The sequence below is a fragment of the Pseudarthrobacter cellobiosi genome, from assembly GCF_023913815.1.
GTDB lineage: Bacteria > Actinomycetota > Actinomycetes > Actinomycetales > Micrococcaceae > Arthrobacter > Arthrobacter cellobiosi.
Map to the genome: position 1 here is coordinate 1 of NZ_JAMXBK010000022.1, position 115,343 is coordinate 115,343.

General features: G+C 66.6%; 83 protein-coding genes, 1 tRNA gene and 1 pseudogene (1 of these 85 running past the window's edge). 33 read left to right on the forward strand and 52 right to left on the reverse strand.

Annotated elements, in window-relative coordinates; translation table 11 throughout:
- Positions 1-195: 195 nt before the first annotated feature.
- The 20 genes from NG701_RS07995 to NG701_RS08090 all read right to left on the reverse strand — a co-directional run bounded on the left by NG701_RS07995 (position 196) and on the right by NG701_RS08090 (position 31,779).
- Complete coding sequence (locus NG701_RS07995; protein ID WP_058929567.1) at positions 196-579, reverse strand: RidA family protein; 384 nt, start codon at positions 577-579, stop codon at positions 196-198.
- Positions 580-617: 38 nt separating this feature from the next.
- Entirely contained in the window at positions 618-1,130 is a 513-nt protein-coding gene (locus tag NG701_RS08000) for a GNAT family N-acetyltransferase (protein ID WP_252566170.1), read from the reverse strand.
- 26 nt (positions 1,131-1,156) lie between these two features.
- A complete protein-coding gene (locus NG701_RS08005) occupies positions 1,157-1,975 on the reverse strand; it encodes an inositol monophosphatase family protein (protein ID WP_252566172.1) in 819 nt (272 codons plus the stop codon).
- Entirely contained in the window at positions 1,972-4,302 is a 2,331-nt protein-coding gene (ligA, locus tag NG701_RS08010; protein ID WP_308292589.1) for an NAD-dependent DNA ligase LigA, read from the reverse strand. Before ligA ends, NG701_RS08005 begins: the two co-directional genes overlap by 4 nt.
- 446 nt (positions 4,303-4,748) lie before the next feature.
- Positions 4,749-5,315 (reverse strand): hypothetical protein, encoded by a 567-nt coding sequence (locus NG701_RS08015; protein ID WP_252566175.1) that lies wholly within the window; start codon positions 5,313-5,315, stop codon positions 4,749-4,751.
- Between the two features lie 122 nt (positions 5,316-5,437).
- Positions 5,438-9,883 (reverse strand): type VII secretion EssC family protein, encoded by a 4,446-nt coding sequence (locus tag NG701_RS08020; protein WP_252566178.1) that lies wholly within the window; start codon positions 9,881-9,883, stop codon positions 5,438-5,440.
- Positions 9,880-10,584 (reverse strand): hypothetical protein, encoded by a 705-nt coding sequence (locus NG701_RS08025; protein ID WP_104061062.1) that lies wholly within the window; start codon positions 10,582-10,584, stop codon positions 9,880-9,882. The genes NG701_RS08020 and NG701_RS08025 overlap by 4 nt, the downstream gene beginning before the upstream one ends.
- Before the next feature lie 61 nt (positions 10,585-10,645).
- On the reverse strand, positions 10,646-12,499 hold the full coding sequence (locus NG701_RS08030) for a serine/threonine-protein kinase (protein WP_252566181.1): 1,854 nt from the start codon (positions 12,497-12,499) through the stop codon (positions 10,646-10,648).
- Positions 12,496-14,226 carry an FHA domain-containing protein gene (locus NG701_RS08035; RefSeq protein ID WP_252566183.1) on the reverse strand — a complete coding sequence of 577 codons (1,731 nt, stop codon included), beginning with the start codon at positions 14,224-14,226 and terminating at the stop codon, positions 12,496-12,498. The genes NG701_RS08030 and NG701_RS08035 overlap by 4 nt, the downstream gene beginning before the upstream one ends.
- A gap of 1 nt (position 14,227) precedes the next feature.
- The gene (locus NG701_RS08040; protein WP_252566186.1) at positions 14,228-15,127 is read right to left on the reverse strand and encodes a PP2C family protein-serine/threonine phosphatase; all 900 of its coding nucleotides are present in this window, start codon (positions 15,125-15,127) and stop codon (positions 14,228-14,230) included.
- Positions 15,124-16,650, reverse strand: coding sequence for an RDD family protein (locus NG701_RS08045; protein ID WP_509908564.1), 1,527 nt, complete (start codon positions 16,648-16,650; stop codon positions 15,124-15,126). Before NG701_RS08045 ends, NG701_RS08040 begins: the two co-directional genes overlap by 4 nt.
- Entirely contained in the window at positions 16,647-19,253 is a 2,607-nt protein-coding gene (locus NG701_RS08050; protein ID WP_252566191.1) for a transglutaminase TgpA family protein, read from the reverse strand. The genes NG701_RS08045 and NG701_RS08050 overlap by 4 nt, the downstream gene beginning before the upstream one ends.
- Positions 19,250-20,581: a DUF58 domain-containing protein gene (locus NG701_RS08055; RefSeq protein ID WP_252566194.1), complete on the reverse strand. Its 1,332-nt coding sequence runs from the start codon at positions 20,579-20,581 to the stop codon at positions 19,250-19,252. The genes NG701_RS08050 and NG701_RS08055 overlap by 4 nt, the downstream gene beginning before the upstream one ends.
- A gap of 53 nt (positions 20,582-20,634) precedes the next feature.
- Entirely contained in the window at positions 20,635-21,606 is a 972-nt protein-coding gene (locus NG701_RS08060; RefSeq protein WP_252566197.1) for an AAA family ATPase, read from the reverse strand.
- 64 nt (positions 21,607-21,670) lie between these two features.
- Positions 21,671-27,796, reverse strand: coding sequence for an Ig-like domain-containing protein (locus NG701_RS08065; protein ID WP_252566199.1), 6,126 nt, complete (start codon positions 27,794-27,796; stop codon positions 21,671-21,673).
- An 87-nt stretch (positions 27,797-27,883) separates the two neighbouring features.
- A complete protein-coding gene (locus NG701_RS08070) occupies positions 27,884-28,189 on the reverse strand; it encodes a hypothetical protein (protein WP_252566202.1) in 306 nt (101 codons plus the stop codon).
- A 19-nt stretch (positions 28,190-28,208) separates the two neighbouring features.
- Positions 28,209-29,333: an adenylate/guanylate cyclase domain-containing protein gene (locus NG701_RS08075; protein WP_141139924.1), complete on the reverse strand. Its 1,125-nt coding sequence runs from the start codon at positions 29,331-29,333 to the stop codon at positions 28,209-28,211.
- A complete protein-coding gene (locus tag NG701_RS08080; protein ID WP_252566205.1) occupies positions 29,323-29,922 on the reverse strand; it encodes a PH domain-containing protein in 600 nt (199 codons plus the stop codon). The genes NG701_RS08075 and NG701_RS08080 overlap by 11 nt, the downstream gene beginning before the upstream one ends.
- On the reverse strand, positions 29,915-30,823 hold the full coding sequence (locus NG701_RS08085; protein WP_252566208.1) for a biotin--[acetyl-CoA-carboxylase] ligase: 909 nt from the start codon (positions 30,821-30,823) through the stop codon (positions 29,915-29,917). Before NG701_RS08085 ends, NG701_RS08080 begins: the two co-directional genes overlap by 8 nt.
- Positions 30,824-30,891: 68 nt before the next feature.
- On the reverse strand, positions 30,892-31,779 hold the full coding sequence (locus NG701_RS08090) for an SDR family oxidoreductase (RefSeq protein ID WP_252566210.1): 888 nt from the start codon (positions 31,777-31,779) through the stop codon (positions 30,892-30,894).
- A gap of 235 nt (positions 31,780-32,014) precedes the next feature.
- Between NG701_RS08090 and NG701_RS08095 the strand changes: the two genes are divergently transcribed.
- The 4 genes from NG701_RS08095 (at position 32,015) to NG701_RS08110 (ending at position 37,273) form a co-directional block, all read left to right on the forward strand.
- Positions 32,015-33,598, forward strand: a complete 1,584-nt coding sequence (locus NG701_RS08095; RefSeq protein WP_252566213.1) for an acyl-CoA carboxylase subunit beta — start codon at positions 32,015-32,017, stop codon at positions 33,596-33,598.
- Entirely contained in the window at positions 33,595-33,858 is a 264-nt protein-coding gene (locus tag NG701_RS08100) for an acyl-CoA carboxylase subunit epsilon (RefSeq protein WP_252566216.1), read from the forward strand. Before NG701_RS08095 ends, NG701_RS08100 begins: the two co-directional genes overlap by 4 nt.
- 9 nt (positions 33,859-33,867) lie before the next feature.
- Positions 33,868-35,553, forward strand: coding sequence for a DUF885 domain-containing protein (locus NG701_RS08105; protein WP_252566219.1), 1,686 nt, complete (start codon positions 33,868-33,870; stop codon positions 35,551-35,553).
- 256 nt (positions 35,554-35,809) lie between these two features.
- Positions 35,810-37,273, forward strand: coding sequence for a dicarboxylate/amino acid:cation symporter (locus NG701_RS08110; RefSeq protein WP_252566221.1), 1,464 nt, complete (start codon positions 35,810-35,812; stop codon positions 37,271-37,273).
- 95 nt (positions 37,274-37,368) lie between these two features.
- Here the strand turns inward: NG701_RS08110 and NG701_RS08115 are convergent, their stop codons facing one another.
- A complete protein-coding gene (locus NG701_RS08115; RefSeq protein ID WP_252566224.1) occupies positions 37,369-37,947 on the reverse strand; it encodes a hypothetical protein in 579 nt (192 codons plus the stop codon).
- 160 nt (positions 37,948-38,107) lie between these two features.
- Between NG701_RS08115 and NG701_RS08120 the strand changes: the two genes are divergently transcribed.
- The 6 genes from NG701_RS08120 (at position 38,108) to NG701_RS08145 (ending at position 45,252) form a co-directional block, all read left to right on the forward strand.
- Positions 38,108-38,797 carry a TetR/AcrR family transcriptional regulator gene (locus NG701_RS08120; RefSeq protein WP_252566226.1) on the forward strand — a complete coding sequence of 230 codons (690 nt, stop codon included), beginning with the start codon at positions 38,108-38,110 and terminating at the stop codon, positions 38,795-38,797.
- Position 38,798: 1 nt separating this feature from the next.
- Positions 38,799-41,324 carry an MMPL family transporter gene (locus tag NG701_RS08125; protein ID WP_252566229.1) on the forward strand — a complete coding sequence of 842 codons (2,526 nt, stop codon included), beginning with the start codon at positions 38,799-38,801 and terminating at the stop codon, positions 41,322-41,324.
- A gap of 9 nt (positions 41,325-41,333) precedes the next feature.
- Positions 41,334-42,020: a Maf family protein gene (locus NG701_RS08130; protein WP_252566232.1), complete on the forward strand. Its 687-nt coding sequence runs from the start codon at positions 41,334-41,336 to the stop codon at positions 42,018-42,020.
- A 129-nt stretch (positions 42,021-42,149) separates the two neighbouring features.
- Positions 42,150-43,964 (forward strand): acetyl/propionyl/methylcrotonyl-CoA carboxylase subunit alpha, encoded by a 1,815-nt coding sequence (locus NG701_RS08135; RefSeq protein ID WP_252566235.1) that lies wholly within the window; start codon positions 42,150-42,152, stop codon positions 43,962-43,964.
- A gap of 19 nt (positions 43,965-43,983) precedes the next feature.
- Positions 43,984-44,424 carry a YybH family protein gene (locus NG701_RS08140; RefSeq protein ID WP_252566237.1) on the forward strand — a complete coding sequence of 147 codons (441 nt, stop codon included), beginning with the start codon at positions 43,984-43,986 and terminating at the stop codon, positions 44,422-44,424.
- 96 nt (positions 44,425-44,520) lie between these two features.
- A complete protein-coding gene (locus NG701_RS08145) occupies positions 44,521-45,252 on the forward strand; it encodes a glutamine amidotransferase (protein WP_252566240.1) in 732 nt (243 codons plus the stop codon).
- 146 nt (positions 45,253-45,398) lie between these two features.
- Here the strand turns inward: NG701_RS08145 and NG701_RS08150 are convergent, their stop codons facing one another.
- Positions 45,399-46,811, reverse strand: coding sequence for an MFS transporter (locus NG701_RS08150; RefSeq protein WP_252566243.1), 1,413 nt, complete (start codon positions 46,809-46,811; stop codon positions 45,399-45,401).
- Between the two features lie 271 nt (positions 46,812-47,082).
- Here NG701_RS08150 and NG701_RS08155 point away from each other — a divergent pair, with 271 nt between their 5' ends.
- The 3 genes from NG701_RS08155 to NG701_RS08165 are packed head-to-tail and all read left to right on the forward strand — an operon-like array spanning position 47,083 to position 52,344.
- The gene (locus NG701_RS08155) at positions 47,083-48,555 is read left to right on the forward strand and encodes an MFS transporter (RefSeq protein ID WP_252566246.1); all 1,473 of its coding nucleotides are present in this window, start codon (positions 47,083-47,085) and stop codon (positions 48,553-48,555) included.
- Position 48,556: 1 nt separating this feature from the next.
- The gene (locus tag NG701_RS08160) at positions 48,557-50,785 is read left to right on the forward strand and encodes a molybdopterin oxidoreductase family protein (RefSeq protein WP_252566248.1); all 2,229 of its coding nucleotides are present in this window, start codon (positions 48,557-48,559) and stop codon (positions 50,783-50,785) included.
- Positions 50,782-52,344: an FAD-dependent oxidoreductase gene (locus NG701_RS08165; RefSeq protein WP_252566251.1), complete on the forward strand. Its 1,563-nt coding sequence runs from the start codon at positions 50,782-50,784 to the stop codon at positions 52,342-52,344. Before NG701_RS08160 ends, NG701_RS08165 begins: the two co-directional genes overlap by 4 nt.
- A 123-nt stretch (positions 52,345-52,467) precedes the next feature.
- Here the strand turns inward: NG701_RS08165 and NG701_RS08170 are convergent, their stop codons facing one another.
- The gene (locus NG701_RS08170) at positions 52,468-52,653 is read right to left on the reverse strand and encodes a PspC domain-containing protein (RefSeq protein ID WP_252566255.1); all 186 of its coding nucleotides are present in this window, start codon (positions 52,651-52,653) and stop codon (positions 52,468-52,470) included.
- Positions 52,654-52,730: 77 nt separating this feature from the next.
- Positions 52,731-54,146 (reverse strand): NAD(P)H-quinone dehydrogenase, encoded by a 1,416-nt coding sequence (locus NG701_RS08175; protein WP_252566258.1) that lies wholly within the window; start codon positions 54,144-54,146, stop codon positions 52,731-52,733.
- Between the two features lie 127 nt (positions 54,147-54,273).
- Here NG701_RS08175 and NG701_RS08180 point away from each other — a divergent pair, with 127 nt between their 5' ends.
- Positions 54,274-55,092 (forward strand): purine-nucleoside phosphorylase, encoded by an 819-nt coding sequence (locus tag NG701_RS08180; RefSeq protein ID WP_252566261.1) that lies wholly within the window; start codon positions 54,274-54,276, stop codon positions 55,090-55,092.
- A gap of 76 nt (positions 55,093-55,168) precedes the next feature.
- On the opposite strand, the gene NG701_RS08185 is transcribed toward NG701_RS08180, so the two are convergent.
- On the reverse strand, positions 55,169-55,654 hold the full coding sequence (locus NG701_RS08185) for an RrF2 family transcriptional regulator (protein WP_252566264.1): 486 nt from the start codon (positions 55,652-55,654) through the stop codon (positions 55,169-55,171).
- Between the two features lie 112 nt (positions 55,655-55,766).
- Here NG701_RS08185 and NG701_RS08190 point away from each other — a divergent pair, with 112 nt between their 5' ends.
- Positions 55,767-57,524, forward strand: coding sequence for a phospho-sugar mutase (locus NG701_RS08190; protein WP_252566267.1), 1,758 nt, complete (start codon positions 55,767-55,769; stop codon positions 57,522-57,524).
- Positions 57,525-57,635: 111 nt separating this feature from the next.
- Here the strand turns inward: NG701_RS08190 and nirD are convergent, their stop codons facing one another.
- Complete coding sequence (gene nirD, locus NG701_RS08195) at positions 57,636-57,998, reverse strand: nitrite reductase small subunit NirD (RefSeq protein ID WP_252566269.1); 363 nt, start codon at positions 57,996-57,998, stop codon at positions 57,636-57,638.
- Between the two features lie 265 nt (positions 57,999-58,263).
- On the opposite strand from nirD, the gene nirB reads away from it, so the two are divergent.
- The 6 genes from nirB (at position 58,264) to NG701_RS08225 (ending at position 65,373) form a co-directional block, all read left to right on the forward strand.
- Positions 58,264-60,909: a nitrite reductase large subunit NirB gene (gene nirB, locus NG701_RS08200; protein WP_252566272.1), complete on the forward strand. Its 2,646-nt coding sequence runs from the start codon at positions 58,264-58,266 to the stop codon at positions 60,907-60,909.
- A 2-nt stretch (positions 60,910-60,911) separates the two neighbouring features.
- Entirely contained in the window at positions 60,912-61,946 is a 1,035-nt protein-coding gene (cobA, locus tag NG701_RS08205) for a uroporphyrinogen-III C-methyltransferase (protein ID WP_252566275.1), read from the forward strand.
- Positions 61,947-61,960: 14 nt separating this feature from the next.
- Positions 61,961-63,115 carry a uroporphyrinogen-III synthase gene (locus tag NG701_RS08210; RefSeq protein WP_252566278.1) on the forward strand — a complete coding sequence of 385 codons (1,155 nt, stop codon included), beginning with the start codon at positions 61,961-61,963 and terminating at the stop codon, positions 63,113-63,115.
- A 206-nt stretch (positions 63,116-63,321) separates the two neighbouring features.
- Complete coding sequence (locus NG701_RS08215; protein ID WP_252566280.1) at positions 63,322-64,248, forward strand: FAD-dependent oxidoreductase; 927 nt, start codon at positions 63,322-63,324, stop codon at positions 64,246-64,248.
- Positions 64,249-64,349: 101 nt separating this feature from the next.
- Positions 64,350-65,075, forward strand: coding sequence for a deoxyribose-phosphate aldolase (gene deoC, locus NG701_RS08220; protein ID WP_252566283.1), 726 nt, complete (start codon positions 64,350-64,352; stop codon positions 65,073-65,075).
- A gap of 52 nt (positions 65,076-65,127) precedes the next feature.
- A complete protein-coding gene (locus NG701_RS08225) occupies positions 65,128-65,373 on the forward strand; it encodes a hypothetical protein (RefSeq protein ID WP_252566286.1) in 246 nt (81 codons plus the stop codon).
- Between the two features lie 113 nt (positions 65,374-65,486).
- On the opposite strand, the gene NG701_RS08230 is transcribed toward NG701_RS08225, so the two are convergent.
- The gene (locus NG701_RS08230; protein WP_252566289.1) at positions 65,487-66,308 is read right to left on the reverse strand and encodes a metal-dependent hydrolase; all 822 of its coding nucleotides are present in this window, start codon (positions 66,306-66,308) and stop codon (positions 65,487-65,489) included.
- A gap of 6 nt (positions 66,309-66,314) precedes the next feature.
- Positions 66,315-70,007, reverse strand: coding sequence for a transcription-repair coupling factor (gene mfd, locus NG701_RS08235; protein WP_252566292.1), 3,693 nt, complete (start codon positions 70,005-70,007; stop codon positions 66,315-66,317).
- A gap of 179 nt (positions 70,008-70,186) precedes the next feature.
- On the opposite strand from mfd, the gene NG701_RS08240 reads away from it, so the two are divergent.
- The 4 genes from NG701_RS08240 (at position 70,187) to nhaA (ending at position 73,897) form a co-directional block, all read left to right on the forward strand.
- Positions 70,187-71,740 (forward strand): SDR family oxidoreductase, encoded by a 1,554-nt coding sequence (locus NG701_RS08240; RefSeq protein WP_252566295.1) that lies wholly within the window; start codon positions 70,187-70,189, stop codon positions 71,738-71,740.
- A gap of 48 nt (positions 71,741-71,788) precedes the next feature.
- Complete coding sequence (locus NG701_RS08245) at positions 71,789-72,286, forward strand: DUF2505 domain-containing protein (RefSeq protein ID WP_056348089.1); 498 nt, start codon at positions 71,789-71,791, stop codon at positions 72,284-72,286.
- Between the two features lie 4 nt (positions 72,287-72,290).
- Entirely contained in the window at positions 72,291-72,512 is a 222-nt protein-coding gene (locus NG701_RS08250; RefSeq protein WP_252566298.1) for an SCO4848 family membrane protein, read from the forward strand.
- A gap of 71 nt (positions 72,513-72,583) precedes the next feature.
- A complete protein-coding gene (nhaA, locus tag NG701_RS08255; protein ID WP_252566301.1) occupies positions 72,584-73,897 on the forward strand; it encodes a Na+/H+ antiporter NhaA in 1,314 nt (437 codons plus the stop codon).
- A gap of 55 nt (positions 73,898-73,952) precedes the next feature.
- Here the strand turns inward: nhaA and sufU are convergent, their stop codons facing one another.
- The 9 genes from sufU to NG701_RS08300 all read right to left on the reverse strand — a co-directional run bounded on the left by sufU (position 73,953) and on the right by NG701_RS08300 (position 86,004).
- The gene (sufU, locus tag NG701_RS08260) at positions 73,953-74,402 is read right to left on the reverse strand and encodes a Fe-S cluster assembly sulfur transfer protein SufU (RefSeq protein ID WP_252566303.1); all 450 of its coding nucleotides are present in this window, start codon (positions 74,400-74,402) and stop codon (positions 73,953-73,955) included.
- Positions 74,403-74,426: 24 nt separating this feature from the next.
- On the reverse strand, positions 74,427-75,752 hold the full coding sequence (locus tag NG701_RS08265) for a SufS family cysteine desulfurase (RefSeq protein ID WP_252566306.1): 1,326 nt from the start codon (positions 75,750-75,752) through the stop codon (positions 74,427-74,429).
- A 501-nt stretch (positions 75,753-76,253) separates the two neighbouring features.
- Complete coding sequence (locus NG701_RS08270) at positions 76,254-78,974, reverse strand: helix-turn-helix transcriptional regulator (RefSeq protein WP_374208673.1); 2,721 nt, start codon at positions 78,972-78,974, stop codon at positions 76,254-76,256.
- Entirely contained in the window at positions 78,961-81,699 is a 2,739-nt protein-coding gene (locus NG701_RS08275; protein ID WP_252566309.1) for a LuxR family transcriptional regulator, read from the reverse strand. The genes NG701_RS08270 and NG701_RS08275 overlap by 14 nt, the downstream gene beginning before the upstream one ends.
- Before the next feature lie 112 nt (positions 81,700-81,811).
- Positions 81,812-82,408 (reverse strand): aminoacyl-tRNA hydrolase, encoded by a 597-nt coding sequence (gene pth, locus NG701_RS08280; protein WP_252566312.1) that lies wholly within the window; start codon positions 82,406-82,408, stop codon positions 81,812-81,814.
- A 79-nt stretch (positions 82,409-82,487) separates the two neighbouring features.
- A complete protein-coding gene (locus NG701_RS08285) occupies positions 82,488-83,078 on the reverse strand; it encodes a 50S ribosomal protein L25/general stress protein Ctc (protein ID WP_058929619.1) in 591 nt (196 codons plus the stop codon).
- 282 nt (positions 83,079-83,360) lie between these two features.
- Entirely contained in the window at positions 83,361-84,341 is a 981-nt protein-coding gene (locus tag NG701_RS08290) for a ribose-phosphate diphosphokinase (RefSeq protein ID WP_056348072.1), read from the reverse strand.
- Positions 84,341-85,822 (reverse strand): bifunctional UDP-N-acetylglucosamine diphosphorylase/glucosamine-1-phosphate N-acetyltransferase GlmU, encoded by a 1,482-nt coding sequence (gene glmU, locus NG701_RS08295; protein WP_252566315.1) that lies wholly within the window; start codon positions 85,820-85,822, stop codon positions 84,341-84,343. The genes NG701_RS08290 and glmU overlap by 1 nt, the downstream gene beginning before the upstream one ends.
- Positions 85,823-85,932: 110 nt before the next feature.
- A tRNA-Gln gene (locus tag NG701_RS08300) sits at positions 85,933-86,004 on the reverse strand.
- 148 nt (positions 86,005-86,152) lie between these two features.
- Between NG701_RS08300 and NG701_RS08305 the strand changes: the two genes are divergently transcribed.
- A complete protein-coding gene (locus NG701_RS08305; RefSeq protein ID WP_252566318.1) occupies positions 86,153-86,797 on the forward strand; it encodes a TetR/AcrR family transcriptional regulator in 645 nt (214 codons plus the stop codon).
- A 535-nt stretch (positions 86,798-87,332) separates the two neighbouring features.
- On the opposite strand, the gene NG701_RS08310 is transcribed toward NG701_RS08305, so the two are convergent.
- The 5 genes from NG701_RS08310 to NG701_RS08330 form a co-directional block, all read right to left on the reverse strand.
- Positions 87,333-89,159: an ABC-F family ATP-binding cassette domain-containing protein gene (locus NG701_RS08310; protein WP_252566320.1), complete on the reverse strand. Its 1,827-nt coding sequence runs from the start codon at positions 89,157-89,159 to the stop codon at positions 87,333-87,335.
- 39 nt (positions 89,160-89,198) lie between these two features.
- Positions 89,199-90,161, reverse strand: coding sequence for a 4-(cytidine 5'-diphospho)-2-C-methyl-D-erythritol kinase (locus NG701_RS08315; RefSeq protein ID WP_252566323.1), 963 nt, complete (start codon positions 90,159-90,161; stop codon positions 89,199-89,201).
- Entirely contained in the window at positions 90,158-91,030 is an 873-nt protein-coding gene (rsmA, locus tag NG701_RS08320) for a 16S rRNA (adenine(1518)-N(6)/adenine(1519)-N(6))-dimethyltransferase RsmA (RefSeq protein ID WP_252566326.1), read from the reverse strand. The genes NG701_RS08315 and rsmA overlap by 4 nt, the downstream gene beginning before the upstream one ends.
- Positions 91,031-91,214: 184 nt before the next feature.
- Positions 91,215-92,390 (reverse strand): resuscitation-promoting factor, encoded by a 1,176-nt coding sequence (locus NG701_RS08325; protein ID WP_252566329.1) that lies wholly within the window; start codon positions 92,388-92,390, stop codon positions 91,215-91,217.
- Between the two features lie 259 nt (positions 92,391-92,649).
- On the reverse strand, positions 92,650-93,552 hold the full coding sequence (locus NG701_RS08330) for a TatD family hydrolase (protein ID WP_252566331.1): 903 nt from the start codon (positions 93,550-93,552) through the stop codon (positions 92,650-92,652).
- A gap of 163 nt (positions 93,553-93,715) precedes the next feature.
- On the opposite strand from NG701_RS08330, the gene NG701_RS08335 reads away from it, so the two are divergent.
- Genes NG701_RS08335 through NG701_RS08345 form a run of 3 tightly spaced genes read left to right on the forward strand, consistent with a single transcriptional unit; the run spans position 93,716 to position 98,725 of the window.
- Complete coding sequence (locus NG701_RS08335) at positions 93,716-94,825, forward strand: AAA family ATPase (protein ID WP_252566334.1); 1,110 nt, start codon at positions 93,716-93,718, stop codon at positions 94,823-94,825.
- A gap of 13 nt (positions 94,826-94,838) precedes the next feature.
- On the forward strand, positions 94,839-96,242 hold the full coding sequence (locus NG701_RS08340) for a DUF58 domain-containing protein (protein ID WP_252566337.1): 1,404 nt from the start codon (positions 94,839-94,841) through the stop codon (positions 96,240-96,242).
- Positions 96,239-98,725, forward strand: coding sequence for a transglutaminase TgpA family protein (locus NG701_RS08345; RefSeq protein ID WP_252566339.1), 2,487 nt, complete (start codon positions 96,239-96,241; stop codon positions 98,723-98,725). Before NG701_RS08340 ends, NG701_RS08345 begins: the two co-directional genes overlap by 4 nt.
- 82 nt (positions 98,726-98,807) lie before the next feature.
- Here NG701_RS08345 and NG701_RS08350 read toward each other — a convergent pair whose 3' ends face one another.
- On the reverse strand, positions 98,808-100,307 hold the full coding sequence (locus NG701_RS08350) for an NAD-dependent succinate-semialdehyde dehydrogenase (RefSeq protein WP_252566342.1): 1,500 nt from the start codon (positions 100,305-100,307) through the stop codon (positions 98,808-98,810).
- A gap of 174 nt (positions 100,308-100,481) precedes the next feature.
- Entirely contained in the window at positions 100,482-101,441 is a 960-nt protein-coding gene (gene rsmI, locus NG701_RS08355) for a 16S rRNA (cytidine(1402)-2'-O)-methyltransferase (protein WP_374208667.1), read from the reverse strand.
- 46 nt (positions 101,442-101,487) lie between these two features.
- Between rsmI and NG701_RS08360 the strand changes: the two genes are divergently transcribed.
- Entirely contained in the window at positions 101,488-103,170 is a 1,683-nt protein-coding gene (locus NG701_RS08360) for a dolichyl-phosphate-mannose--protein mannosyltransferase (RefSeq protein WP_374208668.1), read from the forward strand.
- A 66-nt stretch (positions 103,171-103,236) separates the two neighbouring features.
- Positions 103,237-104,658, forward strand: a pseudogene (locus NG701_RS08365) (AMP-dependent synthetase/ligase); the annotation flags it as partial.
- A gap of 44 nt (positions 104,659-104,702) precedes the next feature.
- On the opposite strand, the gene NG701_RS08370 reads toward NG701_RS08365, so the two are convergent.
- A complete protein-coding gene (locus NG701_RS08370) occupies positions 104,703-105,797 on the reverse strand; it encodes a TIGR01906 family membrane protein (RefSeq protein WP_252566345.1) in 1,095 nt (364 codons plus the stop codon).
- 123 nt (positions 105,798-105,920) lie between these two features.
- Positions 105,921-106,913 carry a stage II sporulation protein M gene (locus NG701_RS08375; RefSeq protein ID WP_252566347.1) on the reverse strand — a complete coding sequence of 331 codons (993 nt, stop codon included), beginning with the start codon at positions 106,911-106,913 and terminating at the stop codon, positions 105,921-105,923.
- 68 nt (positions 106,914-106,981) lie between these two features.
- Between NG701_RS08375 and NG701_RS08380 the strand changes: the two genes are divergently transcribed.
- On the forward strand, positions 106,982-107,782 hold the full coding sequence (locus NG701_RS08380; RefSeq protein WP_252566350.1) for an RDD family protein: 801 nt from the start codon (positions 106,982-106,984) through the stop codon (positions 107,780-107,782).
- Between the two features lie 48 nt (positions 107,783-107,830).
- Here the strand turns inward: NG701_RS08380 and NG701_RS08385 are convergent, their stop codons facing one another.
- The 4 genes from NG701_RS08385 to NG701_RS08400 all read right to left on the reverse strand — a co-directional run bounded on the left by NG701_RS08385 (position 107,831) and on the right by NG701_RS08400 (position 111,428).
- Positions 107,831-109,069 (reverse strand): L,D-transpeptidase, encoded by a 1,239-nt coding sequence (locus NG701_RS08385; RefSeq protein WP_252566353.1) that lies wholly within the window; start codon positions 109,067-109,069, stop codon positions 107,831-107,833.
- Positions 109,070-109,132: 63 nt separating this feature from the next.
- A complete protein-coding gene (ahcY, locus tag NG701_RS08390) occupies positions 109,133-110,611 on the reverse strand; it encodes an adenosylhomocysteinase (RefSeq protein WP_252566356.1) in 1,479 nt (492 codons plus the stop codon).
- A gap of 94 nt (positions 110,612-110,705) precedes the next feature.
- Positions 110,706-110,960 (reverse strand): Trm112 family protein, encoded by a 255-nt coding sequence (locus tag NG701_RS08395; RefSeq protein ID WP_252566359.1) that lies wholly within the window; start codon positions 110,958-110,960, stop codon positions 110,706-110,708.
- Between the two features lie 78 nt (positions 110,961-111,038).
- Complete coding sequence (locus tag NG701_RS08400) at positions 111,039-111,428, reverse strand: DUF3499 domain-containing protein (RefSeq protein ID WP_058929636.1); 390 nt, start codon at positions 111,426-111,428, stop codon at positions 111,039-111,041.
- 121 nt (positions 111,429-111,549) lie between these two features.
- On the opposite strand from NG701_RS08400, the gene NG701_RS08405 reads away from it, so the two are divergent.
- Positions 111,550-112,065 (forward strand): metallopeptidase family protein, encoded by a 516-nt coding sequence (locus NG701_RS08405; RefSeq protein ID WP_252566362.1) that lies wholly within the window; start codon positions 111,550-111,552, stop codon positions 112,063-112,065.
- A gap of 19 nt (positions 112,066-112,084) precedes the next feature.
- On the opposite strand, the gene NG701_RS08410 is transcribed toward NG701_RS08405, so the two are convergent.
- Together NG701_RS08410 and NG701_RS08415 are read right to left on the reverse strand one after the other, a co-directional pair.
- Complete coding sequence (locus NG701_RS08410) at positions 112,085-113,677, reverse strand: DUF5719 family protein (protein WP_252566365.1); 1,593 nt, start codon at positions 113,675-113,677, stop codon at positions 112,085-112,087.
- Positions 113,670-115,343 carry the 3' portion of a glycosyltransferase family 2 protein gene (locus tag NG701_RS08415; RefSeq protein WP_252566367.1) on the reverse strand. Its footprint extends 1,659 nt past the window's final position, so 1,674 of the gene's 3,333 nt are visible here — the last part of the coding sequence; the start codon falls outside the window, past its right edge; it ends in the stop codon at positions 113,670-113,672. Before NG701_RS08415 ends, NG701_RS08410 begins: the two co-directional genes overlap by 8 nt.

Here is a 115,343-nt window from a genome sequence, read left to right on the forward strand (position 1 = left end):
GCCGGCCGGGGAAACCCCGCCGGCCGTTGGCTCCTGCCCAAAAACGATCCGCCACCATCTCGAAGGAAAACCCGTCCCAACGCTTGACAAAAAACATAGGGACACCCCCTTAAGCGCGAACTGGCAGAAAACACGCTCAAAGTCGCGATTTGAGGGTATTACCTGCCAGTTCCCGCGGGGGTGCGGGCGGATAGGCTAGCTGGCGCTCTTCTGGGCCACGAGCTCGATTTCGACGAGCATCTTCGGGTCAAGGAACGGCAGGACGTGCACAAGGGCAAGCGTGGGGCGGATCTCGCCGAAGACTTCGCCGTGGGCGCGGCCGGCCTCTTCCCATTTGCTGATGTCCGTCAGGTACAGCTTGGACTGGACCACGTCTTCGAAGCTGAAGCCGGCATCGGCCAGGACCACGCCGAGCTTCTGCAGGATGTACTGCGTCTGCGTGTAGAAGTCCTCGCCCACAATGCCGTCCTCGCCGCTGGCGGCCGTGGCGGAAATATAGAGCGTGTTGTCCACCTGGACGGCGCGGGAGTAGCCGAGGGTCTGCTCCCAGACGGAGCCGGTGCCGAATGTTTTGCGCATGGTGGGCCTTTCAGTGCCGAAAATGAGTCGGCACCACTTTAGGTTGACTGGACGTCAAGCCGGTAAACCAGCAGCTTTATGTCGGTGCCCGGAATCGGCCAGTCACGCTCGGGGACTCGTTTGAAGCCCGTCTTCCGGTAGAGGCCATGGGCGCTCTCCCAGGTCCCGCCGGTGGTGAGGGCCACGCCCGTGATCCCCTCCAGCGATTTCGCATGCTCAATGATGGCTTCCACCATGGCCTTGCCTGCGCCGCTGCGCTGCACCGCGGGATCCACCACAAGCATCCGGAACTCCAGCTCATCAGCGAGGGCGATGTCGGCGAACGGTTCACCTGCCAGTGCCAGCGTCACGGAACCCACCACCTGCCGGTCACGCTCGGCAACCCAGATCGTGGCCTTCGCGGCACGTGCGGCAACATCCTGGATCTGCTGCATATAGGGGTGGTCCGCGCCGTCGAAATACCCTGCTGCCAGGTACGAGTCCACGGTGATCCTGGCGATGGCCTGGAAGTCTGCCTCAACGGCCGGTCGGATGGTTATTTGCGATTGCACCTGACAATGCTAGTGGCGCAGCAGCGTCACAGCGGAAACTTGCCGGACAGCGCCAAGGTCCCGGCGCAGGTCCAGGCGGACAGCCTGTCCTCGTCGGCGGGTCCGCCGTCCAGCGGACTGGCCAGCCGGGGACGCCGGACCCAGCAACCGGCTTCCTCGGCAATCAGCGCACCGGCGGAGAAGTCATGTTCGTTGAGCCCGCGTTCGCCGTAGGCGTCGTGGGTCCCGTCAGCCACCATGCAGAGGTCCAGCGCCGCGGAGCCCAGCCGCCGGACGTCGGCGAATCCATCCATAAGACTGCCCAGCAGTGCAGCCTGCTCGGCGCGGATGGCGGGGTCGTAACTGAAGCCGGTGGCGAGGATCTGCCCGGCGCGGTCCGGCGCCGGACCCTGGAGCTGCGTCACCCGGCCGCCTTCTTCCAGCCACGCACCCTGGCCGCGGGCAGCGTAGTAGACACGGCCCAGCGCCGGGGCGTTGACGACGCCGGCCAGCCAGACGCCGTCGGAATCCGCCACTGCCACGGAGGTGGCGTAGTAGACGATGTTCCGGATGAAGTTGGTGGTACCGTCCAGCGGGTCGATGGACCAGCGGTAGCCGCTGGGGGCAGCGGGCCTCGTGGTGCCATGCTCCTCCCCCGTAATGGTGTCCTGTGGACGGGCAGCCGTGATGGCATCCCGAACGGCATTCTCCGCCGCGACATCAAAGGCCGTAACCCAGTCGCCGGCGTCGCCTTTGTTGCTGACGTCCAGCGTCTCGCCATTGCGGGAAGCCAGCACGGCGGCGCCGGCGGCGGCTGCTTGCCGGGCCACCGCAAGCAGTTCGGTGCTGAGGTCCGGATGGCTCATTCGGCTGCCTCTTCTGATTCTGTGGACGTCGGTATGGGCGTGGCTTCGGCAGCGGGGGCCGGGCCGTTCGCAAGGAGTTCCCGGAACCCGTCCTCGTCCAGGACGGGAATTACGAGCTGTTCGGCTTTGTCCAGTTTGGTGCCTGCGCTTTCGCCGGCGATGACGTAGCTGGTGTTTTTGGAGACGGAACCGGCAGCTTTGCCGCCCCTGATGAGGATGGCTTCCTTGGCCTCGTCCCGGCTGAAGTTCGGCAGGGAGCCGGTAACCACAATGGTCAACCCTTCCAGGGTCCGCGGCATGGAGTGGTCGCGCTCGTCCTCCATGCGGACCCCGGCCGCAGCCCAGCGGTCGATGATTTCCACGTGCCAGTCCTCGGCGAACCATTCCTTCAGCGCGGCCGCGATGGTGGGGCCGACACCATCCACATGGGCCAGGTCTTCCTCCGAGGCGTTCCGGATGCCGTCCATGGTGCCGAACGCGGCGGCCAGGGCCCGTGAGGCGCGGGGACCAACATGCCGGATGGACAGGGCAACGAGCACCCGCCACAGCGGCTGCGTCTTGGCTTTGGTCAGTTCGTCGAAGAGCTTGTTCGTGGTTGCCGTGGGCTTGGACGGTGTTTTGGCGGTGGCTCGAGACCAGAAGTACGGGACCAGGTCCCACGTACCCGTGCTCACGCCCTTGGTGCGCTTCTCGCGCCAGACCTTCACGTCTGCCAGTTTGTTCCGCAGCTCGTCCAGTCCGGAATCCGCAGCCAGTTCGAACAGTGCGGACTCACTGGTCAGGATACCGTCGCCGGCCGGTTCCACCCTTCCGCCGTTGGTGGCTGGATCCGCACCCGGTCCGGAGGTCAGCGCGATGGCTGCCTCCCAGCCCAGGGCCTCGATATCGAAGCCGCCGCGCCCGGCCAGGTGGAAGACGCGCTCCCGAAGCTGCGCCGGGCAGGAGCGGGCGTTGGGGCAGCGGATGTCCACGTCACCTTCCTTGGCCGGTGCCAGCGGTGTGCCGCAGGCAGGGCATTCGGTGGGCATCACGAAGTCCCGCACGGGTGGTTTCTGCTGGTCGCGCAGGGCGAGCACCGGCCCCACAATTTCCGGAATGACGTCCCCGGCCTTCCGCAGGACAACGATGTCGCCGACCTTCACACCCTTGGCCTTGACGACGTCCTGGTTGTGCAGCGTGGCCATCTCCACGGTGGACCCGGCCACCTTGACGGGCGTCATGATGCCGAACGGGGTGACGCGTCCGGTGCGTCCGACGTTGACTGCAATGTCCAGCAATTTGGTGTGGACTTCTTCCGGCGGGTATTTATAGGCCACGGCCCACCGCGGCACCCGGGTGGTGTAGCCCAAGGCACGCTGGGTGGCGAGATCGTCCACCTTGACCACAATGCCGTCGATTTCATGCATGAGGTTGTGCCGTTGTTCGCCATAGCGCTTGATGAAGGCAAGGATCTCCGGCAGGCCCCCGAGAACCTCGAAGTACGGGCTGACGGGAAGGCCCCATTGTTCCAGCACGCCGTAGGTCTGGGACTGGCTCAGGGTTTCCAGCCCTTCGCGCGCACCAATGCCATGGACATACATCCGCAACGGACGCTTGGCGGTTTCCGCCGGATCCTTTTGCCTGATCGAACCGGCGGCGGCATTCCTGGGGTTGGCCAGCGGCGCCTTGCCGGCTTCGATCAGTGCCTCATTGAATTCCGCAAAAGCCTTTGAAGGGATAAAGACCTCGCCCCGGATTTCCACCTCCGGGGGAAAGCCGGTGCCCGTCAGTTCCGTCGGGATTTCCTTGATCGTCAGGACGTTGTGGGTGATGTCTTCACCCGTGGTTCCGTCACCTCTGGTGGCCGCCCGGACCAGTTTCCCGTCGCGGTACAACAGGTTGACCGCGAGGCCGTCAATCTTCAGTTCCGTGAGCCACGCGAGCTGAGCCGTATCCCCCAGCTTGCTGACACCGGCCTCGGCTTTGGTGATCCAGGCCTCCAGCTCCTCCAAGGAAAAGACGTCCTCGAGGCTGTACATCCGCTGCAGATGTTCGACGGCGGCGAACGCTGCTGAGACTTCCCCGCCAACCTCCTGCGTGGGCGAATCATTGGCGACCAACTCCGGATGCAGGGCCTCGATCTCCTCCAGGCGCCGGAACAATTCGTCGAATTCGGTGTCGGAGACCAGGGGTTCGTCCTCCTGGTAATACGCAAACCGGTACTTCCTGACCAGGTCCGTCAGGTTCTCATATTCTTCGCGCACTGAACCGGCGGGGACGGCGTCCGGCTCGGTTAGTTCCTCAGTGCTGTTTGCTGTTTCCTCTGCGGGGACCGGTGCTGTGCTCACAGACCTATCTTGCCTTACCGCCCCGACATTGCGCCCAAACGCCTGCTGCGCCGCCGTGCCCCGCGGTTAAGTGCCGCGGGGCCCGGACACTGTGCTGTGTCCGGGCCCCGCGTTAAAGCTTCTGCGATTAGCGTGAAGCCTGGGTCCTGCTCGTTGGCGTTCTTGGTGGCCTTCTGGCCGGCATCCTTGAGCGCCTGGATGACCTGGTTCAGAGCTGCGGGGTGCGTGCCTGACCATTCGCCGCGGAAGTGAGTGGCGTCCGGGCCTTCCAAGCAACGCTGCCCATGGGCACGGAACGCCTCCATGTAGGTAGCAGTAACTGTCGTTATGAGCGCTCATAACGACAGTTACTGCTACCTAGTTGGGAAGGTCGGGGCTGAGGAAGGCGGGGCGGGTTGGGGAGCGAAACCTGGATCTCGACAAGCTCGATCACCGGATAACAAAGGTCAGTGTGAGGCGAGGCGGTTCCGGCTCCACCAGGCGAAGGCGAGGCCGGCGACTCCCACCAGCAGCACGCCCGCCATGATGGCCAGCAGGCCGGGGCCGCCGAAGAGCCCGGAGCCGTCGTTCCGGGAAACGGCGGCGGCCTGTGTGGGCTTGGCCGACTTGGTGACTGGCTTGTTCCAGTTCGATTCCGTGGACGGGGGTGCGGACGACGGTGGGCTGGGGATGGTGGTGCTGGGCGCGGCCGACGGCGATTCCTCACTCGGCGACGCGCTCGGTTCCGGGGCGAGGGTGGGAACCGTTACCGGTGCTGGCGCCACGGGCGGCGGCGCCGGGGGCTGGGTTGGGACGATTGGGGACGGGACTACCGGCGGCACTTCAGGTTTGCCCTTGCCCGGATCGTTAGGCTCGGTGCTGGCCGTTTCACAGTTCAGCAGGCACCACTGCGGCGTGGGTTCGCCGTCTTCGGCCTGCGCCGGGACCGCCGCCGAAAGGCCAACCAAGAGCGCCAGCACCGCAGCGGCCGCAGCAGCGGACACGTCGCGGAGCACGGATGAGGATCGGATCATGGTTACCTTTTCGACAGCGCGCGGCACCCCCTGCCGCAGCGAACAGTGTTTCCGGTAGTCTCCTACAACGCGGCACGGGCCCGCAAATCCAATGGATCTACGGGCCCGTGGGAAGCAACGGCTCAGCCCCTGTTTTCCGGCGGCAGCGCAATCTGCAGTTTCCGAGCCTTGCCGCGGCCCACGATGTAGCCGCGGCCCGGTATGAACTCCGGGCTGACCCGGCCCAGCGACGTGTTGAGCAGACTGTCCCCTTCGATGTCGCCCGGGTTGATGAGCAGGCCCCGGCGTCCGGATTTGAAGGGCTGGGACAGCGACCAGGCGGAGGACCAGGTTGATGTTTCCGATTCCCCGATGACCCACTGGTCGGCCTTGATGGACGCCGTCACGAGCTGCGATACGCCCGATTCCGCCACGGTATCCGTGAACTCGGTCAGGCCCTCGATGAAGATCGCCAGCTTCCCGGGGTTCCCGGAAGAGTGCTCCGTGAGGTCCTCGATGATCTCAGCCAGGTCATCGGCACCCACCACCGAACGGTTCCAGAGCGGCAGCGACGCCACCGCGGACCGGCGGGAGCCGATGTACACCAGCTCCGTGTCCGGGTTGGACCGGCGCAGCGCGTAGGCCATGGTCACCAGCGCCACCGTCCTGCCCGCCCCTGGCGGACCCGCCAGAAGCAGCGGTCCCTGGGCCATGATCCCGGCCGGCTGCAGGGTTTCGTCGTCGACGCCGATGACGGGAAGGTCCGGGCTGCCGGGAGGCAGCACGTCCAGATCCACCTGTTCGGGAAGCCGCTGGATTTTCGGTGCCGATTCCAGCCCCTGGCGCAACATCGCCTGGCTGAGCTTGTGGACTTCGCGGGCCTGCAGCGCCAGGTTCGAGTTGCCGCCCAGGACGGCGAGCTGGACCTCGTAGCCGCCCAGCATGCCGCGCCCCGGCGGTGAGGAACTGGTGAGGACGTCCTTCGCGACGTCCATGGACATGTAGTCGTCCTCGGACGTCAGCCGCAGCACCAGCCGGCGCTGGATGGAAGCCAGCAATGTCGCCGGTACGGCGTTGGGCCGGTCACCGGTGACCACGAGGTGGATCCCCAGGGGACGGCCGTCGGTGGCCAGCTGCAGGAAGATGTCCCAGAGTGCGGACAGGCGGCTGAATTCGTACGTTTCGCGGAACGCCGAAATGCCGTCCAGCAGCACGAAAATCCGCTTCTCGTCCGGGCGGTTGGCCAGGGTCCGGTATTCGACGATGGTGGAGGCCCTGACCTCGGCGAACCGGGCGGACCTTTCGTCGGCGATGTCCCGGAGCAGGCGGAGAAGCCGGCCGACGCGTTCCACGTCGTCACCGTTGATGATCTCGCCGACGTGCGGCAGCTCTTCGAGCATCTTCAGCCCGGAGGAACCGCAATCGATCCCGTAGATGTGCACGGGCCCGCCGCGGGGCGTGACGGCGGCGGCAATCGCAATGCCCCGCAGGGCGGCGGACTTTCCGGAGCCGCCTGTGCCGTAGATGGCCATGTTGCCGTCCTGGTCCGGCTCGTAGAACACCGTGGGCTGTTCCTGGCGGGCAGGATCATCCGCCACACCCAGCAGCAGCCGTTCGTCCGTCCGGGGGTTCGGGAGCTTGGAGAAGTCGTACGTCTTGGCCAGCTCGTCCAGCCACGGTTTGCGCGGCGGCCGGATGGCCAGCGATTCCGCGGCCCTGACGATGTTGGTGGTCATTCTGGCGATGTCATTGGGTCCGGCCGGAGCTTCCTTGACGGGCTTCTCCGGGGCGGGCGCCTCCCAGCTGGGCCCTGACCCGAAGGCCATTTCCACGATCTCGATCTGGGGACGCTGGGGCTTCTCCGTGGTCCAGCCGCCGGCATAGCCGGTCTGGAACCCCTGGATACGGCCGGGCCCGGTCTTGGCGGCACCGCGGCCCGGGATGGACGGGTCGAAGTAGGCCGCATCAGGCACGCCGAGGATGTCGGTGGCATCGTCCTCGTCCGCCATACGCAGGGCAACCCGGAGGTTGGTGTTGGCGCGCAGGCTGTCCTTGATGACTCCGGCGGGACGCTGCGTGGCCAGGATCAGGTGCAGGCCCAGGGACCGGCCACGGGCGGCAACATCCACCACACCGTCCACAAATTCGGGGACCTCGGTGGCCAGCGCCGCGAATTCGTCCACAACAATGATCAGGTACGGCGGAGCTTCCGGGTCGGCTTCGCGCTGGAGCCCCAACAGGTCCTTGGCCTTCTTGCGGTTCAGCAGGTGCTCGCGGTAGTGCAGCTCCGCACGGAGGGAGGTCAGGGCGCGGCGGACAAGGTGCTGGGAGAGGTCGGTGACCAGGCCCACGGTGTGGGGCAGGCTGAGGCAATCGGCAAACGCCGCCCCACCCTTGTAATCCACAAACAGGAAGCTCACGCGGTCCGGGCTGTAGGCGGCAGCCATGCCCATGACCCAGGACTGCAGGAACTCCGATTTGCCGGCGCCGGTGGTGCCGCCCACCAGCGCGTGCGGGCCCTCGTTCTTCAGGTCCAGGTAGAGCGGCTCGATTCCCTTGGAACCCACCAGCGCGCGGAGGGTCCCGTTGTCCTTCCGGTTGGGAACCGCGGAGGCATGGACTGAATTGTTCTCCACCCAGCGCTCCGCCACGGCCTGCGGGTTGTCCAGGAAGTCCTTGCCGATCAGGGTGGCGTAGGACACCGCACGCGGCAGGTCGGAGTCGTCGCTGACCGGCTTGCCAACGTCCACCACGGGCGCCAGCATCCGGGCCAGCTGCGCGGCCAGTTCGGCGTCAAGGCTTTCGCAGCTCACGGGATACGTGTGCCGTCCCAGCCGCACCTGCCCGGTGGTGGTGCCGTTTTCGCCGTCAACCACCATAAAGTCCCGGCAGGCGGCAGGGAGTGCCTGGATGTCGGTGGCCACCCACATCACGTGGACGCCGGAATCCGGCCCGCGCTCGGCGAGGCGGGTCAGCCTGCCCCGGTCCACCGGAGCATCGTCCTCGACGATGACCAGGACCGCCGGCAGCACCGGGACCGGGATCTCGTCCTTGGCAGGGTCCACGGATCCCCGGTGTTCCGGGGTGGAGCGCTTGGCCATGGCTTCGCGTGCGTCGAGCAGGTCCTCAAGCCTGGCCACGAGGGAGGAGCCGCTGGCTGAACCGGCGGCCAGGTGGTCGCCGTTGAGGGGGCTGTGGCCGGAGCCCACGTGGGGCAGCCACTGCAGCCAGTCCCAGCGCTGCCGGGACTGCGCCGACGTAATGGCTGTCACCACGGCTTCCGCGGGCGAGTGCAGGCCCACGAACTGCAGGACCATGCCGCGCGCAACGTCGTCAACCAGGCCCCGGGCTCCGGCCACGCCGAAGGACCCGGCGGTGCGCAGCTGGGAGACCATCGGGACACCCTCGATGTCCCTGAACTGCTTCAGGCAGTCCTGGATCTCGCGCATGAATTCAGCTTCGGTGTCGTTGCTGTTGGGTTCCTCGAACAGGATGCGTGATGTACCGGTGCCGAGCCCGAACCGCAGACCCAGGAAACCGGTGTGCTCGGGGCGGTGGGTCCACAGCAGCGGACCGAGTTTGTAGATGGAATCCACGGTGTCGCTGACCGACGGTGCTTCCTGCAGGCGGACCGCGCGTTCCACGTGCTGCAGTTCGGTGATGTCCTGCCGGAACGCAGCCATGGACTCCCGGAACTGTTTGAGCTGTTCCTTCTGCTGGCGCCTGGTCTGCATCTTGTGGTCCACGTAGTGACCCACAATGAACAGCGGCATCATCATCATGAACACCACCGAGAGGATGTTCCGCGTGACCGCGAACATGATGCCGCCCATCAGCAGCGGCGCCATCAGCATGATGTATGGGAACGGCTGGTGGTCCGGACGCTTGGGTCCGGCCGGTGGCACGCGCTTAGGCGCCTCAAAGCGGGGAACCACCCGCGGGGAGCGGTTGAAATCGACAAGGGGCGACGTCGGGGCTGCCGCCAGGTTGCGGCCCAGCGGCACCACGGTAACGGTGGTCTCCCCCAGCGTCACCGTGTCCGAGGAGTTCAGGGTGGCCCGAGTGACCGGCAGGCCGTCCATCAGGAGGCCGTTGGCGGAGTTCGTATCCACGATCTCCACGCTCTCGCCCACGGTGATGCGGGCGTGGCGTTTGGAGGTCAGGGGGTCCGTGAGCCGGATGTCCACGTCCCGGTCCCGGCCGATGTAGCTGGTGCCGGAAGGCAGCGAAAATTCCTGGCCGACGTCGGGCCCGGAAAGGATCCGCAGGGTGGCTGCGGCGGGTCCGCGGTTGGCGCCGGGTGCGTTGAAGAGTTCGCTGACCTCGGTCAGGGACACCACGGATCCCGGCCGCAGGCCCGATTCAAGGAGGTTGTCCGTGCGGGTCAGGACGCTGCCGCGCACGCCGCCGCCCACAAAGGCCTCGTCGATGCGGAGCGAAAGGTTTTCCGGTGCCGGTGATCCCTTGCGGTCGGGGTCCGCGACCCATAGCTGTGTGGCGATATCCGCCACCGTGGCCAGGCCGTCGACGGTGACGGCCAGGTCCTTGGTTTCCGCCGGGTCCCGGCGGAGTGTCAGCCGGATCCTCATCCTTCGTCCACGCCCCTCATCTTTTCCAGTAAGTACAAATCATCGGGGGTGACCAGGTGGGAGGTGACGGCGTGCTCGACGAGCCTCGCGCGCCGGTTGGTGGCCAGTTTCCCGCCGCCGCCGCGGAGGCCCACCACGCCCACGCGGTCAAGTTTGTCGCAGACGTTGTCGAGCTTTCGGTTGAACCGGGTGAGTGCCCAGCCCAGGGTCTTGGCCGCCGCAGCCGAGGACGGGATGGCGCTGAATCCGGTCCCTTCCCGCCGCAGCATGGGTTCGGCCAGGGCCACGATAAGGGCCCTTTGCGAGTCGGTGAAGACCACGGGGCCGATGGTGGTATCGCCGTTGCTGTCGTCCTCGCGTGATTCCTGGCGGAAGGACGGCGTCTTGAGGTGGACGGCGAACTCATACGTGGTGGGCCCGGCGGTGAAAATGACGTTTGTGTGGCTGAACACCAGCGGGATGCGCGCCCCCGGCGACAGCCAGGCCTGCATCCCGCCTGAACCGTCGGCGACGGTGGCGGACAACATCCCGCCCACGTTGCTCAGCCACCAGATCCCGTCGTAGCGGGCCACCTGCAGGAACTGGCGGTGAAGGTACGGGTTGTCGTCCACCTCAAGGTCGCCTTCACGGCCGATGTTGAAGATTTCCTCATCGGACGGTTCGTACCATTCACCACAGAAATCTATTGCTAGATCCCCCATTTTCCGCGCCTCCTCGTCGGGCGGTGCCCGCGTTCACTAACTGTTGCAGTCTGTTCTGCCGTCACTTGCGGATGCAGGCGATCGAGTCTTCTTCCAAGGGTGAGAACGCGCCGTCACTCCGGACGATCATCACCTGGACACAGGTGGGTTCCGTCGGATTCAACGCAACCTGGACGGTTGGCTCGGCAGTGGACTGGTACTCGCCGTTGCTGCCCAACGCGTAGACCCGCCACTTGTAGGCGTCGCCCGACTTTGGCTGCGGATTGGTCCACGTGAAAGTCGCCTTGCCGGCGGCGTCCACAGTCCCGGCCAGGTCCGCGACGTCGGGGACTGTCCCGTTGTCCAGGGCATCCGCCGGGGGTTTGCTGACCTGGCCGGTCTCTTCGACCTTCCGTGCCGGAGCCGAAGACGCCACCACGATCCCTACGATGATGGCGAGGACCAGCAGCGTTCCGCCCGCGGCGGCGAGCCACACGTTGCGCCTGCCGTGGTCGGGCGCCGCTTCGGGGGCGGTTTCGGTGACCGGGGCCGGTCGGCTGATCGTCGCGTCGATTTCCGGATCGGCACCCGCCGCCCGGTGGCCGGGCGCGCCGGGCCGGCCTGCCTGCCGGCCTGCCCGCTGTCCGGTTTGTTGGCCGGTTTGTTGGCCGGCCGGTGCAGGAAGGAGCCCGGGGCGCTGGACGGTTGCGTCCGGCGCCGAGCCGTATTCGGCCGCGGGTGTACGGCCTCGAAGCATCGTGGCATGGGCCCACTCGCCAGCGGGGTTGCTACCAGCCTGCGAGCCGCCGTCCTGCTCACCGTCCTGCTGACCGGCGAAGAGGTTGCCCGGAACCTGGGGCCGGGGTCCTCCCGGGGCCGCAGCGGCAGGGGGGAAGCCGCCAGCCGGAAAGCCCGACGGCGGCGCACCGGTTCCGGGGCGTTGCGGCCGGGTGCGTGCCGGGAAAGTAGGGGCGCTGCCGGTCCGCTCCGGGTCGATGGACGCGATATTGCGGACGCGGGTTTCCTCGAAGCCGTCATCCGGGTGGTTCTCTTCCAGTTGCTGCTCTTCGAGTACCTCGAAGGGCGTGACCGAAAGGTTCAGTTCGGCCTGGATCCGCTGCAGGGCGAGGGCAAACGCGTGGGCTGAGGAGTACCGGGACGCCGCGGATTTGGCCATGGCCGTGGACAGCGCCCGCTCCAGTGACTCCGGAACGTCGGCCCGGCCCAGGCGCGGCAATGCCGCGCTGGTGATCCGCGAGATCAGTTCTCGCTGGGAATTATCGGTCCCGGGCATCACGAACGGCGACCTGCCGGCCAGCAGTGTGTACAGCGTGGCGCCCAGCGCCCAGACATCCACCATCACGCCGTCCACGGAGCCGTCCGCGAACTGTTCCGGCGGCGACCATGGAATGGACATCCCGGCGTCCTCGTCGGCGTCGCCGCCTAGGGTGCCCGAGATTCCGAAGTCCGTCAGGGCCGGCCGGTTGTAGTCCGTCACCAGGATGTTGGCGGGCTTGATGTCCCGGTGGGCGATGCCGGCCCGGTGGGCAGTCTCGACGGCGGACGCCACCTGGATGCCGACGGCCAGCACCTCATCAACGCTGAAGCGCTGACGGCGGTACCGGACGTCCAGGCTGGGCCTGGAGCAGTACTCCATTGCCAGGTAGGAGTGACCGGCCTCGGTCACCTCGGCCTCGAAGATGGTCACAATGTACGGGTGGGAGGAGAGTTGGGCCATCAGGTTGGCCTCGGACTCGAACCTGCGCCGGGCACCCTCGGTCTTCAGATCCGACAAAAGGACCTTGACCGCCACCTTCCGGCGCGGCCGGTCCTGTTCGTAGAGATAGACGTCCGAGAACCCGCCGGAGCCGAGCAGGCTGATGTACGTAAACCCCGGAATGTGGGGCGGCGGCGCAACCGGCCGTTTGGAACTCAAAGAATCTCCTCAAAACGCAGTGAGATGTCGTCACCCAATTCGGCGATGTCGCCGTCGAGCAGGATGGCCATCTCGTTCTGGGCCAGGCGGCGCGGCGGCTGACCCTCGCGGACCAGGACCGTACCGTTGGTGGCCTTGAGATCGCAGAGCATCACGTGCCAGCCCTCCAGCCGCACTTCCACGTGCGAGCGCGAGATGTCGCCGCTAGGGCTGGCCACCTGGACCAGCCGCGGCATAACACCACCCTGGACCCGGGAAACGGACGGCTGACGCCCAATGACCAGCGACTGGTCAAGGTCAACCAGTGCACCCGTAGAGACCCGCATCCGGCCCAGCCGTGGCCGGGCCACCTGAACGGCATCGGCGGGCAGCGGCGAGCCGCAGGCAGCGCACTGCGCCTGGGTGGGTGGATTGGCGTGTCCCCGACCGCAGACCCGGGCCAGCACCAGGGGGCCTGCGGCCGAATCCGGCTCCGGAACCGGGGCGGGATGCGCGGCCATTCCGGCGAGGTCGCTCTTCATGATCGTGTGGCCGTCGTGGTCACCGTCGAAGGCGTCCGGGTCTGCTGCCGGCTGCCCTGCGTGCGCTTCTGCCGGGACGTCCGCCGGGGGCTGATTCGACGGGGACAGGTTCGACGGCGGCAGAATCAACGCTGGCAGATTGGACGACGGCGCGGCCCGGGCAGCAGGTGTGCTCCCGCCGGTCCGCCACGGGACCGAGTCGATAAGCCCGCCGATCGTCCGGGCGGCCGCTGCGGCCGCAGGCGGTGTGGCTGCAGGCGGTGTGGCAGGTGGACCTGCGGGTTCGTGGGCGGGCGGTGCCGGAGCCGGGCTGGCCACTGCCTCCGGCTGTCCTGGAGCGTCCGCCTGTGCCGCATCGACCGGTGCCGGAACCGCGTCAACAGGTGTCGCAGGGGCGCCGTGATCTTCCTCGGGTTCGTCGCGGACGGCTGCGTCCTCGATGCGGCGGACAACAGTCCGTTCCCAGAGGTGGTCGTAGCTGCCAGTCATTTCGTGGGCCGGGACCTGATCAGGATGGGCCGTGCGCTCCGGGGCGGGCTCCATGTCCGGCTCGGGGTCCGGGGCTCCGGCTGCAAAGTTGGCGTCATCATCCATGAGCCCCATCACCGTTTCGGCGGAGACCTCCCGGTCATGTTCCGGCTCTGGTTCAGACGCAGGTTCAGCTTCCGGTTCAGTTTCCGCTACGAGGACGACGCCGCCGACAACGGTGGGTGCCTCGACCTCAGCGGGCGTGTCAGCCGGAGCCGCCACCTCGTCCGCCGGAGTTCCGGTGAGCGACACTGTCAGCGACTCCAGCAAGACCACGCCTTCGCTGAGCGGCAACGCGGGTCCGGGCTGGCCGTCTCCGGCCACAGTGAGGCGGTACCACTCGGGGGTGTCCAGGCGGCGCTCCGTCCAGGTGGTGACGTCCCGCCCGTTCAGGTCCACGGTGCCGCCGGGCAGCTGTACGGTCAGGTCCAGGTCGCCGCGGAGGAAGATCCGGAGCGCGTCACCGGAATCGACTATCCCGAACGACGGTATTTGCGCCAGGGAAACGCCGAAACTGCTGGTGACGGCGTGGAGCACTTCGTGGACTTCCGGGGCGTGCTCCAGCAGTTCCCACAGGGACTGGCCCAGGGCGGGCGGGGTCCCGGGCCCCAAAAGGACCACAGTGTTGGCCCGGACAACACCGAGCCAGGTGCCCGCGACGTATGTTGCGGTGGCCATCTCAGTGTTCCCCTCTTCCGTCGTCCTGGCCGGCCGGCCGGCTGGCGTCAACAATCCGCGCCCGGGGCAGCGTGACCTCCGCGGCATCAGCGGCGGGGCGGGGCGCCGTGGTGGCGATGCCGCCGTCGTTCATCACGTTCCTGGCGTCCACCACAATGACGGTGACGTTGTCCCTTCCGCCGTTGCGGAGCGCGGCCTGGATCAGGGCATCCACCGCGTCCTGCGGATGGCCCACGGTGCTCAGGATCCGGAACATGTGCTCATCCGTCAGCTCGGCATTGAGCCCGTCCGAGCAGACCATGATCCGGTCGCCTTCCTCCACGGGCAGGAGCCAGTAATCAGCCTCGGTCTCGTCCCCCGTGCCCAGCGCCCTCGTGACAACGTGGCGGCGGGGGTGGACGGTGGCCTGCTCGGGCGTGATTTCACCGGCATCCACGAGTTCCTGGACCTCCGAATGGTCCACACTGACCTGCTCGAAGTGCCCTTGGCTTAGCCGGTACGTGCGGGAATCCCCGATGTTCATAACGAGCCAGTACGGCATGCCCATCTGTTCCACCACAACGGCTCCAGTGAGTGTGGTCCCGGCGCGGGCACCGGTCACCTCCCGGATGGAACTGTCGGCGCGGAGCAGGTATTGCTGGAGCACTGCCGCCGTGACGCTGCGCTCCCCGGTGGCGAGCTGTGGCATGGCAGCGAGGGCGCGGACGCACATGCCGCTGGCAATCTCGCCGGCTTCATGTCCGCCCATGCCGTCTGCCACGGCGAAGACGGGGTCGGAGGCGATGAAGGAATCCTCGTTCAATTCCCGGCGCAGCCCGCGGTCGGTGCCGTAGCCGTAACTCAGGCTGAGGCCGGTTCCGTGGTCTGCGTCAGCTGGGTCACTGGCGGGCTGTGAGTTCATGCCTGTCCTAGGTGGAAGGAACGGTCACCAAAGTGGACAGTGGATCCCGGGCTGACAAAAGCGGGCACGCCCGGCTGCAGTGGCCTGCGCCGGCCGTCCGGTGTGGTGACGGCGCTGCCGTTGGTGGAGTTCCGGTCCGTCACCCAAATGCCGGCACCGTCGGTCAGCAGGTGGAGGTGGGTCTTGGAGATCGAGCGGCCGGGATCACTGACCGCCAGGAGCTGGGCCTGCTGCTCCCCCGCCTGGCCAAGGGGGTTCCTGCCCAACAGGACGTTGCGGTCGAGCTGGAAGTCCCGGCCGTCGTCGAGCTTTATCCGCAGCACGGCGACGGGCGCCGCATGCGTTGCGCCGCCGCGCATCTGTGTGCGGTCGAGGTCGTCATCTGGATGGAACTGGGCGCCCGGCGCGGGAACGGCTGGGGCCGCGTACGGGACATGCGGCTGGAAAGGAGTGGACGACGGCGGCGCGTCCGGCTGGGGTGCGAACGGCGGCGGCGCGGCTGACGGTTGAGCCGCTTCCGGCTGCGGAGTGTAAGGCTGCACCGGGGCGGGCTGTTGGGCGGGCGACTGTTGGGCCGGCTGCCACGGCTGCCACGGTGGCTGGGCCCCGGGCGCCTGGGCGTTCACAACCTGGGGCGGCTTTGCGGCTCCGGCCACGGGTGAGGCGACCTGCTGGACGGGCGGGAGGTCCAGGGGCGCGAAACTGTACGGGCCCTGGATGCCGCCGGACGTGATGGGGTTGCGGCCGTCCTTGACGTCGAACACCAGTGTTTTGGCCGCGGTATCATGCCAGCCGCGGAGCCTGCCGTTGCGGTCCCAGGTGTTGGACACGGCCACCAGCACGGCCCACACCGCGCCGGCCATAAGCAGTGGGCCAAGGATGAAGACGGCCACATCGAACCATTTGAAAATGACGATGGCAACGGCCGCCAGGAGCGTAAGGATGATGCCCGCGCCGGTGATGAGGCCGCGCAGGAACACTCCATCGGCGCCGGGGGCGTAACCATCCTTGTCAGCGCTACGGATGCCCATGACGTGGTTGCCGAGGGTCTTCCCGGAGCGGCCTTCCATGCCCACCAGGACCGCCAGATAGACCAGCGTCAGTCCCAGGCCGATGCCGCCGAACAGGACCAGCGAACTGGTGTCATAGATGATGAAGCCGCCGCTTTGGGTGCGGGTGATTCCCGCGAACCCGATGGCGAAAGTCACCACCAGGACCGCGACGGGGGCCAGCCAGTCGAGCACTGCTGCGCCGAGCCGTTTCCCCGCCGTGGCCGGAACAAGCTCAAGATTGGCTGCCATTCCCGTTCCTCCCCCTGGAGCCGTTTGTACTACCGGGATAGTACCGGGATTCTGGCTGGCGTGCGCCGCCACACGCTCCATCATGGCCCGCTGTGCATGGTCCACGTTGCGTCCGCTGCGTGCCGCCCTGTTGGGCAGTGGAGCACCGCACGCCGGACAGAACGTGGCGCCGCCCCGGATCAGTTGCTGGCACCGCTGGCAGCGCTCGGCCTCGTTCATCATGATTCAGTGGGGTTCTTCCTGCCAGGGTTCCGCAGAACGGCGGACTCATCAGGCTCGGAAGCCGCCGCCGTCGTCCCGGGTACGCTTTCCTGTGCTGCCGGATTCGGGGTTCGGGCAGCGTCCGGGCCGGTCCCCACCCTACCGGTGGCGGACCGCCATCCGGGGGAACCCTGGCCGGACGGACGTACCAGCGGGCCCAGCCCGAGCCTGGCGCCACGCAGCTTAAGGGCGTTGCGGCCATCAGCCAGCAGCGACCGGGGTGAGAAGCGGGCCTGCTGGCGGCGCCAGAACCCCAACGCCCCGGTCATCTCCTTCAGCGAGCCGTCCACGATGGTCCAGTATTCCCGGACCTCCTCCTCGCTGGGCTGGCCAACGCCGAAGATGGAGGCGTCCGCACGGTGCGCCAGCATGGTGGTGGTCTGCCCGGTGGCCGGGAACGAGTCGGCAAGCACTACTGCGCTTTCGCGCCGGGTTGCACGGCTGTCGATGCCGGCGCCCAAATCAGTGGCGAGGCTCACCACCTCGTTCCAGCCGCCGCCTACACGCTGGGCCGGGTGCCCCTCCGTGAGGCGGGCCTTCCGGCGTCGTGATTTAAGGAGCGCGATCAGCAGCAGCGGCAGGGCAAGGATGGACAGCGGGATCAGGGCGATGCCCAGGGCCCCGAGCAGGGCACCCCAGAAGAGCCACGGATTGTTTTTCTTCTCGTCGGCGTCCAGGGCGTCCGGCGAGGAATCCGGCGGCAGATCGGCCGGTTCCTGCGGCGGGGGCGGCGGCTGCAGCACCTGGGGCTTGGGTTTGGACTTGTTTTCGGGGTCCGGCGGGATGGGGACGTTGTCCTTGGGCGGTGTGGGGTCGAAGCTGACCCAGCCCACCCGGTCGAAGGCCACCTCAACCCAGGCGTGGACGTCCTTTCCCGTGACCTTTACCTCGCCGGCGCCGTTCTCCGGGCTGGTCGGATCGGGGTAGAAGCCCATGACCACGCGTGACGGGATGCCCAGGTGGCGGAGCATCAGCGACATGGACACGGCATACTGCTCGTCGTCGCCGAGCATCTGCTTAGCGGTCAGCAGGTTCCTGATCCGCGACGAGCTGTGGCCGGAAACGCTGGGCAGCTGGCCGTCGGCGACGAGGCCGTTGCTGAAGGCGCCTGTCTTTTGGAAATGCGCCTCGATCTGGCGGACCCGGTCAATCGCGGTGGGCGCATCGGCCGAGAGATCGTTGGCCTGTGACCCCACCACCGGCGGGACCTCGACGACGTCCGGCAGCGTAATCTTCGCGAAGTCGTACTGCGTCAACTGACCGTGTTCGAGCTTCACGGGATCGGACACCTGGACGCTGTAGGAATCGCCCTCGGACAGGCCCTGCGTGGTCACGGCCGTGTCTGTGCCCGCGTTGAAGTACAGGCCCGACGCCGCGGCGGAGGCGCTCTGGTCAAAGCTCAGGCCGGTGGTCTTCCGGCCTCCCGGGACAAAGTGGCCCTGGTAATCCTCGATGGTGATGTCGATGGAGTAGTCATTCGAGGGGACGATGCCCGAGGTGTCGGCCAGGGTGTTGATGGACTCGGTGTCGCCCACCTTGCTGAAGCTGCCGGAGCCGTTGGGATCCATGTTGTAGTTGGTGCCGTTGAAGGCATCCAACGCCCCCAGCCGGACACGGCCGTCCCGGGGCAGTCTTTTGACCACGAACAGGGTGTCGTCTTTCTTGTCCTTGACGAACGTCCGGAAGCTTGCCAGGGGCGTGATGTAGTCCTTGGGATCGAACGGCGGAACCACCACGTTGCGCAGGACCTTGCGGTCACCGCTGGCGGTGACCAGGGGCGCCGCCACCGCGGTAATGGCGACGCTTGCGGCGATCACGGCAGCGGCCGTGCCCAGCCGGCGGAGCTTGGCCCGCTGGGCTGTGGCCGCATCGGTCTGCGGACGGTTGACTGAGACTTTTCGCGTGTCGCTGCGCCGTAGCGCGTCACGGCGGAAGGTGGCCCAGGCAATCGCAATGACGGTGAGTCCGATGCCGCGCTCCACGGTGAGGAAGGCAGCGTTGGTGCTGAAAGCTATGCCCGTGACGAAAAGCACCAGCACGGGAAGCAGTGGCCAGTACGGGGTTTTCAGCCGCCAGGTGAGGATGCCGGCAACCAATGCGGTGAGCAGCGAACTCAGGAACGGGACGATCAGGACGCCGCCGGCAGACCCTACCGGAACGCCCACCGTGAGCATGTCCTTCCAGGCGAACACAACTCCAAGGAGCAGCGTCCGCAAGGAGTCAAGGCTGGGAACAAAACCGGCAATCGCCGCGTCCGGGACTGCGAGGAGCGTGCCGAACACCAGGTAGGCCCCAAGCGCGAGGGCTGTAGTGATCAGCAAACCCAGGCGCAGGTGCGCGTTGGCGGCAGCGATGCCGAGGCCCAAGAGGATGCCGCCGAAGCCCGAGACCAGATAGTAGGGGTCCCCGCCGAAGCTGAGGCTGAAGCCCAGCAGGCCCAACCCCAGCAGGACGGTGAGGGCGCCGGCGTCGAGCACAAAATGCCAGGCCGGCTGGCCGTCGGCGAACGATGATTCGTACTGCCGCTGCTGCGAGCGTGGCCGGAGGCCCGGTGCGGAGCTCATGCGGCCGCCTTTCTGAGGACGATGGCGAGGTCAGCGAGGTCGCCGAGGGTCAGCACTGTCAGGTCTGCGATGTTGGCGCGGCCCGGGGCAGCACCGATTTGGAGGCGCACGGCCAGGCTCCTGACACCGAGCGGCACGGAGGCCGCGGCCGAACGGAGCTGGGAAGGTGTCACGTTGCTGCCCACCACAAAAAAGACCACCGATGCGTTGGGGACGGTGTCGGCCAGTGTGCGGGCGAGGTCGACGGCGGTCCGGCGCATGGGTGCCCCGGCGATCCGTGTCATGTCGTCCAGCATGTTCCGCCCGGTTTCGCAGCGCAGCGGCCCCTTTTGCGTCAGGACGTCCAGCTCGCGCTGCTCGCGGATGGCCTGCCGGCCGATCGAGGCGGCCGCTGAGATGGCCATTTCGAATTCCTGCTCTGATGCGTACTCGTCCGTGTTGATCGACAGCGAGATGGCCAGGTGGGCGCGCCGGGTCTCCTCGAACTGGCGCACCATCAGCTTGTTGGTCCGCGCGGTGGTCTTCCAGTGGATGTGCCGCCGGTCATCGCCCGGTACGTAGTCCCGCAGGGCATGGAAGGACACGTCCGCACTGGACAGGTCGGTGGTTGGCATTCCCTCGAGGTCGCGGATGAATCCCGCCGCGGAACCGGCCAGGGCCACTGTCTTCGGGTGCACGAACAGGTCCTCCGGTTCCGTCCACAGCACCTGCCGGCGGAGGAGGTGCAGGGGGTCGGCCCGGACGGAGCGGACAGGTCCCACCACGATGACGGCGCGGCGGGCGGTTGGAATGGTGAAAAGGTCCTCGTGCACCTGCGCGGGCTTCATCCTGGGCAGGTGGAAGACGGCGGTGGCGTTGCCCACCGGCAGTTCCAGGGCGGCGGGCAACAGGGGCCTGGCCGAGGTGTTGGAGACGGCGATGCTTCCTACCGCACTGTCCCCGACGGCCACACGGGTCCGGGCGAGGTCCAGGATCACGCCGTAGGATGACCGGCCCAGGATGAACCCGATGGCGATCAGGAAAAGGACAAACGCCGCGATGGCCGCCGCCTTGGCCTCCTGCCAGCCGAAGGCCTGACCGGCAGTCCACAGCAGGATGGAGGCGGCCAGGACAGACCAGCCCAGGACGCTGACCACCGAAAGGACAGGCCACACATAGCGCAGCCACAGGCCACGGACCCTCTCCCACGCCGGGGTGAGGGCGAGGGCGGCGGTGCTGGTAGCTTCGGCCCAGACGGACGAGGGATGCAGCCTGGTGGGTCTGCCGTCCCGGCGGAAGGGTTGCCGGAGACGTTCAGCAAGCCGGGTCAACGGAGTGCTGCTGGACATAAATGTGCCTTTGTTCGCGCTGGTCAGTGGTGGTCTGGAGCTCCGAGGGAGCGTCAGACGGCGGCGCGCTGCTGCGGTGCCGCGATGTCGGACAGCACCCGGGCCAGAACGGCCTCGGGGGTGGCGCCGGAAAACTCAGCTTCCGGGTCCATCACAAACCGGTGCGTCCACACCACGGCTGCCAGTTCCTTGATGTCGTCAGGCAGGACGAAGTTCCGTCCCTGCCCCGCGGCCCAGACCTTCGCGGCGCGGACCGTGGCGATGGCGCCACGCACGGAAACGCCCAGCCGGGTCTCGGGCGCGTTGCGGGTCTCTTCGCAGAGCCGGGAAATGTATTCAAGGACCGCCGTGTCCACATGCACTGTGGCAGCAAGGTCAGCCATGTCCGCCACGGCCTGCGTGGTGATAACTGCGGAGATCTCCTTGGAGCGGTCCTTCAGGTTCGAACCGCCGAGCAGCTGGACCGTGGAGGCGTGGTCCGGATAGCCGATGGAGGTCTTGATCAGGAAGCGGTCCAGCTGCGCCTCCGGCAGGCGGTACGTACCGGCCTGCTCGATCGGGTTCTGCGTGGCCATCACCATAAACGGCCGGCCGGCCTCGTAGGTGACGCCGTCCACGGTGACCCGGGATTCCTCCATGACCTCCAGCAGTGCCGACTGGGTCTTGGGCGAAGCGCGGTTGATCTCATCGGCCAGGACGATGTTGTTGAAGATCGGTCCCTTGTGGAACTCGAACTTCTGCGTTTTCTGGTCGTAGATGGTCACACCCGTGACGTCCGAGGGCAGGAGGTCGGGGGTGAACTGGATGCGGTTGTTGGACCCCTGGACGGTGGCGGCCATCGCCCGGGCCAGCATGGTCTTGCCGGTGCCGGGGGCGTCCTCGAACAGCACATGGCCCTCGGCCAGCATCGCGGTGAAGGTGAGCCGGATGACGTGGTCCTTGCCGAGCACCGCCTGTCCCACGTTGGCAACGAGCTTGTCGAAAGTGCCTGCAAACCATTCGGCCTGCTCGGTGGTCATGGTCATGAAGGGAGTCCTTTTCTTGTGGTGCTGGTCTGTTGGGGCTGGAGCGGACGGGCTGTGTGGACCGTCAGCACCGGCCGACGTCCGGGCCGCTGATATCGATGGTGGCGAGCTTGACGTACCAGCCCGAGTGGGGGCCGCCGTCCATGCGGTACCACTTGTAGTACCCCGGGTCCGATTCCGGTGAACCGTAGATGTTCATCCAGCAGGCGCTGTTGATCCAGCCATCCGAGGTGGACACCCAGTTCGCGTCGTTCCCGCCGCAATCCGGGCTGCCGTTCCGGTACCCGAAGCGGTCCGGGACGCCGGGCTTGCCCGGGCAGCTGTTGTTCGTGGCGGGTTTGACGCGGACCTTCGTAGGTGTGACCGGCGGGGTGGGATCGGCGCCGGACGTGGAAGTGACAGGCCCGCCAATGGCGCCGTCCACCACAGTCACGGCACGGACGCGCAGGTTATGGCTCTTGGACCAGCCTCCAGCGTCGGCGTCGAAGCTGTTGGCCTGGCCCACGTTCTGCCAGCCACCACCGTCCATGCTCACTTCGTAGCGGTTGAGCGGGCGGCCGTTGGTGTTGGGGTTGTTCCAGGACCAATGCACCTGGCCGTCGCCCTTGGGCGAAGTCATGCCGTTCACGTTGGGTGCGTTCGGCGGACCGTAGGGGTTGCCGGTACCGATGGCTTTGGCGTCCCCAGACACGTTGTTCTTGGTGGACGTCGCGATGATGGTGACCGTGATGTCCCGGCCGTTAGTGAGGCCACCGATGGTTCCGCCGCCGGCTTGGATGCTTCCCGACTTGCCGTCTGCGTTGTACGTGTACTGGATTTCGGTGTCCGTCGAGCCATTCCGCTGGGCCTGGGTCAGCGGCGTAAACGTCACGCGGAGCTGGCCGCTGTTACCGGTGTCAGCCACGGTTCCGCTGCTTACCTGGCCTGGCTTGCCGGCTGCCCGGATCTGGGCCGACGGGTTGCTGGTACCGCTGGTGCCGGCCTTGTTGGTGGCCGAAACGGTGAAGGTGTAGTCGGACTCGGAGTTGTCCACGGTGACGTTCTGCGTGGTGCCTGAAGCCACCGGCTGAGTGGCCACTACGGCCCCGCCCTGCAGGGTAGTCAGGGTATACGACGAGATCGCATCACCGTTGTTGTTCGGCGCAGTCCAGCTGACCTTCAGCTGGCTTGTGGATCCCACCTGGCCCGCCTGGGTCGCCGTCGGGGCGGCCGGGGTGGCCGGGACGCCCGCCGGGACTTCCGCTGCCGAGTACGGGCTCCACTCGGACGGATCCTTGGCATCATTGCGGGCCAGGACGCGAACCTTGTAGGAGACGCCGTTCTGGAGTCCCTTCCAGACATAGCTCACCGCTGCCAGGTTCTGGATCTGGGCGTTCTGCCCTGGCGGGGCCGGCGAGATTTCCAGATCGTAGGTCTTGACCGGTGATCCCTTGCTGGCCGGTGCCACCCAGTTCACGGAAAGCTGCTTGTCACCGAACTTCAGGGTGGGCGCCAGCGGCGTGTCCGGCTTGACGTCCGGGCGGACCTCGGCGGAGGCCGGGGAACGAACAGACTCGCCGAACTCGTTAGTAGCGGTGACCTCGAAGTGGTACTTCGTATTGTTGACCAGCCCGGTCAACGTGCAGGTGTTCGCCGGACAGTCCTGCCTGAAGCCCGATTCGCCGTAGACCGTGTACTTGGTAATGGGCGCACCGCGGTCTGCCGGGGCAGACCAGTTGAGCAGGGCAGTCTTGTCGCCAACGCTCTGCGCCTGCGGGGTAGTCGGTGCCAGGGGCTTGTCCTTGACGGTAAGCCGGATTCGCGCCGTGGCGTTGCGGGAATCGTCTCCTGTCTTGTCTGCCACCGTATAGGCGACCACCATGGTCCCCGTGAAACCGGACGACGGCGTCACCGTCACCGACTCCCCGGACACCGTTGCGGTGCCCTGGCCCGTCTCGGTTGATGCCGAAATAATCTTCAAGGCGGTCTCTGGGAAGGGGTTTGCGTCGTTGGCCAGGACCTTCACGGTGACCGGATTCCCGGCGGCCGCGTTCGGCTCCAAGTCATCGTTGGCCACCGGCTTGGGCCGGTTGGAAGCCGTGACAGCCAGCTGGTAGGTGGCCGTTGCCTCCAGCCCGCGGGAGTCCTTGGCCTTGATCTGGACCGTGCCTGCCGTGCCCGTGCCGCTGGAATCAGCGGCGGAGACCTTCAGGGTCTTGCCGTCAATGCTTGCGTTGAAGCCGGACGGCATGCCGCCCACCACTTCGTACTTCATGTTCTCGAGGTCGTCACGGTCCGGATCGGCGGTCAGCTTGCCCAGGTCCAGGGTGGCGCTATCGCCCTTGGGCACCTCAACGTTCGCGCCCAGGAGTTCCGGCGGGTTGTTGCGGTTGGGGTCAGGCAGTACCTTGGTGCGGATGCTCAGGGTGGATTTCAGCCCTGCAGGATCATCCGGCCCGGTGCCGTCGGTAACCTCAAAGCTCAGCGAGCCCGGGCCAGCGTAGTCAACGCCGGCGGTGTACTTCAGCGCTGTTCCGTCACCGGATACCGGGTTGCTGCCATCCGAACCGATGAGCTTGATCCGGTCAGTCTGCGTCAGGCGCGGTGAGCGTCCCTCCCGGACCTTGACCCATTCCTTGAGGTCAACGTTCACGGATTGTCCGGCGATGACCTCAATAACCTCGTCTTTGGCGAGGGTGGGAACCTGCTGCCCCAGCCCCGGCGCCCAGATGATGGCTGTGGACTTTTGGCCGTCCACGTCTTCGACGGTGTATGGGATCAGCTGCGGCTGTTCGGTCAGGTCTACGAGCATGGTGCCGTCAGGCCCCGGGCGGGCGGTGAGGGACTCGGTGCTCAGCTTGAGGTTCTCGCCGACGCCGTCGGGGTCTTCATCGTTCTTGAGGACCGGCACATCCACGGCAGTCTTGCCCATCGCCTGGGCCGAGGTGACCCGGTCGTCGCGGGCGATGGGCGCCTTCAGCGGAACCTCGTTGTCCACCACCACGCGGATGGTGGCTTGGGCGGTGGCGTCGCGGTCGTCGGCGATGGTGTACCGGACGTTGACCGTCCCGGCAGCGCCGGGAGCGGTCAGGATGATGCGGCCGCTGGTCTTGCTGACGGTGGCCTGGAGGGCGTCGTCGGCCTCGATACCGTCCGTGAGGATGCGGATGATGTCGCCGTCGGGATCGGTGTCGTTGCCGGTGGCGTCGACGGCGATCTGCCGTCCCGGCCGGACCTTCACTTCGTCATCCACGGGGGTGGGGTTCTGGTTCGTTTCGCCACGGGGGGCGATGCCCACCGTCACGGTGCCGGTGTTGACGGCGCCCTGGCGGTCCACCACCTTGTAGCGGAACGTATCTGTACCGGCGCCGTCGCCGGCAGCGGTGAAGTCGATGAAGTTGCTGCCCACGGTGGCGGTTCCCATGGCCGGGGTGCTGTCGATACCCGTTAGCTGAACGGAGTCGCCGTCGGGATCGATGCCGTCCAGCGGGACGGGAATGCGCACTGTTCCGGCGGCAACCACACGGGCGGTGAGATTCTGAGGCTGAGGCCTCGAATTCTCGGCCCCCTCCAGCGGAAGGACGTGAATGGTGACGGCGGCGGCGCTCTTCTGCCCCTGCGAGTCCACGGCATTGTAGATGGCTCGCACCGTCTTGGGCTGCGGCCCGGCGATGAAGCGCAGGGTGTTTTCCGAGACGAAGCTCTTGCCGTCCAGTTCATCCACGGCCTGTGGCAGGACGGGGTCCACGCTCAGCTCCAGGCCCTGCGGGTGGGTGTCGTTGTCCAGCACCGGGATGGTGACGACGTCGTTGACCCTGACGTTCACTTCGTCGGGTTTGGGCTGGGGGGCCTCGACGACGGCGGGGGCCGGGACGGGGACCACGGAGACGCTGCCGGTGGCTGATTTCCTGCCGTTGGACATGGTGTATTCAAAAAGGAACGGGTCCTTGGTGCCCAGCACATCGGTGATGCGCAGGACGCTGTGGTCGATCACGCTGACCGAGGCCGTGGTGTTGTCCGGGAGTTTCACGGACTGCAGCACCAGCACGCCGCCGGAAGGATCCGAGTCATTGGCCAGCGGGTCCAGCAGCACGCTGCCTCCGGTGGGCATCAGCGCAACGTCGTGGACCGCCACGGGGTCACCGGCGTCCTTGCCGGACTCCACATCAACCCGGATCAGGCCCTGGCTGCTCTGCGGGCCGTTGCTGGCGATGTAGGTCAGGTAGACGGGACCGGGAGTGGTGCTGCGGAACGTGAAGGTACCGCCGTCGGTGACCGGGCCCAGTTCGGCAGGACCATTGGCCTCCACCTGCGCCAGGCGGAGGGCGCCGCCGTTGGGATCGACGTCGTTTTTCAGGGGCGCGATCACCAGGTCCTGGCCCACCACGGCAGTGACGTGATCGGCGTTGACCACCGGCGCCAGGGCACCCGGCGGCTGGACGTTCACCACGACTTTTCCGGTGACCGTTGCCCGGCCGTCCCAGATGGTGACTTCCACGTTTTTCTTGCCGGCGGTGGCGCCGGAGTCTTGGAACGTCAGCAATCCGTCACGCCGGACCTTGACCTGGTCCTGGTCGTTGTCTGCCTTGGCGTCCAGCAGGACAAGGTCGTCGCCGTCGGGATCCACCCAGTCGGTGAGGATGTTCTGGCTGACGGTTTTGCCCTGTTCCACCAGCATGGTGGTGGAGTCTCCGCCGCGCTTGAATGCCGGCGGCTTGTTTTCATCGGCTGCCACCACGTTGAGCGTGACCTGTCCGCCTGCTGAAAGTCCCCGGCCGTCCGCGGCGTTGTAGCTGAACGTCTCGGCGCCAGGCCGAGCGTCCGCGGGAACGGAGATCTGGAACGCGGTGCCGCCGTAGATGCTCTCCAGCGTTCCGGCTTTGGACCCTGAATCGCCGACGGCGGCGGTCAGGACGTCGCCGTCAGGATCCGAATCGTTGTCCAGGACGCTGAGGATGGTGGTCCGCCCCGGACGAACGCCCAGGGTGTCCGGTTTGGTTTCCGGCGGCCGGTTCGGTTTAGTGCGGTCCGGCAGGACGTTGATGGTGTTGTTGTCCGCTGATTCCTGGTCCTGCTCATCGGATTCGTTCTTCGGAGGAACAACGTCGTCCCAGTTGTTCACGAGCTGCATGTTCTGGTTCACCAGCCACACGTTCCCGGAGTTCACATCGTTCAGGACCACCAAGTCCCGGTTCACCCGGAAAACGTACGACGGCGACGCACTCGCCTTGGGCACCTCAACGTTCTTGTCATCAGCATCATTGATGCAGTCACGGACATACTCGTTCGCCCCGGACCACGCAGCATGCACACACCCGGCGAGCTGCACCGGAGCCGCCGGCACACCCTCGCCATCAAAGGTGACCGTCTTCGCCGTCGAACCGTCCAGCGGCTGCTTCAGCAACGCCTTCTGCGTCGAAACCGCCACAAAATCACTCGCCGGGCCGCCCTGCTGCAGCTTCGCATCCCGCGCATTCTCCAACTGCAGCCGCTTACCGCCCGGCAGGAACAGCTTCCCTGCAGCAGCATCCAACACCACCGGATTGTCCCCCACCACCGTGATCTGCAGGTCCCCTGCACCCTTAAGCTCACCCCAGGTACTGGAATCGGTGGACACCACTTCGCCGTTCGCGTCCACCTCCGTGACAGTCACCGCGCCCGACTTGGGATCGGCACTGTAGATCCGGTCATCGGTACCGACTGCGGAGACCAGACCTTCGGAGCCAACCATCACAGGTTCCGAGGCTTCCTGGTCAAAACCATTTACCGTGGACGGCGACACCGCCCAGACCTTTCCCGATGCGGCGTCCGTCACTGAGATCACGCTGGCACCGAAGCTCACATCCGCCGAACCCGGCAGCTGTCTGTCCCCGCCGAGGCGCATGTTCGCAGGAGAAACCTGGTTCAGCGTCGAACCCGTCTCATCATCCACAAACACATCCCCGGCATTCTGGAGAATATCGAAAGTGGTACTCGCCGGCGTCACCGCACCATCCAACACACGCGAGGGATAATTCAGCCGACCCACCGCATTCTTGGACTTGGAGACTACCCACACGCCGCCGTCGTTCAACTCCACCTCCGTGGTCTTAAACCCCGGATAGATGATCGCGCCGGCAACCAGCACAGCGCCGGCCGCGGCAAAGGCCGAACCGGTAACGATCTTGTTGTGGCGCTTCTTGAGACCGAACTTCCCCAGCAGTGATGTCACAGCGTTACTAATCCCCCAATTGTGTCGCGGCCCCCAGTGCGGCCCCTCCAAAGACCCGATACCGGGCTCTCTGTTCCCCGCGTCAGCCTACCGAAGCATGGCTGCTGCCGCGATGGGGAGCGCTCCCCTGGTGCTGCGCGACAGGCCGCCGCCAGGGTCGACTATAGCGCGATACGCCAACAACTGGATAAACCAGCAGGTCAGGACAAACACGTCCCTGACGCTCAGCAATGGGGTATTCCATGGCTCCCGGACCGTCCCGGTTTCGTGGGCGACGCCACGATGTAACGTCCGAACCGGCGCCTCTTCCTGCGCGCGGATTTTGTGGCACGTTCCTGCGCGCGGATTTTGTGGCACGCGGATTTGTTGCGCAAGCCATTCGGCGAAGTTCATGGCCGGGGACGGTAAACGGCTAGTCGAGGACCAGGCCTTTTCCTTGACCGCGTGCCAAGAGCACGGGATGGATTTCGCCGAACCCACGGACATTTTCAGCAGGCTGCGGAACGAGAATGAAGCGCTTGTCCTGATCCAGCGCGGATGCAGTCATGGAGTCGATCAGGACCGTTCCCGGATCCGCCAACGTGGTGAGACGGGCGGCGAGGTTGACCGTGGGGCCGTAGATGTCCCCCAGCCGGGACAGGATCCTGCCCCAGACCATCGCCACCCGCGCTTCCGGCAGGATCTCGTCTTCGGTGAACGCCTGTGCCAGGGCCAGCGAGATCTCGGCTCCGGCAGCCGGAGTTTCCGCGATATACAGGACTTCGTCGCCTACCGTCTTGACCAGCCGCCCGCCGCCAACGGAAATGATCTCGGCGCATTTGTTCTCAAAGCGCTGGACCAGCCGGGCGAGGGTCTTTTCATTCATCCGGCGGGAGAGACTCGTATACGAAACGAGGTCAGCAAAGCCGACGGCGCGGGCCAGCGGCAGCGGGGCGTCGTCTTCGTCGCCGTCGCGGCCTTCTTCGCTGGCCTGCAGGCCGGCTTCGGCGCGCACGGCCAGGCGTTGCACGCCGGCATTGAGTTGCCGCCGCCACGAATAGACCAGCATCTCCTCTAGTGCATCCAGTAGTGAGGGAAGTTCCTTCACCAGGCGCTTGCGGGCCACAGCGTCCGTCACGCCCTGCTCGTGGACCATGTCCTCCACCAGGGCCTCGATCTGCCAAACCACCATGCGGTCCGTCATCTGTCCGATGGACCGGGTCACGGAGATGGCGGCTTCCTCGGTCAGCACTCCGGTGCGGACCAGGTCAACCACGGTAGACAGCGCAGCCTGATCCCGTTCGGTGAAGGCGACGTCTTCGTCGCCGAAGTTCGGGAAACCGAGGGCACGCCACAGCTTCCGGGCCGAAAGGAGGGACAGCCCTGCCCCGGCGGCCACCTCACGGCGCCGCAGCTTCCGTTCGCCGCCCAACAGCCGGGCCTCGAGAGCCTTGGCAGCCACTCGTTCCGGAGAGAGTGTGCCTGTTGCCGGGTGGGCGGTTTCGGGCACGGCGGGAGCCGGCAGGTCCGCTTCGTCCCGCTGGTCCTCATCGTTCATCGTCTCCACCTTCTCTCAACTCCCACGGCAACGCTTCGTCTGTGTAATCCGATATCTCATCAGTCCCCGGGTCCCCGCCCACGGGCAGTTCGTCAATCGCATCCAGCACGAAGTCCCGGAACCGCACTGCTTCCGGGACGTCCTGGATGTTCACCACACCTTGGTACCCGGTTTCCAAGGATATATTCCCGGAGCGCAATATGCGCTGCAGCACCGACTGGTGGACCGACACGTTGCGGATCGACGCGAGGTTGACCTGCTCGTCCCGGCGCCGCACCATGCCGTAGCGGGCAACAATCCGCCGGCTCGTGAGGATGTACCGGGTTGCCTGCCACCGCAGCAGCCGAGGCAGGCAATATGCCAACCATATCCACGCAGCGGCCAAGACGCATGCAAGGACGATCCACGGTGTCCAGTCAGCGGAAGCCAAAGGCACCAACCGGGTAGCCTCGCCCCGCACGGTCCAGGCACTGGCAAAAGCTGCAGCCGCCGGTGCCGCAATGAAGGCTGCGGCCGGGCCGGCCAGTTTCCTCGGCTGCGGGCGGGTAACCGTAATGACCTGCTCGCCCGGCACGAGGCCTTTACGCATAGCCGCTTTCAGCGCCCTGGCCCGGCGGGGTCCATGGGCGCAGGTGGACAACATCGCCGGCGGTGACCACATGCTCGCGGCGGTCCTTGTCCACCACCAGCAGTGAGCCGTACTCGTCCAGCCTCGAAGCGTGCCCGATGATCTCGTGGTCACCGGGCAACTGCGCGCGCACCTGCTTGCCCAGCGTCACCATCACGGACTCCACCCGTTTGTGGAGCGAAGGGCCGCCGGCAATCCCGGCGGTGGGGTCGCCGTCGGCATTGCAGAAGCTGCGGTAGAGCACGGCGAAATGGGCGAGGTAGCTCTTGAGCAGCACGGTCCGATCAACAGTCAGCGGTTCTTCCAGGGCAACCGACGTCGCTGTGGGCACCGGGAGTTCCGACGCGGTCAAAGTCACGTTCAGGCCGGTCCCCAAAATGACCGGAGGAACAGAGCCGTCCCCCATGGGCCCCAGCTGGGCAAGGATCCCGGCGATCTTGCGGCCACGGACCAGGACGTCATTGGGCCACTTGAGCTCGGCCGGAATGCCCGCGGTCTCAAGAAGCGTCTCCCGCAGCGCCAGCGCGCCCAGCAGTGACAGCCACGAATACGTGTGCGTGGGCAGGGGCCTGCCCTCGGCATTGGCGGGCCGCAGGACCAGGGACACCGACACCGAGCTCAGCGGCGGCGCTTCCCACCGCCGGTCCAGGCGTCCGCGGGCAGCGGTCTGGTACTCGGCCGTCAGCACCGACAGGTCCGGCCACTCCTTTGGCTCAACTGTCACCGAGCGCAGGAGGTCCGCGTTGGTGGAACCGGTGGAGTCCACCACCACCACCTTGGCGACGCCTGTGGCCGCCAGGAAATCCTGGTCCGCCAAGGCTCCACGATCCAACGGATTTCCTGGGGTGTGTGAGTCATCCATGGTTGAATCCTATCGACTCAGGCGCCGCCGCTGGCTGTTCCCGCAGCCACGTGAGTGGAACCCGCGGCTCAGAGGAATATGTCCGGAACCAGGCGATCCTCCGCGGCCCCGAGGCTGTACGGACGGAAGTCGGTGACACCCGCCGCGCGGAGCACCTGTTCGTCCGTATAGAAGTTGCCGCTTGGTGCACCGGCGCCGGCCAGGTTGCTGCCGGTCAGGACGGCGTGGGCTGCGTCGGCCATGATCTGTGGTCCGCGCGCGGCCTGGACGATCTCCTGGCCGCCGGGCATGTTCCGGATGGCCGCGGTATCGATGAGCGTGCACGGCCAGAGCGAGTTGACGTTGATTCCGTCGGCCTTGAGTTCTTCGGCAAGGCCCAGCGTGGTGAGGCTCATCCCGTATTTGGCCATGGTGTAGGCCAGGTGCCTGCCTGCCCAGTGGGGGTCAAGGTTCAGGGGCGGCGACAGCGTCAGGATGTGTGCGTGGGCCGATTTGCGGAGGGCGGGCAGTGACAGCTTGGACAGCAGGAACGTGCCGCGGACATTGATGTCCTGCATCAGGTCGTAGCGTTTCATGTCCACGTCGTCGGTGGTGGAGAGATCGATCGCGGATGCATTGTTGAGCACGATGTCGATCCCGCCGAAGCGTTCGACGGCGGCCGCCACGGCTCCTGCGACGTCTTCGTCGCTGCGCACATCACCGACGATTGCCAGGGCGTGGCCCCCGGCGGCCTCCACCTGCTCGGCGGCGCTGAAGACTGTGCCTGCCAGCTTGGCGTGGGGCTGGCCGGTCTTGGCCATCAGGACAATATTGGCACCGTCCTGTGCCGCCCGGGTGGCAATGGCCAGCCCGATGCCGCGGCTGCCGCCGGACATCAGAATGGTGCGGCCCCGAAGGGACCCGGTGGCCTGGTAGGGCCCTGCGGCAATGGACCTTGCGTCGTTGCTGGAAGTCATGGCTCCACTGTAGCCGAGGTATGTTACTGGCGAGTAACATAGTGCTGGCCGCTGGAAAGTGCGGAAAATTGTAGGTTTTCTACAGTCGTCCCACGCAGATGCGTCATTAGACTAGCCAGCAGGGTTCGTCTCTTGTGTGGAATCTACTTAAATCCCGCGTCTGACCTGCCAGTTACCACCGCACGCAGCACCACATTGTTACAGCACCAATCTGCTACAGAGCCGGAGACACTTGATGAGCCACGATCTGACAACGACAGCGGGAAAGATCGCCGATTTCCGCGACCGCCAGGCCGGTGCAGAACAACCCTCCGGCCCCGAAGCCATCGAAAAGCAGCACGCCCGCGGCAAGAACACCGCCCGCGAGCGCGTGGAACTCCTGCTGGACGAAGGCTCGTTTGTGGAGCTTGACGCACTGGCCGTGCACCGCTCCACCGCCTTCGGCATGGAAAAGAAGAAGCCGCTCGGCGACGGGCTGGTCTCCGGCTACGGCACAGTGGACGGGCGTCCCGTTGCCGTCTACAGCCAGGACTTCTCGGTCTACGGCGGATCGTTGAGCCAGGTCAACGGCGAGAAGATCGTCAAGGTCCAGGAATTCGCCCTGCGCAACGGCTGCCCTGTAGTGGGCATCCTCGACGGCGGCGGTGCCCGCATCCAGGAAGGTGTGGCCTCCCTGGCCATGTTTGCCGACATCTTCCGCAATAACGTCCACGCTTCCGGCGTCGTCCCGCAGATCTCGCTCATCATGGGACCGTCCGCCGGCGGCGCGGCCTACTCCCCCGCCCTCACGGACTACGTGGTGATGGTGGACAAGACCTCGCACATGTTCATCACGGGACCGGACGTCATCAAGACCGTCACGGGCGAAGACGTGGACATGGAAACCCTCGGCGGCGCCCGCCAGCACAATGCCAACACGGGCACCTCAACGTACCTGGCCTCCGACGAAGCCGACGCCATCGAGTTCGTCCGCGAACTGCTGGACTTCCTGCCGTCCAACAACCTCTCCGAGGCCCCGGTGCTGGAGCACCAGCAGGAGCTGGAGATCAACGACAACGACCTCGCCCTGGACACGCTCGTCCCGGACTCTGCCAACCAGCCGTACGACATGCGTACCGTCATCGAGCAGATCGTTGACGACGCACACTTCCTGGAGATGCAGTCCCTGTATGCCCCCAACGTCATCATCGGCTACGGCCGGGTGGAGGGACACACCGTGGGCATCGTGGCCAACCAGCCGCTGCAGTTCGCCGGCACGCTGGACATTGCAGCCTCTGAGAAGGCTGCGCGCTTCGTCCGGAACTGCGATGCCTTCAACGTCCCCATCATCACCCTGGTGGATGTGCCCGGCTTCCTGCCCGGCAAGGACCAGGAGTTCCAGGGCATCATCCGCCGCGGCGCCAAGCTGCTGTACGCCTACGCCGAAGCCACCGTCCCCAAGCTGACGGTCATCACCCGCAAAGCTTACGGCGGCGCGTACATCGTGATGGGCTCCAAGAAACTCGGCGCGGACCTGAACCTGGCCTGGCCCACGGCGCAGATCGGCGTGATGGGTGCCCAGGGCGCCGTCAACATCCTGTACCGCCGCGACCTGGCCGCCGTTGCCGAGGCCGGCGGGGACGTTGAGGCCCGGCGCGCCGAGGTCATCCGCCAGTACGAAGAAGAGTTGCTGAACCCCTACCAGGCCGCCCAGCTGGGCTACGTGGACGCGGTCATCGCACCGTCCGATACCCGGGGCCACATCATCAAGGGCCTTCGCGCCCTCCGCGACAAGCGGGCGAGCCTGCCCACCAAGAAGCACGGGAACATCCCGCTGTGATCGCGAAAGATCCGCTGGTCGGAGCCCCGTTGGTTGAGCCTGTCGAAACCAATGCGCCCGCCGATGCCCCCGTGCTTTCTGTAGTCAAAGGGCAACCGTCGGCCGAGGAGCTCGCGGCGCTGACCGCCGTCGTGCTTTCCCTGGGCAGCGCGGACGCCGTGGCCGACGGGAAGCCCACCGCCCGCGACTGGGTGCGCCGCCAGCAGCTGCGGCTCGCCCCGACGCCGGGTCCCGGCGCCTGGAGGCGGAGCCGGGGTTAGGCTCGTGGGGTGACTACCGAAGCCGCCCCCGCCGCCCGTCCGCACTCCGCCATCGATGCCGTGGCGGATGACTATACCGACACACTTATCCGCCTGAACCCGTCGCTTGCCACCGAGTTGGGGCTGCCGGGGCATGAGACCGAGTACCCGGATTACTCCCCCGCCGGCATCGCCGGTTTCGCAGCGGAAGCCCGCAAGGCCCTTGCTGCCCTGGAGGGCCTCGCGCCCCAGGACGACGTCGATACTGTCACCCTGGACGCCATGCGGGAACGGCTGGGCCTCCAGCTGGAAATCCACGAGTCCGGCTGGGACGTGGCGGAGCTGAACAACATCGCCTCCCCCGCACAGGACATCCGGGCCATTTTCGACCTCATGCCCACAGACACGGCTGAGCACTGGGAACGCATCGCCGGCCGCGCGCTGAACGTCCCGGGCGCCCTCCGCGGCTACACCGAATCACTGCGCCAGGCCCGGGACGCGGGCAAGGTCGCAGCCGAACGCCAGGTCTCCATCGTCATCGAGCAGACCGCCAAATACGCCGCCGAAGACGGCTTCTTCGCCAAGCTCGCCGCCGAGGCCCGGACTGCGGACGGTCCCCTGCCGGGCGAAACGCAGGAAACGCTCGACGCCGGCGCTGCCGCTGCCCGGGGTGCCTACCGGGAGCTCGCGGAGTTCCTCCGCACAGAACTGCTCCCTGCCGCGCCGCAGCAGGACGCCGTCGGCCGGGAACGCTACGCCCTGGCCTCGCGCTCCTTCCTGGGCGCCGCCGTCGACCTCGAAGAGACCTACGCGTGGGGAGTCCAGGAACTCGACCGGCTCATCGCCGAGCAGGAAAATGTTGCGTCCATCATCAAGCCAGGGGCCAGCATCGAGGAGGCCAAGGATGTCCTCAACAACGACCCGGCCCGCCAACTCAAGGGCACGGAGGCCCTCAAGGCGTGGATGCAGGAACTCTCGGACAAGGCAGTCGCCGAGCTTGCCGGCGTGCACTTCGAGATCCCGGACGTGATGAAGAAGCTCGAATGCCTCATCGCCCCGACCGACGAGGGCGGCATCTATTACACAGGCCCCTCCGATGACTTCAGCCGACCCGGCCGGATGTGGTGGTCAGTTCCCGCCGGCGAAGACACCTTCACCACTTGGGCCGAAACCACCACGGTCTTCCATGAAGGCGTCCCCGGCCACCACCTGCAGGTGGCCACCGCCACCTACCGGCGGGAACTGCTGAACAAGTGGCGGCGGAACATCTGCTGGACTTCCGGCCACGGCGAGGGCTGGGCCCTGTACGCCGAAAAGCTTATGCAGGAACTCGGCTACCTGGCCGATCCCGGCGACCACATGGGCATGCTGGACATGCAGCGGATGCGGGCGGCCCGCGTGGTGTTCGACATCGGCGTCCACCTGGAACTCGAGATCCCCGAACGCTGGGGCAGCGGAACATGGACCCCGGAGGCGGGCTACGTCTTCCTCAAGGAAAACCTGCCCATCAGCGAAGGCCAGCTCAAATTCGAATTCACCCGCTACCTCGGCTGGCCCGGCCAGGCCCCGTCCTACAAAGTGGGACAGCGCCTCTGGGAACAGATCCGGGCCGACCTCGAAACCCGGCCCGGCTTCGACCTCAAGGCCTTCCACACCAAGGCATTGAACATCGGCTCCGTAGGCCTCGATACCCTCCGCCGGGCGCTGCTCTCGTAGGTCCACCCGGGATGGGCCCGGAGGGGCCACATCCTCGGCGTGCTGCTCCTTCGTCGCTCTGACGCACGCTGCCGGATGCGCCCCCTCCGGCCCCCTGAGTGCGAGACGTTTGCCACATCCGGCGCGGGAATAACTTCACAATTGCCTTGTGGGACGCCGGATTTGCGGGATTCTTGGCTTATTGTGGCGAGGCTGCGGCGTAACATTTCTCAACATCTGTTCGCCGTGATAAGAAACCCGGGCCTAGCGTGTTCTGGTGAGCACTCAAACCCGCACCCCCGAATCCGCAGGAAAGACCGGCTTCCAGCTGCCCAAGTGGGCTGGCTCGTTCGGTTTCCAGATCATCGCCGCCCTCATTGTGGGCCTGGGCCTCGGCCTGCTGGCCAAGTACACAGGCAGCACCAAGGAGGCCCCCAACGGCCTCGGCGCCACGCTGCAGACCATTGGCTCCAGCTACGTTTCGCTGCTGCAGACCGCGGTAGTTCCGCTGATCTTCACGGCCGTGGTGAGCTCGATCTCGAACCTGCGCCAGGTCTCCAACGCCGCGAAGCTGGCCTGGAACACCCTGCTGTGGTTCGCCATCACCTCCCTGATCGCCGTCGTGATCGGCATCGGCCTCGGCGTGCTCCTGCAGCCCGGCGCCAACACCGGCATCACCCAGGAGGCCAAGTACGCCGGCAAGTCCGGTGACTGGTGGTCCTTCCTGATCGGGCTGTTCCCCAAGAACTTCCTCGGACTGGGTGCCACCTCCACCGTGACTGAAAGCGCCACCGCGGCCACCACAGTCAGCACCTCCATCAGCTTCAACGTGCTCCAGATCCTGGTGATTGCCATCGCCGTCGGCGTTGCCGCCCTCAAGGTCGGCAAGGCTGCCGAGCCGTTCCTGAACCTCAACGCGTCGGCGCTGGCCGTTATCCAGAAGGTCCTCTGGTGGATCATCCGCATCGCCCCGCTCGGCACGGTGGGCCTGATCGGCAACGCCGCGGCCGTGTACGGCTGGGACACCATCGGCGCGCTCGGCAAGTTCACGTTCGCCATCTATGTGGGCCTGGCCCTGGTGCTGTTTGTGGTTTACCCGACGCTGATCCGCTCGCACGGCCTGTCCGTGAAGCGGTACTTCTCCGGGGTCTGGCCCGCCGTGCAGCTCGCGTTTGTGTCCCGCTCCTCGATCGGAACCCTGCCGCTGACCCAGCGCGTCACGGAACGCAGCCTCGGCGTTCCCCGCGCCTACGCTTCCTTCGCCGTGCCCCTGGGCGCCACCACCAAGATGGACGGCTGCGCCGCGATCTACCCCGCGATCTCGGCCATCTTCGTGGCCCAGTTCTTCGGCGTCCAGCTGGACGTCAGCCACTACCTCCTCATCGCCCTCGTCTCGGTCCTCGGTTCCGCCGCAACGGCCGGCACCACCGGCGCCGTGGTGATGCTCACCCTGACGCTCTCCACGCTGGGACTGCCCCTGGCCGGCGTCGGACTCCTGCTCGCGGTGGACCCCATCCTGGACATGGGGCGCACCGCGGTCAACGTCGCGGGTCAGGCCCTCGTGCCCACCATCGTGGCCAAGCGGCAGGGCATGCTCGACGAGGCGCTCTACAACGCACCCCGCAACGGCACTCCGTTTGTGGACGACGACGCCGACTCCTCCGCTGCGGATCCTTCCGCCATCGCCGGAGGTACTGACTCTCCGGAAGCCGGACGCGAACTGGCCGACGCGAAGGCCTGACGCACGGCTCGAACAGCAAAGAGGAGAAGTCCCCGGGAAGTGCTCCCGGGGACTTCTCCTGTTCGGTGCCGGGTTTCGCTCAGCCCGGCCTCTTGTTAGCGGCCGCCACCTCCGATGACTCCGTTCTGGACCGCCTTGGTCACGGCGTCGGCCTCGGCCTGGGTCAGCTTGCCGTCGGTGACGGCCTGGTCCAGGCGGGTCTTCAGAGCCGCGGCGCGATCTGCCTGTTCGGCGGTGCGCAGCTCTTCAAGCGCCGCCGTGACCTTGGCCTCGTCGATGCCGAGCGTCGCCGCGAGGGACTTAGCGAGTTCAGCCTGCTTCGCGGCCGGGTCCGGCCGGGTTCCTTCAGTTCCGTCGGCCGGCGGGGTGGTGGACTTGTTGGCCTCGCGGTAGGCCTTCAGGGCCTCCGTCACCTTGGCCTCGTCCACCCCGAGCTTGGTAGCCAGTGCCGCGGCGTCCACGCCGCGGAAGCCGCCGTGGCAATGGCCACCCCGCATGCCCTTCCCTTCAGCTGGGGCAGTTCCGGTGCTCCCGTCGGCTGAGGCGCTTGAGCTGGCGCTGGGGGTGGGCGTCGGCGTCGTGGTTGCGGACGCCATGCCTGCGACGCCGATCCCGGCGCCAAGGGCCAGCGCGGTGGCCGTGAGGCCAAGGGCAATTCTCTTTGTGCGTACCATTCTTGTCTCCTGGATCTGCCGTCCGGTGACGGCTGGTGAAGGTGTCCCAGACGGGACTCTTCCAGTCTTCGGCGGCAGGTTCAGGCTCAGCTGTCGGGAACCTTTCATCTTCCTGTGAATCAACTTGCGCGGCGTGCAAACTTGCACGTAGTGTAATTTCATGCCCGAACTTCTCTCGCGCCGTGAGCTGAACAAAGCCGCCACCCGCCAGGCCATCACCGATGCCGCCCTGACCCTGCTGCGCGCCCAGGGACCCGGGAATTTCACGGTGGAAGACATTGCCGAATCAGCCGGGATCTCGCGCCGCACCTTCTTCAACTACTTCAGCAGCACCGAGGCCGCACTTGCCTCCATGACGCACGGGTTCCTGGACAACGCCCTTCAGCAGTTCCGGCAGCGGCCCGCCGACGAGCCCATCCTCGAATCGGCGCGCGCGGCCCTGATGCAGCTGGCCGACCCCATGACGGTGGCGCCGCTGGCTGAACTCTTCACCCTCACCCAGGACAACGCGGTCCTGTCCCGGTCCGAACTTGAGGCGTGGGACCACTGCACCGAAGAGATCATCAGCGCGGCCCGGGAGCGCTTCGCAGGAACCCCGGGCGCCGTCGTCGACGAACTGTACCTGCGCTCCCTCGCAGGCTCCGTCATCTCCTGCGGGAAGGCGGCCATGGACGTGTGGTTCGCCCGATGCGGCGCCGATCTCTCCCCCGCATCACTCGCTGTCCTCCGGCAACTGCTCATTGACGCCATGGGCCACCTCGGCTCCGGCTTCGGCAGCCCCGTTCCGGCAGCCAGCCCCTCCGCGACGTCCACAACCGGCACTACCCACCTCACCAAAGAACGGCTCTGACATGGCCCTGCTGCTCTACCGCCTCGGCAAGTTCTCCTACCGCCACCGCTGGCTGGTCATTTCGCTCTGGCTCGCGGCGCTGGTGGCCGTCGGCGGCTCAGCAGCCGCCTTCCACGGCACGCTGTCCAATAACTTCCAGATTCCGGGCACTGAGACACAGCGGATCGCGGACAAGCTGAAGCAGGAACTGCCGGCAGCGTCGGGCGGCTCTGCCACGATCGTCTTTGAAGCCCCGGAAGGCGGTTTTACTGACGGTAGCCGCGCCGCCGTCACGGCTGCCCTCACCAAGCTTGGTGACCTGCCTGACGTCAAGGCCACGGTGGATCCCTTCGCCACGCAGGCCCAGCTGGACCAGGCCGGGCATGCCATCGCCGACGGCGAGCAGCAGCTCGCCGCGGGCAAGGCCCGCCTGGATGCCTCACGTGCCGAGCTCGCCGCCGGCACCGCGCAGCTGAACGCCGCGGAGAAGCAGCTCGCTGCCGGCGGCGCAACTGCAGCCATGATCGAGGCCCGGCTCGAAGCACAGAAGGCCGCCCTGGCACAGGGCCAGGCGCAGCTCGACGCCGGCACACAGGAATGGGAGGCCGCCAAGGCCAAGCTCGATCTGGGCAAGCGGCAGGCGGAGGCATCCGGCGGGATCCGGTTTGTCTCGGCGGACGGCCAGGCTGCCGTGGCACAGGTGCAGTTCAACACCTCCATCAACGCCCTCACCCCGGCGGTGCGCCAGCAAGTGCAGGACATCGCGCATGAGACTTCGTCCGCGGGCGTGACGGCACTGGCCAGCAAGGAAATCACCGAAGACATTTCAGAACTCTTCGGCACGGCCGAAATCATCGGCATCGGCGTGGCGGCCCTGGTCCTGATCCTGATGCTCGGCACGCTCATCGCCGCGGGTCTGCCGCTGCTGATGGCCGTCATCGGCGTCGGTGTCGGGGTGGGCATCACGTTCGCACTGTCCGGCGCCTTCGAGATGAGCTCCATCTCCCCCATGCTTGCCCTGATGCTGGGCCTCGCGGTTGGCATCGACTACTCCCTGTTCATCGTCAACCGGCACCGGACCCAGCTGCTTGCAGGCATGGATCCTGAGGAATCCGTGGCACGCGCCACCGGAACCTCGGGCAACGCCGTGCTTTTTGCCGGCCTGACGGTCATCATTGCCCTGGCCGCCCTGGTGGTGCCCGGGCTGCCGTTCCTGAGCGTGATGGGCCTGGCAGCAGCCGGCACCGTCGCGGTGGCCGTCCTGGTGGCGCTCACCCTGACCCCGGCCCTGCTGTCCCTGATCGGCCGGCGCATCATTTCCCGGCGGGCCTGGGCCAAGGCCGATGCCCACAACGCCGAGGCCGGCCACGAGGTTGCCGACCAGGCCAAGGATGAGGAAAAGAGCACCCAGGGCTGGGGCGGCCTGGTCACCCGGCACCCGGTTGTGGCGCTCGTCGCCGGCGTACTCCTGCTGGGAACGCTGGCCCTGCCCGCCGCACAGCTCCAGCTGGCACTGCCCGACGGCGGCTCCGAACCGGTGGACTCCGAGGCCTACCAGGCCTATGACGTCACCGCCCGCAGCTTCGGCGAGGGCGTCACCGGACCCATTGTGGTAGTGGGTGAATTCCCGGCCGGACTGGACGAAACCCGGGCCCAGGAACTGCAGTATGACGTCGCGGACCTGATCCGTGGCGTGGACAACGTGGTGGCAACAGTGCCCGTGGCACTGAGTGAAGACCGCCGCACCGCCGTATTCCAGGTCATCCCGGAAGAGGGGCCCGCCAAGGCCGGCACGGTGCAGGTGGTGAGCGAACTCCGCGAACGCGGCACCCAGATCCAGGCCGAAACGGGGGTCACCATCGGCCTGACCGGGCAGACCGCCGGCAACATCGACGTCTCCACAAAACTCGGTGACGCCCTGCCGCCGTACCTGGCGATCGTCGTCGGGCTTTCCCTCATCCTGCTGCTGCTGGTATTCCGCTCCATTGTGGTTCCCCTCCTGGCAACCGGCGGTTTCCTGCTGTCCCTGGCCGCCGCTTTCGGCCTGGTGGTGGCCGTATACCAGTGGGGCTGGCTGGGTGGAGTGTTCGACGTCGCCAATCCCGGCGCGGTCCTGAGCTTCCTGCCGATCATCCTGATCGGTGTGCTGTTCGGCCTGGCGATGGACTACCAGGTGTTCATCGCCTCCGGCATGCGTGAGTCCTACATGCACGGCGCCCCGGCCAAAAAGGCCGTACGCATCGGCTTCACCCACGCCGGCGCCGTGGTGACCGCCGCCGCGATCATCATGGTCAGCGTGTTCGCCGGCTTCATCTTCAGCCACCTGACCATGGTCCGGCCGCTGGGCTTCGCCATGGCGTTCGGTGTGCTGCTGGACGCGTTTGTGGTCCGCATGACCATCGTGCCGGCTGTGATGTACCTGCTGGGCGAAAAGACCTGGTGGCTGCCCAAGTGGCTGGACCGGATCCTGCCCGACGTGGACGTGGAGGGCGCCCGGCTGGAACGCCGCGAAAACGAGCCGCAGAAGCTGACCGAGCCCGTCCACTAGGCTAAAACGGTGACCCGCCTCATCCTCGCCTCTCAGTCCCCCGCCCGCACCAAGCTCCTGGCCGACGCCGGCATCCGGCACTCCGTGCTGGTCTCCGACGTGGACGAGGACGCGGTCCAGGCCCACTACGGCGTCACGGATCCGCACGATACCGCGCTGCTGCTGGCCCGCGCCAAGGCCGAGGCGGTGGCCGCGTTGCCGGAAGCGGAGGGCGCGCTGGTCATCGGCTGCGACTCCATCTTCGAGTTCGACGGCGAGGCACACGGCAAACCGTACACGGCCGCCGTCGCCCGCGAACGGATGCTGCGGATGAGCGGCAACAGCGGTGTCCTGCACACCGGGCACTGGCTGGTGGACTGCCGCGCGACGGCAGCCGATGACGAGCCCGCCGAGATAGGCACCGACGCAGCGGCCGACGGCGGCAGCACGGCACCGGGATCCGGCGCCACGCTCGGGGCGGTCGCCTCCGCCGAGGTCCACTTCACCGAGATGGATCCGGAAGAGATCGACGCGTACATCGCCACGGGCGAACCGCTGCACTGCGCCGGCTCCTTTACGATCGACGGCCTAGGCGGGGCGTTCATCCGGAAGGTGGACGGGGATCCGCACGCCGTCGTCGGGCTGTCAGTCTCCACGCTGCGCAGTCTCCTCGGGCACGCCAACGTACGCATCACGGACCTGTGGTCCGCCGAATAATTGCGGCGATTTTCCGACCAATTGTAGGTTCCCTACAAAGCCGCGCCCGTTTACACGCGGAAACCGCAAGTAACATCGGCGGAACCCACAAAATCGCGCTAGGCTCCCTGAAGGAAAGAAGGAGACGCCTTGTCAGCAAATTTGGAGCAGTCCGCTAGTCCCGTGCAGTCGAACCTCACCAAGGTGCTGATCGCAAACCGAGGCGAAATCGCAGTGCGCATCATCCGCGCGGCACGCGACGAGGGCATTGCCTCCGTGGCTGTCTACGCCGATCCGGACCGCGACGCGCTCCATGTCAGGCTGGCCGACGAGGCCTACTCCCTGGGTGGCAACACCGCCGCGGAGTCCTACCTGGTGATGGACAAGATCATTGACGTTGCCCGCCAGTCCGGTGCCGACGGCATCCACCCCGGTTACGGTTTCCTCGCCGAAAACGCCGAGTTCGCCGCCAAGGTCATCGCGGCCGGCATCACCTGGATCGGCCCGTCCCCCGAGGCCATCTCCGCCCTCGGCGACAAGGTGCAGGCCCGTCACATCGCCGAGAAAGTGGGCGCACCCCAGGTCCCCGGCACCGCCGATCCTGTGCAGTCGGCCGAGGAAATCCTTGAGTTCGTAGACAAGTTCGGCCTGCCCGTGGCCATCAAGGCAGCCTTCGGCGGCGGCGGCCGCGGCATCAAGGTGGCCCGCACCCGCGAAGAAATCCCGGAGCTCTTCGAGTCTGCCGTCCGTGAGGCCACCGCAGCCTTCGGCCGAGGCGAGTGCTTCATCGAACGCTTCCTGGACGCCCCGCGCCACGTCGAAACACAGTGCCTCGCGGACGCCCACGGCAACGTCGTTGTCATCTCCACGCGTGACTGCTCGCTGCAGCGCCGCAACCAGAAGCTCGTTGAAGAAGCACCGGCCCCGTTCCTCACCGAAGAGCAGAACCGCCGCCTGTACGAATCCTCCAAGGCCATCCTGAAGGAAGCTGGATACCAGGGCGCCGGAACCTGCGAGTTCCTGGTGGGCCAGGACGGCACCATCTCCTTCCTCGAGGTCAACACCCGCCTGCAGGTGGAGCACTGCGTCTCCGAAGAAGTCACGGGCATTGACCTGGTCCGCGAACAGTTCCGGCTGGCCCGCGGCGAGGAGCTCGGCTACGGCGACCCCGAGGTCCGTGGACACTCGTTCGAATTCCGCATCACCGGCGAGGACCCGGGCCGCAACTTCATGCCCGCCCCCGGCACCATCACCACCCTGAAGAACCCCACAGGCCCCGGCATCCGGATCGATTCCGGCGTGGAGGAGGGCGATGTTATCAGCGGCAACTTCGACTCGATGCTCTCCAAGCTGATCGTCACCGGCGCCACCCGCGCCCAGGCCCTGCAGCGTTCGCGGCGCGCCTTGGAGGAAATGGTGGTGGGGGGCATCCCCACCGTTATCCCGTTCGACCTCGCCGTTGTTTCGGACCCCGCTTTTGCGCCCGCGGAGGGGCCTTTCAGCATCCACACCCGCTGGATTGAAACCGAATTCGTAAACAACATTCCCGCCTGGACGCCGGACGGAACCGCTGAAGCCAGTGGCGACGCCGGTGAACGCCAGCGCGTGGTGGTTGAAGTGGGTGGCAAGCGCCTCGAGGTTATCCTGCCGGCCTCCCTTGGTTCGATCGGGGCGGGTTCCGCCGCCGGCGCGAAGTCCAACAAGTCCAAGAAACGCGTCCGTTCAGGCGGAGCGGCTGCGGCCGCCGCCGGCGACGCGCTGACCTCCCCGATGCAGGGCACCATCGTCAAGGTTGCCGTGGCAAACGGCGACGTTGTGTCCGAGGGTGACCTGGTGGTGGTGCTCGAAGCGATGAAGATGGAACAGCCCCTGACCGCGCACCGTTCCGGCATCATCACCGGACTCAGCGCAGTGGCCGGTGAGACGGTTTCGGCCGGCGCCGTCATCGCCACGATCGAAGACTAGACCCTGCCGGAGGCACCCCATGCTCGCACCCAGTTTTGAAGAAGAAGTAGACCGCTACCACCTGGCGGTTCCGGAAATCACCCGCGGGAATCCCGGTGCCGTCAAGGACCTGTATTCCAGGCTCGACGACGTCACGCTGGCCAACCCGTTCGGCGGCATCGCACGTGGCTGGGCCCAGGTGGAGGCCCGGCTGGACCAGGCGTCCCGGCAGTTCCAGGACGGCGAGATGCTGGGCTTCGACACCATCACCTCCTACACCGCACGCGACACGGCCTACCTGGTGGAGACGGAGCATTTCCGGGCCCGTCTGGAGGGCGCCGCGGCGCCGGAAGAGTTCGCGCTCCGCGTGACCAGCATCTTCCGGCGCGAAGAAGGCTACTGGAAGCTGGTCCACCGCCACGCAGATCCTGCCGCCCAGCCGCAGTCCCGCCGGTCCCTCGCGCAGCCTGCCAGCCACTGACGTCCCTCTGGCGCCGGGGCTGTGCTCCGGCGCCAACTGCAGGCTGGCGCTGGGCGTCCTCTGGCGTTGAGCTGGGGCGAAAGGCACACTTAGCGTGTGAAGCCTTTCCTGTTCCTTGCCTCCCGGGCTGAAGACGCCGCCGCCGAGGAAGAGTATGAGGCGTACCTGACCTATGGCGGGCTGACCCCTTCGCAGCTGAGGCGTGTCCGGCTTGAGGCCGCTCCCCTGCCGCAACTGGACCTGGCCGAATTCTCGGGCGTGATTGTGGGCGGGAGTCCCTTCACGTCCAGCGACCCGGCAGACCACAAGAGCGAAACGCAGCACCGGGTGGAGCATGAACTGGCCGGGCTGCTGGACCGGATCGTGGCCCGCGACTTTCCGTTTCTGGGCGCCTGCTACGGCGTGGGGACTCTGGGCAGGCACCAGGGCGCCGTGATCGACAGGACCTTCGGCGAACAGCTGGGCGGGGTGGAAATCGAGCTGACGGAGGCGGGGCTCGCGGATCCGCTCCTGCACGGGATGCCACGGCGTTTCACCGCCTTCACCGGGCATAAGGAGGCTTGCACCAGATTGCCCTCCCACGCGGTGCTGCTGGCATCCTCCCAGGCCTGCCCCGTCCACATGTTCCGCATCAAGCAGAACCTGTACGCCACACAGTTTCACCCGGAACTGGACGCGGAGGGGCTGGTCACCCGGATCGATATCTACCGGCATGCCGGATATTTCCCGCCGGAGTCCGCCGAGGAGCTCATGGCTGACGCGCGGACGTACACCGCCACGGAGCCCATGAAGATCCTCCGTAACTTCGTGGCCCGCTACGGCAACTGACAGCGGCAACTGGAGCCCCGCCGTCGTGCGTTCCTCCCCGGTTGGTCCCGCCGCACACAGCAATGCCCGGCGCGCTCCCCGGAATAACGGGGAACACGCCGGGCAGTTCTGTCAGCAACCGGGCTGGAAGGCCCGACGGCGGGGCGTCAGGCTACGTTGTTCTCGTAGTCCAGGTCGCGGGTTTCCTTGCTCACGAACAGCGCAATCAGGGTCAGCACGGACATCGCGGTCAGGTAGACACCCACCAGGACCGGGCTGCCGTCGGCCAGCTCCCAGAGCGCGACGGCGATGAACGGAGCCACCGCAGCACCCAGGATGCTGGACACGTTGTAACTGACGGCGGATCCCGTGTAGCGCACATTGGTGGGGAACAGTTCCGGCAGCAGCGCACCCATGGGGCCGAACGTGAGGCCCATCAGGGAGAAGCCGATGACCAGCAGGGCCATGGTGCCCACGAAGCCGCCGCTGAACAGCGGGACGAACAGCAGGCCGAAGACGAAGATGCCACCGGTGACGGTCAACAGCATCTTGCGGCGGCCGTACTTCTCCGCCAATGGTCCGGAAACAAGGGTGAAGATGCCGAAGAAGACGACGCCGGCAATCAGCATCCAGAGGAAGTCGTTGCGGGTGAAGCCCAGGCCGGGAACAAACGCTGCCGCGGCGGCCTCGGACATCGGCTTGCCGGCCTTCTCGGCGGCAGCCCGGGCGGCATCCAGGTTGGAGGCTCGGGTGCCGTAGGTCAGCGTGAACGTGGTCATCAGGTAGAAGAGCACGTACGTGGCGAGCATGATGAACGTGCCCAGGATGAGCGGACGCCAGCTGGTCTTGAAGACCCGGGCCAGCGGCAGCTTGGCCACCTCATTGGATTCGAGCACCTTGGTGAAGGCAGGCGTTTCGATCAGTTTGAGGCGGACGTACAGGCCGATGATCACCATGACGGCGCTGAGCAGGAACGGCACGCGCCAGCCCCAGGCCAGGAAGTCGGCCGGTGTCAGTGCATAGCTGGCCACCAGGAAGATCACGTTGGCGATGATGAAGCCGATGGGTGCACCGAGCTGCGGGAACGTGCCGTAGATGGCGCGCTTGTTGGCCGGGGCGTTTTCCGTGGCCAGCAGGGCCGCGCCGCTCCATTCGCCGCCGAGGGCGAGGCCCTGGGCGAAGCGCATAACAACGAGCAGTGCCGGAGCCCAGAACTGCCAGCCCGGGACCAGCGCAGTGGGCAGGCAGCCGATCAGGAAGGTGGCAATGCCCATGGTCAGCAACGAGGCCACCAGGGTGCCCTTGCGGCCGAACTTGTCGCCGAAGTGGCCAAAGACGATGGATCCCAGCGGGCGGGCAACGAAAGCCACGCCGAAGACAGCGAAGGAGCTGAGCAGCTGGGTGGTCTCATTCTGGTTGGGGAAGAACAGCGCCGGGAAGACCAGTACGGCGGCGGTGGCGTAGACGTAGAAATCGTAGAACTCAACGGTGGTGCCGATCAGGCTGGCCACAATCACGCGGCCGCGTGAGTTCACCGCCTTGGGGGATCCTTGCTCCGCGGTGGTTTGCGTAGATGACATATGAACACTTTCCTGAGAACCGGCCGGGCCCGGTAGGGTCCGGCATGCAGTAGTTAGAGTTCAATATTAGTTCCGGCCGTCCAGTCAATGGACAAAAGGTCCACCATATGGACTAGTGGCACACGTCTCATCCTTCGGTCCGTTAACTCTCCTCACGTCGCCCGTCGGTTGCCGATAGGCAAATGTCACAGCGCGTTAACAAACGGCGACCGTCCATGAAACGCACGTTCTCTACCTTGGAAGGACAACATCCCCCAAGAGGAGGTCCACCGTGACTGTTGACCGCAGCGCAGATGCCGGCACCGGCAATTCCGTAGATATAGACACCGCCCCGTTGCACGGAGGCGTGTCTTCATCCGCCAGCGCCCAGCCCTCCACCCGTACAACCGACGCCCCCGCCCTTGAATTCCGTCCTGGCCGCTGGATCGCCAACTGGAACGCCGAGAACAAAGAGCAGTGGGAGTCCGCCGGCCGAACCATCGCCCGCCGCAACCTGAACTGGTCCATCTTCGCCGAGTTCCTCGGCTTTGTGGTCTGGCAGCTCTGGTCCATCGTGGTGGTCCAGCTCCCGGCAGCCGGCTTTACGTTCACCACCTCGGAAATCTTCTGGCTGATCTCGATGCCCAGCCTGGTAGGCGCCACGCTCCGGATCCCCTACACCTTTATGGTTCCCCGCTTCGGCGGCCGGAACTGGACCATCGTGTCCGCGCTCCTCCTTCTGATTCCCGCCGTTGGCCTGGGACTCTGCGTCTCCAATCCGGAAACCCCGTTCGGTGTGATGCTGCTGGTGGCTGCACTTGCAGGCTTCGGCGGCGGCAACTTCGCCAGTTCCATGGCCAACATCACGTTCTTCTACCCGGCCCGTGAAAAGGGCTGGGCTCTCGGCCTGAACGCCGCAGGCGGCAACATGGGTGCCGCCGTCGCACAGCTCGCCGTCCCGATTGCGATCACCCTGCTCGCGGTCGGCAGCGTCAACCTGCCGATGGCCGGCTGGATGTGGATCCCCTTCATCCTGATCGCCGCCTTCGGTGCCTGGAAGTACATGGACAACCTCACCAGCGCCAAGGGTGACGTGGCCGGCTCGGTCGCGGCGCTCAAGGAACCGCACCTCTGGATCATGGCGCTGCTGTACATCGGCACCTTCGGTTCGTTCATCGGCTTCGCCGGCGTGTTCCCCAAGCTCATCAAGGACTACTTCCCGGCCTTCTCCTCCATCGGAGTCGGCACCGTGGCACTCTCGCTGGCCTTCCTCGGCCCGCTGGTCGGTTCACTCGCCCGCCCCTACGGCGGACGCATGGCTGACCGCATGGGCGGGGCCCGGATGACCGTGGCGGCCTTCGCCTCCATGGCCGTCATCACCCTGACCATGATCTGGACCCTGCCGCTGAAGAACTTCTGGCTGTTCCTGGTCCTCTTCCTGATGCTTTTCACCGCCAGCGGCTTCGGCAACGGCGCAACCTACCGGATGATCCCCATCATCTTCGCAACGTCCAGCCGGGCTGCGAAGTCCGGTGCCAGCACGGTGGAGACCCAGCGGCTAGCGTCATCGGCCCTCGGACTGATCTCGGCCATCGGCGCCTACGGCGGCTTCGTTATCCCGCAGGTCCTGAACGCTTCCAACACAGCCAGCGGCTCCTATACCCCGGCCTTCTACGGTTTCGTCGGAGCCTACGTTGTAATGCTGGCGGTCTGCTGGTTCTGCTACATCCGCAACGCCAACCGAAACGCGATGGGACACGTCTAACATGACCAAAAGCGCCGACACGCACTGCCCTTACTGCGCCCTGCAGTGCGCCATGACGCTCACGTCCCCTGCGGGACTGACCCCGGCTTCCGAGCCGGGGTCAGTCCCCGTGCCGGCTGAATCCGCGGCGCTGGCCGCTGCGGACGCCACCCTTCTGAAGGCCCCCCTACTCGAAGTGAGCGGCCGCGACTTCCCCACCAACCGTGGCGGACTCTGCCGCAAAGGCTGGACCTCAGCCACGCTCCTGAACCACCCCGGACGGGTCACCGAACCCCTGCTCAAAGGGGCCGACGGCGTCCATCGCCCCATCGGCTGGGACCAGGCCCTGGCGCTGGTCACCACCGCCGTGAAGGACACGCAGGCACGCTACGGCAAGGACGCCGTCGGGGTCTTCGGCGGCGGCGGCCTCACCAACGAAAAGGCCTACATGCTAGGCAAGTTCGCCCGCCTGGCCCTTGGCACCTCACGCATCGACTACAACGGCCGCTTCTGCATGTCCTCCGCCGCGGCCGCCGGGATGCGCGCCTTCGGCCTGGACCGCGGCCTCCCGTTCCCGCTGACAGACCTGGACTCCGCCAGCACCATCCTGATGCTCGGCTCCAACGTCGCCGAAACCATGCCGCCGTTTGTGCAGCACCTCCAGGGCGCCCGCGACGCCGGCGGGCTGATCGTGGTAGATCCCCGCCGTTCAGCCACGGCAAAATTCACGGCCGACGGCGGCGGACTTCACCTCCAGCCCCTGCCGGGCACCGATCTCACCCTTCTGCTGGGCCTCTCGCACGTGATCATCCACGAGGGCCTGGCAGACGAAGACTTCATCGCGGCACGCACCACCGGCTATGAAGCCGTGGTCCGCAGCGTCAACTCGTTCTGGCCCGAACGCGTCCAGTCCCTCACCGGCGTCCCGGCGGAGCTCATCCGGGAAACCGCCCGCAGGCTCGCCGACGGCGCGGGCAAGGGCGGCAGCTACATCCTTACCGGACGCGGTGTGGAGCAGCACGTGGACGGCACGGACACCGCCACCGCCGCGATCAACCTCAGCCTCCTGCTGGGCCTGCCCGGCTCGCGCCGCAGCGGCTACGGCACCCTCACCGGCCAGGGCAACGGCCAGGGCGGCCGCGAGCACGGCCAGAAGGCCGACCAGCTCCCCGGCTACCGGAAGATCACCGACCCCGCCGCCCGCGCCCACATGGCCGGCGTCTGGGGCGTCCCCGAAGAAACCATTCCCGGGCCGGGACTCCCAGCCGTCCAGTTGCTGAAGTCGCTGGGACAGCCCGACGGCGTCCGGTGCCTTTTTGTGCACGCCTCCAACATCGCGGTGGCCTCCCCCGACGCAAACGCCGTCATCGCCGGGCTCCGCAGCCTGGACTTCCTGGTGGTCTGCGACTTCTTTATGTCCGAGACGGCCGCCGAAGCCGACCTGATCCTCCCGGTCCTGCAGTGGGCCGAGGAGGAGGGCACGCTCACCAACCTCGAGGGGCGCGTCCTCCGCCGCCGCCAGGCCCTGCAGCCGCCGGCCGGCGCACGCAGCGAACTGTGGATCATGGCCCGGCTGGCAGAAGCGCTCGGGGCCCCGTCCACGTACAGCGAAGATCCGGAAACCGTCTTCGAGGAGCTGCGGCTGGCCTCGGCCGGCGGGCACGCCGACTACTCCGGCATCGATTACGCCATGCTGGACCGCGGCGAAGCTGCCTACTGGCCGTACCCCGTAGGGAGCACCGGCACGCCCCGGCTCTTCCTGGACACGTTCGCCCACGCCGGCGGCAAGGCGGTCATGACCCCGGTGACGCCCCGCCGTCGTCGTACGCCGGCCCCCAATCCGGACCCGGCCGCGAAAACCATGACCCTGATCACCGGGCGCCTCCTGGAGCACTACCAGTCCGGGGCACAGACCCGGCGGGTGTCCGAGCTGCTGGCCAGCCAGCCCGAGGCGAAGATGCAGATCCACCCCGCCGCAGCGGCCGCCATGGGCATCACCGAGGGTGCTTTTGTCTCGGTGGCCAATGAACGCGGTGAGGTGGTCTGCCGTGCGGAACTCAGCACCGCGATCCGGCCCGAGACAGTCTTCCTGCCGTTCCATTTCCCGGAGCTTGAAAGCGCCAACCGCCTCACCGAGGCGGTGACGGATCCCATTTCCGGGATGCCCGAATTCAAGTTCAACAAGGTGTGGGTCCGGGCGATCGCAACCGGACTTCAGAACAGTGTTCTTCAGACATCGGAGGCCTCATGAGTGAGCAGATTGTCATTGTTGGTTTCGGCCCCGTGGCTGCCCGCCTGATCGATGAACTGTTGCCCGCGGTCCGCGACGGGCACGTCAGCCTCACAGTCGTGGGCGAGGAAGCCGAGGCCGCGTACAACCGTGTGCTGGTGGCCGATCTTGGGGTCGGACGCACCACTGCCGATGCCCTGGCCCTCTCTGACGCCGCAGCCCTGGCCGAAGATGGCGTGGACGTCCGGCTTGGCGTGCGCGTCCGCCGCGTGGACCGCGCCCGCCAGCAAGTGCTCCTCACCGACGGCACCTCGGCCCAATATGAGCGGCTGGTCTTCGCCACCGGTTCCCGGCCCGTCATCCCCAACCTGACCGGCATCAACCCCGATCCCGCCTCCCCAGTCCTTCCGGCCGGCGTCACAGCCCTCCGGGACCTTCGCGACGCTGCAGTGCTCAAACAGGCAGTCGACGGCGGCAAGCGCGTGGTGGTGCTGGGCGGCGGTGTCCTTGGGCTCGAAACAGCCCTCGCCGCTGCCGAGGAAGGTGCCACCGTCACGGTGGTGCACAACGGGCCGCACCCGCTGGGGCGCAACATCGACCGCGGCGGCGGGGCGGTCCTCGCGGCCAGCCTGCGCCGGTGCGGCGTCCGGATGGCCGGCAACGCCCGGTCCACCGGGGTGGAGCACAACGCGCCCGACGGCGGGTTCTCGGCGCTGCTGCTCAATGACGGTTCGGCGATCGACGGCGATCTCCTGGTCCTCTCCTGTGGCGTCCGTCCCCGGACCGAGCTCGCGGAGGGCTGCGGCCTGTCCACCGGTACCGGCATCCTGGTGGACCACCGGCTGCGTGCCCACCACGAGCCGCACATCTTCGCGATCGGCGACTGCGCCGAGGTCCGCTGCCCGGACCCCGCCTGCGGTGAATGCCGCACGGCGAAGGGCCCGTCCGGCCTGGTGGGACCCGGGTGGCGGCAGGCAGAATGGCTGGCCGAATACCTGACGCTGCTGGCCACCGGCACGCAGGAGGAAGCCGACGCGCTGCAGGAGCTGCCCCAGGAACAGGCCGCCGTGATTGTGCTGAAGGCCCGTGGCATGAACATGGCTGTGGCCGGCGACAACGGTGCCGAGCCGTGGGACGAAGAAGTGCTCACCGCGGGCGCCGTGAACGGCCGGCCGCGCCTTCAGATCGCCCAGTGGGCCGATCCGGAACACGGCCGCTACGTCAAGATGACCACGCGCGGCGGAGTGCTGGAAGGCCTGGTGGTCGTGGGCATGCCGCGGACCGCCGCGGAGCTAGTGGGACTGTTTGAGCGTGGCGCGGAGCTTCCGGCTGACAGGTCATTGCTCCTGCGCCTGGATGGCCCGGACCAGCTGGCCGCGTCCGGTCCCGCGGATCCGGCTGGCACCGTGTGCCGCTGTGCCGGAGTCAGCGGGGCCAAGATCCAGGGTGCCGTGGCGGATGGCTGCTCCACCGTGGCCGAGGTGTCCAAGGCAACCCGCGCCGGCACCGGCTGCGGCGGCTGCCACGAGGACATCAAGGGGCTCATCGAAAAACACTTCCAGGCGGCTCCCGCCGCCTGAAAGCATGGGTAGCTGAGCCCCAGGGTGTTGTCCAGATCGAAGAGGACAGCTCGAATTTCCACCCACCAAGCGTAGCGGCCGGTGTGCTTTCTCGCCCGGGCCCTGGTCTGGGCAAGCCCTGCTCTACGCCGGGGCCTTGGGGATCATGATCCACAGCGCGATGTAGACCAGCTCGCCGATCCCCACCAGGCCAAAGATCACAAACCCGAGCCTGACCAGGAACTTCGGGATCCCGAATCGGGCTGACAGGGCGGCACAAACCCCACCGATGATTTTTCCGCTGCGCGGCCGCTCCAGAGCTGTAGTCATGCCCGCCACGCTACCCGAGATTGCCGGCGATGGAGACTGCCGGGTCCCTCGGGTTTCGGCAGCTCAACCACCGGTACTTACATGCGGACGTGCAGGCGCCGCGCCGCTTCCGAGATGGAACCGCTCAGTGACGGGTAGACGGTGAAGGTGCTGGCGACGTCGTCGACGTGCAGCTTCTGGGTGACCGCAAGGGAGATGGCGAAGATCAGCTCGGAAGCGTTCGGCCCCACCACAACACCGCCAATCACGGTGCCAGAGCCCTTACGGGCGAAGATCTTGACGAAGCCGTCCTTGTGATTGCGCATTTTGGCGCGGGCATTGCTCTTGAGCGACAGCTTGACGATGTCGCCCTGGTATTTGCCGGACTGGATCTCGGCCTCGGAGACGCCCACGTTCGCGATCTCGGGTGAGGTGAAGATGTTCGACGCCACCTGGTGAAGCTTGAGCGGCATAACGCTGTCGCCTAGGAAATGGGCGATCGCGATCCGGCCCTGCATTGCGGCCACCGAGGCCAAAGCCAACACGCCGGTGCAGTCGCCGGCGGCGTAGATGTTCGGCGCCGTGGTGCGGGAGACGCCGTCGACCTTTATATGGCCGCTCTCGGTGAGGGCCACGCCGGCCTCTTCAAGGCCGATGCCCGCGGTGTTCGGGATGGAGCCCACGCAGACCAGGCAGTGGCTGCCGGTGACTTTCGATCCGTCACCAAGGGTGACCACCACGCCGTCGTCGGTCCGCTCGACGGTTTCGGCACGGGCGCGGGACAGGACCCGCACACCGCGGCGCTCGAAGACTTCCTCCAGCACCTCCGCGGCGTCGGTGTCCGAGCCGGGCAGCACCCGGTCACGGCTGGAGATCAGGGTGACTTTGGAGCCCAGGCCGTTGTAGGCCGAGGCGAACTCGGCACCGGTGACACCGGAGCCCACGACAATCAGTTCCTCGGGAAGCTCGTCAAGGTTGTAGATCTGCGCCCAGTTCAGGATGCGTTCCCCGTCCGGCCGCGCGGTGGGCAGCTCGCGGGGATGCGCGCCGACGGCCAGCAGGATGGTGTCCGCTTCCACGATTTCGGTGCCGTCAGCGGTCAGGACCTCGATGGTGTGGTTGTCCAGGAGCTTGCCCGAACCAAGCAGGATGCGGACGTTTTGGTGCTCAAGTCCGGTGGAGATGTCGGTGGACTGTTGGCGGGCAAGGCCCAGCAGGCGGTCGTTGATGTGTTTGAGGTCGGCGCGCATCGCCGGCACAAAGTCGCCGCCGTCGACGTCGAACTTCACTCCCAGCTCGCCCGCCTCACCGACGCGGGTCATCAGATCCGCCGTCGCGATCAGGGTCTTGGAAGGCACGACGTCGGTCAGCACGGCGGAGCCGCCCATGCCCGCGCGTTCGATGATGGTGACCTGCGCCCCCAGCGAGGCAGCGACCATAGCGGCTTCGTATCCGCCGGGGCCACCTCCGAGGATTGCGATCCGGGGTGAGCTGAAATCAGGGTGCGTAGTCACAATCAACCATTCTCGCGCATCTGCGCAGGGACCACCAATAACGAGTGCCCCGTCACGGTGCCGTCTGCGGCCCGGCGCGACGCTGTTGCCACTGTGCACAGCGGCACCAGCACGATAACTTGTACCAGTGAGTAATACAGACTTCCAGAACACGGACCCTTTCGCCGCCGCGCGCTCTGCCGCTGAGTACATCGCGCAGGAGACCGGGGTGGACAATCACGACGTCGCTCTCGTCCTGGGCTCAGGCTGGGCCGAAGCCGCCGACCTCATCGGCGAGACCACCGCCACCCTGACCGCCGACACCGTCCCGGGCTTCCACGCCCCCGCGGTCGAAGGGCACGTCGGCACCATCCGCTCCGTCCTGACCAAAGAGGGCAAACGCGCGCTGGTCCTGGGCGCACGGACGCACTACTACGAGGGCAAAGGCGTCCGCGCCGTGGTCCACGGCATCCGCACCGCTGCCGCTGCCGGCTGCAAAACCCTGGTCCTCACCAACGGCTGCGGAGGGCTGAACGAAAGCTGGACGCCGGGCACCCCGGTCCTCATCAAAGATCACATCAACCTCACCGCCACGTCCCCGCTTGAAGGCGCAACGTTCGTTGATCTGACGGATCTGTACAGCCCGCGCATCCGTGCCCTCGCCCGTGAAGTGGACTCCTCGCTGGAGGAAGGCGTCTATGCCCAGTTCAGCGGACCGCATTACGAAACACCGGCCGAAGTCCAGTACGCCAAGCGGATCGGCGCGGACCTGGTGGGCATGTCCACTGCTTTGGAAGCGATCGCCGGCCGGCACGCAGGCATGGAAGTGTTCGGAATTTCGCTGGTCACCAACCTCGCGGCCGGCATCAGCGCCATGCCGCTGAGCCACCAGGAAGTCATCGAGTCCGGCCAGGCCGCCGGACCGCGCATCTCCAAGCTGCTGGCGGGCATCATCGCCAAGCTTTAGGACAACGCGGGGTCACTTAGCGCCCATCCGAGGCTTCCCATGGGCGTTTAGTGACCCCGCGTTGATGTAGGGCTGGTCAGGTTCGCGGACCGACGAGCTGCAGGACGGTGGCCTCCCGGGCCTCGGGAAACCGGCGCTCGATGGACTGGGCGATCCCGGCAATGCTCTGCCGGGACAGCTCAGTCCGCCATGTGACTTCGGCGTGGCGCATGGTCTGCGAAATAAGGCAGGTGCGGGCGTAGTCGGCGTCCATGCTCGCGCCCGGGGCGTCCTTGGCGATGCCTTCGCACCGGAAGGCATGGTTCTTTCCTTCGATGGCCAGGACCACATCAAGGACGGAAATCCGGTCCGGACGCCTGGCCAGCGAGAAGCCGCCCCGCGGGCCGGACACCGAGGTCAGGATCCCGGCCCGCACCATGGCCTGGAGCTGCTTGTTCAGGTACGCGGCGGGAAGCTTGTAGAACTCGGCCAGCCGTGCGCTGCTGACGGCCTCCCCCGGCGCGGTCCAGGACATGTTGACGCAGCTATGCAGCCCCCACTCAACGCCCTGCCCCAGTTTCATATTCGCGACATTACTTGTCCAGAAAATTTACTGCAAGGATTTCGCTGCTTTCCGCTGTCACGGGCGAGTGTTCCGGCACAGTTCCTGGAGCAATGACGATAGCGTTGACCGCATGACGTCCTCCGATGCCGCTTCCTTGTTCAGCCACGCCCGCGAATGGGCGGCCAAAGATCCGGATCCCGCCACAGCCGCAGAGCTCACAGAGCTGCTGCAACTCGCGGAGGAGGGCTCGCCCGCAGCGTCGCAAGAGCTCGCCGACAGCTTCAGCGGCACGCTGCAGTTCGGCACCGCAGGCCTCCGCGCCGCCTTGGGCGCTGGGCCGAACCGGATGAACCGCGTCGTGGTGCGCCGCGCCGCCGCCGGCCTCGCCATCTTCCTCGTTGATGCGGTGGGTGAGGCCGCGCCCGGGACCCGGCCACGCGCCGTCGTCGGCTATGACGCCCGCTACAACTCGGACATCTTCGCCGAGGAAACGGCGGCCATCTTCACGGCCGCCGGGATTGAAACTTTCCTGATGCCGTCCGCGCTGCCCACCCCGCTGCTCGCTTTCGCCGTGCGGGCCCTCGATTGCGACGGCGGCGTGATGGTGACGGCAAGCCATAATCCTCCGCAGGACAACGGATACAAGGTGTACCTGGGCCGCCATGCCGTGGAGGACAGCGGCCGCGGTGCGCAGATCGTGGCGCCCTACGACGCCCGGATCGCCGCGCGGATCGATGCCGTGGGCGCCCTGGAAACCATCACCCTTGCCGCGGACGGCTGGACGGTCCTGGATCCGTCGGTTGCGGCGGATTATGAACGCGCGACGGCGGCACTCGCTGATGCGGCCCGCTTCCCGTCCCGCGACCTGCGGATTGTCCTGACCCCCATGCACGGCGTCGGCGGCGAAACTGCCGTGGCAGTGCTGAAAGCTGCCGGCTTTGCCGATGTCACCCTGGTGGCCGAACAGGCTGAGCCGGATCCCGACTTTCCCACGGTGAACTTTCCCAATCCGGAGGAACCGGGCGCCTTGGACCTGGCATTGGAAACCGCCGCCCGCGTCGACGCCGATATCGTCCTGGCCAACGATCCGGATGCGGACCGCGCAGCCGTGGCGGCGAAGGATCCTGACACCGGCGCCTGGCGCATGCTGCGCGGCGACGAGGTGGGCGCGCTGCTGGGAGCGCACATTGTGGCCCGGCTGGCAGCCGGCACCGGCAGTACGGTTGAAGCAGGCAGTGGCGAAGGGCCCGGCGTCTTCGCCAATTCGATTGTGTCCTCGCGACTGCTCTCGCGCATCGCCTCGGCGGCCGGGTACGAGCATGAGGAAACGCTGACCGGGTTCAAATGGATTTCCCGGGTGCCCGGGCTGGTCTACGGCTACGAGGAAGCCCTGGGCTATTGCTGTGCTCCGGAACTGGTCCGGGACAAGGACGGGATCTCTGCCGCGGTCCTCATCGCGGAAATGGCCGCCGCTGCCAAGGCGGACGGAAAGACCATCTTCGACACCCTGGATGAGCTCTACCTTCAGCACGGGCTGCACGCCAGCGACCAACTGAGCATCCGAGTGGCGGATCTTGGCCTGCTGGACGCCATGATGAACCGGCTCCGGGTGAGCCCGCCCCATTCGTTCGGTTCGTCCGCTGTTGAAACCTTCGTGGACCTGGCCGAAGGGAGCGAGCACTTGCCGCCCACCGATGGCCTGCTGTATCTGACCCGGGACGAGACCCGGGTCATCATCCGGCCCAGCGGCACCGAGCCCAAGCTTAAGTGCTACCTGGAAGTCATCCTCCCGGTTGAGTCAGCGGCCGAACTGCCGGAAGCCCGGCAGGCAGCCCGGACCGCCCTGGACAATGTGCTCGGCGATGTCCGCGAGGCCCTCGGGCTCTAACGTTTCGACCCGCCCTTCGCGTAAGGACGGCCGCGCCCCGCATGACCGTTGCTGGCCCACACCGCTATTGCGGGGCAGGACAGCTCAACGCAGGTCGGCCGGATCCTTGGCCTAGACCGCGACTTCGATGAAACCGTCGGAAATGCGGGTGCTGAACGTTTCCAGGCGCACCGCGGCGGTTCCGAAGCATTCGCCGGTTTCCAGGTCGTAGACCTCTTTGTGCAGCGGCGAAGCGATGGTGGGGCGGGTGCCGCGTGAACCCAGAATGCCGCGGGCCATTACGTGGGCGCCGGTGGCCGGATCTTCCTGGGCCACCGCAAAAACCTCACTGGGGCCGGTCCGGAAGAGTGCCACCTGGCGGCCTTCAATGAGCGCTGCTTCGCCCCAGGCAAGCTCTAGCTCGTCCACGGCGCAGACCCGGTGCCAGGTAACGGTATCGGCGGCGAGCGCCCCAAGTTCCAGTGTTGCCGTCATGTCCGGCTCCTCTCCCCGTGCTTGATTGGCCACCTCTATGGCCATACCAAACAACTTAGGCAACGGGTGTTTCAAAGGCGTGCAGTGAATGTGTCCAGCGCGTAAAAGAGACCTCACCCGATCGGAAACGCGTTCGTGATGCAGAAGTTAAGCCTACGAAACATAAGGGAAACTGAAGCGAAACTGCGGCTACCTAGTCTGGATGGACACACCTCGTCAGAGAAAGTCGCAGAACATCGTCTGCGGCACATGCGAAAGGCCCACAGTGACCGAACAGACTTCAAGCCAGACGGCAACGCGCCGGATCGTCGTCGCCGGTGGCGGCCCTGCTGCCCACCGCTTCGCCGATGCCATGCACACCCGGGGCCTTGAGGGCTGGGACGTCACGGTCCTCACGGAAGAAGCCCACCTCCCGTACGACCGCGTGGCGCTCTCCAAGGCACTGACGGACAGCAGCGTGGACCTCACCTTGGGCTCTGCCTCAATGTGGGACCACGACTCCCTGACTCTGAAGACCGGCGAGCGCGTGGTCAAGATCAATGCCGAAGCAAAGACGGTTGAGACCGCTGCCGGCAGCATCTTCGAATACGACGACCTGGTGGTCGCCACCGGCTCGAATGCCGCACGCCTCCCCATCCCCGGCGCCGAGCACACGCACGTCTACCGCACGCTCGAAGACGTCTGGGCCATCAACGAGGCCATTACCGGGCTCACGGAGAAGCTGGGCCGCAAGGTCAACGCCGTCACTATCGGTGGAGGCCTCCTCGGACTCGAATCGGCCGCCGGCACGGAGCAGCTGGGCGCCAACCCGATCGTCATCGACGGATCGCAGTGGCTGATGGCCACACAGCTGGACGAAGGCGCTGGCCAGGCAATGGGCCGGCTCATCAAGGCCAAAGGCTTCGCAGTCCACGGCGGCGTGTTCCCTTCGGAAGTATTGTCCGACGACGACGGCCAGGTCACCGGTGTCCTCATGGCAGACGGCCGCATTATCGACGCTGACCTCGTGATCGTCGCCATCGGCGTCCGGCCGCGCGATGAACTCTTCCGCGCAGCCGAAGGGGAAGAGCAGGTGTTCAGCCTGGGCCAGCGCGGCGGCGTGGTCATCAACGACTTCTGCGCCACCGAGGTGGAAGGCATCTGGGCCATCGGTGAGGTCGCCAACTACGGTGGCATGTGCCTGGGCCTCGTTGCACCGGCCAACACCATGGCGGAGATCGTGGCAGACCGCCTCCACGGCGGCCAGGCAACGTTCCCCGGCTTCGATACTGCCACCAAGCTCAAGCTCTCCGGCGTTGACGTTGCCAGCTTCGGTGACGGGTTCGCCAAGACCGAACACTCCCTTGAAATCGTCTATGCCGACCCCGCCCGCGGTGTCTACCAGAAGATCGTCACCACCGACGACGCAAAGACCCTCCTGGGCGGCATCTTCGTAGGCGACGCTTCCCCGTACATGAGCCTGCGTCCGCTCCTGGGCCGCGAGCTCGCTGCTGAACCCGGCGCTTACCTGAGCGCGGCCGGCGGCGGCGACGCTCCGGAATCCGAACTCCCGGACGACGCCATCCTGTGTTCCTGCAACAACGTGGCCGCCGGCACCATCCGCGACACCATCAACGGCTGCGGCGCCTGCGACGGCAACGCCCCCGTCCAGGAACTTGGCGAGCTCAAGGGCTGCACCCGCGCCGGAACCAGCTGCGGTTCCTGCGTCCCGATGCTCAAGAAGCTGCTGGAAACCGAACTCACCAAGTCCGGCGTCGAGGTCTCCAAGGCACTCTGCGAGCACATCGAGCTGTCCCGCCAGGAACTCTTCGACGCCATCCGTGTCCTGGAACTGACCTCCTTCGAAGAGATCATGGCCAAGTACGGCACCGGCGCCGGCTGCGACATCTGCAAGCCCACCATCGCCAACATCCTGGCCAGCCAGAACAGCGCCTACGTCCTTGACGCCGGCCGCGGCACCCTGCAGGACACCAACGACCGCGCCCTCGCCAACATGCAGAAGGACGGCACCTACTCGGTGGTCCCCCGCATCGCTGGCGGTGAAATCACCCCCAAGAAGCTCGGCGTCATCGCCGCCGTGGCCGAGAAGTACAACCTGTACACCAAGATCACCGGCGGCCAGCGGATCGACATGTTCGGTGCCCGGCTGGAAGAGCTCCCGGAAATCTGGAAGGAACTGGTGGACGCCGGCTTCGAATCCGGCCAGGCGTACGGCAAGAGCCTGCGCACCGTGAAGTCCTGCGTCGGTTCCACCTGGTGCCGCTTCGGTGTCCAGGATTCGGTGGCCATGGCCATCCAGCTGGAGCTCCGGTACCGCGGCCTCCGCAGCCCGCACAAGCTCAAGATGGGCGTCTCCGGCTGTGCCCGTGAATGCGCCGAGGCCCGCGGCAAGGACGTCGGCGTGATCGCCACGGCCGACGGCTGGAACCTCTACGTCGGCGGCAACGGCGGTGCCACCCCGGCCCACGCCCAGCTCCTAGCCAAGGACCTCGACGACGAAACCCTGCTTAAGTACATCGACCGCTACTTCATGTACTACATCCGCACGGCGGACCGCCTTCAGCGCACCGCGCGCTGGCAGGAAGAACTCGACGGCGGCATCAGGCACGTCGAGGACGTGGTGGTCAAGGACACCCTGGGCATCGCCGAGGAACTTGAAGCCGCCATGGCCAAGCACGTTGACACCTACGTGGACGAATGGGCGGACACCCTCAAGGACCCCGAGCGCCTGCGCCGGTTCCGGTCCTTCGTCAACGCGCCAGACCAGAAGGATGACTCCATCACCTTCGTCTCCGACGAGCGTGGCCAGATGCGCCCTGCCACCGCGGAGGAAAAGAGCCGCGCGGTCCAACAGCCGGTCCTGATCGGCGCCTCCATCCCCATGCGGCCCCGCGCCGAGAACGAGGTATAGCCATGCAGCTCAGCATCGATCTCACCGGCCGCGAAGTCCTGGTCACAGGCTCCGACCACGCCGCGCGCCAGGCGGTCCGCCGCTTCGTGGCCGCGGGCGCCGTCGTCTACCGTCTCAGCACCCCTGCGGGTGCAGCGCATGACGGGCCGCTCCCTGAGCGTCCTTTCCTGGTCGCAGCGGTCGACGACGGCCAGCCCGGCTGGGAGGCCCTGCTTGAGCGGTGCCGTGTCACCGGCATTCCGGTGGCGGCCGAGCCGGCCGCCGGTCCCATCGGCCACGTCACCCTGGTGGGTGGCGGACCCGGCACCACCGAGCTGCTGACCGTCGCCGCCGTCAAGGCCCTCCGCGACGCGGACGTGGTGTTCTTCGACCGGCTGGCTCCGTGCCAGGACCTGCCGGAGCTGACCTCGGCCGAACTTGTAGATGTGGGGAAGAAGCCCGGACACCACAAGGTGGGCCAGGCCGACATCGAGAAGCTGATGGTCGCCGCCGCCCTGGAAGGCAACAACGTGGTCCGCCTCAAGGGTGGCGACCCCTATGTCTTCGGCCGCGGCGGCGAGGAAGTGGCCTCCTGCGTGGCGGCGGGCGTGCCCGTCCGAGTCATCTCCGGCGTCACCAGCGCGATCTCCGTGCCGGCGGCCGCCGGCATTCCGGTCACGCACCGCGAGGTCAGCCACATGTTCACCGTGGTCTCCGGCCACGCGCCGCTGACCGAAAAGGAACACACCCACCTGGCCGGTCTGGGCGGCACCATTGTGGTGCTGATGGGCATCGGCACCCTGCACCAGCTCGCGGCCGGGCTCCGCAAAGCCGGTATGCGCCCCGATATGCCCATGGCCGTCATCGAACGCGGTTACCGCCCCGGCCAGCGCACCACCATCGCGGACTTGGGCACCATCACCTCCGCCTCTGCCGGGTGCAGCAATCCCGCCGTGCTGGTCATCGGCGAGGTGGTTCGCGTGGCGGAAGCCAACCGCGGGCATGCTGAGGCCGCCGCCGACCTCGACCGGCTGGCGGCCTCGCTGCTCGGTTCATGAAAGGATTGACCCCCATGACCGCACTGGCACCCGCTGAGCCCGCCCAGCTTGAAGAGACCTCAGGGCCGGAGGCCTCGGACTCCCCGCTGGAGGGCTTCCGCATCGGAGTCACCTCGCACCGGCGCTCCCGGGACCTCATCGAGGCCCTGGAACGCCGCGGCGCGGAAGTTCTGCACGCGCCGGCCCTCAAGATCGCCCCGGTGCAGGAGGACATCCGCCTCATCGAGGACACCAAGGCCATCATCGCCGCGCGCCCGGACCTGTGCATCGCCACCACGGCGTACGGCATGCGCCGCTGGTGCGAAGCTGCCGATTCCTTTGGGATCGGTGAGCAGCTGCTGGAAACCCTCGGGGCGTGCCGGATGTTCGTCCGGGGCCCCAAAGCCCGCGGCGCCGTCCGCGCGGCCGGACTCGCCGACGTCGGAATCAGCAGCGACGAAACCACCGCAACGCTGGTGGACATGCTGCTCGCCGAAGGCGTGCGCGGCAAGACTGTGGCCGTGCAGCTGCACGGCTACACGGACGTCCGGCAGCTGGAACGGCTGCGTATGTCCGGCGCCACCGTCCTGACGGTCACCCCCTACCGCTGGGTAAAGCCCGACGGCGAAGACAGGCTCCCGCGCCTCATCGAGGCTGTGTGCAGCGGCAACCTTGACGTGCTCACCTTCACCAGCGCCCCCGCCGTCGACGCCGTGTGGAGTACAGCCCACGAAATGGGCGTCTACAAGCAACTCATCGAAAGCCTCAAGTCCAACGTCACCACGGCAGTGGTGGGGCCCGTCACGGCCCAGCCCCTGCTCGACGCCGGTATCTCGCCGCTCGTTCCGGAACGGTTCCGGATGGGCGCCCTCATCCGGCTGGTGTGCGAGCACCTCGCCCTGAACCATGTGCGGCGGCTGGACACCGCGTCCGGCAACCTTGAGCTGCGCGGCCGCAGCCTGCGGGTCGACGGAGCGCAGGTTGAGCTGGCGCCTGCGCCGCTGCTGCTGCTGCGTGCCCTCCTGGGGGCCGGTGGGGCCGTGCTTTCCCGGGAGTCGCTGTCGGAGCTGCTCGAGCTGAAGGGCTCGGTCCACGCCTTGGACATGACTGTCAGCCGCCTGCGGTCATCGCTGCCGGACGGCCGCCTGGTGGAGACGGTGGTCAAGAGGGGTTACCGGATCCGCGTCTAGGGACGCGGGCTCCGGCCGCCTTTGTGTCATTCCGGAGCGTAGTGAGAGGTGCGTCACGGGTTCTGTTACCGGCCGGTAAACGTTGGCGAACAAAGGGCATTCTCCCAGCAACAGCGGGGAAACACGCCTGAAAAGCCCGCCGCCTACGCTGGGATTCATCACGAAGTCCCGGCCGCTCCAGCGGCCGCCAGCGAAAGGGCCAGCACATGTCCGCTCCGGCACCGTCCACCTCAGTTTCCCCGGCTCCGCGCATCGTCATTGCCGGGGCCGGGCCCGCCGCACAGGCGCTGGTCCGCCAGCTGGACGGTGCCCGCTTCCGCGGCACCGTCACCATCCTCAGCAACCGGGACGACGCTCCCGCCGAACTCCTGGAGCTCGCAGAGCTGCCGCAGGTATCAGTCCGCTTCGGCCAGCCAGCCAGCTTCATCGACGCGGAGAACCGCTCCGTCACCACCGCCGACGGCATGGAACTCAGCTACGACGAACTGGTCATCGCCACCGGATCAGCGCCCGTTGCGTCCCCCGTGGCGGGCGCCGGCCGCTGCCTGAGCTACTCCACGATCGACGACGCCGCCCGGATCGGCGACGCCGTCAAGGAAGTGACGCGGGAACTGGGCCGGCGGCCACTGGGGATCCTCGTGGGAACCGGCGCGGCAGCGGGCCAGGCCGAAGCGGTGCTGCGGGCACGCGGCGTCAGGCCCATCCGCACAACGGTCCGGCCGGCCGCCGTGGTGCACTCCATCGCCGGCTCAGGTCTGACCGCCTCCGGGGTTGTCTTCGAGGACGGCAGCAGCATGAACGGCGACCTGGTTGTCCTGGCCGAAGAGCGGGTTGCCCGCGATGGACTCGCCGCCAGCGCCGGACTCGCCACCGCCCGCAACGGCGGAATCACCATCAGCAAGGACTTCAGGACATCGGTCGCCGGCGTCTGGGCCATCGGCGACGCCGCCGCGTTCGACGGCGTGCGGCTGGGACTGCTGGTCGCGGCGGCTTCTGCCGCCGGCGCCTGCGCCGCACAGCTGATGACCGCTACATCAGCGGCGGAAGGCGTGGCCGCGGGTGCGGAAGGCGTGGCCGCGGGTGCGGAAGGCGTGGCCGCGGGTGCGGCGGAGCGCGTGCCTGCGGCCGCGTAAGCGTCCGCCCGCCGCGACACCCGCTGTGACAAGATGGTCACCTGAACAGCCACGCACTACGTGGCTCCGGCGGCCCACAAGGCCACATGGAAAGGACCATCATGAGCAACGCAGCCACTCCTACCGACCAAACTGGAGCCGGTACGGTCTCAGCGTCGGGCAACATCGCTTCCTACATCGACCACACGCTGCTCAAGCCCGAGGCCAGCGAGGCGGAGATCCTCAAGGTGTGCGCCGAGGCCGCCGAGTACCACTTCAAGTCAGTCTGCGTTAATCCCGTCTGGGTCAAGACCGTCAAAACCGCGCTCAAGGGGTCCGGGGTACTGACGTGCTCGGTGATCGGCTTTCCCATGGGTGCCACGCCCAGCGACGTGAAGGCCTTTGAAGCCCGCGGCGCAGTGCTGGACGGCGCTGACGAAATCGACATGGTCATCAACATCGCAGCCGCCCGCGCCGCTGACAAGGGTGCGCTGGTGGACGATATCTCCGCCGTCGCGGAGGCGGTCCACGCGGGCGGGGCCATCCTGAAGGTCATCATCGAAACCGCGTTGCTCAGCGATGACCAGAAGGTCCTGGCCTGCCAGGCGTCCGTTGAAGCGGGGGCGGATTTCGTCAAGACCTCCACGGGGTTCAACGGCGGGGGTGCCACTGCCGAAGACATCGCCCTGATGCGCCGCACCGTAGGCCCCGATCTCGGCGTCAAGGCGTCCGGCGGCGTACGTTCGCTGGCTGACGCGCAGGCTATGATTGCTGCAGGTGCAACACGTATTGGTGCCAGCTCCGGCATTGCCATCGTCAAGGGTGAACAGGGTTCATTCAGCTACTGACACCGGCCCGGAGCAGCCACAGTTTGAGCCCCGCGGGGCCGAGGAGGAAAGAATGTCCAACAAGACCACAGAGTCCGGCAACGCCACGGTACAAACCCCCCAGAACGAGAACAGCCTCCTGGGCAGCATCCTTCTGTTTGTACCCATGATGGCGCTATTCCTGGGCTCCATCTACTCCCTGTCCTTCCTCACTCTCGGCAACCCGTGGCCGATGGCCGTCTGCCTTGGCCTGTTTTTCCTGGCGTTCTGGATCCCGCAGACCATCACCGGCCGCTCCGATTCAGCCGGCGGGAAGTAAGACTCCATAACTCAAAAGGCTGGGGCTCCGGATTTTCCGGGGCCCCAGCCTTTTGGGTTCTGGCCGCTTAAGCACTGGCGGATTAAGTGTTGGCCGCGTCAGCACTAACCACGTCAGCCCGCGCCGAGCAAGCGGCTGACCGTGGTCTTTCCGATCGCCATGGCTGCCGGGAAATGTGCCTTCGCCAACGACCAGGCCGCTACGCACATGCCCACCATCGCGTAGGCGCTCACCGGGATCAGCACCAGCCACTCGCGCCGGGAACCCGCGCGGCCCAGCAGCGGCAAGGAAAAGGCGCCGTTGGCTTTCCAGACGTCATTGAGCACCGGCAGCTTCCGGAGAAACTTCGGTGGCTTGATGACGATCGGCCAGAGCAGCGGCACGCCCCCGGTGGTGATCATGTCCCCCACGATGTGGACCACTACCCCGGTCAGCATCGAGACGGGCAGCCAGGTCCACTGCTCCGGCGCGAACCAGGCCACCAGTCCGGCCATGGCCAGGGCAAAGATCCAGTTGCTGATAAATCCTGACTTGGGAAACAGCTTCAGCGCCTTGGCCGCAATGTTGATCATGAACATGCACAGCAGGCCGGCACCCACGGACAGCAGGCCCCAGTCCGTCCGCAGCTGGAACTGTCCGGCCATCATGGCCAGCAGCACAAAGAACGCCGCACCGAGCACCGAGTGGGTGCCTTGCCGGTGCCCGCCGCTGGCGTTCTCAATACCCACAGCAATCAGGTTGGACAGCGGCGGCAGCGAGTTGGCCACGGTGCTGTGGCGGTGGTCCCAGTCGCACACGAGCGCCGTCCCCGCCGTCGCCATCCCGCCGATGAGGATTCCCGTGGCGTCCAGCGGATACCAGCCCAGCGTGTACGGCCCCGTTGAGGCAATAGCTACCCACGCCGCGGCCCCCGACGCGGCGTGATGTCCTCCCATCAAGCTCTAACCCCTTACTGCCGGAGCGGCAAGTGGTGCGTCGGAGAAGATGTTGCGGATGACCCCATTGGCCCATTCCAGGATTTCGGCGTCCTGCAGGTCGCGGCCGCCGATCCTCGCCGTCTTGGGCTTCGGAATCAGCACCGCGTCCAGGGCCGGCTTGGACTGCGAACCCGGGTACATCCGGGCCAGCCGCATCAGCTTCGACTCCGGCAGCTGCGCCGGCGAGAACTTGATGAAGTTCCCCTGAAGCGCGACGTCGGACAGGCCGGCCTGGCGGGCACCCACCCGGAAGCGGGCCACGGCAATGAGGTTCTGGACCGGCAGCGGCGGCTCACCGTAACGGTCCACAAGCTCGGCCAGGACCTCCTCGATGGCCTCGTACGTCAACGCGGAGGCCAGCTTGCGGTAGGCCTCCAGCCGCAGCCGCTCCCCCGGCACATAATCGTGCGGGAGGTGGGCGTTGACCGGCAGCTCGATCTTCATTTCGGCGGCCTTTTCCTCGGCGTCGCCGCGGAAGTCGGCCACCGCCTCACCTACCAGGCGGATGTAGAGGTCGAAGCCCACGCCCTGGATGTGGCCGGACTGCTCGCCGCCCAGCAGGTTGCCGGCGCCGCGGATTTCGAGGTCCTTCATGGCCAGCTGCATGCCGGCTCCGAGCTCGTTGTGGGTGGCCACGGCCTTGAGGCGTTCCAGGGCCACCTCGCCCAGGGGCTTCTCGGACGGATACAGGAAGTAGGCATAGGCGCGTTCACGGCCGCGGCCCACCCGGCCGCGGAGCTGGTGCAGCTGGGAGAGGCCGTACTTGTCGGCCCCGTCCACGATCAGGGTGTTGGCGTTGGAGATGTCCAGTCCGGTTTCGATGATGGTGGTGCACACCAGGACGTCGAAACGCTTTTCCCAGAAGTCCACGATGATCTGCTCCAGCCGGCTCTCGGACATCTGTCCGTGCGCCACCTCAACACGTGCTTCCGGAACCAGTTCACGGATCTTCGCGGCCGTCCGGTCGATGGTGGACACCCGGTTGTGCACAAAGAACATCTGGCCTTCGCGCATCAGCTCACGCCGGATGGCCGCCGAGGTCTGCTTGTCCGTGTACGGGCCCACGTATGTGAGGACGGGGTGGCGTTCCTCCGGCGGGGTGGCCAGCGTGGACGTTTCCCGGATGCCGGTCAACGACATCTCCAGGGTCCGCGGAATCGGGGTGGCGCTCATGGCCAGCACGTCCACGTTGGTCCGCATTTTCTTCAGTGCTTCCTTATGCTCCACACCGAAGCGCTGCTCCTCGTCCACGATCACCAGGCCCAGATCCTTGAACGCGAAGTCCTTGGACAGCAGGCGGTGGGTGCCGATGACGACGTCAACGGAGCCGCTCTTGACGCCCTCAACGGTCTCTTTGGTTTCCTTGGTCCCTTGGAACCGCGACAGGGCTTTGACCCGCAGGGGGAACCCGGAGAAGCGCTCGGTGAACGTTTCGAAGTGCTGCTGGGCGAGCAGGGTGGTGGGCACGAGGATCGCCACCTGCTTCCCGTCCTGGACCGCCTTGAACGCGGCCCGGACGGCGATCTCGGTTTTGCCGTAGCCCACGTCGCCGGACACCAGGCGGTCCATGGGGATCTCGCGCTCCATGTCCGCCTTGACCTCATTGATGGTAGTCAGCTGGTCCGGCGTCTCCACGTATGGGAAGGCCTCCTCCAGCTCGCGCTGCCACGGAGTGTCCGGCCCGAAGGCATGGCCCTTTGAAGCCATCCGTGCGGAGTACAGCCTGATGAGTTCACCGGCGATCTCCTTGACGGCCTTGCGTGCCTTGGACTTGGTGCTGGCCCAGTCGGAGCCGCCCATCTTACTAAGCACAGGGGTATCGCCGCCGACGTAGCGGGTCACCTGGTCCAGCTGGTCGGTCGGGACAAACAGGCGGTCCCCGGGGGCGCCGCGCTTGGACGGGGCGTATTCCAGGACCAGGTACTCGCGGACGCCGTCTCCGCCGCCGGCCACCTTGCGCTGGATGAGTTCGATGAAGCGGCCAATGCCGTGCTGTTCGTGCACCACGGAATCGCCGTTGACCAGCTGCAGCGGGTCCACGGCGTTCCGCCGCTTGGACGGCATGCGCCGCATGTCCTTGGTGGAGCCCGCGGAGGTCCGTCCCAGCAGGTCCGCTTCGGTGAGCAGCCCCAGCTTGAGGCTGTCCAGGACAAAACCGCGTCCGACGGCGGCAGTGGTCACCTCGATGATGCCCGCCTGCGGCTCCTTCTCAAGGGTGTCCACCCTGGCGCAGGGGATGTCGGCGTCGTGGAACAGTTCCGCCAGGCGCTGCGCCGGGCCGGGACCCTCCGTGGCCACTACGATCCGCCACTGGTCCCGGACGTGGGAGCCGATGAAGTCCATCATCTCGGCCACATCACCCTGGTACCCGCGCGGTTCGCGGGCGCGGAGGTTCAGGACGTCAATCTCGGGCAGCAGCTCCTCGTCAGTGGCCAGCGACGTGATGGACCACCAGGACACCTCGTGCTCCAGCGAGAAGCTCCGTGTTTCGGCCAGGGAACGGAAGCTGGCTGAGTGCAACGCTGCCGACGCCTGCGAACTGAGGTCCAGTGGAGCCGTGCCGCCATCCGAGGCCGTGGACCAGGCTGCTTCCAGGAACTCCTCGTTGGTGGCCGCAAGATCATGTGCGCGCCTGCGGACCTTTTCCGGTTCAATGATCACCGAGATGGACCCGGCGGGCAGCTGCTCCACGAACGGGACCATGGCGTCCACCAGCACCGGGGCCAGGGATTCCATCCCTTCCACGGCGATGCCGCCGGCGATCTTCTCCAGCATGTCCGCGGCCGCGGGCAGCTGCGCCTTCAGGGTGGCCGCGCGCGACATCACCGACGGCGTGATGAGGATTTCGCGGCAGGGCGGGGCGTGGAGCTCGGCGGGGTGGTGCACCCCGGGCGCCGACAGCGAGCGCTGGTCGGCCACCGCGAACCAGCGCATCTGGTCCACCTCGTCGCCGAAGAACTCCACACGGATGGGATGGTTCTCGGTGGGCGGGAAGACGTCGATGATGCCGCCGCGGACGGCAAACTCGCCACGGCGGGTGACCATGTCCACGCGTGCGTAGGCGGCATCGGCAAGGCTCCGCACCACGCTGGAGAACGGCATGTCCTGTCCCACCTTCAGGGTGACCGGAACCAGGTCACCCAGCCCGGCGACGATCGGCTGGACCACCGCGCGGACCGGTGCCACCACCACACGCAGCCGGCCCGCCGTCGAACTTTCCGGGTGCGCCAGGCGGCGCAGGACGGACAGCCGGCGGCCCACCGTGTCGGAGCGGGGTGAGAGCCGTTCGTGCGGCAGGGTTTCCCAACTGGGGAACTCGGCCACTGAATCGGCCGGCAGGTAAGCGCGCAGGGCCGCTGTCAGATCCTCCGCTTCGCGTCCCGTGGCGGTGACCGCCAGAACTACGGGAGGGAGCCCGCCGTCGGGAGTTCCTTCGTCGGAGCCGGCGTCCAGGCCGTCTGCCATTTCCGCCAGCAGGACGGCGCGGAGTCCGGCCGGCGCGCTGATCTGGTAGTCCTGGCCCCGGACGTCAAAACCCCTGGCCGCCTCCGCCTGGACCCGCGCGAACGTCTGGTCTTCTGCCAGGACACGGCGCAGTCCGGTCAGCGAGGGACCACCGTTGGACGGGCCAGGATGGGACGGGCCAGTGGGGCTCATGGCGGAAACTCCTGTGGGTTCATGGGATCGCAGGCAACACGAAAGCCCGAAATTCACTTCGAATCCCGGGTCATCCCAGCCTACCCCTGCCCCGGGGCCCGCCGGGCCCCCCGTTGCTAAGCTTGCTGAGGAAGCGCGCCTGTTGCGCGCCTCCGCCTGGCCGGCCTGAGGAGCTTTCAGTGAGCGATAGCAATAGTCCGAGCGACACTCCCACCACCGTGGCACCGGGGACGGCGCGAACCGTCCTGGTGACCGGCGCCACCGGCTACATCGGCGGCCGCCTGGTCCCCCGGCTGCTGGAAGCCGGGCATACCGTCAGGGTCCTGGTCAGGACCCCGGCAAAGATCGCCGGCGTGCCGTGGCTGGGCAAGGTTGAGGTCATCGAGAGCAGTCTCGACGACGGCGGAGCCTTGGAGCAGGCGCTGGCCGGCGTCGACGTGCTCTACTACCTCGTCCACTCCATGGCTTCCGGCGCCGGCTTCGAGTCCAAGGAAAAGGCCATGGCGGAAACGGCCGCCACAGCTGCCGCCGCGGCCGGCGTAGGCCGGATCGTCTACCTGGGCGGCCTGCACCCGGCCGACGTGGAACTGTCCACCCACATGCGGTCCCGGGAAGCCGTGGGAAAGGTGTTCCTGGACAGCGCGGTGGACTCGGTGGTCTTCCAGGCCGGGGTGGTGATCGGTTCCGGGTCCGCGTCCTTCGAAATGATCCGCCACCTGTCCGAAACGCTTCCGCTGATGCCGGCCCCGAGCTGGGTGCGCAACAAGATCGAGGCGATCGCCGTCAGGGACGTGCTGCACTACCTTGTGGGCGCCGCATCCTTGGACGGGCCCGTCAACCGCACCTTCGACATCGGCTGCCGGCAGGTCCTGAGCTACGCGGGCATGATGAAGGAATACGCCGCCGAGGCCGGGCTGCCGTACCGGGTGGTGCTGGCTCTGCCCATTCCCGCCCCGAGGCTCGCCGGCGTGTGGGTGGCCCTGACCACGCCCATCCCGCTGTCCATGTCGCTCCCGCTCGTCGAGTCGCTGCAGCACGATGCCGTGTCCCGCGAGCACGACATCGACGCCCATATCCCGGTTCCGGCGGGCGGCCTGACCCCGTACCGGCGGGCCGTTGCCCTCGCCCTGGGCAGGGAGCGTGACGGCCAGGTGGAAACCACGTGGTCAAATGCCGGGGCCGACGCCGATCCGCTGCCCAGCGATCCGGACTGGGCAGGCCACACGGTCTACGTGGATGAGCGGACCTTCCACGGCGATGTTGATCCCGCCCACGTGTGGACCATCATCGAAGGTATCGGCGGCCGGAACGGCTGGTATTCCCTGCCGCTGGCATGGCGGGTACGTGGCTGGCTGGACAAGCTCACCGGCGGCGCGGGCCTGCTGCGGGGACGAAGGCACCCCGGCACCCTGGCCTCGGGCGAAGTGGTGGACTGGTGGCGCGTGGAACGGATCGAGCGCGGAAAACTGTTGCGCCTCCGCGCGGAGATGCGCGCCCCCGGACGGGCCTGGCTTGAACTGTCCGTCGAACCTGACGGGACGGGCAGCCGCTACCGGCAGCGGGCCATTTTCTTCCCCAAGGGCCTCAGCGGAAAGCTCTACTGGCTTGCCGTGCTGCCCTTCCACAGCCTCATATTTCCGGCGATGGCACGGAACATCACCACGGCGGCGCAGAAAATCGCCGGCGCCGACAGCGCGGAGGCCGGTTCCAACAACACGCAGGGCTCCCCGTAGGATGTGGGGAGCAAAAAGCGTTCTGACCTACACATCACTGGAGGACCCATGGCACTGAGTGCAACCACTACCCTTCCGCACGCCGTCGACAGCGTCGCTGCCGTCTTCATCAACGAGGACTTCCAGCGGCACACGAGCCAATTCGTTGGCGGCACACTTGAATCCTTCGAGGTGGCCGGAGACGTTGACGGAGTATTCAGCACCACCTCGGTCCGCACGCTGCCCACCACCCGGCTGCCGGAGATCGCCCGTAAGTTCGTGGGCGAAAAGCTCACTGTGACGCAGGTGGAGAACTGGGACGCCCCGGCGGCCGACGGTTCCCGCCAGAGCAACATCACGCTGAAGATCGCCGGCGCCCCCCTTGATGTGACCGCGGTCCAGCGGCTCGTCGCGGAGGGCGGCAGCACGCGCATTGAACTCGAAGGCAACGTGACCTCCTCCGTCCCGTTCCTGGGCGGCAAGATCGCCGAGGCAGCTGAGCCCATGGTGGCCAAGGCCTTGAACATCCAGTCACAGCAGGCCCAGGCCTGGCTCGAAAGCCACTAAGGCCATGCAGCTCCCCCTGTTGGCGGGCGTGGTCCTGATCATCGCCGGCCTCTGGTCCCTGGTGGTCTGGCCGCAGTTCCTGCGCCGCGTGATGAAGGATCCCAGGGCGCGGGACGCCGCCGGCAAGGCCACAAAGTTCCTCACCGTCCACGTGGTGCTGGTCAGCATCTCGCTGGTGCTGGGAGCTGCCACTGCCATGATCGGGGTTATGGGCCTGCTCCGGTAGGCTGGACACAGGTGCGCCGGGAAGTCTGGTCGGCAACAGTTTTGCCGACCCCTTAATTCCAGGAGCCACCCATGGCCAAGCGCCCATCCCGCCCCGCCTTCGCTGCCAGAGTCCTCAGCCGCTCAAGCTACCCCGAATTCCTGCGGATCTCAGAGATCCTCAGGCTGGAAACAGCCGGCGGTGCCCTCCTTTTGCTGGCCACAGCCGCGGCCCTCATCTGGGCCAACTCGCCGGCGGCTGAGGGCTACTTCGCGCTGCGTGACCTGAAAATCGGCTATGAGCCCTGGCACCTCCGGCTCTCTCTGGGGCATTGGGCGTCGGACGGTCTCCTGGCCATCTTTTTCTTCCTGGCCGGCCTGGAACTCAAGCGGGAGTTTGTCTCCGGTGAACTCCGCAAAGTGTCCAAGGCGGTGGTTCCGGTGGCCGCGGCCGTGGGCGGCGTGGCAGTTCCGGCCCTGATCTACACGCTGGTGAACCTGGGCCAGGACGCCGAGAGCCTGCGGGGCTGGGCCATTCCCACAGCCACCGATATCGCCTTTGCCCTGGCCGTGCTGGCCGTCATCAACACCCACCTGCCTGCGGCCCTCCGGACCTTCCTGCTCACCTTGGCCGTAGTGGATGACCTGCTGGCCATCGGCATCATCGCCTTCTTCTACTCGTCCGGACTGCAGCCGCTCTTCCTGTTAGCGGCACTGGTTCCGCTGGGGCTGTTTACCCTGCTGGCCCAGAGGAGGATCCGTAGCTGGTACCTGTTGCTGCCGCTGGCCGCCGCCACCTGGGGACTCGTGCACGCTTCCGGTATCCACGCCACGGTGGCCGGTGTGCTGCTCGCTTTTGCCGTGCCGGTACTGGCGTCGCGGAAACGTGGTGAGGCGGGTTCCGGTATGGCTGAGTCCCTGGAACACCGGCTCCGCCCGCTTTCGGCAGGTTTCGCCGTCCCGGTCTTCGCCTTCTTTTCCGCCGGAGTTGCCGTGGGCGGCCTCGACGGCTTTCGGTCGGCCCTGGCGGATCCCGTGGCGGTGGGAATTGTGGCTGCCTTGGTGGCCGGCAAAACGATTGGCGTGTTCGGTACTACCTACCTGATCACTAAGACCACCAGGGCAAAGCTCGACGACGGCCTGGCCTGGATCGATGTTGCCGGCCTTGCGATTTTGGCCGGAGTGGGCTTCACGGTGTCGCTGCTGATCGCCGAGCTGAGCTTCGGTGCGGGTTCGGCCTACGATGACCACGCGAAGGTGGCCATCCTCACCGGATCACTGGTTGCCGCCCTGCTCGCCACCGTGGTGCTCCGGCTGCGGAACCGGCATTACCGCGCAGTGGAACTTGCGGAACGGCATGATGCTGACGGCGACGGCATCCCGGACGTTTTCGAGCACCGGGGCTGACAGCGGCGCGGACCGGCCTCGGCCCGGCTTCGGCCCGGCTTCGGCCCGTGCGGGCCTAGGCTGCCTGGTTCAGGGCGTCCTCGGCGGCCACCCAGGAAATCATGGCGCACTTAACGCGCGCGGCGTAGCGGGCCACACCCTCGAAAGCCGCGGCGTCGCCCAGGATCTCGGGATCGGCGTGGATCTTCCCGCGCGAGCGGAGCACTTCGCGGAAGTTGCCAATGACGGCGTGGAGCTCGTCCACGGTCATCCCCTCCGCGAGTTCGCTGAGGACCGACGCCGATGCCATCGAGATGGAACACCCTTCGCCGTCCCAGGAGATCTGCGCCACCTTGCCGTCTTCCACAGCCACCCGCAGGGTCACTTCGTCGCCGCAGACCGGGTTGAGCTGGTGGGACTGGCCCGTGGACGCCCCCGCCGGCGCGGCGATGCCTGCCAGTCCGCTGCCGTGACGGGCTTTGGAATGGTCAAGGATGATCTGCTGATACAGCTGGTCAAGGCTCATGGTGGTGTACCTTCGGTGATCGCGCTAGACGCGGAAGTAGGAACGGACCCCGGCGACGGCTTGCAGGAAGGCATCGACGTCGTCGGTGGTGTTGTACAAGTAGGCGCTTGCCCTGGTGGTTGCGGTCAGGCCCAAGCGGCGGTGCAGCGGCTGGGCGCAATGGTGACCCACGCGGACGGCGATGCCCCGGGAATCCAGGAATTGCCCGACGTCGTGCGCGTGCACACCGTCGACGTGGAATGCGGCAAGGCCGATCCGTTCCTGTCCGGCGGCGGGCCCCAGCACGCGGATGCCGGGAATGGACTCCAGCCCCGCCACCATCCGCTGACCGAGCTCCGCTTCCCAGCGGTGCACGCGGTCGAGGCCGGTTTCCGTGAGGTAGTTGGCTGCGGCGGCCAGGGCAACGGCCTGCGAGATGCGCTGGGTGCCGGCCTCGAAGCGCTGCGGCGCTGGCAGGTACTCGGCCCGTTCCATGGTCACCGTGGTGATCATGGAACCGCCCGTGAGGAACGGCGGAAGCACGTCCAGGAGGTCCTGCTTGCCGTAGAGGACCCCGATTCCGGTAGGCGCCAGCATCTTGTGGCCGGAGAACACGGCGAAGTCGACGTCAAGCTCCTTGACGTTCAACGGCAGGTGCGGTGCTGACTGGCAGGCGTCCAGGACCACGAGGGCTCCGGCCTGCCGCCCCAGCGCAACCAGTTCCTGTACGGGATTAATTGTGCCCAACACGTTGGAGGCGTGGGTGAACGCCAGAACCTTAGTTTTGCTTCCCAGGATCTCGGCCGCAATATCCAGCCGCAGGGCACCGGCGTCGTCGATGGGGATATAGCGCAACGTGGCGCCGGTGCGGAACGCCAGTTCCTGCCAAGGGATGAGGTTGGCGTGGTGCTCCATTTCGGTTACCACGATCTGGTCACCCGGGCCCACTGCGAGGTCTTTGAGCCGGGCGTCACCGCGCCCCTGCGCGGCCCACAGCGCGGCGTTGGACAGTGCGTAGCTGACCAGGTTCAGGCCTTCGGTGGCGTTGGAGGTCCACACCGTTTCCGCGTAATCGGCACCGATGAAGTCCGCTATGGTCTGGCGGGCATCTTCGAAAACCTCTGTGGCTTCCACGGCAAGATAGTGGGCACCGCGGTGCACCGCAGCGTTGCGCTGTTCGTAAAACTCCTGCTCAGCTTCGATGACACTCAGCGGGTTTTGCGAGGTGGCGCCCGAATCGAGGTACACCAGGGGCTGGCCGTTCACCAGCTGGCCAAGGACGGGGAAGTCGTTTCGAATCCTGAGGACTTCGGCGTTATCCATGGCGGGCACTGCGCGTTCCAGCGTGGCAGGCGTTGATACTAGGGCCAAAGCTAACTCCTTGAGATGCCAATGGATTGACACTCAATTGTCCCACAACACCACTGTGGCGGCGGCCCGATGGGCAACCGCCACAGCAGCTCCGGGCTTCAGCCCGCGGAGGTGAGGGCCGGCGACGGCTGGGGGGAGAGTCTCGGTCTCAGAAGACTCTGACGTCGCCGGCCCCGCTTCGATCCAGCCCCAGGGGCCGGAAATTTGCTTCAAAAAGAGGCCTGAAAGTCCGTTGGCCGGACCGCGGTTTTGGCTCCGTGTTTTCCTGCCGCACTAAGTCAATCGCATGCTGAAGCTCAGCACACGAGTAGGCAGTACTCTACTTTTTTGGGCCAGGGCTACGCGTTTCCGGACGTCCGTACGCAGGGTCCCGGACGCATGGCGTCCGTATGCAGGGTCCCGGACGCATGGCGTCCGTACTCAGGGCGTCCGTACTCAGGGCGACCGTACTCAGGGCGACCGTACTCAGGGCGACCGCAGGCAGGGCGACCGCAGGCAGGCCTAGTGCGGAAGGGCTGAAGCCAGTTCGTCGCGGCTCCGCACGCCGAGTTTGACGTACGTCCGGTAAAGGTGGCCCTCCACAGTACGCACGGACACCATGAGCCTTTGTGCGATCTCCCGGTCGGTGAGACCTTGCACAGCGAGCTCTACGATGTCCTGTTCCCGGCGGGTGAGGTGCACGCTGGGTGCTGCGGCGATGAAGTGGCCTTCCCGGAACCGCTCGCCCAGTTCGTGGTCACACTTCTCCCGCAGGGCCACCGCCTGACGGGCCCGCCGACGCTCGCCGGAGCTCTCCAGGACGGTGCTCGACCGCGCGTAGGCTTCCCGCGCAAGGTTCACGAATCCCGCGCCTTCAAGCATGGCTGCCGTTTCCATGATGGAATCTGCGTCCGCGGACTCCCAATGCCCCGCCAAGGTGAACATTGCCGCGGCCCAGCGGCCTTCAACGCTCCCCGCCAGTGAGTGGACCAAAGGGATCACGGAATGATCGCCCAGGTCCCAGCAGAGAGCCAAGAGTTCCAGGAGTGTCCCGGCCCGGGTGGTCACCTCGGGCGTGGTGGCCAGTGTGTGGAGGGACGCCAAGCCTTTTCCGTCATGCGCCACATACTCGGATGCTGCTGCGGCGTACGCCTTTGCAAGGAGTCCGTAGCCGGTGGAGCCCTGCGGTGAATCCTTGTAATCCAGCTCAAGCCGGCCGGCCTGGGCGGCGTCACCGAGTCTCGCCGCTACATAAAACGCCAGCCCGGAACCAAACCGGAACATCTGCAGCGGATCGTTGAGCCTCAAGGTCTCCACCGCCGGCAACAGCGTTTGGTAGGCGCGTTCCATCCGCCCCTGCCGCAGCAGCGAGTAGCCACGGAGCACCTCGAGGCTGCCGCCGAAATATGCGACACCCCGCGGCTGTCCGGCAGCATAGTTCGCCAACTCCCCTTCCGCCAAGTCCCACTCCCCCATGGCCAGGTAATCTGCCACCAGGCGGCCAAGGACAAATTCATTGAAGAAGAACACGCCACCCTGCAGGGAGGGAAGTTCCGAGACTGCCAGCAATGCGGTATCCAGCCCCTGGACGGCACGTCCGGCCGAGGCGAGCGAATGGGCCAGCAGCGCCAGGCCCACAGCACGCAGGGCGTCGTCCGTGGCATCGCCGGCGCGGCTGCTCCGAAGTTCCTGGACCTCGGCCTCCAAGGCCTGGTGGTTGCCTGCCTCGCAAAGTTCCAAAAGACGGAATAAGCGCTCCTGCCAGGGCCCGGCCGTCGCACCGGCTGTCGCTTGGGAATTCGGCGGCACAGCATCCGGGCAAGCCGTCATGGCGCCTGAACGCTGAAGCGCTTCGCGGGAATCGGCTGCGAATACTGACAGCGGCGTTCCCAGTGCCTGGTGGGCCATGGCCCTGAGCATCAGGACCGGAACAGCCCGGGCGCCGTTCCCCAGCTGCAGCCAGCATCCGTCCAGGAGCTTGGCCGCACCCACAAAGTCGCCTTCATTGAACAAGGCCCGTGCCTGGACAGCCTGTGCTTGCGGCACGAGGTCCGGGTCCGCGACCTTCGCCGCCATCGTCCGGCTGCTCCGGTTCCGGGAGTGGACCAAGGCGGTGCCGGCCGCTTCAAGCAATTCGGGATCGGATATTTTCAATCCACATTCGAGGGCCCATTCCACGGCCCTCATGCTGCCTTCTGACCCTTCGGGAGCGGTTCCCAGCTGATCCCGGATCTTTTCAAGCAGCTGCAGGCTCCGGGACACCGAGATACTGGTGCGGAGCGCCTCACCGAACACGGAGTTCCAGATCCGGAGATCGGCTGGGACGCCGGAACTTTCCACCATCATCTGCTGGTCCAGCAGCGTGCGCACCACTTCGGCGCCAAAAATGTCCTCGATCACCTTCCGGCTCACGGGCCCGGCGAGGGCGACAAGTTTCAGTACTTCCTGCTCTTCCGGGCTGCGCCGGAGCATGTCCTTCACCACCACCTCGGTGAGCCTGGGTCCGTCGGCAGGCAAGGGGCCCAGCAGCATCCAGATCCCGTTCCGCTTTGCGAGTTCGCCCCGCTCTGCGGCATCGTGCAGCAAGGCGTCAAGAATCCGCGGATTTCCGCCTGACGTGCTCCAGATAGTGTCGATGGTTCCGGACGGGACTGTACCATCAAGTGCGTGTGAGAGGACTTCCTCGATCTGCTCCCGGTTCATGGGACGGAGATCCACACGGTCAGCCAGGCCGTCATACCAGAGTTGCGCGAGCGGCTGGGGCAGCCCGGGCCGCGGCCTGCCGGCAGCAAGCACGGTGGCCCAGCCGGCGGAGATCATGTCAGCCACGATGCTGGCCGTTGCCTCGTCCAGGTGATGGGCGTCATCCATCACCAGAAGCAACGGGGTATCCTTGCCGGCTTTCAGCTTCTCAAAGTACCTCCACACGGACCGCAGCACAGCCACCGGAGACACGGAGTCTTCGGCCGTCAGCTCCGCCGTGTAGGGCGCCAAAACTCCAAAGGGAACGCCGGACAGCGACGAACTTCCATGGATCTGAACAATGATCATCTCCTGGGAAAGCCGCTCGGTGATGGCCTCGGTCAGAGTTGACTTCCCGATGCCCGGGCCCGCCATGAGGAACACGGCCTGGCTCGTGCGGCTGCGAATGATGTTGCAGATCCGGTCCAGCGGTTCACGCCGGCCAGTGAGCAGTCGATATGGCGTTCCCGGTTTGGCAGCGTGGCCGTTAGACGAGTCCAGTCAGATCACCCCTGGACGTCACTCCGAGCTTGGTAAAAACCTGGTAAAGGTGGCCTTCCACAGTGCGCACGGACACGCCCATCTCCACAGCAATGTCACGGTTGGACGCGCCCCGGCCGGCCAGCCGCGCGATCTGCCGCTCCCTGGCGGTCAGCAGCGGGCTGCCGCTGCTCGGCACGATCGGCAGGCTTGCCACGGTGGCTGCGAGGATGTCCAGCCGGGCCTGTGCAGTCCTGGCGGAGACCGAGTCACCGGCCTGCCGGGCGTAGTCAACGGCCAGCGCCATGCACCGGGCCTCAACGGCATCCAGTTCCAGGGTGGCCGCCAGTTCCCCGCCGGCAAGCAACGTTTTGGCGTCGCGGGTGCGGCTGCCCACGGCGATCAGCCGCGAAATTTCCGCCAAGGGGCCCTGGCGATGCCCGGCCACTTGTTCCATCAGCCGGAAGTCCGCTTCCGTGCCGTTGACCGTGGCTCCGAGCAGGCTGATCCCGGCCAGGGTGAACCTGCCTGCTGCGATGTCACGGCGAGCTGACTGCTTGAGACGGGTGGCCGCGTCATTGTCCCCCAGCCATCGGGCGGCCATATCAGCGCAGAATTCGGTGCGGCTCCGGGTGGCATGATCAGCGGCACCTGCCGTCCGCTGCAGCCTGTCAAGATACTTCCGGGACTGCCCGGCATTGCCGATCTGCGCATACGCGAAGGCGATGGCGGCGTAGGCGGCGCGGAGCATGCTCTGGACGGGCCGCAGTTCCAGCTGGGCAGCGGCCGAGAGCAGCGAATCAAGGGCAACGGCGCCGCGACCCGAGTACACGTAAGCGATGCCGGCCGCGAGCTCCGCGGCGGCGCTCCGGTAAGGGAGCCGGTGGAACTCGCGCGCGGAAGGCGGATCCAGAAGGTCGATGCACCGGCGCCATTGCCCTGCCATCAGGAGCACGTTGTACGCTCGGCCGGCGAACCTCTCGCGCAGCCCCACGATCTCGGCGGCGTCCGAGATCTGCCCGCCCAGCTGCCTCATCAGGCTCAGGGCGTCCATTTCCCGCCCGGCCATGGACAGGGCGCTCATGAGGATCACCGCTGAGTTCATCCTGAACCAGGTGTCCGGATTCTGCCCGGGGTCCGCAGCGGCTTCCAGTGCCGGCAAGGCGGAGGCGTAGTCCCCCACGAAAGCCTGGTACTCGAATTCGCTGAGGCTGATCCGGTTGGCCGCAGCAGCCAGCGGCTCCGGCCAGCCCTTCGCGATTCCTGGCTCCACGTCCAGCCGCTCCCGTGCCGTCTGCAGCAGCGCCGGCACCCGGGCGGTGTGTTCGGGGAGCCAGACCATAACCCGAGATTTGGCCGCGACCACCCGGGCGAACTCCTCAACGTCCAGGTTGTCCAGCTGCGGCTGGGAAATATCGTCCAGTGCTGCCATGGCCTGCACCGGGAGGTCCATGAGCAGGTACGCTGCCGCTTTCTGCCGCTGGGCAGGCACCCATTGAGGGTCATTCCGCTTCAGCGTGTCGGCATACTTGAGGGCAAAATGAGGGTCAAAGAGCTGCACTGCGGCCTCGGCAGCGGCCAGCGCCATGGCCGGACTCAGCTCCGCCTCGCATTCCTGGGTCCAGGCGCCGAACGCCATCAGTTCTTCCACCGTCATCGTGGCAGGGTCAGGTTCCTTGCCGCCCAGGAGCAGGCTCCGCAGTTCCCTTCGCCGAGTGATGCTGAGCCAGGAGCGGACAACGTCGCCGAGGTACTTTTCACGCAGTGAAACCCATCGGTTGTCCGAAGCATCGATCTCCAGCAGGCCCGAATCCTCCATGTCCGCCACCACACCGGCACCGTACACGGTGGTCAGCCTTGACAGTTCCACGCTGCGGGCGCAGGAAAGCATCTCGATGACATCCCGTTCCTCCGGAGACTTCCGGGTCCACTGGGACCGGACGATGTCGTCGAGGCTGGCCGCGCCGTCGAGCACCACCTTGTCCCGAAGAGTCCAGACGGAGTCCGACAGAACCAGGTTCCCCGAATGCTGCTGCTCGGTTACAAGCGCTTTCAGGAGCAGGGGGTTGCCGCCAACCATGGTGTGGAAAGTGCTGACCAGGGAGGACGAAACGCGGTGGCCCAGCAGGGAAAGCAGCACCTGGCGGGTCTGCAGCTCATTGAGGTTGTCCAGCCTGACCTCGGTGAGCCGGCGGTCGTTGAGGAGCCAGTGGAAGTCGGCCGGAAGATCACTAACCATGGGTGCCACGGCCACCATGCGGGCGGTCCCGGTCAGGAGGATGTTGAGCAGGACGCCAGCGCTCATATCATCAAAGCTGCCGGCGGTGTCCAGGGTGATGACACACTGGCGCCCCGCGGCATCGCTTTTGATGAGGGACGTAATGCCACGGAGGATGGCTGTGGGCGACCCCATGTACGCCTGGGGAAGACGCGCCAGCAGGAAAGCCAGGCAACCGTAGGGTGTTGTGCCGGACGACGGTCCGCTGCGCAGCTGCAACGTCCAGATATCCGGGCCAAGCTCGGCGACGGCTGTCCTGGCCAAGGATGATTTACCTACACCGCGTCCGCCGGTGATGACGACTCCCAGGGAGTCGAGGCTGGTCAGGGCGATACGGACCGCCTCGAGGTTGGCGCTCCGCGCGGGCACGGACCATCGCTGCGGCTCTGATACGCCAGCAGTGTCGGTGCGCAGCTCAAGGTCGTTGAGCGGTGACCCACGTCCCCAGCTGAGTGGCTCGATTGACATGAACTTGTCCCCTACATCCCACTAAAGCGGGATAAGCCCCATCGCTCCCCCGCTTAGGAAGAAGACTACCCCTTGGCACACGCAGGTAAACAGGGACAGGCGGTTTTAAGTTTTATTGCTGAACGTCTGACCTAGCCGGATGGAACTTCTGCTGGGCCGCAGTCAGTCCTTCCCTGACCAGCATCTCCACCGCATCAGCCGCCTCATCGAGCAGGAACGGAAGGTCCTTGCGCTCTGCAGTGCCAAAATCGCGCAGGACATAGTCTGCAGTGTCCATCCGCCCTGGAGGGCGGCCCACGCCCACCCGTACCCGCAGGTAATCCTTGGTGGCCAGCGCCTTGGACATGTCCCTGAGGCCGTTGTGGCCGCCCTCACCGCCGCCGCATTTCAGCTTTATGGTGTTGAACGGAATATCAATCTCATCGTGCACCGCGACAACATGGTCAGGATCAATGCCGTAAAAATTTGCCAGGCCGGCCACCGGGCCGCCGGAAACGTTCATATAGCTCATCGGCTTGGACAGCACCACCCGGGGACCGCCGATCCCCAGCCGTCCTTCGAGCACCTGGGCGCGTGCCTTGTGGGTTTTGAACTTGCCGCCCATCCGGCCCGCGAGTTCGTCCAGGACCATCTGGCCGACATTGTGCCGGTTGCCCTTGTATTCGGCCCCGGGGTTTCCGAGGCCAACGATCAGCCAGGTGTCAGTCATTATTCAATCCTAAGGTGGTCCGGACATGGCTGTGGCCGGACCCCGACAGGGCCCGGCCACAAATAAAGCGGTGCCGTTATTACTCGCCTGCGACTGCGGCTGCGGAGTCAGCCTGTGCCTCTTCCTCAGAGACCTCAGTGGCCTCGGAGATGTGGACAACCAGTGCGTCGGCGTCGGCCAGCAGGACCGAACCCTTCGGCAGGACCAGGTCGGAAGCGTGGATGTGCTGTCCGGCGGAGCGGCCTTCAATGTCGACCTCGATGGCGGTGGGCAGGTGGGTTGCCTCGGCCTCAAGGGAGATGACGGTGAGTTCCTGGTTGAAGACGCTGCCCGGAGCCAGTTCGCCAACGATGTGAACCGGGATGTCCACGGTGACTTTCTCGCCCTTGATGACGGTCAGCAGGTCGATGTGCTCGATGATCTGCTTGATGGGGTCGCGCTGGACGTCCTTGACCAGGGCCAGGTGCTCTTCGCCGTTGACGTCCAGGGACAGGAGGGCGTTGGCTTTGCGGACTGCCAGCGTGGTGGCCTTGGCCGGAAGCGTGATGTGGATCGGCTCGGCGCCGTGGCCGTAGATGACGGCGGGGATCAGGTTGGCCATGCGCGCACGGCGGGCGAAGCCCTTGCCGAATTCGGTGCGTACTTCTGCTGCGAGCTTCTGCTCAGACATGTGTATCTCCTCGGAAGACTAAAAGGTGTTCAGCAAGGGCGGAGGTCTGTTACGACCTTCAACGCCGGGCGGCCGTGAGGCGGCCCTTCCAGAAGGGAGATTCAGACCCAGTCGATAACGGAGACCTGCAGACCGGTTTCCCGGATGCTCTCCCTCGCCAAGGTATCGTGAAAAAGCTTACCAGCGCCGGACCCAATTACAGAAAACGGCGGTGATTGAGCCTGATTGCGGTGGTTGAGCCTGTCGGGTTTCGACGGGCTCAACCACCAAAAGCTTGGAGATTCAAGCGTTGCCGTCGAACAGGCTGGTGACCGAACCGTCGTCGAACACTTCGCGGATGGCCCGGGCGATCAGCGGTGCGATGGACAGCACCGTCAACTGCGGGAACTGCTGATTCGCAGTGAGGGGCAACGTATTGGTGACCACCACTTCGCGGGCGCCGGACTCGGACAGCCGCTGTGCCGCGGGCTCGGAGAAGACAGCGTGCGTCGCGGCGATGATGACGTCTTTGGCCCCGGCGTTCTTCAGGACCTGGACTGCACCGGAAATGGTGCCGCCGGTGTCGATCATGTCGTCGATCAGGACGCAGGTCCGGCCCTCAATCTGGCCCACAACGGTCTTGGAGACGGCCTGGTTGGGAACGGTGAGGTCACGGCTCTTGTGGACAAACGCCAGCGGCGCTCCGCCCAGGCGTTCGGCCCACTGCTCCGCGACGCGCACCCGGCCGGTGTCCGGCGACACCACGGTGACGTTGTCGGCGGCGACACGCGTGCGGATGTAATCGGCCAGGAGCGGGATGGCCATGAGGTGGTCCACAGGCCCGTCGAAGAAGCCCTGGATCTGCGAGGTGTGCAGGTCAACGCTCATGATGCGGTCAGCGCCGGCGGTCTTGTACAGGTCCGCCACCAGGCGGGCGGAAATGGGCTCGCGGCCGCGGCCCTTTTTGTCCTGCCGCGCATACGGGTAGAACGGGGATACCACGGTAATGCGCTTGGCGGAAGCCCGCTTCAGCGAATCGATCATGATCAGCTGTTCCATGAGGTGGTTGTTCAACGGAGCCGGGTGGGCCTGGATGACGAACGCGTCGGTTCCCCGGACGCTTTCGCCGGCGCGGACGTAAATCTCCCCGTTGGCGAAGTCGTAGGCATCAACGGGCAGCAGCTCGGTACCCAGTTCCTTGGCGATTTCCCGCGCCAGTTCGGGGTGCGCCCGCCCAGCGGCAAGCACCAGCTTCTTCTCGCCGCGTGCCGTAATTTCGCTCATTATCGCTGGTCCTCTTCTGTCGATGCTGGGGTATGTGAGGAATCTGAGGTGGCCGCCTGCGCCAGTTCCGCCGAGCGTGAGCCGGGGCGGTTGGCCACAACCCAGCCCTCGGCGTTGCGCTGCGCTGCAACGGACAGGACGAGCGCCCCTGCCGGGACGTCCTTGCGGATCACCGCGCCGGCGCCGCTGTAGGCACCGTCCCCCACGGTGACCGGTGCAACAAAGACTGTGTTGGAACCTGTGCGGACGCCCGAGCCGATCACCGTGCGGTGCTTCTTCTCGCCGTCGTAATTGGCCGTGATGTTGCCGCAGCCAATGTTAGTGTCCTCGCCGATTTCGGCGTCGCCGGCGTAGCCGAGGTGGGAAAGTTTGGAGCCGCGGCCAATCGTGACGTTTTTGGTTTCGTAGAACGCACCGATCTTGCCGGTGTCGCCGAGCACTGTGCCGGGACGCAGGTACGTGAAGGGGCCGACGGCGGCGTCCGCGCCGATCACGGCACCGGAACCGTGGGTGCGGGTCACCTTGGTGCGCTCGCCGATGCTGACATCGGTCAGGGTGGTGTCGGGGCCGACGACGGCGTCCCTCGCCACGGTGGTGGCGCCGTGCAGCTGCGTGTTCGGCAGGATGCGGACGTCCTCGTCCAGGGCGACGGCGGAATCGATCCAGGTGGTGGCGGGGTCAACCACTGTGACGCCGGCGCGCATCCAGGCTTCAACGGTGCGGCGGTTCAGTTCCGCGCCGAGGGCGGAGAGCTGCACACGGTCATTGGCGCCCTCCACCTGCCAGCGGTCTTCGGTGACCACGGCGGCAACCCGGCCGCCCGACTGCCGCGCGAGGCCCAGCACGTCGGTGAGGTACTTTTCACCCTGCGAATTGTCGGTGGTGATGTGGACCAGCGCGTCACGGAGGACATCGGCGTCGAAAGCGTAGATCCCGGAATTGACCTCGCGGATCAGGCGTTCGGTTTCCGTTGCATCCTTGTGCTCGCGGATGCCGGTCACGGAGCTGTCATCACCTCGGAGAATGCGTCCGTAGCCCGTGGCATCATCCAGCAGCGCGGTGAGCACGGTGACGGCATTGGCCTCCCGCTCATGTGTGGCCACCAGGTCCGCCAACAGGCTGCCGGTCAGGAGCGGAACATCGCCGTAAGTAACTACTACGGTGCCTGCGAGTTTTTCCTGGGCGTCCAGTGCCTGCACTGCCACCTCAACGGCGCGGCCGGTGCCGGGGACGTCGTCCTGGTCCACGATCAGGGCTTCGGGGTCTAGCTCCTTCAGGTGGCGGGCAACCAGATCCCGCTCGTGTCGGACCACCAGGGCCAGCCGTCCGGGGTTAATGCTGCGGGCTGCCAGCAGGGCGTGGCCCACCATGGACCGGCCGCCGATTTCGTGCAGGATCTTCGGCGTACGGGATTTCATCCGGGTACCGGCGCCTGCTGCCAGAACAATGACGGCGGCTGGGCCGGTAGTCTCGGGGATCACGTACGGGTTCTCCTTGCTTGGTTGCGCGTTGCGCTGGGCGCGGTGCCTGTCCGGCCAAAATCCACGGCGGGGCACCGAGTTCATCCTACTGGACGGTCTTCGCACAGCAGTTCCGCCCATAGGATTCGAACCTATACTCCACGGCTCCAAAGGCCGGGGTGCTGCCATTACACCAGGGCGGACCATGCCACAGGCGCAAAGGCCAAGGCACAAGTATTTATTTTGCCATGGCTTCAGGGCAGCCCGCGACATTGGCGGGAATCACGGCAGCCAGGCCTCTGTCCCACCACGGGTTCCAACTGTTTCAGCGTGCTAGGGCATGATGGAAATGTGAGCAATAACCCACCCCGGACACGGATGACAGGCGTACAGCGGCGCAGCCAGCTGATCGACGTCGGCCGTGGCCTTTTTGCCGCGCGCGGGCTCGACGGGACCACCATTGAGGAAATTGCGGCCTGTGCCGGTGTTTCCAAGCCCGTGATCTACGAACATTTCGGCTCCAAAGAGGGCCTCTACACGCAGGTGGTGGACTTCGAGTTCCACATCCTGCTGGACTCGATCACCGCTGCCCTGACCGAAGAAGGCAAACCACGGGTCCTGGTGGAACGCGCCGCCCTGGCCCTCCTCACCTACATCGAGGACCGCGCGGAGGGCTTCCGGATCCTGATGCGGGACGCCCCGCCGTCGCAGCCCGAAGGCGCCTTCTCCACCCTGCTGTCCCAGGTCACCGCCCGCGTGGAACACATCCTGTCCGACGAATTCCACCGCCGCGGCTTCAGCGCCCAGGACGGCGCCATGTACGCGCAGATGCTCGTGGGCATGGTGGCAATGACCGGCCAATGGTGGCAGGACAGCCGCCAGCCCGACAAACACACCGTAGCCGCGCACCTGGTCAACCTCGCCTGGAACGGCCTCACAGGCCTCCAAAAAGACCCCGAGCTCCGCACCGAAGATTCAGCGCGAACGGACACTTAAGCCCCTGCGCGAGCGAAGTGTCCCGGGGTTGCGTGCGCTCGTGGTCACCTACGCGGCGCAGGAGCCCTTCGCCGTCGCTTAGACACGAGCCATAGGGGCCCAACGGTCGCTGAGCGACCTTGTGTGCCCGATGGCCCGCGATGCGCGACTACGCGAAGGTCCCCCGCCCCGCTATTGCCGAAAGTTCCGTTCGGCGATCTCCGCCGCGCCGCTACAGCCGACACGTCTGTTCGGGCGCCCTCCACGAGTACCCCCTGCCGAACGTTCCGCTCGGGTGCCTGCTGTTCCACGGAGGGAGGTGAGGTGCTTTGTCGGGAGGCGGTCCATCGGGTAGGTGACTTCCGCTCGCCGGAGACGGTCCTTCGAAAAGGAGCGCATCGCGGCGCATCGGGACGGAAGCTCGCTCAGCGAGCGAGTGGCCCCTTTGCGTCGTGTCTAAGCGACGTCGAAGGGCCGACTGCGGTACCCAAGCCGCACGGACGCGGAAGGACCGGCTGCGGCACCCAAACCACACCCGTCCTACCAAGCAGAAGGGCTACTCGCCGAGGACTTCCAGGGCTTCCATCCATTCGAGTTCGAGGGCTTCGCGGTCGGTGGCGAGGTCCTTGAGTTTTTTGTTCTGGTCGGCGAGGGCGTCGAAGTCGGATGCTGCGGTGCTCTTGACCATCTGGTCGTGAATCTTCTTTTCTTGCTGTTCCAGTTTGCCCAGCTGGCGCTCGATCCGGTTTTTGGCCTTCCGGGCGTCGCGCTTTTCGGCTTCGGAGGAACCGGAGGCTGCGGGGGCGGAGCTGCCGCTCGGACCGGTGACGGGGTTGCCGCCGCCGGTGATCGTGGAGCCGGCCAGGGCGGATTCGCGCAGTTCGAGGTACTGGTCCACGCCGCGCGGCAGGGCGCGGATCTTGCCGTCGCCCAGCAGGGCCATCTGGTGGTCGGTGACGCGCTCCAGCAGGTAGCGGTCGTGGCTGACCACAACGAGCGTGCCCGGCCAGCCGTCGAGTACGTCTTCGACGGCGGCGAGGGTGTCGGTGTCGAGGTCGTTGGTGGGCTCATCGAGCATCAGCACGTTCGGCTCCCCCACCAGCAGGCGCAGGAGCTGGAGGCGCCGGCGCTCACCACCGGAGAGGTCCCGGACCGGGGTCCACTGCTTCTCGTTGGTGAAGCCGAGCTGCTCCACGAGCTGGCCCGCCGTGAATTCCTTGCCGCCCACGTTGAAGGACCGCTTTTCGCGCTCAATGACTTCAATCACGCGCAGGTCCGAGACGTCGTCGAGCTCTTTGACCTCCTGGGTCAGCACGGCGGTGACCACGGTCTTGCCGCGCTTGACCTTGCCGGATGACGGCTCAATTTGGCCGTTGAGGAGTTTCAATAGGGTGGTCTTGCCGGCGCCGTTGACGCCCACCAGGCCCAGCCGCTCACCGGGGGCAAGCCGCAGGGTGATGTTGTCGAAGAGTTTCTGTCCGGGGTCGCCGCCGAGGAAGTCGAGCGTGACGTTCTCAAGGTCCAGGACGTCCTTGCCGAGCCGGGCGGTGGCCATCTTGCTCAGGGCTGTGGAGTCACGCGGCTCGGGGACGTCGGCGATGAGGGCGTTCGCGGCCTCGATGCGGAATTTCGGCTTGGCCGTGCGGGCCGGAGCGCCGCGGCGCAGCCAGGCGAGTTCCTTTTTCACGAGCATCTGGCGCTTGCCTTCCATAACATTCGCCGCGCGGTCACGTTCGGCACGGGCCAGCACGTAGGCCGCGTAGCCGCCGTCGAACGGGTCCATGATGCCGTCGTGGATTTCCCAGGTCTTGGTGCAGACTTCGTCCAGGAACCAGCGGTCGTGGGTGACCACCAGGAAGGCGCCCTGGTTGGCCCGCCACCGGGTCTTCAGGTGCCGGGACAGCCAGGCGACACCTTCGACGTCGAGGTGGTTGGTCGGTTCGTCGAGCATGATGACGTCATGGTCCTCGATCAGCAGCTTGGCCAGCGCCACCCGCCGCTTCTGCCCGCCGGAGAGGGCGTGGACGTTGGCATGCCAGTCGACGTCGGACACCAGGCCGCCCATGACTTCGCGGATCTGGGGGTTGCGGGCCCATTCATAGTCGGCCTGGTCGCCGACGATCGCAGCGCCCACCGTGAGGTCGCCGTCGAGCACGTCGCTCTGGTCCAGGTAGCCGATGTTGACTTCGCTGCGCTTGGTCACCCGGCCCGAGTCCGGGGTGGAGCGCATGGCCAGCAGGCGCATCAGCGTGGACTTGCCGTCGCCGTTCCGGCCCACCATGCCGATCCTGTCACCTTCCTCGAGTCCGAGGGTGATGCCGTCCAGGACGGTGCGCGTTGCGTACGAAACCGTAAGGTTTTCGCCGCCAAGAAGGTGTGCCAAGAGGGACTGCTTTCTGCTGCTCAGTAAGGAAGGGGACTCTTAAAGGAGAGTATCGGAGATGATGCGCGCGCCGTGCACGGGCCCGTGGACAGGGAATGCCGTCAGCCCATAGTGCCGCAGGTCCTCCGCCAGGTTTTCGGCTGCGGCGGGATTGTGGGTCAACAGCGCCACGGTGGGTCCGGAACCGGATACGATTCCGGCCAGGGCGCCGAGCGCTTCACCTCGTCCCAGCGTATCGCGGAGCGCGGGGGAAAGTTCAATGGAGGCCCGCTGCAGATCGTTCACCAGGACCCGGCTCAGGGCATCGGCGTCACCGCTCCGCAGCGCCTGCAGGATCTTGGGATCCACGGCCGTGGGCTCGGCAACGTCCAGTCCTTCTGCCTCCCGGAGCCGGTCCAGGGTGCGGAAGACCTCGGGGGTGGGCAGCCCATAGTCCGCCGCCACGAGGACCCAGTCCGTTTGGGCTTTGGCCAGTGCCGGCGAAAGGTCGTCGCCAACGCCAAGCCCGACGGCGGTTCCGCCGAGGAGGGAGAACGGGACGTCGGCACCCAATTCGGCGGCCAGATGTGCCAACTCATCCCGCGACAGCCCGCTGTTCCAGAGCGCGTCGCAGGCCAGCAGGGTGGCTGCGGCATCGGCCGAGCCTCCGCCCATGCCCCCGGCCACGGGGACCCGCTTGGTGATTTCAAGGTGCACGCCGGTGGAATGCTCGGAGACATCGGCCATGATGGCTGCGGCCTTGTAGGCCAGGTTCTTCTCGTCCAGCGGAATATCCACGCCGTCCAAGTCCAAGGTGCTGTCAGGACTGATGCTGACGGTGATCCCCGGCATCTCCGTGCTGGTGGCAGCCACTTCCTCATAGAGGGAAACGGCCAGGTACACGCTGGCAACTGAATGGTAGCCGTCAGCGCGCAAGGGTCCCACGTCCAGGGAAACATTGACCTTGCCGGGCGCCTTCACACGGACCGTCCGTGCGGGAAACTTCCCGGCGGCTGCCTTCACGCCCCGGCCTCGCGGGCTTCGGCAATCCGGGCGAAGGCGTGGATGTCGATGACTTCGCCCCGGGCCGATGGAGCCACTCCGGCGGCGATGAGGCAGCGCTCGGCCTCGGCTGCGCCGCCGGCCCAGCCGGCCAGGGCGGCCCGCAGCGTCTTCCGGCGCTGGGCGAAGGCGGCGTCGATCACGGCGAACACCTGCTCACGGGTGGCGGTTGTTTCAGGCGGTTCCCGCCGGGTGAAGGCCACGAGCCCGGATTGGATCTTCGGCGCAGGCCAGAAGACATTCATGCCGATCACCCCGGCCTTGCGCATGCTGCTGTACCAGGCCGCCTTGACCGAGGGCACCCCGTAGGTCTTTGATCCTGGCCCCGCGGCAAGCCGGTCAGCCACCTCGTCCTGGACCATCACCAGACCGTGCTGCAGGCTGGGGAAATGCTGGAGCAGGTGCAGGACCACCGGCACCGCCACGTTGTAGGGCAGGTTCGCCACAATGGCGGTGGGCACAACGGGAAGCGATGTGACCTTCATGGCGTCCGCCTGGACCAGGTGGAAAGCGCCCGCCGCGTCCGGCCGCCATGCTTTGACGGTTTCCGGCAGCTTTGCCGCCAGGACCGGATCAATTTCGACGGCGACCACCGTCTGCGCGGCGTCCAGCAGGCCCAGCGTGAGGGAACCAAGGCCGGGCCCGACTTCCAGCACCGTCTCGGTTGGCCCGATGTTGGCAACGGAGACGATCCGGCGGATCGTGTTGCCATCGATGACGAAGTTCTGTCCCAGTGTCTTGGTGGGCCGGATACCGATTTCTTCCGCCAGCCGGCGTATGTCGGAAGCACCGAAGAGGGGTGCGGGCGCGGCGGCAGTCGGTTCAGTCACCTAGGTATCCTATCCCGGCCGCCGTGACGGGCCATCCGCTTTCCGCGCGCATCGTGCGTGTTACGCGGTGTATGTTTCCGCTTAACGGCAGCGGCCGGCCCCGGGACAATCCGGGGCCGGCCGCTGTCTTCTGATTGCCTGGCGGCTGTGGTCAGCTGCCGCCAGCGCAGGTGCTCATTGGTGCCTAGCTCGTAGCGGCCCAGCCACAGCCCCACGGCTGCAGGCCACGCTGTGCGTACACGCGGTTGGCGATGTCGATCTGCTGTGCCTTGGTGGCGAGGCTGGCGTTGGGGGCGTAGGCGCCGCCGCCGGAGCCGATCCAGGTCCGGATGTCGAACTGGAGGCCGCCGTAGTAGCCGTTGCCCGAGTTGATGGACCAGTTTCCGGTGGACTCACACTGGGCGATCTTGTCCCACATGGCCTCGTTCATCATGGCCGGGGCCGAGGCGCCGGTGTTCGTTCCGGCGGCGGCTGCGGGCTTTGCCTTGGTGCCTACCGTGACCTTTTCCGTCACGGGCTGGACGGAAACAGTTTCGGAGACCAGCGTCCGCGAGGCTTCACGGCCGTCAACCATCACCAGTTTGTAGCTCTTATCCACCTTGCCGGCCACGCCGGCCTGGGTGACCTCTTTCTCGCCCTTGAGAAGCTCAGCGCTCTCAGTGGTCATACTGTCGAAAGCAACATCTTCAGTGGTGGCCGCGGTCTGGCTGGTATCCACCCGGGAGACCTTAACCACCATGTTGTTGACCACGTGCGCGTTGCCCGGCTGGGAGGTGCGGTCGTCGACGCCGAGGGTGATGCCGGCGTCCTCCAGCACCTGGGCGACGGTCCCCGCGGTGGTGGTGGCCGTGGAGGCCTTGCCATCGGCAACGATGCTGACGGTCTTGGGCGTGGAGATGGAGACAAACGATCCGGCCACAGCGAGCTGGGCGTCCTTCGGGACGGACACGGAGGAGGAGCTGGCCACTCCGAGTTCGGTGACGAGGCCCGCAACATCCGGCGCCGTGGTGTTGATGGTTTTTTCAGAGCCGTCCAGGCTGACCTTCACGGCCTTGGCCATGTTGACGTTGATCACGGTGCCGTTCTCCACTTTGGCGTCCGCCGAGGGCGAGACGCGGTCAGCCGGTTTCAGTTCTACGTTGGCGCTTTTTACGACCTGGCCCACGGTGCCGCCGAAGGACTGGACCGAAGTCACTTTTCCGTCGACGTTGAGGGTAACGGTTTTGTTATTTCCGACGAAGGCCACGAGGCCCAATACCAGCGCACACAGCAGCACCAGTTGGGTGCCCACCTTGATATAACTGAACTTGCCGTCCGTTGTGAAGAGCTTGACCACGATTGCCCGTAACTTTAGATCCATCCGGGCACGGGGAAAAACGCAGTGAAATAGCCGGCGCATGACCCTGGGGACAAGCTCCGGGCACCGTTGCGCCGCCACACTCCGCTCGGCAGGCAGAGGGCATCAAAGCCCTGCTTGGTCCTGCTGCGAATGAAGTGAAATTATCCGAAGGCCTTCCCCGACCCCGGCTAATAGTTCTCCACTGTAACCGTAGCGTTATAAAGCAGCCAAGAAATTTACATACGAGGTATGTTGGCCAAGCAATGCGACGAGGCCCAGATCAGTCCCACGATCCGTACGCCCGCACGGTATTCTCGCTAATCCGGGTGCAGAGCTCCGCGAGCTCAGTTCCTGTCAATTCGGCCATGGCGCGGACGGTGTACGGCACCACATAACTGGCGTTGGGACGGCCGCGGTGCGGATGCGGAGTCAGGAACGGGGCATCCGTTTCCACCAGCACCAGGTCCGGGTCTGCCACCGCCAGCGCGGCGCGGAGGTTAGCCGCATTTTTAAAGGTCAGCGTGCCGGCAAAGGACATGTTCCAGCCCGCGGCATTGCAGATCCTGGCGAGCGCCTCATCACCCGAGAAGCAATGAAACACCACCCGCTCCGGAGCCCCCTCCTCGCGCAGGACCTGCACCACGTCCTCGTGCGCGTCGCGGTCATGGATCTGCAGCGTCAGGTCCAGGCGCTTGGCGATATCGATATGCCGCCGGAACGAATAGCGCTGGTGGGCCAGGCCTTCCCCTTCGGTGCGGAAGAAATCAAGGCCGGTCTCGCCGATGGCCCGGATCCGGGGGTGGGCGGCCAGTTGCTCAATCTCCGCCAGCGCATCCTCCAGCTCGCCGCGTCTGGCATAGTCCGGGGCGTCGTTGGGGTGCAGTGCCACTGCCCCCAGCAACCTGCTGTCCAGGTCAACGGCGCGGACCGTGAACCGGGAAGACTCCAGATCGCAGCCCACCTGGACGGCCCCCTGCACTCCGACGGCCTGGGCCGCATCCAACGCCGCGGCGATGCCCACCGGGCTCTCGCCGTCGGGGAAATCCAGGTGCGTATGGTTGTCCATCACAGGGACGGGCAGCGGCTCCGGCGCCGGCGGATAGTCCGGCCGCGCCTGCCGGCCGGCATCTGCAGAGTCCACCCCGGCGGCACGGTAAGCGGCGGGAATCAGCGAATTGCACATTCCTCAAGCCTAGCGGCGGCGGATCCGGCAGAATTCCCGGAACTCTCTGTCAGCCAGGGCAGTTGTGTTAGTAGGCTGGTACGAACAGATGCGAACGCCCACCGCCGGGCGAAGGCAGGCCTGCTGTCCCGTTCCGGGTGATCCCCGGGCTGAAAGGTTGCAGATGGACTCCCACCGCCGCACCGCCGTCAACGCGGTAACCCCTGCCAGCCGGAACTTTACCGCCGTGACGGAGCAGGCGGGCCATCTCAACGGTCACAAGGCAGCAGCCATGGACGCGGAAGCATTCCACGCGGCCAGCCAGCGGATCCTCGCCTCGATCAACACCGTCATTGACGGAAAGTCGGATGCGGCCAGGCTTGCCCTGACGGTGTTGCTGGCCCAGGGCCATCTGCTCCTGGAGGACGTGCCAGGTGTGGGCAAGACCCTCCTGGCCAAAACCCTCGCCCGGAGCATTGACTGCACGGTCAGCCGCATCCAGTTCACTCCTGATCTGCTGCCCTCGGATGTGACGGGCGTGTCCATCTATAACCAGGCGTCGCGGCTGTTCGAGTTCCGCCCGGGTGCCGTCTTCGCCAACATCGTTATTGGCGATGAAATCAACCGCGCGTCCGCCAAGACCCAATCCGCCCTCCTGGAGTGTATGGAGGAACACCAGGTGACCGTGGACGGGGACTCGTACAAACTCGACGAACCCTTCATGGTGGTGGCCACCCAGAACCCGATCGAGATGGAAGGCACCTATCCACTCCCCGAGGCCCAGCGCGACCGTTTTATGGCGCGGATTTCCATGGGCTATCCGGACAAGGACTCCGAGATCGAAATGCTGGAGACCCATCAGGCAACCTCCCCGTTGGCCAAGGTCTCCGCTGTGGTCACCGCGGCGGACGTCGCAGCGATGATCGCCACGGTCCAACAGGTTTACGTCTCCCAGGCCCTCAAGGAATACACCGTCTCAGTAGGCCGCGCAACGCGCGAAAGCCCCCTGCTCCGGCTGGGCGCCAGCCCACGCTCCATGCTCCAGCTGCTCCGGGCCGCGAAGGCCACGGCGGCGCTGGACGGCCGTGATTTTGTGCTGCCAGACGACGTCGTCAGCGTGGCGGAATCCGTGCTGCTCCACCGGATCATCCTGGACCGCAAGGCGGCCGGCGCCGGCGAGACCCCGCACAGCGTCATCCGGGGCATCCTCTCCCGGCTCCCGGTGAACCAGGACCCGGTGAACAACCCGGCCCGGTCATCGGCCCCGCCGGCCGGATTGCGCCGGAACCACTAGGCAGGGCTGTCACATGGCGCTGCGTGACCGACTACCCCGGCACCTGTTCAGCCAGCGTGGCTGGGGGCTCCTGGCCGCCGGCGCCGTGTGCCTGCTGTCTGCGCAGTTCATGGGGCGGCGGGACCTGCTGAGCCTGAGTGTCCTGCTCATCGTCCTTCCCCTGGTTTCGCTGGCCGGGATCCGGCTGCTCAAGCCCCGGTTCCAGGTTTACCGCGAGTTCAACCCTTCCCCTGTGGAGACCTCCGCCGCCACCACAGTGCGGCTAGCCGTGGCGCGGACCGGTTTCGGTGGCGGCCGGGCGATCATGGAGGAACGGCTGCCGCCGCGGTTCGGCGAGTCCCCGGCTTTCCATTTCCCGGCCCGCTCAGCCAAGGGCGGGACCAGCAGGTACGAATACCATTTGCGCTCCACCAAACGCGGACAGTACCTGATCGGCCCGGTAACCGCCGAGTTCACTGATCCGTTCGGGTTGTCCCTGCACCGGCGGTCAATTGACGACGGCGACACGCTCACCGTGACGCCCGCCGCCGTCGAGCTTCCCGTGACGGGCCTCGCGGGGGCCCGCGGCAACGACGGCATCACAGCAACCCGTACCCGCGCCAACCCCAGCGACGACGACGTCATGACCCGCGAGTACCGCCCGGGCGATCCCATGCGCCGGGTGCACTGGGCAGCCACCGCCCACCACGGCGCCCTGATGGTGCGCCAGGAGGAATCCGTCACGACGCCGGAGGCCACCATCATCCTGGACCAACGGTTCGCGGCGTTTTCCGGCGGGCCCGGCTCCGGTTTCGGGGGCAATGCGGCCGTGGACGGCCACGATATGATCACCAGCGGCACGTTCGAGTGGGCCGTGGTGGCCGCGATCTCCATCTGCACACACCTCTCGGAGCGGAACTACGCCCTCCGCCTCCTGGACCCCCGCGGCGAACCCGCGTTCCTCCGCTCCCCGTCCGCACCGGAACCGGAAGCGGAAGAGTTCAGCGGAGTGTCCGGGCTCCAGTCGATCGCCGAAAGCCTCGCCGCCATCCAGCTATCCGGTCCGCACCACGCTGCCCGGGACCACGGTGGCCAGGATGCCGGACCGGCCGTTTTCGACGATCACCTGATGGACAAACTCTCGGCCCACCGGATGCGGGGACCCCTTATTGCCGTGCTCGGCAGGATCTCTCCGAGCGAGGCCAGAGCCCTCGCTCCAGCGGCAGGTTACGGCGCGAACGCCTTCGCCATAATCGTTTCCGAGAGGCCCGCGGATTCCGAGGACTCTTTGGAGGCCCTCCGCCGGGGCGGCTGGCGGGCAGTGGCGGTGCCAGCCTCGGTTCCGGTCCCGGACGCCTGGACCCACTTCGACCATGGTGGTGCCGCGCCGGCCACGGCAGCGGCAGACGTACGCCGCGGAGCGGGGGTGGGGCGGTGACGCTGGCACCGGAACGCAACGCGTCCCGCAGGCAGGCAGCCACAGGTGCCCCGGGCCAGGCCCCGGCACGGACGCGGGTCGGGGCGTACCCCTGGGCCATGGCCGGTGCCGTTGCCCTGTCCGTGGCCGGCGCCGCGATTTCCCTCAACGGTGTTCTGCGGGGTTGGGCCTGGTACTTGCCCATCCTGACCACGGTGGTGGTGGTCTGCCTGACCATCGCCACGCTCCGCGCGCTGCGCGCGCAGCCTCTCGTGGTGGCGGCAGGCGGCTTTGCCTCCCTGATCGCGATTCTCACCCTGACGTTCTTCCGGAGCACGGGCATTGCCGGTTTCATCCCGTCCGGGGCAACCTTGGCTGAAGTGGACAGGTTCGTCCGCCGGGCGAGCGAGACGGTACTTGCGGAAAGTGCCCCGGTGGCTCCGAACGCCGGAATCGTTATGGTCAGCTGCGCCGCCCTGGGCCTGACAGTCATCCTCATCGATGCGCTGGCCGTGCCGCTTGGCATGCCGGCAACAACCGGGCTGGGCCTGCTGGCCATCCTGGTAGTCCCCGCCACCGTGAAGCCCCAAAGCGTGGGGGTTTTGGGCTTCACTGCCACGGTGGCCGGGTACCTCCTGATCCTCGCGTGCAGCCAGTGGTTTGCACCGGATTCCCGCACTGCGGCCGACAGCGGCCGGAATCTCGGCCAGTTCCGGCGGGCCGTGCTGACCGGAACCGTGGCACTGGTGGCAACCCTGGCCGTGCCGGCGGTCATCCCGGGATTCGACCACGGCACGTTTCCGCAGGGCTCCCGGCTGAACCCGTGGGGCGCCGGGACCGGCTTGAACCCCATGATTACCTTGGGAAACAGCCTGCGGGCACCGGCCGGAAGCGGGCGGATCACCTATGCCACCAACGCGGCCGGGCCGCTGTATCTGCGGTCCGTCACTGTTGACAATTTCGACGGCGAATCCTGGGGACCTGATGACCGCGACGCAGAGCGGCGCCCCGTGGCCGGACAGCTTGAGACGGGCTACGAGATCGTCGCCCAGGAGCAGGTCCGCCAGGTGACTGCCGTGGTTACGGGCACGTTCACCAGCCCGTACCTGCCTTTGCCGTACGCGCCGGAAACAATCCGCGGGCTCAATGGCGCCTGGACATGGGACCCGGCCACCCTGGCCGTCAAGGGTTCCAACACCAACACGCGGGCACAGCAATACATTGTGGTGTCCACGGCGCCTAAGCTCACGGCCACCCTCCTTCAACAGTCGTCGCAGGCCGTGCAGGGAATCCCTGCTGACTTCACCAGGGTTCCCGGCAACGTCCCGGACATCGTCCGCAGCACGGCTGACACGGTGACAGCTTCGAGTGACACACCATTCGCCAAGGCCATGGCCATCCAGAAATACCTTCGCTCAGGGGAGTTCACCTACTCGCTCCAGTCACCTGTCCAGGGCGGCTACGACGGTAACGGGCTTTCGGTGCTGGCCGATTTCCTGACCCAGAAGAGCGGATACTGCATCCATTACTCGTCCGCGATGGCCGTGATGGCCCGGCTGGAAGGTATCCCCAGCCGCATCGCGGTTGGCTACGCGCCGGGCCGAAGCACTGGTTCCACGGTTTCAGTGGCCGGGCAAGGTGCGCTGCCGGAGTATGAGGTGGACGCCCGGGACGCCCACGCCTGGCCCGAGCTCTACTTCCAGGGATTGGGGTGGGTGCCCTTCGAACCCACGCCGTCGCGTGGTGTTATACCCGCGTACGCCACGGAAACCAGCACACCCGGCATCCCCGGTTCGCTGGGTAATAACGACGACCTCCTTCCCGGCGCAACCGCCCCGACCCCCACGCCAAGCGCCACCGCCGCGCCCCTCCCCGGTGCAGGTGGCGGCGCAGGGGGCCTCGGGCAGCTGCTCCTGCCATGGCTGCTGGGCACGGGCGCCGCGCTGGGCCTGGTCCTGCTGGCAGCTTCGCCACGGCTTGTGCGGGTGGGGCGGCGTGCCGGGCGGCTCCGCACCGAGGACCGGGCGCGGGAGGACGTGATTCCGCTGGCGTGGGCCGAAATCCGTGACCTCGGAACCGACTACGGGCTGCCACCGGACTCGAGCGAAACAGCCCGGACGTATTCCGCACGGCTCCGCCATTCATCGCTGCTCGGCGAACATGGCGGCATGGACGACGCCGCGCACCAAGCCATCCGCAGCCTCACCTCCGACTTCGAACGCCGGCACTACGGCCCGCCAGTCCAGGACACAGCCGGCCGCGGCAGGACCGTGGCCATTGCCCCACGCATCGCGGCGGTGCAGCAGTCCCTGCGTGCCAACGCCTCGCTCCCTCGACGCCTCCGTGCCTACTGGCTCCCGCCGTCGGTTCTGGGCCGGTGGGCCTGGCTCCTGGCTGCCCCGTTCAGAGGGCTCAACAGGCTGGCGCGCCGGACGGCAAAAGCCGCCGCACGCTCCTGGTCGAGGGCGCGCGGCGGCTTGTTCCGGCCGCGTGGTAGCCAATAGCGGCTCGCCGCAACGGCTACCTACAGGCGGTGGAGGAAGCGGCTGACCGGAGGATAATCCTGTCAGCCGGCGGACGATCCGGTCAGCCGGCGTAGGGGTCCGCGATGCCGATGTACTGGGTGTAGAGGTATTCCTCGATGCCTTCGAGGCCGCCTTCACGTCCCAGCCCGGACTGCTTCACGCCGCCGAACGGTGCGGCGGCGTTGGAGATGACACCGGCGTTCAGGCCGAGCATGCCGGTCTCGAGCCGTTCGCCCATCCGGATGCCGCGGTTCAGGTCGCGCGTGAAGACGTACGCCACCAGACCGTACTCGGTGTTGTTGGCCAGGCGGACCGCTTCGTCCTCGGTGCCGAAGGTGATGATCGGGGCGACGGGGCCGAAGATTTCCTCGGACAGTATCCGCGTGCCTTCGGTGACGCCGGTGAGGATGGTGGGCGGGTAGAAGTAGCCCGGGCCCTCGGCCGGGGCGCCGCCCAGGACAGCCTTGGCGCCGGAGGCCACGGCGTCGCTCACCAGCTCGTGAACTTTGTCCCGGCTCTTGGCATCGATCAGCGGACCCACTTTGGACTCCGGTTCGGTGCCCCGGGCGGTGGTCATCTCACCCATTTTCGCGGCGAACTTTTGGGCGAATTCGTCGGCGACGGACTCGTGGACGATGAACCGGTTCGCCGCGGTGCAGGCCTCGCCCATGTTCCGCAGCTTCGCCAGCATGGCACCGGCGACGGCGGCGTCCAGGTCCGCGTCCTCGAACACCACAAACGGGGCGTTGCCACCGAGTTCCATGGAGGTCCGCAGGACGGTATCGGACGCGTCGGCGAGCAGGCGCCGGCCCACCTCGGTGGAGCCCGTGAATGAGAGTTTGCGCAGGCGCTGGTCCTTGATCAGCGGGCCGGTGGTGGCTCCTGCCGTGGACGTGGGGATGACGTTCAGGACTCCGGCCGGCAGGCCAGCCTCCTGCATGACTGCTGCGAACAGCTGCGAGGTCAGCGGCGTGAGGTTGGCCGACTTCAGCACCATGGTGCAGCCGGCCGCGACAGCAGGGGCGATCTTGCGCGTGGCCATGGCCAGCGGGAAGTTCCACGGCGTGATCAGCAGGCACGGGCCCACCGGCTTCTTGGTGACCAGCAGGCGGGACTTGCCATCGGGCGAGACCGAGTAGCGGCCAAACGCGCGGACGGCTTCTTCGGAGAACCAGCGCAGGAACTCGGCGCCATAGGTGACCTCGCCGCGGGCCTCGGCCAGAGGCTTGCCCATTTCCATGGTCATCAGCAGCGCGAAGTCCTCGGCACGCGCCGTAACCATCTCAAAGGCACGGCGGAGGATTTCGCCACGTTCACGGGCCGGGACCTTCGCCCACGATTCCTGCGCTGCGGCGGCCGCGTCCAAAGCAGCCTTGCCGTCTTCGGCGCCGGCGTCAGCGATGCTGAGGAGCACCTTGCCCGTGGCGGGGTCCTCGACGTCGAACGTCTTGCCTGACGCCGCCGGGCGCCATTCGCCGTTGATCAGCAATCCGGTGGGGACAGAGGCCAGCAGTGCGATTTCGCGCTCCGCGGTAACAGCTGGCTGTGCGGTGACAGTCACGGTGACTCCCTCGTCAGTAAGGTTTGGTTCAGCCTTGACGCAGGGCCTGGGCGGCCTGCCGTATTGGCTGATTTACTGTCACACTACTGCCGCGGCCGCCAGAGGGTCTACGCCTGGACGCACTGCTGAAGCGAGATTTCGTTGTGCAGCTGCACAGCTGGCCTTTTCGTACGCTCAGCGTGCCGCGAGGACCGCCGAGTACAGCTCCCGCTTGCTGACGCGGACGTCCTCAGCTACGGCGGCCACGGCTTCCTTGAGCCGGATTCCCTGGGCCACCAGCTCGTTGACGGCCGCCACGTGGTCCTCGGGGGTGCCCGGCGCCTGCTCAGGGGCTCCGCCCAGCACCACGGCAATCTCGCCGCGGACCTCGTTGCCTTCGGCCCACAGCAACAGTTCCCCGACCGTCCCGCGGATGACTTCCTCGTAGGTCTTGGTCAGTTCGCGGCAGACAGCGATCCGCCGCTCGGCACCGAGACGCTCGCGCAGCGCCCGCAGCATCGATTCCAGCCGGTGCGGGGCCTCAAAAAACACCATGGTCCGGCGTTCGGCCGAAAGGTCCGCCAACCGCGACGCCCGTTCGCCGGCTTTCCGGGGCAGGAATCCCTCAAAACAGAAGCGGTCGGTGGGGAGACCGGACAGTGCCAGGGCCGTCAGTACCGCGGACGGGCCCGGGACGGCGGTCACGGTGAGTCCGGCTGCCACAGCGCCTTCCACCAGCCTGAACCCCGGGTCCGAGACTGAAGGCATGCCGGCGTCTGTGACCATGACCAGGGTTTTGCCGGACCGGACGTGCTCCAGCAGCTCCGCGGTCTTGGTGGCCTCGTTGTGCTCGTGGTAGCTGATGACCCGCCCGGCGACGGTGACTCCGAGGCTCTGGACAAGGCGGTGCAGGCGCCTGGTGTCTTCGGCGGCCACGATGTCCGCCGTCCCCAGGAGCTCGATCAGGCGGGCCGACGCGTCTCCCGTATTCCCGATGGGCGTTGCCGCCAGCACAATCCGGCCGGGCCCCGTGGCGACCGGTGCCGCTGCAGCCGGGTCCGCTGTCGCGTGAACCTCTGTCTCTGGCTCCTCCCCGGCGGCAACGGAAGGTTCTGCGGGGCGGGAATCGGCGAAGGTGCTGGGGTTAGGGTCCACTCCCCCAGCGTACTGCTGGCTAGCGGCCCAAGCTGCAAAAGGTAGCATGGGGCTCGTGACGCAGACCTCCATGCGGCCTGCCGAGGCCGGCCAGACCATCCCGCCGGCACGAGGCCCGTGGATCGCCCGTCCGGCGGAGGCCTTCTCTGCCACAGCCCTCCGCGAGCGCCTGATCGGCAGCACCCGCAGCTGGCGGGATTACCCGCCGTCGCTGCGTCTCTGGTTCTGGCTGGTGCCCGCCCTGACCTCCGTGATCGGCGGCGTCCTCCGCTTTGTCCGGCTGGACACGCCGCACAGCTTGGTCTTCGATGAAACGTATTACGTCAAGGACGCCTACTCCTACGTGGTCAGCGGCTACGAACGGGGCTGGCCGGACAAGGCCAACGACTCGTTCAACGCAGGCAACCCGGCCATCCTCCTGGACACTCCCGAGTACGTGGTCCATCCGCCCGTGGGCAAGTGGATGATCGCCGGCGGCATGTGGCTCTTCGGGGCCGATAATCCGTTCGGCTGGCGGTTCGCGGCCGCACTGACCGGAACCCTGTCCATCCTGCTGCTCACGCTGATTGCACTGAAACTGTTCCGGTCACTACCGCTGGCTGCCGCCGCAGGCCTGCTGCTCGCCGTCGACGGCCACCACCTGGTGATGTCACGGACATCACTCCTGGACATCTTCCTGATGTTCTGGCTCCTGGCGGCCTTCGGAGCTTTGCTACTGGACCGCGATGACGGACGACGACGGCTGGCCGCACGGCTCGGACGGCTCGCGGCCGCGTCCCTGAACGATCGGCCCGCAGCCAGCCAGCTGCTGGCGGGACCGTGGCTGGGGATCCGCTGGTGGCGTCTCGCCGCGGGCGTGTGCATGGGACTCGCCATAGGCACCAAGTGGTCGGGCCTCTTTTTCCTCGCCGGCTTCGGTCTGCTGACGGTCCTGTGGGACCTCAATGCACGGCGCGTCGCGGGAATCCGCGGTTGGATCAGCGGCGGAATCATCAAGGATGGACTGCCTGCCTTTGTCAGCATGGTTCCGGTTGCCGTGGTGGTCTACACCGCCACTTGGACGGGCTGGTTCCGTTCCGAGGGCGCCTACTTCCGGCGGTGGGCCCAGAGCAACCCCTCAGCGGAGTGGGGCTGGCTGCCGGACTCCCTGCGTTCGCTGGCGCACTACCACCTGGAGGCCTACAAGTTCCACCAGGGACTGGGCTCCGAACACCCTTACGAGGCAAGCGCCTGGAGCTGGCTGGTGATGGGCCGACCGACGTCGTTCTTCTACCAGAAGCCGGAGCAGGGCGTCCCGGGATGCGACGTGCCCAACTGCGCCTCAGCCATTCTCTCGGTGGGGAACCTTATGATCTGGTGGGGAGCGGCCATCTCACTGGTGGTACTGCTGTTCTGGTGGGCCGGGCGCCGGGACTGGCGTGCAGGGGCGATCCTTGCGGGCGTGGGCGCCGGCTACCTGCCGTGGTTCCTGTACCCGGAGCGGACCATGTTCTTCTTTTACGCCGTCTCCTTTGAGCCCTTCCTGGTGCTCGCGCTGGTGTACTGCCTGGGCCTCGTCCTGGGCCGGGACACCGACCCGCTCTGGCGCCGGCGGTCCGGTGTTTACCTGGTGGCCCTCTTCGTCGCCGGGGCAGTCCTGTTGTCCGCATTTTTCTACCCGGTGTGGACGGCTGAGACCATCCCCTACCAAGAATGGCGCTACCGGATGTGGATGCCGTCCTGGATCTAAGGCAGGATTGCATGAAACCCTGACCAGCCGCGAACTGCGTTGAGGCAGCGGAACGGAGACGCCCCCGTGCGAGAAGCTAGCACAAAACTCCTGGTGGAGCTGGAGCCCGGCAGCAATGTCACCGATCTCCTGCGACAGCGGGAGGCCGCCAACCCGGCCCACGCCCTCTACGCGCGCAAAGGCCCCAACGGCTGGACCGACGTCCCGGCGCAAAAATTCCTGCACGATGTCTGCGCCCTCGCCAAAGGACTGATCGCCGGCGGCCTGGAGCCCGGCGACACCGTGGCCGTAATGTCCGCCACCCGCTATGAGTGGGCCCTGGTGGACTTCGCCATCTGGTTTGCCGGCGGCGTGAGCGTCCCCATCGACGAGACCTCGACCCCCGGTCAGGTGGAGTGGATCCTGCACGACGCCGGCGTGCGCCGCGTGTTCGCCCAGGACCGCGGCAAGGTGTCGCTTATTACAGGCGTCCTGGAGTCTTCCGCCCTGTTCAAGGACCGGCTGGTGACCGTGGTGAGGATGGATGACGACGGCGCGGCCCCGAACCTCGCCAGCCTCTCGGCTGCCGGAATGGGCGTCACGGACGCCGAGCTGGAACGCCACCGCTCCGCCGCGGGCCTGGACGACATCGCATCCCTGGCCTACACTTCCGGCACCACCGGACGGCCCAAAGGCTGCGTGATCACCCACGGCAACTTTGCGCTCGTGGCCGTCAACGTCGTCGCCTTTCTTCCGGAGATCCTCAAGGGGCAGAACGCGCGCACCCTGATGTTCCTGCCGCTGGCCAATGTGCTCGCCCGCGCTGCCCAGGTGGCGTGCCTCCATGCGGGCGCCACCCTGGGCCACGTCAGCCGTCCAGCTGATCTGCCGGCGGATCTGGGCACGTTCAAACCCACGTTCCTCCTGGCGGTGCCCCGGATCTTCGAGAAAGTCCGGGCGGACGCCGCGCACCAGGCTGCCGGGTCCGGGAAAGCGGGGATCTTCAGGGCTGCGTCAGCCGCCGCCATCCGTTTCTCCACTGCACAGGACACCGTGGCCCGCGGCGGGGGCAGCGGACCCGGGCTGGCGTTGCGGGCGCGGCATGCCGTCTTTGACCGGCTGGTGTACCCGAAGCTCCGCCAGCTCCTGGGCGGCCGGGTCCGTTACGCGGTATCGGCGGCCGGCCCCCTGGCACCTGAGGACGCGCACTTCTTCCGCGGCGCCGGGATCCCGCTCCTTGAGGGCTACGGGCTGAGCGAGACAACCGCCCCCTGTACGTCCAACACGCCCGCCCGGACCAGGGTGGGCAGCGTGGGCGTCCCCCTGCCGGGCACCACCATCCGCGTGTCCGAGGACGGCGAAGTGCTGATCAAGGGGATCGGTGTGTTTAAGGGTTACCACGCCAATGAAGCCGCCACCGCGGAGGCCTTTGTGGACGGGTTCTTCCGTACCGGAGATCTCGGCGAGCTGGACCCAGAGGGCTTCCTGACCATCACCGGCCGCAAGAAGCAGCCCGGCAAAATAAACGGCTGAGCACGTGCAGTTGCTTGGGGCTACGCCTCAGCGGCGATCGGCTCATCCTTGGCCAGGCCGCGACGGCGGCGGGTGGGCCAAGTGAGGATGAGCGTCACCAGGGCCGCCAGGAGGACCAGCGCGGCGATGACAATGACGGCATCGATCCAGAACTGGCCCGGGAACAGCCTGATCAGGGTGTCTTCAAGGGCAAACGTCCAGGAACCGCTGGCAAAGAAGATCCGATGGAATTCGGTGAAGAACTGCTGCCAGCCGAGCACGGCCAACGCGCCAAGGCCCAGGATGATCGCCAGCGCAACAATGGATCCCGCGAAGAGTCCGCGGCGCACACCGCCGGTGCTGCGGCGGCGCAGGTATGCGATGGCCACGAGGCTGAGGACGATCAGGAGTGCTCCCCCGCCAAACGCGGAAAGGATGACAACTTTCACGTCGGCCATGTGGCTGACTTCGCCGTCCTTGAAAAGGTCCCCGCCGCTGCGGTTGACCAGATCACCCAGGTACCGCGGCCCTGCCCAGTTGCTGAGGTAGTCAACCGCGTAGGAACCGTACGTCATCCGGTCGTCGGTGCTGAACCCGTACCCGTCGCCCGGGAACCCGGGCCTGTTGTACTCGGCCCACAGGAACAGCGGGCTGGTGACCGCGCGGACGGCCAGCACCAGCAGGATCACCGGGTAGAAAAGGGCCAGCAGGACTTGCCAGATGCGCGGGGCCACAGGCTTGGCGTTTGCTGCGCTTTCGCGCTCCGCGTTGCGGCGCTCCACGTCCTCCTGCGGCGGACGGACCTGCAGCGCTGACGTGGGCAGCGGCTCGCTGAAGTGGGCACCGTTTCGGGTGGCACCCTGGGCGGACGGTTCTTTGCGGAGTGACTCTTCTACAGAAGGTACGACGGCGGGAGGTTCGACGGCGGCCTCCGCGGCTTTGCGGCCGGCGCGGCTTTCGGGCTGGGTGACACCGCCCTGCCCGGCACCGCTACGTGATGGGGACACGTCGGGAGTGCTGGAGCCGGAGTCTTTCAGCCAGGCAAAAGCTGGCTCTTCCGAGTCCGACGAAGTATCCAGGTCCGGATCCGGCTGCGGCTCCGTGCGTTTGGCAGGGGTCGGCGAATTGTCGTTCACAGCAGCGTCACTTCCGTTGGGTTCCACGCCGCCGGCTCTGATCCGGGCAGCGCCGTGTATCTGATATCGAGCCTACCGCCCGCTCCTCCACGAGGGCGAGGAGCCACCCCGTCGCTCCCGGATTCATGCGGCGATTTCGCTGTATCCAGCGTCGCCAGCCACCAAGTCGCCGCGTTCACCGGCGTCATAGGCCCGCCGTCCCCATACCAGGACGTAGCCCCAGTAGGCAGCCAGCACCGCCAAACCGATGCCGATCTTGGCCCATACCGGAAGCGGGCTGGGCGTGACAAAACCTTCCACTATTCCCGAAACGAACAGCACCAGCACCAACCCCAGGGCCACGGTGATCAGCGACCTGCCTTCGTCCGCCACGGCCCGTCCCCGCGTCCGTGGCCCCGGGGACACCATGGCCCAGAAGATCCTCAAGCCCGCCGCGCAGGCAATAAAAACAGCCGTCAGCTCCATCAGGCCATGCGGCAGGATGTAGCTGTAAAAGACATCCTGCTGGCCCACGGCGGCGAAAACTCCGGCGGCGATCCCGACGCTCTGGGCGTTCGTGAACAGGATCATGGGTACCCAGAAGCCGGTGATGCCCAGTGCCACCGCCTGCGCGCTGATCCAGGCATTGTTGGTCCAGACGGCCCCCGCAAACGAGGCCGCAGGATTCTCCGAATAGTAATCAATGAAGTCTTCCTCGACGTACTGCCGGACCGCAGCCTCGGAGGCAACGGACCGCAGGGCCTCGGGGGACGTCCCGATCCATAGCGCGTAGGCGCCCGCGACCAGGACAAATGCGGCGCCACACACCACCGTCAGCCACCGCAGGCGGTACAAAGCCGCCGGCAGGGCAGCCACGAAGAACCGGGCCAGGTCCGCCATCACGTTGGACCGTGCGCCCGTGAAACGGGTCCGGGCCTGGGCAAGGGTGGCGGACAATGACGCAGACAGGCCACTCTCCGGGGCAATCGACCGGATGAAGGAAAGGTGAGCCGAAGTCGACTGGTAAAGGCGCAGCAGTTCATCGGCCTCTTCGCCGCTGAGGCGCCGCTTATGGGCGAGCTGGTGCAGCCTTGACCACTTGTCCCCGTTGGCGGCGGAGAAGGCATCCATATCCACGGCAATAGCCTAGCCGCCATAGACTGTGATCGTCCGCAGGATGGTTGACAAGGGATTGGGGTATCCGCTTGGGTTCGATAATCACCGGCGAGGCCGTGGTCCTGGAATTGCGCCCCGCATCCTTCGCCGCCCGTGCCCTTGGCCTGCTGCTGGATGTCCTGTTCAACATCATCCTGCTGGTCCTGATGCTGCTGGGCGTCGCAGCCGCCGGCCAGGACCTTGACGAGGCGGCAATGCGGGCGCTGACGCTGGTGAGCGTGGTCTTCTGCTTCGTGATTGTCCCGGTAGCCGTGGAGACCCTCACCCGGGGGCTCTCGCTCGGAAAACTGGCGGCCGGCCTGCGCGTGGTCCGGGACGACGGCGGCGCCATCCGGTTCCGCCACGCCGTGATCCGGGGGCTGACCGGATTCCTGGAAATCTACCTGACCCTGGGCGGCCTCGCCATCGGCGTCGCCCTCTTCAACAGCCGCTCCAAACGGCTGGGTGACATCCTCGCCGGCACGTATGCGCTGCGCCGGCGCTTGCCGGTGGAGGTACCGGTCCGCGTCTTTGTACCCCCACAGCTTCAGGCCTGGGCCTCAGCAGCGGACATCGGACGGATTCCGGATGCGACCGCACGGCAGGCTGCCCAATTCATCCGGCAGGCCGGGCGCATGTCACCGCTGTCCGCCGCCGGAATGGCCGAGTCGATCGCCACGGAACTGGCCGGGCATGTGGCCCCTCCGCCGCCCCCGGGAACCAGCCCGGACCAGTACCTGGCGGCCGTTACCGCCGAACGCCGTCACCGTGAACTCGCGCGGCTGCAGCAGTCCCGGCGCCGGAACTCGGCCACGGCGGAGCGGTTGGACCGCCTGCCGTTCGGCCCCTAGGCCTGGGCCTGGGCCTGGGCCTGGGCCTGGGCCTTGGCCGAACGGTGCTTAGTTGTTGTACTCTGCCCAGGGGATGTTCCAGTCGCCATAGCCGTCGTCGACGGCGGCGTAGTCGCCTTCGGTGTTGATGATCTGAACCACATCGCCGGTGGTCATGTTGTCGAAAACCCAGGCGGCGCCGTCGGGGGCGAACCCGATGCAGCCGTGTGAGACGTTCGTGTTGCCGATGAAGGGGTAGGCGGACTCCAGCGCCTGGTGGATGTAGGCGCCGCTCAGGGTGAGGCGGATGGCATACTCCACGTCCACTTCGCCGTAGTAGGCCGGATCGCCGGGCTTAAGTCCGATGCTGGCCGCCCGGAAGTGGTCATAGCGGTTCTTTTCCATCAGGACCGCGTAGCCGCGCGCTGACGGGAAGCGCTGATCGCCCATGCTGACCGGGAGGGTTTTCACTACCTGGTCATTAACGCTGAGCGTGAAAGTGTGTGCGGCGGCATCGGCGATAGCCACCCGCTTGTCACCGAAATTCACGGTGACCTTTTTATTGAAGTTGGCAATCTGGCCGTTGCCGAGGTCCACGCCGAAAAGCTGCATGTCCATGGTGACGGTGGAGTTCGCCGCCCAGAAGGCTTCCGGGCGGTACCGGACCATGGTGTCGCTGAACCAGTGGAAGGCCCCGGCCTGCCCTGCGCTGGAGGTGATTTTGATGGCCTTCTCCACGGCATCCCGGTTGACCACCGGTTCGCTGAAGATGACCTGCAGCGGCTGGCCCACGCCAACCTTCATCCCGTCCAGCGGGTAGATGGCGGCATCCGCCTCGTGCGTGCTCGAAACCGTGCTGAACGAGTTTGTGGTGCTGGTATCCCGTCCCGCCCCGTCAGTGACCACATACGTGTAGCTGTACTCGGTGTTGAATTTCAGCGGGTCGGTCGCAGTCCAGCTGCTGCCGTCCCCTGCGAACGTGCCGTGGACTACTTCACCGGCGGTGCTGGTCAGCGTGACGCTCTCGATCCTGCCGTTGCCCACCTTGAGCGACACCGGCGTGGCCGGGTTCACCTGCTTTGCGGCGTTGGCCGGCGTGACGTCCACGTTGACCGGGGCCACCACGGGCGATGCGACTCCCGGTGCGGACCGGACTGCGGAGCTGGCTTCGGACTCCAGGCCACCGCGCGCAAAACCCGGCGCGACGGCGGCGAACACGCCGCCCGTTGCGGCAAGGACACACACGGCTGCCACCAAGAGAATCTTCTTGGCGGTCCCCCGCCGGCGTGGCTTAACTACAGGTTCCATAGTCCGATCTTAATGCTTGGACATAACAGCCCCGGGCACCGTCTGCACCCGGGGCATCACACGTCAGTAACGATAGTGCTCGGGCTTGTACGGTCCGGCGATGTCCAGGTCCAGGTAGTCGGCCTGTTCCTTGGAGAGTTCCGTAAGCTCCACGTCGAGGGCGTCGAGGTGCAGGCGGGCAACCTTTTCGTCCAGGATCTTGGGTAGGACATAGACTTGGTTGCCGTATTCGCGTTCGCCTTCGGGCTGGTCCCGCTTGGTCCACAGCTCGATCTGGGCGATGGTCTGGTTGGCGAACGAGTTGCTCATCACGAAGGACGGGTGGCCGGTGGCGTTGCCCAGGTTCAACAGGCGTCCCTCGGACAGGACGATGATGGAGCGCTCTTCGGCGGTCCCGGCGTCGAGCACCCACTCATGCACCTGCGGCTTGATCTCCACCTTTTTGATGCCGGGGATCCGCGCCAGGCCAGCCATGTCGATCTCGTTGTCGAAGTGGCCGATGTTGCCCACGATGGCTTTGTCACGCATGCCGGCCATGTGTTCGGCCAGGATAACGTCCTTGTTCCCGGTGGTGGTGATGAAGATGTGGCCTTGGCTCAGCACCGACTCCAGCTTGGCCACCTGGTAGCCGTCCATGGCTGCCTGGAGGGCACAGATGGGATCGATCTCTGTGACGATGACGCGGGAACCCTGGCCGCGGAATGCTTCTGCGGCTCCCTTGCCGACGTCGCCATAACCGCAGACGACGGCCACCTTGCCGCCCATCAGGACGTCGGTGGCGCGGTTGATGCCGTCAGGCAGCGAGTGGCGGATGCCGTACTTGTTGTCGAACTTGCTCTTGGTGACCGAGTCGTTGACGTTGATGGCCGGGAACAGCAGCTTGCCCTGTTCAGCCAGCTGGTAGAGCCGGTGCACGCCGGTGGTGGTTTCCTCGGTGACGCCGCGCAGGCTGGCCCCGATCCGGGTCCACCGCTGCGGATCTTCCTGCAGCGAGGCGCGAAGCACGTCCAGGAAGATCCGGCCTTCCTCGGACTCGTCTTCGTCTGCAGCAGGTACAGCGCCGGCAGCTTCGAACTCAACGCCCTTGTGGACCAGCATGGTGGCATCGCCGCCGTCGTCCAGGATCATATTCGGGCCGAGCTCCGGATTGGTGTCCGCGCCCGGCCAGGCCAGGATCTGCTGTGCAGTCCACCAGTATTCCTCCAGCGTCTCGCCCTTCCAGGCGAACACCGGGACACCCTGCGGGTCCTCGACCGTTCCCTTGCCCACCACGACGGCTGCGGCGGCATCGTCCTGGGTGGAGAAGATGTTGCAGGAGGCCCAGCGGACCTCGGCACCGAGGGCTGTGAGGGTTTCGATCAGGACGGCAGTCTGGACCGTCATGTGAAGGGATCCGGCGATCCGGGCGCCCTTCAGCGGCTGGGTGGGTCCGAACTCCTTGCGGAGTGTCATGAGGCCTGGCATCTCGTGCTCGGCCAGGCGGATCTGGTGGCGGCCGGCTTCGGCCAGCGAGATGTCGGCTACCTTGTAGTCAAATGTCATGGGGTTCCTTTGCTTTGTCCGATGGCGGCGACGGCGTTGAAGCCTCTGCGCGAAAGTCGACTGCTGGTGGGGGTGCGGGTTGTCCAGGCGTTGCCTATGCAGTACCTGCCCGACTTGGGTCCGTGGCCGGCCGGACGGCGGGATCGTGCTGGTCCGAACCGGCAGCCGTGGCGGCCTGGAGAAGTTCCGGCGGCAGCAGCAGCGGAATACCGTCCTCGATCGGGTAGCGCAGCTTCACACCCGAATCTCCCGCCACCGTCGACACAAGCTCTTCGCCTTCCTGGACCAGGGTCGATCCGGTCACGGGACAGCGGAGGACGGACAACAGTTCAGGACTGATCTTTGGCATGATTGGTGCTCCCGACAGGGGCGCGTTCGCGCCGTTGGCTGACTGATTAGCAGGTTCCAGCCTACCGCCAGATCCGCCTCAGGAAGGTTCGCGCAGGACGCGCAGATGCCCCCGGCGGACGCCTTCGGTGCCGGCCGGGGCCTCCAGTGCTGAATGCGAGCCACGCTGACCAGGCGTGGTCTGCGACTTGGGCGGCTGGGCCGCTGCTTCGCGGACCGCGTTGGCGAGGGCCAGGAGGTCGTCCGGTCCGGGCTGCTGCGGGCTTGTGGGCATCGCCAGGCGAAGCACTTCCCAGCCGCGGGGCACAGTCAGTGACCCGGCGTGCTGCTCGCACAAATCGTAACAATGCGGCTCGGCGTAGGTGGCAAGCGGGCCCAGAACGGCGGTGGAGTCGGCATAGACGTACGTCAAAGTTGCCACCGCCGACTGACGACAGGCTGACCTTGAACATTGACGGATGGCTCCCACGACAACACAGACTACTCCGTATCCCTGCTTGTTCGGAGTATTTGCCGAAACTGCCGCCGCGCCCTGGCACGCAAACCGGGGCTATGTCGCGTAATTCTGCGCCCGGGTTTACAGTCAAGGTATGCAGTCATCGAACCAAGATTCAGCTTTTACGGTCCGTTTGGCTGACCCGGATGACCGCGCCGCAGAAACGGGTTCGGGTTCGCCCGGCCGAAGCTTTGCGATGCGCCGCCGGAACCGCCACGGCCGCGGCCTGCGCGGGGAGCTGGTGTTGCCAACGCACCCCGGTTATCGGACGCGGTCGGACCGCTTTGACGACATGGTGCTGGATTCCGCGCAGCGACTCCACGACATCTGGGGCAAAACGCTCGACGGCGTCCGGTTTGCCGTCGACGAAATACCACCGCAGCTGGAGCAACTGGTGGCCGACGCCGCCCCGCCTCCCATGGGCGTCTACACTCCCGCCACGGCAGAGGAGGGCCCGGTGATCACCCTGTACCGCCGGGTGGTTGAGCAGGGTTGCGCCAGCCGGGAGGAACTCCAGGACCTGGTGCACGACGTCGTGGTGGAACACACCGCCGAAATGCTCGGCGTAGCGCCGGAGACCCTGGATCCGGTCTACCGCCGCCGGTACTGACTCCGCCGGTACTGGCCGGTCAGTATCCCAGGGAAACCGGCACTTTTTCCTGCCCTGAAGCCGCCGGCGTGAAGGCCACCGTGGAGACGTCGTCCCGGCCTTCCTGCTCCAGGAGCAGCGCGCCGTAGACAGCGTCACCTGACGCGGAGACAACGTACGCCACCACTTCCGACTCGTCCACCTTCTCGGATACCTTGATGGACGTTGTGGTGCCGCCGGCGACGTCGGCAGTGGCTGCCGCGCGGATCTTGCCGTCCGCGGTGATGGCAGCGTAGGAGACCGTGGCCCGGTTCTCGAGGACGCCGAACACGAGGGTTCGGTCACCGCCCTGGGGCACAGGCACCACATGCTGGCTTCCCAGCCGGACACCGGAGGCAGCCCAGGCAACGTCCGAGGCCTTCTCGTTCGTGACGCCCCGGGTGACGCGGGTTGCGGCCACAAACGACACGTCCGAACTGGTGGACACCGTGTAGTGGCCGGCGGGCACGCCAGCCAGCGAAATCTCGGTGACGGCCCCGGCTCTTGCCGTGACAACGCCGCCGCCGGGGAGCGCTTTCTGGCCATCACGACCGAAGAGCTTGACCTCCACCACCGCGTCCGACGGTCCCGGAACAGTGATGGCCAGCGCGGGGCCGGCGTCGTTGAAGCCGCTGTTTCCCGTGAGGGCGGAGATCGCGCCGGCGTCCTGGATGTCGACGCCGGTCATGACCTGCCGTGCGGCCGGAGCGGCGCCCGGAGCAATGAAGTCGACGCCGCCGGGCGTCAGTCCCCTCAGGACACTCTGCTGGATGGCCGCGGCCACGGGACCGCCCGCGCTCCGGACATGGACCGTGAGCTGGGCTTCACCAGGGGCCAGGCCAGCCAGGACGATTGAGCGGGTACCTCCCGGAGCGACCAGCAGCCCCCTGCTGCCTGGGGCCTGGATCTGACCCTTGCTGCCGAAGAGCTCCAGGCTGACGGTGGCAGGTGTGCTTGAGGCGTTGCTGAGGACAAGGACGGAGGCGCGGCCCACGGTGGTGCTGGCACCGGAGAGCCAGAGGTCGTTGGCGGGCGGCTGGCAATTGGCAGCCGCCGAGCCCTGCAGGTCACCGTCCGTGGCCGTGAATTTCATAAGCCCGGCGGCTGAGGGCTTCTGGCCTGCCTGGGCGTCGGCGCTCAGGAGGCTGGCGTCATCCACGCTGTGCCCGGCGAGGACGCCGGCGGTCAGGTCCTGGGGACCTGTCCCCTGGCCGGGCTGGCTGCCGTCCTTGGCGATCTCGACGGCGGGCGTCCCGTCAAGGGCGGCGAGCCTGCTGCCGGGAAGGACACCGCCGGGAGCGCTCAGGACGGCGCCCGTGACAGCGCTCTTGGCGGTCGCGGATTCGGGGCTGAACTGGGGGTCGGTGCCCGCCTCCGTTCCTTCGAGCAGGCGGGCCGGGCCAGGACACACCCCCGCGCTGGCGCCTGCGGGAACTGCAGCCAGCACGGCCGGGATGCTGCGGCTCCCTGCCGGCTGCGGAGCGACCGAGGCGGCAGCGAGTCCCGCGCCTGCTGCGGCCACAATCGCCACGGCCGAGACCATGCCTGCCAGCATCTGCTTGCGCGGCGTCCTGCGGGCTGCGTCCTTATGCATTCTGGTGTTCCTTACGCAAAGATCCCTCGTCCCTCGAGAGCCCTGTGTTGGGCCGGCGCGCGGGCATGGGAATGGCGAGCATTACAGTGAGTCCGATCACTGTGATCTGTGCGATTCCGGACCAGAGGGCCCAAGGGGCGTCGTAGCGGATGGTCAGCTGGCCGGCGGTGGCAGGCAAGGTAAAGGCCTGGGCCGAGCCGGATGTCGTGGCAGTGAGCTTCCGCCCGTCGAACCAGGCCCTCCATCCCGGGTCCGCCCGTTCGGCGAGCACCACCAGCCGCCCTTCCGGTCCCTCGGCGACGGGAGTGTCGACGTCGTCGTATTTGGAGGGCACCAGCGCCACAGTGGCGCCGGCGCCGTCCACGATCCTGACGCGATGGGCAACGTCGGCGGGCTGCAGTACCGGCTGGTTCAGCGGCGTAATCCGCCAGAGCCAGCCGACATCCGTCTGGCCGACGGCAACGAGCCCCGGAACTGCGTCCATCCTGCTGGCCGTGAGCTGGGCGGCGGTATCTGCCGAGCGCAGCACCACGAATCCGGCACCGAGGCGCTCAAGCTCGGGACGGGGGTCCACGCCTTGGCCGGCCACAAGCGTGGCCACCACGCTGCGGATGGACGCCGTGACGTCGTCGTCCTCCCTGACCGACTCCTGGCCGGGCGCGCCCAGGATGTTCCGGGCGGCGGCAATCGTTGACAAGCTGTCCAGGGTGGTCCCGGCACCGCGCATCAGGGCCGCGTCAAAGGCGCCGTTCTCCTGGGTGCTGATCAGCAGCGTGCGTGTCTGCTCCGGCCCGGTGCCACGGTCTATGGCGGTGGCGGGAAGCGTCCGGGCGCTGCCTGGCTCCACCAGCCTTGGCGTTCCCAGCGCGGGCCCTGCCGGCACGTCGGCCGGGAGGGCAACGACTGAGGAACGGAGCAGGTTCTGCGCCGACCACACCGCCATGCCGGCCAGCGGACCGGCAAGCAGCACCAGCATGGCAAGGGCCGTCGCGGAGCGAAGGGCCACGTTGCGCCGAATACTCGGCGACGCCGCCCGGTCCGCGGCATCAAGCAAACGCTCTGCACCGATCAGGGCTGCCCCGAGCAGGGCGAACCCGGCGGCGGAGACGGCCGGACCGGTGAAGGGTGTCACCAGGGTGTCGGCAGTTGCCCCGGTGGCAACGTGCCCTGCGAGCCAGCCACCGGCGAAGATCACCAGAGCCGCCACCCAGAGAACATGTGCCGTCCTGCTGCGCTTACCCGGGAGGAACAGGGCGGCAACGGCAAGCAGCAGGACGGGAACGGCCAGCAGCAGTGCGAGCACGAGTGCCCATGGGATCGCCTGGCCGCTGAAGAACGAAAGGCCGGACAGGCCACCTTCGGCGGAGAACAGCAGCGGCTGGCCCAGGAACTGCTGCCACAGCGGGGCCGCCTCGAATCCCAGCGGAACACCCGGGTCTGCCAGCAATGCCCGCGGCCGGTCGATAACGGACAGCCCGAAAGGGAGAAAGAGCGCGGCGCTGGGCAAAAGAGCCCACCACACGGTGCGGCCACGGCGGCCAAGCATCAGCCCGCAGAGCACAATAACCACAACGGCCGGGACTAGCAGTGAAGGCGCCGACGCGGTCACAACACCCAGCGTCAACCCTGCGGCGGCGGCAGCGGTCCAGGACGGCATGCCGTTGAT

What these genes read in the sequence shown, in the direction of transcription:
- NG701_RS07995 (WP_058929567.1), bottom strand. Translation starts at nt 579, where the DNA reads ATGCGCAAAACATTCGGCACCGGCTCCGTCTGGGAGCAGACCCTCGGC.
- NG701_RS08005 (WP_252566172.1), bottom strand. Translation starts at nt 1,975, where the DNA reads ATGAGCCATCCGGACCTCAGCACCGAACTGCTTGCGGTGGCCCGGCAA.
- NG701_RS08015 (WP_252566175.1), bottom strand. Translation starts at nt 5,315, where the DNA reads ATGATCCGATCCTCATCCGTGCTCCGCGACGTGTCCGCTGCTGCGGCC.
- NG701_RS08020 (WP_252566178.1), bottom strand. Translation starts at nt 9,883, where the DNA reads ATGAGGATCCGGCTGACACTCCGCCGGGACCCGGCGGAAACCAAGGAC.
- NG701_RS08025 (WP_104061062.1), bottom strand. Translation starts at nt 10,584, where the DNA reads ATGGGGGATCTAGCAATAGATTTCTGTGGTGAATGGTACGAACCGTCC.
- NG701_RS08035 (WP_252566183.1), bottom strand. Translation starts at nt 14,226, where the DNA reads ATGGCCACCGCAACATACGTCGCGGGCACCTGGCTCGGTGTTGTCCGG.
- NG701_RS08040 (WP_252566186.1), bottom strand. Translation starts at nt 15,127, where the DNA reads ATGAACTCACAGCCCGCCAGTGACCCAGCTGACGCAGACCACGGAACC.
- NG701_RS08045 (WP_509908564.1), bottom strand. Translation starts at nt 16,650, where the DNA reads ATGATGAACGAGGCCGAGCGCTGCCAGCGGTGCCAGCAACTGATCCGG.
- NG701_RS08050 (WP_252566191.1), bottom strand. Translation starts at nt 19,253, where the DNA reads ATGAGCTCCGCACCGGGCCTCCGGCCACGCTCGCAGCAGCGGCAGTAC.
- NG701_RS08055 (WP_252566194.1), bottom strand. Translation starts at nt 20,581, where the DNA reads ATGTCCAGCAGCACTCCGTTGACCCGGCTTGCTGAACGTCTCCGGCAA.
- NG701_RS08060 (WP_252566197.1), bottom strand. Translation starts at nt 21,606, where the DNA reads ATGACCATGACCACCGAGCAGGCCGAATGGTTTGCAGGCACTTTCGAC.
- NG701_RS08070 (WP_252566202.1), bottom strand. Translation starts at nt 28,189, where the DNA reads ATGAACTTCGCCGAATGGCTTGCGCAACAAATCCGCGTGCCACAAAAT.
- NG701_RS08075 (WP_141139924.1), bottom strand. Translation starts at nt 29,333, where the DNA reads ATGAACGATGAGGACCAGCGGGACGAAGCGGACCTGCCGGCTCCCGCC.
- NG701_RS08080 (WP_252566205.1), bottom strand. Translation starts at nt 29,922, where the DNA reads ATGCGTAAAGGCCTCGTGCCGGGCGAGCAGGTCATTACGGTTACCCGC.
- NG701_RS08085 (WP_252566208.1), bottom strand. Translation starts at nt 30,823, where the DNA reads ATGGATGACTCACACACCCCAGGAAATCCGTTGGATCGTGGAGCCTTG.
- NG701_RS08090 (WP_252566210.1), bottom strand. Translation starts at nt 31,779, where the DNA reads ATGACTTCCAGCAACGACGCAAGGTCCATTGCCGCAGGGCCCTACCAG.
- NG701_RS08095 (WP_252566213.1), top strand. Translation starts at nt 32,015, where the DNA reads ATGAGCCACGATCTGACAACGACAGCGGGAAAGATCGCCGATTTCCGC.
- NG701_RS08115 (WP_252566224.1), bottom strand. Translation starts at nt 37,947, where the DNA reads ATGGTACGCACAAAGAGAATTGCCCTTGGCCTCACGGCCACCGCGCTG.
- NG701_RS08120 (WP_252566226.1), top strand. Translation starts at nt 38,108, where the DNA reads ATGCCCGAACTTCTCTCGCGCCGTGAGCTGAACAAAGCCGCCACCCGC.
- NG701_RS08125 (WP_252566229.1), top strand. Translation starts at nt 38,799, where the DNA reads ATGGCCCTGCTGCTCTACCGCCTCGGCAAGTTCTCCTACCGCCACCGC.
- NG701_RS08140 (WP_252566237.1), top strand. Translation starts at nt 43,984, where the DNA reads ATGCTCGCACCCAGTTTTGAAGAAGAAGTAGACCGCTACCACCTGGCG.
- NG701_RS08150 (WP_252566243.1), bottom strand. Translation starts at nt 46,811, where the DNA reads ATGTCATCTACGCAAACCACCGCGGAGCAAGGATCCCCCAAGGCGGTG.
- NG701_RS08160 (WP_252566248.1), top strand. Translation starts at nt 48,557, where the DNA reads ATGACCAAAAGCGCCGACACGCACTGCCCTTACTGCGCCCTGCAGTGC.
- NG701_RS08165 (WP_252566251.1), top strand. Translation starts at nt 50,782, where the DNA reads ATGAGTGAGCAGATTGTCATTGTTGGTTTCGGCCCCGTGGCTGCCCGC.
- NG701_RS08170 (WP_252566255.1), bottom strand. Translation starts at nt 52,653, where the DNA reads ATGACTACAGCTCTGGAGCGGCCGCGCAGCGGAAAAATCATCGGTGGG.
- NG701_RS08185 (WP_252566264.1), bottom strand. Translation starts at nt 55,654, where the DNA reads ATGAAACTGGGGCAGGGCGTTGAGTGGGGGCTGCATAGCTGCGTCAAC.
- NG701_RS08190 (WP_252566267.1), top strand. Translation starts at nt 55,767, where the DNA reads ATGACGTCCTCCGATGCCGCTTCCTTGTTCAGCCACGCCCGCGAATGG.
- nirD (WP_252566269.1), bottom strand. Translation starts at nt 57,998, where the DNA reads ATGACGGCAACACTGGAACTTGGGGCGCTCGCCGCCGATACCGTTACC.
- cobA (WP_252566275.1), top strand. Translation starts at nt 60,912, where the DNA reads ATGCAGCTCAGCATCGATCTCACCGGCCGCGAAGTCCTGGTCACAGGC.
- NG701_RS08210 (WP_252566278.1), top strand. Translation starts at nt 61,961, where the DNA reads ATGACCGCACTGGCACCCGCTGAGCCCGCCCAGCTTGAAGAGACCTCA.
- NG701_RS08215 (WP_252566280.1), top strand. Translation starts at nt 63,322, where the DNA reads ATGTCCGCTCCGGCACCGTCCACCTCAGTTTCCCCGGCTCCGCGCATC.
- deoC (WP_252566283.1), top strand. Translation starts at nt 64,350, where the DNA reads ATGAGCAACGCAGCCACTCCTACCGACCAAACTGGAGCCGGTACGGTC.
- NG701_RS08225 (WP_252566286.1), top strand. Translation starts at nt 65,128, where the DNA reads ATGTCCAACAAGACCACAGAGTCCGGCAACGCCACGGTACAAACCCCC.
- NG701_RS08230 (WP_252566289.1), bottom strand. Translation starts at nt 66,308, where the DNA reads ATGGGAGGACATCACGCCGCGTCGGGGGCCGCGGCGTGGGTAGCTATT.
- mfd (WP_252566292.1), bottom strand. Translation starts at nt 70,007, where the DNA reads ATGAGCCCCACTGGCCCGTCCCATCCTGGCCCGTCCAACGGTGGTCCC.
- NG701_RS08245 (WP_056348089.1), top strand. Translation starts at nt 71,789, where the DNA reads ATGGCACTGAGTGCAACCACTACCCTTCCGCACGCCGTCGACAGCGTC.
- NG701_RS08250 (WP_252566298.1), top strand. Translation starts at nt 72,291, where the DNA reads ATGCAGCTCCCCCTGTTGGCGGGCGTGGTCCTGATCATCGCCGGCCTC.
- nhaA (WP_252566301.1), top strand. Translation starts at nt 72,584, where the DNA reads ATGGCCAAGCGCCCATCCCGCCCCGCCTTCGCTGCCAGAGTCCTCAGC.
- sufU (WP_252566303.1), bottom strand. Translation starts at nt 74,402, where the DNA reads ATGAGCCTTGACCAGCTGTATCAGCAGATCATCCTTGACCATTCCAAA.
- NG701_RS08275 (WP_252566309.1), bottom strand. Translation starts at nt 81,699, where the DNA reads ATGTCAATCGAGCCACTCAGCTGGGGACGTGGGTCACCGCTCAACGAC.
- pth (WP_252566312.1), bottom strand. Translation starts at nt 82,408, where the DNA reads ATGACTGACACCTGGCTGATCGTTGGCCTCGGAAACCCCGGGGCCGAA.
- NG701_RS08285 (WP_058929619.1), bottom strand. Translation starts at nt 83,078, where the DNA reads ATGTCTGAGCAGAAGCTCGCAGCAGAAGTACGCACCGAATTCGGCAAG.
- NG701_RS08290 (WP_056348072.1), bottom strand. Translation starts at nt 84,341, where the DNA reads ATGAGCGAAATTACGGCACGCGGCGAGAAGAAGCTGGTGCTTGCCGCT.
- NG701_RS08325 (WP_252566329.1), bottom strand. Translation starts at nt 92,390, where the DNA reads ATGGATCTAAAGTTACGGGCAATCGTGGTCAAGCTCTTCACAACGGAC.
- NG701_RS08330 (WP_252566331.1), bottom strand. Translation starts at nt 93,552, where the DNA reads ATGTGCAATTCGCTGATTCCCGCCGCTTACCGTGCCGCCGGGGTGGAC.
- NG701_RS08335 (WP_252566334.1), top strand. Translation starts at nt 93,716, where the DNA reads ATGGACTCCCACCGCCGCACCGCCGTCAACGCGGTAACCCCTGCCAGC.
- NG701_RS08340 (WP_252566337.1), top strand. Translation starts at nt 94,839, where the DNA reads ATGGCGCTGCGTGACCGACTACCCCGGCACCTGTTCAGCCAGCGTGGC.
- NG701_RS08360 (WP_374208668.1), top strand. Translation starts at nt 101,488, where the DNA reads ATGGGGCTCGTGACGCAGACCTCCATGCGGCCTGCCGAGGCCGGCCAG.
- NG701_RS08385 (WP_252566353.1), bottom strand. Translation starts at nt 109,069, where the DNA reads ATGGAACCTGTAGTTAAGCCACGCCGGCGGGGGACCGCCAAGAAGATT.
- ahcY (WP_252566356.1), bottom strand. Translation starts at nt 110,611, where the DNA reads ATGACATTTGACTACAAGGTAGCCGACATCTCGCTGGCCGAAGCCGGC.
- NG701_RS08395 (WP_252566359.1), bottom strand. Translation starts at nt 110,960, where the DNA reads ATGCCAAAGATCAGTCCTGAACTGTTGTCCGTCCTCCGCTGTCCCGTG.
- NG701_RS08405 (WP_252566362.1), top strand. Translation starts at nt 111,550, where the DNA reads ATGCAGTCATCGAACCAAGATTCAGCTTTTACGGTCCGTTTGGCTGAC.
- NG701_RS08410 (WP_252566365.1), bottom strand. Translation starts at nt 113,677, where the DNA reads ATGCATAAGGACGCAGCCCGCAGGACGCCGCGCAAGCAGATGCTGGCA.